The organism is Pseudomonas sp. GXZC, from assembly GCF_026967615.1.
In the GTDB taxonomy this organism is placed as follows: Bacteria; Pseudomonadota; Gammaproteobacteria; order Pseudomonadales; family Pseudomonadaceae; genus Aquipseudomonas; species Aquipseudomonas azotoformans_A.
The window spans coordinates 862,195-977,295 of sequence record NZ_CP114115.1 but is presented as its reverse complement, the minus strand read 5'-3'; the positions used below and the strand labels follow the sequence as shown (position 1 = coordinate 977,295).

105 protein-coding genes, 4 tRNA genes, 3 rRNA genes and 2 pseudogenes (2 of these 114 cut by a window edge) are annotated in these 115,101 nt (G+C 59.5%); 63 read left to right on the top strand and 51 right to left on the bottom strand.

The annotated features are described in order from the left end of the window. The 3 genes from cysN to OZ428_RS04525 all read right to left on the bottom strand — a co-directional run. Positions 1-658, bottom strand: partial view of a sulfate adenylyltransferase subunit CysN gene (cysN, locus tag OZ428_RS04535; RefSeq protein WP_133074797.1) — the start only. Its footprint begins 1,241 nt before the window's first position; only the first 658 of its 1,899 coding nucleotides appear in the window; the start codon lies at positions 656-658; the stop codon falls past the left edge of the window. A 9-nt stretch (positions 659-667) separates the two neighbouring features. Further along, on the bottom strand, positions 668-1,585 hold the full coding sequence (cysD, locus tag OZ428_RS04530) for a sulfate adenylyltransferase subunit CysD (protein WP_005784641.1): 918 nt from the start codon (positions 1,583-1,585) through the stop codon (positions 668-670). Positions 1,586-1,721: 136 nt separating this feature from the next. After that, complete coding sequence (locus tag OZ428_RS04525) at positions 1,722-2,480, bottom strand: Nif3-like dinuclear metal center hexameric protein (protein ID WP_033896983.1); 759 nt, start codon at positions 2,478-2,480, stop codon at positions 1,722-1,724. A gap of 101 nt (positions 2,481-2,581) precedes the next feature. Here OZ428_RS04525 and algW point away from each other — a divergent pair, with 101 nt between their 5' ends. Further along, complete coding sequence (gene algW / locus OZ428_RS04520; protein WP_269132815.1) at positions 2,582-3,736, top strand: Do family serine endopeptidase AlgW; 1,155 nt, start codon at positions 2,582-2,584, stop codon at positions 3,734-3,736. A gap of 112 nt (positions 3,737-3,848) precedes the next feature. Then, entirely contained in the window at positions 3,849-5,945 is a 2,097-nt protein-coding gene (locus OZ428_RS04515) for a TonB-dependent siderophore receptor (protein WP_269132814.1), read from the top strand. Here the strand turns inward: OZ428_RS04515 and hemH are convergent. Together hemH and OZ428_RS04505 are read right to left on the bottom strand one after the other, a co-directional pair. Further along, a complete protein-coding gene (gene hemH, locus OZ428_RS04510) occupies positions 5,940-6,965 on the bottom strand; it encodes a ferrochelatase (RefSeq protein ID WP_269132813.1) in 1,026 nt (341 codons plus the stop codon). The genes OZ428_RS04515 and hemH overlap by 6 nt on opposite strands. Before the next feature lie 14 nt (positions 6,966-6,979). Further along, positions 6,980-7,879: a TIGR01777 family oxidoreductase gene (locus OZ428_RS04505; RefSeq protein ID WP_133074802.1), complete on the bottom strand. Its 900-nt coding sequence runs from the start codon at positions 7,877-7,879 to the stop codon at positions 6,980-6,982. A 197-nt stretch (positions 7,880-8,076) separates the two neighbouring features. On the opposite strand from OZ428_RS04505, the gene OZ428_RS04500 reads away from it, so the two are divergent. The 12 genes from OZ428_RS04500 (at position 8,077) to OZ428_RS04445 (ending at position 18,058) form a co-directional block, all read left to right on the top strand. After that, positions 8,077-9,063, top strand: coding sequence for an NAD(P)/FAD-dependent oxidoreductase (locus tag OZ428_RS04500; protein ID WP_016977058.1), 987 nt, complete (start codon positions 8,077-8,079; stop codon positions 9,061-9,063). Continuing rightward, positions 9,060-9,275: a TIGR02450 family Trp-rich protein gene (locus OZ428_RS04495; RefSeq protein WP_269132812.1), complete on the top strand. Its 216-nt coding sequence runs from the start codon at positions 9,060-9,062 to the stop codon at positions 9,273-9,275. Before OZ428_RS04500 ends, OZ428_RS04495 begins: the two co-directional genes overlap by 4 nt. A gap of 113 nt (positions 9,276-9,388) precedes the next feature. Continuing rightward, positions 9,389-10,345, top strand: coding sequence for a YbgA family protein (locus OZ428_RS04490; RefSeq protein WP_269132811.1), 957 nt, complete (start codon positions 9,389-9,391; stop codon positions 10,343-10,345). A 3-nt stretch (positions 10,346-10,348) separates the two neighbouring features. Then, on the top strand, positions 10,349-11,278 hold the full coding sequence (locus tag OZ428_RS04485; RefSeq protein WP_133074804.1) for a MerR family transcriptional regulator: 930 nt from the start codon (positions 10,349-10,351) through the stop codon (positions 11,276-11,278). Further along, positions 11,279-12,724 carry a deoxyribodipyrimidine photo-lyase gene (gene phrB / locus OZ428_RS04480; RefSeq protein WP_269132810.1) on the top strand — a complete coding sequence of 482 codons (1,446 nt, stop codon included), beginning with the start codon at positions 11,279-11,281 and terminating at the stop codon, positions 12,722-12,724. Further along, a complete protein-coding gene (locus OZ428_RS04475) occupies positions 12,717-13,139 on the top strand; it encodes a nuclear transport factor 2 family protein (protein WP_033896974.1) in 423 nt (140 codons plus the stop codon). The genes phrB and OZ428_RS04475 overlap by 8 nt, the downstream gene beginning before the upstream one ends. After that, positions 13,136-13,918, top strand: coding sequence for an SDR family NAD(P)-dependent oxidoreductase (locus OZ428_RS04470; RefSeq protein ID WP_133074806.1), 783 nt, complete (start codon positions 13,136-13,138; stop codon positions 13,916-13,918). The genes OZ428_RS04475 and OZ428_RS04470 overlap by 4 nt, the downstream gene beginning before the upstream one ends. Beyond that, the gene (locus OZ428_RS04465) at positions 13,915-15,162 is read left to right on the top strand and encodes an NAD(P)/FAD-dependent oxidoreductase (RefSeq protein WP_269132809.1); all 1,248 of its coding nucleotides are present in this window, start codon (positions 13,915-13,917) and stop codon (positions 15,160-15,162) included. Before OZ428_RS04470 ends, OZ428_RS04465 begins: the two co-directional genes overlap by 4 nt. Continuing rightward, positions 15,159-15,968, top strand: a complete 810-nt coding sequence (locus OZ428_RS04460; protein WP_177111368.1) for a DUF1365 domain-containing protein — start codon at positions 15,159-15,161, stop codon at positions 15,966-15,968. The genes OZ428_RS04465 and OZ428_RS04460 overlap by 4 nt, the downstream gene beginning before the upstream one ends. After that, positions 15,955-17,226 (top strand): SAM-dependent methyltransferase, encoded by a 1,272-nt coding sequence (locus OZ428_RS04455; RefSeq protein ID WP_038845762.1) that lies wholly within the window; start codon positions 15,955-15,957, stop codon positions 17,224-17,226. Before OZ428_RS04460 ends, OZ428_RS04455 begins: the two co-directional genes overlap by 14 nt. Beyond that, positions 17,219-17,698 (top strand): DUF2878 domain-containing protein, encoded by a 480-nt coding sequence (locus tag OZ428_RS04450; protein ID WP_269132808.1) that lies wholly within the window; start codon positions 17,219-17,221, stop codon positions 17,696-17,698. The genes OZ428_RS04455 and OZ428_RS04450 overlap by 8 nt, the downstream gene beginning before the upstream one ends. 54 nt (positions 17,699-17,752) lie before the next feature. Further along, positions 17,753-18,058 carry a YkgJ family cysteine cluster protein gene (locus tag OZ428_RS04445; protein WP_016977069.1) on the top strand — a complete coding sequence of 102 codons (306 nt, stop codon included), beginning with the start codon at positions 17,753-17,755 and terminating at the stop codon, positions 18,056-18,058. 72 nt (positions 18,059-18,130) lie between these two features. On the opposite strand, the gene OZ428_RS04440 is transcribed toward OZ428_RS04445, so the two are convergent. The 6 genes from OZ428_RS04440 to hemA form a co-directional block, all read right to left on the bottom strand. Further along, positions 18,131-18,649, bottom strand: a complete 519-nt coding sequence (locus OZ428_RS04440) for an acyloxyacyl hydrolase (RefSeq protein ID WP_133074811.1) — start codon at positions 18,647-18,649, stop codon at positions 18,131-18,133. 112 nt (positions 18,650-18,761) lie between these two features. Beyond that, a complete protein-coding gene (gene murI / locus OZ428_RS04435) occupies positions 18,762-19,556 on the bottom strand; it encodes a glutamate racemase (protein WP_269132807.1) in 795 nt (264 codons plus the stop codon). Continuing rightward, the gene (locus OZ428_RS04430) at positions 19,549-20,304 is read right to left on the bottom strand and encodes a molybdopterin-synthase adenylyltransferase MoeB (RefSeq protein ID WP_269132806.1); all 756 of its coding nucleotides are present in this window, start codon (positions 20,302-20,304) and stop codon (positions 19,549-19,551) included. The genes murI and OZ428_RS04430 overlap by 8 nt, the downstream gene beginning before the upstream one ends. Continuing rightward, positions 20,298-21,128, bottom strand: coding sequence for a peptide chain release factor N(5)-glutamine methyltransferase (prmC, locus tag OZ428_RS04425; RefSeq protein WP_269132805.1), 831 nt, complete (start codon positions 21,126-21,128; stop codon positions 20,298-20,300). The genes OZ428_RS04430 and prmC overlap by 7 nt, the downstream gene beginning before the upstream one ends. Then, a complete protein-coding gene (gene prfA / locus OZ428_RS04420) occupies positions 21,129-22,211 on the bottom strand; it encodes a peptide chain release factor 1 (protein ID WP_269132804.1) in 1,083 nt (360 codons plus the stop codon). Next, entirely contained in the window at positions 22,208-23,497 is a 1,290-nt protein-coding gene (hemA, locus tag OZ428_RS04415; RefSeq protein ID WP_033896957.1) for a glutamyl-tRNA reductase, read from the bottom strand. Before hemA ends, prfA begins: the two co-directional genes overlap by 4 nt. Positions 23,498-23,679: 182 nt before the next feature. Between hemA and OZ428_RS04410 the strand changes: the two genes are divergently transcribed. The 19 genes from OZ428_RS04410 (at position 23,680) to OZ428_RS04320 (ending at position 38,024) form a co-directional block, all read left to right on the top strand. Next, the gene (locus tag OZ428_RS04410; protein WP_269132803.1) at positions 23,680-25,404 is read left to right on the top strand and encodes a tetratricopeptide repeat protein; all 1,725 of its coding nucleotides are present in this window, start codon (positions 23,680-23,682) and stop codon (positions 25,402-25,404) included. 4 nt (positions 25,405-25,408) lie between these two features. After that, the gene (gene lolB / locus OZ428_RS04405; RefSeq protein ID WP_269132802.1) at positions 25,409-26,026 is read left to right on the top strand and encodes a lipoprotein insertase outer membrane protein LolB; all 618 of its coding nucleotides are present in this window, start codon (positions 25,409-25,411) and stop codon (positions 26,024-26,026) included. A 49-nt stretch (positions 26,027-26,075) separates the two neighbouring features. Further along, positions 26,076-26,879: a 4-(cytidine 5'-diphospho)-2-C-methyl-D-erythritol kinase gene (ispE, locus tag OZ428_RS04400; protein ID WP_269134155.1), complete on the top strand. Its 804-nt coding sequence runs from the start codon at positions 26,076-26,078 to the stop codon at positions 26,877-26,879. A gap of 36 nt (positions 26,880-26,915) precedes the next feature. Beyond that, positions 26,916-26,990, top strand: a tRNA-Gln gene (locus tag OZ428_RS04395). A 45-nt stretch (positions 26,991-27,035) separates the two neighbouring features. After that, entirely contained in the window at positions 27,036-27,977 is a 942-nt protein-coding gene (locus tag OZ428_RS04390; protein WP_003171603.1) for a ribose-phosphate pyrophosphokinase, read from the top strand. Between the two features lie 137 nt (positions 27,978-28,114). Beyond that, a complete protein-coding gene (locus OZ428_RS04385) occupies positions 28,115-28,711 on the top strand; it encodes a 50S ribosomal protein L25/general stress protein Ctc (RefSeq protein ID WP_033896953.1) in 597 nt (198 codons plus the stop codon). A gap of 167 nt (positions 28,712-28,878) precedes the next feature. Further along, entirely contained in the window at positions 28,879-29,463 is a 585-nt protein-coding gene (gene pth, locus OZ428_RS04380; protein ID WP_010213318.1) for an aminoacyl-tRNA hydrolase, read from the top strand. A 21-nt stretch (positions 29,464-29,484) separates the two neighbouring features. Further along, positions 29,485-30,585, top strand: a complete 1,101-nt coding sequence (ychF, locus tag OZ428_RS04375; RefSeq protein WP_133074819.1) for a redox-regulated ATPase YchF — start codon at positions 29,485-29,487, stop codon at positions 30,583-30,585. A 302-nt stretch (positions 30,586-30,887) separates the two neighbouring features. After that, positions 30,888-31,805, top strand: coding sequence for a sigma 54-interacting transcriptional regulator (locus OZ428_RS04370; protein WP_133074820.1), 918 nt, complete (start codon positions 30,888-30,890; stop codon positions 31,803-31,805). 185 nt (positions 31,806-31,990) lie between these two features. After that, positions 31,991-32,182 carry a hypothetical protein gene (locus OZ428_RS04365; RefSeq protein ID WP_133074821.1) on the top strand — a complete coding sequence of 64 codons (192 nt, stop codon included), beginning with the start codon at positions 31,991-31,993 and terminating at the stop codon, positions 32,180-32,182. Positions 32,183-32,291: 109 nt separating this feature from the next. Beyond that, a complete protein-coding gene (locus OZ428_RS04360) occupies positions 32,292-32,657 on the top strand; it encodes an EscI/YscI/HrpB family type III secretion system inner rod protein (RefSeq protein WP_133074822.1) in 366 nt (121 codons plus the stop codon). Beyond that, positions 32,642-33,457, top strand: coding sequence for a type III secretion system inner membrane ring lipoprotein SctJ (sctJ, locus tag OZ428_RS04355; RefSeq protein ID WP_269132801.1), 816 nt, complete (start codon positions 32,642-32,644; stop codon positions 33,455-33,457). Before OZ428_RS04360 ends, sctJ begins: the two co-directional genes overlap by 16 nt. Further along, complete coding sequence (locus OZ428_RS04350; protein ID WP_269132800.1) at positions 33,447-34,028, top strand: type III secretion protein; 582 nt, start codon at positions 33,447-33,449, stop codon at positions 34,026-34,028. The genes sctJ and OZ428_RS04350 overlap by 11 nt, the downstream gene beginning before the upstream one ends. Next, positions 34,028-34,603 carry a type III secretion system stator protein SctL gene (gene sctL, locus OZ428_RS04345; RefSeq protein WP_269132799.1) on the top strand — a complete coding sequence of 192 codons (576 nt, stop codon included), beginning with the start codon at positions 34,028-34,030 and terminating at the stop codon, positions 34,601-34,603. The genes OZ428_RS04350 and sctL overlap by 1 nt, the downstream gene beginning before the upstream one ends. Positions 34,604-34,708: 105 nt before the next feature. Then, a complete protein-coding gene (locus tag OZ428_RS04340) occupies positions 34,709-34,924 on the top strand; it encodes a hypothetical protein (protein ID WP_133074825.1) in 216 nt (71 codons plus the stop codon). Position 34,925: 1 nt separating this feature from the next. Next, a complete protein-coding gene (locus tag OZ428_RS04335; protein WP_133074826.1) occupies positions 34,926-35,318 on the top strand; it encodes a type III secretion protein in 393 nt (130 codons plus the stop codon). A 116-nt stretch (positions 35,319-35,434) separates the two neighbouring features. Further along, positions 35,435-37,474 (top strand): type III secretion system outer membrane ring subunit SctC, encoded by a 2,040-nt coding sequence (gene sctC / locus OZ428_RS04330; RefSeq protein ID WP_442964816.1) that lies wholly within the window; start codon positions 35,435-35,437, stop codon positions 37,472-37,474. Continuing rightward, positions 37,471-37,674, top strand: coding sequence for an HrpT family type III secretion system protein (hrpT, locus tag OZ428_RS04325; protein WP_033896942.1), 204 nt, complete (start codon positions 37,471-37,473; stop codon positions 37,672-37,674). Before sctC ends, hrpT begins: the two co-directional genes overlap by 4 nt. 11 nt (positions 37,675-37,685) lie before the next feature. Further along, a complete protein-coding gene (locus tag OZ428_RS04320; RefSeq protein ID WP_269132797.1) occupies positions 37,686-38,024 on the top strand; it encodes a transcriptional regulator in 339 nt (112 codons plus the stop codon). Here the strand turns inward: OZ428_RS04320 and sctU are convergent, their stop codons facing one another. From sctU to sctW, 11 genes are read right to left on the bottom strand one after another with little or no spacing between them, the layout of a single operon-like run. Continuing rightward, on the bottom strand, positions 38,025-39,122 hold the full coding sequence (sctU, locus tag OZ428_RS04315; RefSeq protein WP_033896939.1) for a type III secretion system export apparatus subunit SctU: 1,098 nt from the start codon (positions 39,120-39,122) through the stop codon (positions 38,025-38,027). It abuts the gene before it with no gap. Beyond that, positions 39,119-39,907 (bottom strand): type III secretion system export apparatus subunit SctT, encoded by a 789-nt coding sequence (sctT, locus tag OZ428_RS04310; protein WP_269132796.1) that lies wholly within the window; start codon positions 39,905-39,907, stop codon positions 39,119-39,121. Before sctT ends, sctU begins: the two co-directional genes overlap by 4 nt. Before the next feature lie 10 nt (positions 39,908-39,917). Further along, positions 39,918-40,181 carry a type III secretion system export apparatus subunit SctS gene (gene sctS, locus OZ428_RS04305; RefSeq protein WP_033896937.1) on the bottom strand — a complete coding sequence of 88 codons (264 nt, stop codon included), beginning with the start codon at positions 40,179-40,181 and terminating at the stop codon, positions 39,918-39,920. 7 nt (positions 40,182-40,188) lie between these two features. Next, positions 40,189-40,842: a type III secretion system export apparatus subunit SctR gene (gene sctR / locus OZ428_RS04300; protein WP_269132795.1), complete on the bottom strand. Its 654-nt coding sequence runs from the start codon at positions 40,840-40,842 to the stop codon at positions 40,189-40,191. Next, positions 40,839-41,852 carry a FliM/FliN family flagellar motor switch protein gene (locus OZ428_RS04295; protein ID WP_269132794.1) on the bottom strand — a complete coding sequence of 338 codons (1,014 nt, stop codon included), beginning with the start codon at positions 41,850-41,852 and terminating at the stop codon, positions 40,839-40,841. The genes sctR and OZ428_RS04295 overlap by 4 nt, the downstream gene beginning before the upstream one ends. Further along, positions 41,849-42,307, bottom strand: a complete 459-nt coding sequence (locus OZ428_RS04290; RefSeq protein WP_269132792.1) for a type III secretion system HrpP C-terminal domain-containing protein — start codon at positions 42,305-42,307, stop codon at positions 41,849-41,851. The genes OZ428_RS04295 and OZ428_RS04290 overlap by 4 nt, the downstream gene beginning before the upstream one ends. After that, positions 42,304-42,732, bottom strand: a complete 429-nt coding sequence (sctO, locus tag OZ428_RS04285) for a type III secretion system stalk subunit SctO (RefSeq protein WP_133074833.1) — start codon at positions 42,730-42,732, stop codon at positions 42,304-42,306. The genes OZ428_RS04290 and sctO overlap by 4 nt, the downstream gene beginning before the upstream one ends. Beyond that, positions 42,719-44,077 carry a FliI/YscN family ATPase gene (locus OZ428_RS04280; RefSeq protein WP_330912299.1) on the bottom strand — a complete coding sequence of 453 codons (1,359 nt, stop codon included), beginning with the start codon at positions 44,075-44,077 and terminating at the stop codon, positions 42,719-42,721. The genes sctO and OZ428_RS04280 overlap by 14 nt, the downstream gene beginning before the upstream one ends. Continuing rightward, entirely contained in the window at positions 44,074-44,973 is a 900-nt protein-coding gene (locus OZ428_RS04275; RefSeq protein ID WP_269132791.1) for an FHA domain-containing protein, read from the bottom strand. Before OZ428_RS04275 ends, OZ428_RS04280 begins: the two co-directional genes overlap by 4 nt. A 34-nt stretch (positions 44,974-45,007) precedes the next feature. Then, complete coding sequence (gene sctV, locus OZ428_RS04270) at positions 45,008-47,101, bottom strand: type III secretion system export apparatus subunit SctV (RefSeq protein WP_269132790.1); 2,094 nt, start codon at positions 47,099-47,101, stop codon at positions 45,008-45,010. Continuing rightward, complete coding sequence (sctW, locus tag OZ428_RS04265; RefSeq protein WP_133074837.1) at positions 47,098-48,162, bottom strand: type III secretion system gatekeeper subunit SctW; 1,065 nt, start codon at positions 48,160-48,162, stop codon at positions 47,098-47,100. The genes sctV and sctW overlap by 4 nt, the downstream gene beginning before the upstream one ends. Before the next feature lie 262 nt (positions 48,163-48,424). Here sctW and OZ428_RS04260 point away from each other — a divergent pair, with 262 nt between their 5' ends. The 5 genes from OZ428_RS04260 to idi all read left to right on the top strand — a co-directional run bounded on the left by OZ428_RS04260 (position 48,425) and on the right by idi (position 53,117). Beyond that, entirely contained in the window at positions 48,425-48,976 is a 552-nt protein-coding gene (locus OZ428_RS04260) for an RNA polymerase sigma factor (protein WP_038842785.1), read from the top strand. A 191-nt stretch (positions 48,977-49,167) separates the two neighbouring features. Continuing rightward, positions 49,168-49,244: transfer RNA gene (locus OZ428_RS04255), tRNA-Met, on the top strand. Positions 49,245-49,571: 327 nt separating this feature from the next. Continuing rightward, complete coding sequence (locus OZ428_RS04250; protein ID WP_269132789.1) at positions 49,572-51,740, top strand: cytochrome P450; 2,169 nt, start codon at positions 49,572-49,574, stop codon at positions 51,738-51,740. Further along, positions 51,737-52,543, top strand: coding sequence for a class I SAM-dependent methyltransferase (locus OZ428_RS04245; protein ID WP_269132788.1), 807 nt, complete (start codon positions 51,737-51,739; stop codon positions 52,541-52,543). Before OZ428_RS04250 ends, OZ428_RS04245 begins: the two co-directional genes overlap by 4 nt. A gap of 31 nt (positions 52,544-52,574) precedes the next feature. Beyond that, positions 52,575-53,117 (top strand): isopentenyl-diphosphate Delta-isomerase, encoded by a 543-nt coding sequence (idi, locus tag OZ428_RS04240; RefSeq protein WP_133074839.1) that lies wholly within the window; start codon positions 52,575-52,577, stop codon positions 53,115-53,117. Positions 53,118-53,119: 2 nt separating this feature from the next. Here idi and OZ428_RS04235 read toward each other — a convergent pair whose 3' ends face one another. Further along, the gene (locus OZ428_RS04235; protein ID WP_269132787.1) at positions 53,120-57,412 is read right to left on the bottom strand and encodes an AvrE-family type 3 secretion system effector; all 4,293 of its coding nucleotides are present in this window, start codon (positions 57,410-57,412) and stop codon (positions 53,120-53,122) included. A gap of 179 nt (positions 57,413-57,591) precedes the next feature. Here OZ428_RS04235 and OZ428_RS04230 point away from each other — a divergent pair, with 179 nt between their 5' ends. From OZ428_RS04230 to OZ428_RS04215, 4 genes are all read left to right on the top strand, one after another. Continuing rightward, positions 57,592-58,371 (top strand): PhzF family phenazine biosynthesis protein, encoded by a 780-nt coding sequence (locus OZ428_RS04230; protein ID WP_133074841.1) that lies wholly within the window; start codon positions 57,592-57,594, stop codon positions 58,369-58,371. Positions 58,372-58,407: 36 nt separating this feature from the next. Continuing rightward, positions 58,408-60,237 carry a gamma-glutamyltransferase gene (gene ggt / locus OZ428_RS04225; protein ID WP_269132786.1) on the top strand — a complete coding sequence of 610 codons (1,830 nt, stop codon included), beginning with the start codon at positions 58,408-58,410 and terminating at the stop codon, positions 60,235-60,237. A 26-nt stretch (positions 60,238-60,263) separates the two neighbouring features. Next, on the top strand, positions 60,264-61,016 hold the full coding sequence (gene pgeF, locus OZ428_RS04220) for a peptidoglycan editing factor PgeF (protein ID WP_269132785.1): 753 nt from the start codon (positions 60,264-60,266) through the stop codon (positions 61,014-61,016). Positions 61,017-61,460: 444 nt separating this feature from the next. Then, the gene (locus tag OZ428_RS04215) at positions 61,461-61,775 is read left to right on the top strand and encodes a helix-turn-helix domain-containing protein (RefSeq protein ID WP_061435214.1); all 315 of its coding nucleotides are present in this window, start codon (positions 61,461-61,463) and stop codon (positions 61,773-61,775) included. A gap of 26 nt (positions 61,776-61,801) precedes the next feature. Here the strand turns inward: OZ428_RS04215 and ddlA are convergent, their stop codons facing one another. Genes ddlA through OZ428_RS04195 form a run of 4 tightly spaced genes read right to left on the bottom strand, consistent with a single transcriptional unit; the run spans position 61,802 to position 64,405 of the window. Next, on the bottom strand, positions 61,802-62,896 hold the full coding sequence (gene ddlA / locus OZ428_RS04210; RefSeq protein WP_269132784.1) for a D-alanine--D-alanine ligase: 1,095 nt from the start codon (positions 62,894-62,896) through the stop codon (positions 61,802-61,804). 44 nt (positions 62,897-62,940) lie between these two features. Continuing rightward, positions 62,941-63,579 (bottom strand): LysE family transporter, encoded by a 639-nt coding sequence (locus OZ428_RS04205; RefSeq protein WP_133074845.1) that lies wholly within the window; start codon positions 63,577-63,579, stop codon positions 62,941-62,943. Positions 63,580-63,612: 33 nt separating this feature from the next. Next, complete coding sequence (locus tag OZ428_RS04200) at positions 63,613-63,834, bottom strand: helix-turn-helix domain-containing protein (protein WP_133074846.1); 222 nt, start codon at positions 63,832-63,834, stop codon at positions 63,613-63,615. Positions 63,835-63,841: 7 nt separating this feature from the next. Further along, positions 63,842-64,405 carry a DUF2975 domain-containing protein gene (locus OZ428_RS04195; protein ID WP_033898428.1) on the bottom strand — a complete coding sequence of 188 codons (564 nt, stop codon included), beginning with the start codon at positions 64,403-64,405 and terminating at the stop codon, positions 63,842-63,844. Between the two features lie 198 nt (positions 64,406-64,603). Between OZ428_RS04195 and OZ428_RS04190 the strand changes: the two genes are divergently transcribed. Next, positions 64,604-65,413, top strand: a complete 810-nt coding sequence (locus tag OZ428_RS04190) for an AraC family transcriptional regulator (protein ID WP_269132783.1) — start codon at positions 64,604-64,606, stop codon at positions 65,411-65,413. A 6-nt stretch (positions 65,414-65,419) separates the two neighbouring features. On the opposite strand, the gene OZ428_RS04185 is transcribed toward OZ428_RS04190, so the two are convergent. The 4 genes and pseudogenes from OZ428_RS04185 to OZ428_RS04175 all read right to left on the bottom strand — a co-directional run bounded on the left by OZ428_RS04185 (position 65,420) and on the right by OZ428_RS04175 (position 67,803). Then, complete coding sequence (locus tag OZ428_RS04185) at positions 65,420-65,995, bottom strand: flavin reductase family protein (protein ID WP_061435205.1); 576 nt, start codon at positions 65,993-65,995, stop codon at positions 65,420-65,422. A gap of 53 nt (positions 65,996-66,048) precedes the next feature. After that, positions 66,049-66,480, bottom strand: a pseudogene (locus OZ428_RS34585) (methyl-accepting chemotaxis protein); the annotation flags it as partial. A 108-nt stretch (positions 66,481-66,588) separates the two neighbouring features. Beyond that, positions 66,589-67,275, bottom strand: a pseudogene (locus OZ428_RS34580) (PAS domain-containing protein); the annotation flags it as partial. Positions 67,276-67,470: 195 nt separating this feature from the next. Beyond that, a complete protein-coding gene (locus OZ428_RS04175) occupies positions 67,471-67,803 on the bottom strand; it encodes a DUF2790 domain-containing protein (RefSeq protein WP_269132781.1) in 333 nt (110 codons plus the stop codon). A gap of 226 nt (positions 67,804-68,029) precedes the next feature. Between OZ428_RS04175 and OZ428_RS04170 the strand changes: the two genes are divergently transcribed. The 3 genes from OZ428_RS04170 to OZ428_RS04160 all read left to right on the top strand — a co-directional run bounded on the left by OZ428_RS04170 (position 68,030) and on the right by OZ428_RS04160 (position 71,800). After that, entirely contained in the window at positions 68,030-69,349 is a 1,320-nt protein-coding gene (locus tag OZ428_RS04170) for an OprD family porin (protein ID WP_269132780.1), read from the top strand. Between the two features lie 343 nt (positions 69,350-69,692). Beyond that, a complete protein-coding gene (locus tag OZ428_RS04165) occupies positions 69,693-70,367 on the top strand; it encodes a heavy metal response regulator transcription factor (protein ID WP_033898419.1) in 675 nt (224 codons plus the stop codon). After that, on the top strand, positions 70,364-71,800 hold the full coding sequence (locus OZ428_RS04160; protein ID WP_133074852.1) for a heavy metal sensor histidine kinase: 1,437 nt from the start codon (positions 70,364-70,366) through the stop codon (positions 71,798-71,800). The genes OZ428_RS04165 and OZ428_RS04160 overlap by 4 nt, the downstream gene beginning before the upstream one ends. Here OZ428_RS04160 and OZ428_RS04155 read toward each other — a convergent pair. From OZ428_RS04155 to OZ428_RS04145, 3 genes are read right to left on the bottom strand one after another with little or no spacing between them, the layout of a single operon-like run. Beyond that, positions 71,724-74,861, bottom strand: coding sequence for a CusA/CzcA family heavy metal efflux RND transporter (locus OZ428_RS04155; RefSeq protein ID WP_269132779.1), 3,138 nt, complete (start codon positions 74,859-74,861; stop codon positions 71,724-71,726). The genes OZ428_RS04160 and OZ428_RS04155 overlap by 77 nt on opposite strands. 18 nt (positions 74,862-74,879) lie before the next feature. Then, entirely contained in the window at positions 74,880-75,986 is a 1,107-nt protein-coding gene (locus OZ428_RS04150) for an efflux RND transporter periplasmic adaptor subunit (RefSeq protein ID WP_269132778.1), read from the bottom strand. Between the two features lie 18 nt (positions 75,987-76,004). Then, positions 76,005-77,225 carry a TolC family protein gene (locus tag OZ428_RS04145; protein ID WP_269132777.1) on the bottom strand — a complete coding sequence of 407 codons (1,221 nt, stop codon included), beginning with the start codon at positions 77,223-77,225 and terminating at the stop codon, positions 76,005-76,007. A 242-nt stretch (positions 77,226-77,467) separates the two neighbouring features. On the opposite strand from OZ428_RS04145, the gene OZ428_RS04140 reads away from it, so the two are divergent. After that, on the top strand, positions 77,468-78,838 hold the full coding sequence (locus tag OZ428_RS04140) for a GntT/GntP/DsdX family permease (RefSeq protein WP_269132776.1): 1,371 nt from the start codon (positions 77,468-77,470) through the stop codon (positions 78,836-78,838). A gap of 3 nt (positions 78,839-78,841) precedes the next feature. Here the strand turns inward: OZ428_RS04140 and OZ428_RS04135 are convergent, their stop codons facing one another. Beyond that, positions 78,842-80,131, bottom strand: coding sequence for an MFS transporter (locus OZ428_RS04135; protein WP_133074856.1), 1,290 nt, complete (start codon positions 80,129-80,131; stop codon positions 78,842-78,844). A gap of 184 nt (positions 80,132-80,315) precedes the next feature. Here OZ428_RS04135 and OZ428_RS04130 point away from each other — a divergent pair, with 184 nt between their 5' ends. Next, positions 80,316-81,734 carry a short-chain fatty acid transporter gene (locus tag OZ428_RS04130; RefSeq protein WP_033898403.1) on the top strand — a complete coding sequence of 473 codons (1,419 nt, stop codon included), beginning with the start codon at positions 80,316-80,318 and terminating at the stop codon, positions 81,732-81,734. 148 nt (positions 81,735-81,882) lie between these two features. On the opposite strand, the gene OZ428_RS04125 is transcribed toward OZ428_RS04130, so the two are convergent. Then, entirely contained in the window at positions 81,883-82,173 is a 291-nt protein-coding gene (locus tag OZ428_RS04125; protein WP_133074858.1) for a nucleotidyltransferase family protein, read from the bottom strand. Positions 82,174-82,413: 240 nt separating this feature from the next. Here OZ428_RS04125 and OZ428_RS04120 point away from each other — a divergent pair, with 240 nt between their 5' ends. The 4 genes from OZ428_RS04120 (at position 82,414) to OZ428_RS04105 (ending at position 86,478) form a co-directional block, all read left to right on the top strand. Next, positions 82,414-82,734, top strand: a complete 321-nt coding sequence (locus tag OZ428_RS04120; RefSeq protein WP_133074859.1) for a hypothetical protein — start codon at positions 82,414-82,416, stop codon at positions 82,732-82,734. Positions 82,735-82,816: 82 nt separating this feature from the next. Further along, entirely contained in the window at positions 82,817-84,517 is a 1,701-nt protein-coding gene (gene acpA / locus OZ428_RS04115; protein ID WP_269132775.1) for an acid phosphatase, read from the top strand. A gap of 122 nt (positions 84,518-84,639) precedes the next feature. Further along, positions 84,640-85,809 carry a hypothetical protein gene (locus tag OZ428_RS04110; protein ID WP_269132774.1) on the top strand — a complete coding sequence of 390 codons (1,170 nt, stop codon included), beginning with the start codon at positions 84,640-84,642 and terminating at the stop codon, positions 85,807-85,809. 147 nt (positions 85,810-85,956) lie between these two features. Further along, positions 85,957-86,478, top strand: a complete 522-nt coding sequence (locus tag OZ428_RS04105; RefSeq protein WP_269132773.1) for an SET domain-containing protein-lysine N-methyltransferase — start codon at positions 85,957-85,959, stop codon at positions 86,476-86,478. On the opposite strand, the gene can is transcribed toward OZ428_RS04105, so the two are convergent. After that, positions 86,475-87,119 carry a carbonate dehydratase gene (gene can, locus OZ428_RS04100; protein WP_003188288.1) on the bottom strand — a complete coding sequence of 215 codons (645 nt, stop codon included), beginning with the start codon at positions 87,117-87,119 and terminating at the stop codon, positions 86,475-86,477. The two genes, OZ428_RS04105 and can, sit on opposite strands and share 4 nt — an antisense overlap. 154 nt (positions 87,120-87,273) lie before the next feature. On the opposite strand from can, the gene OZ428_RS04095 reads away from it, so the two are divergent. Next, complete coding sequence (locus tag OZ428_RS04095) at positions 87,274-87,576, top strand: hypothetical protein (protein ID WP_033898397.1); 303 nt, start codon at positions 87,274-87,276, stop codon at positions 87,574-87,576. 11 nt (positions 87,577-87,587) lie between these two features. Here the strand turns inward: OZ428_RS04095 and rimI are convergent, their stop codons facing one another. Then, positions 87,588-88,040 (bottom strand): ribosomal protein S18-alanine N-acetyltransferase, encoded by a 453-nt coding sequence (gene rimI / locus OZ428_RS04090; RefSeq protein ID WP_005784514.1) that lies wholly within the window; start codon positions 88,038-88,040, stop codon positions 87,588-87,590. Then, positions 88,033-88,779 carry a hypothetical protein gene (locus OZ428_RS04085; protein ID WP_050572370.1) on the bottom strand — a complete coding sequence of 249 codons (747 nt, stop codon included), beginning with the start codon at positions 88,777-88,779 and terminating at the stop codon, positions 88,033-88,035. Before OZ428_RS04085 ends, rimI begins: the two co-directional genes overlap by 8 nt. Before the next feature lie 187 nt (positions 88,780-88,966). On the opposite strand from OZ428_RS04085, the gene mksB reads away from it, so the two are divergent. Genes mksB through mksF form a run of 3 tightly spaced genes read left to right on the top strand, consistent with a single transcriptional unit; the run spans position 88,967 to position 93,778 of the window. After that, positions 88,967-90,244: an Mks condensin complex protein MksB gene (gene mksB / locus OZ428_RS04080; RefSeq protein WP_033898394.1), complete on the top strand. Its 1,278-nt coding sequence runs from the start codon at positions 88,967-88,969 to the stop codon at positions 90,242-90,244. Then, the gene (mksE, locus tag OZ428_RS04075; RefSeq protein ID WP_133074863.1) at positions 90,234-90,941 is read left to right on the top strand and encodes an Mks condensin complex protein MksE; all 708 of its coding nucleotides are present in this window, start codon (positions 90,234-90,236) and stop codon (positions 90,939-90,941) included. Before mksB ends, mksE begins: the two co-directional genes overlap by 11 nt. Further along, the gene (gene mksF / locus OZ428_RS04070) at positions 90,938-93,778 is read left to right on the top strand and encodes an Mks condensin complex protein MksF (protein WP_269132772.1); all 2,841 of its coding nucleotides are present in this window, start codon (positions 90,938-90,940) and stop codon (positions 93,776-93,778) included. Before mksE ends, mksF begins: the two co-directional genes overlap by 4 nt. A 61-nt stretch (positions 93,779-93,839) precedes the next feature. Here mksF and OZ428_RS04065 read toward each other — a convergent pair whose 3' ends face one another. The 10 genes from OZ428_RS04065 to OZ428_RS04020 form a co-directional block, all read right to left on the bottom strand. Beyond that, positions 93,840-96,143, bottom strand: a complete 2,304-nt coding sequence (locus tag OZ428_RS04065; protein ID WP_033898390.1) for a PqiB family protein — start codon at positions 96,141-96,143, stop codon at positions 93,840-93,842. After that, on the bottom strand, positions 96,136-96,759 hold the full coding sequence (locus OZ428_RS04060) for a paraquat-inducible protein A (protein ID WP_033898388.1): 624 nt from the start codon (positions 96,757-96,759) through the stop codon (positions 96,136-96,138). The genes OZ428_RS04065 and OZ428_RS04060 overlap by 8 nt, the downstream gene beginning before the upstream one ends. Next, positions 96,746-97,405 carry a paraquat-inducible protein A gene (locus OZ428_RS04055; protein ID WP_033898387.1) on the bottom strand — a complete coding sequence of 220 codons (660 nt, stop codon included), beginning with the start codon at positions 97,403-97,405 and terminating at the stop codon, positions 96,746-96,748. Before OZ428_RS04055 ends, OZ428_RS04060 begins: the two co-directional genes overlap by 14 nt. A 157-nt stretch (positions 97,406-97,562) precedes the next feature. Next, positions 97,563-97,678 (bottom strand): 5S ribosomal RNA (gene rrf / locus OZ428_RS04050). 153 nt (positions 97,679-97,831) lie between these two features. Continuing rightward, a 23S ribosomal RNA gene (locus tag OZ428_RS04045) occupies positions 97,832-100,718 on the bottom strand. 249 nt (positions 100,719-100,967) lie between these two features. Continuing rightward, positions 100,968-101,043, bottom strand: a tRNA-Ala gene (locus OZ428_RS04040). A 30-nt stretch (positions 101,044-101,073) separates the two neighbouring features. Continuing rightward, positions 101,074-101,150 (bottom strand) — tRNA-Ile (locus OZ428_RS04035). An 82-nt stretch (positions 101,151-101,232) separates the two neighbouring features. Further along, positions 101,233-102,770 (bottom strand): 16S ribosomal RNA (locus OZ428_RS04030). Together the 16S, 23S and 5S rRNA genes with 2 tRNA genes alongside form the textbook arrangement of a ribosomal RNA operon. 567 nt (positions 102,771-103,337) lie before the next feature. Continuing rightward, positions 103,338-104,831 (bottom strand): CoA-acylating methylmalonate-semialdehyde dehydrogenase, encoded by a 1,494-nt coding sequence (locus OZ428_RS04025; protein WP_269132771.1) that lies wholly within the window; start codon positions 104,829-104,831, stop codon positions 103,338-103,340. Between the two features lie 39 nt (positions 104,832-104,870). Further along, positions 104,871-106,220 (bottom strand): aspartate aminotransferase family protein, encoded by a 1,350-nt coding sequence (locus OZ428_RS04020; protein WP_177001495.1) that lies wholly within the window; start codon positions 106,218-106,220, stop codon positions 104,871-104,873. A 125-nt stretch (positions 106,221-106,345) separates the two neighbouring features. Between OZ428_RS04020 and OZ428_RS04015 the strand changes: the two genes are divergently transcribed. The 6 genes from OZ428_RS04015 to OZ428_RS03990 all read left to right on the top strand — a co-directional run bounded on the left by OZ428_RS04015 (position 106,346) and on the right by OZ428_RS03990 (position 112,304). Beyond that, entirely contained in the window at positions 106,346-107,266 is a 921-nt protein-coding gene (locus OZ428_RS04015; protein ID WP_016977051.1) for a LysR family transcriptional regulator, read from the top strand. Positions 107,267-107,345: 79 nt separating this feature from the next. Further along, a complete protein-coding gene (locus tag OZ428_RS04010; RefSeq protein ID WP_269132770.1) occupies positions 107,346-108,740 on the top strand; it encodes a uracil-xanthine permease family protein in 1,395 nt (464 codons plus the stop codon). Between the two features lie 87 nt (positions 108,741-108,827). Further along, positions 108,828-109,487, top strand: a complete 660-nt coding sequence (locus tag OZ428_RS04005; protein ID WP_033897303.1) for a TetR/AcrR family transcriptional regulator — start codon at positions 108,828-108,830, stop codon at positions 109,485-109,487. A 12-nt stretch (positions 109,488-109,499) separates the two neighbouring features. Beyond that, positions 109,500-110,081 (top strand): IMPACT family protein, encoded by a 582-nt coding sequence (locus tag OZ428_RS04000; protein ID WP_033897304.1) that lies wholly within the window; start codon positions 109,500-109,502, stop codon positions 110,079-110,081. A gap of 35 nt (positions 110,082-110,116) precedes the next feature. Next, positions 110,117-110,803, top strand: coding sequence for an SDR family oxidoreductase (locus tag OZ428_RS03995; protein ID WP_269132769.1), 687 nt, complete (start codon positions 110,117-110,119; stop codon positions 110,801-110,803). Positions 110,804-110,948: 145 nt separating this feature from the next. Next, positions 110,949-112,304, top strand: a complete 1,356-nt coding sequence (locus OZ428_RS03990; RefSeq protein WP_269132768.1) for an 8-oxoguanine deaminase — start codon at positions 110,949-110,951, stop codon at positions 112,302-112,304. On the opposite strand, the gene OZ428_RS03985 is transcribed toward OZ428_RS03990, so the two are convergent. After that, positions 112,305-113,396 carry a calcium:proton antiporter gene (locus OZ428_RS03985; protein WP_269132767.1) on the bottom strand — a complete coding sequence of 364 codons (1,092 nt, stop codon included), beginning with the start codon at positions 113,394-113,396 and terminating at the stop codon, positions 112,305-112,307. 194 nt (positions 113,397-113,590) lie between these two features. On the opposite strand from OZ428_RS03985, the gene OZ428_RS03980 reads away from it, so the two are divergent. Beyond that, the gene (locus tag OZ428_RS03980; protein WP_012722045.1) at positions 113,591-114,544 is read left to right on the top strand and encodes an adenosine deaminase; all 954 of its coding nucleotides are present in this window, start codon (positions 113,591-113,593) and stop codon (positions 114,542-114,544) included. Positions 114,545-114,567: 23 nt separating this feature from the next. Here OZ428_RS03980 and OZ428_RS03975 read toward each other — a convergent pair whose 3' ends face one another. Further along, positions 114,568-115,101: the 3' portion of an ArsR/SmtB family transcription factor gene (locus tag OZ428_RS03975; RefSeq protein WP_269132766.1), read on the bottom strand. The gene runs 156 nt beyond the window's last position; 534 of the gene's 690 nt are visible here — the last part of the coding sequence; its start codon lies off the right edge, out of view — the gene reads right to left on this strand; it ends in the stop codon at positions 114,568-114,570.

Below are 115,101 nucleotides of genomic sequence, written 5' to 3'. Positions count from 1 at the left end.
AAGGCGAACGCTCGCTCTTGTTCACCACATTGTCGCCCTTGAGCGCCGACATTGGCACGAACGCCAGGGTGCTCGGCTTGAAGGCGATACCGTCGGCGAACTTCAGGTAATCGGCCTTGATCTGCTCGAATACGCTCTGGTCGAAGCCATTGATGTCCATCTTGTTGACGGCCACCACGATGTGCTTGATGCCCAGCAACGAGGCGATGAAGCTGTGGCGACGGGTCTGGGTCTGCACGCCATAACGTGCGTCAATCAGGATGATCGCCAGGTCACAGGTGGAGGCACCGGTGGCCATGTTGCGGGTGTACTGCTCATGGCCGGGGGTGTCGGCGATGATGAATTTGCGCTTGGCGGTGGAAAAGTAGCGGTAGGCCACATCGATGGTGATGCCTTGCTCACGCTCGGCCTGCAGGCCGTCGACCAGCAGCGCCAGGTCGATATCGTCGCCGGTGGTGCCGGACTTCTTCGAGTCGCGGGTGATGGCTTCCAGGTGATCTTCGTAGATCATCTTGGAGTCGTGCAGCAGGCGCCCGATCAGGGTGCTCTTGCCGTCGTCGACGTTGCCGCAGGTCAGGAAGCGCAACATTTCCTTGCGCTCGTGCTGGCCCAGGTAGGCGAGGATGTCCTCGCTGATCAAATCAGATTGATGCGACATGACAGCCCCTTAGAAATAGCCTTGACGTTTTTTATCTTCCATCGAGCCTGCACCATCGTGGTCGATGACACGGCCCTGGCGCTCGGAAGTTCGCGTCAGGAGCATTTCCTGAATGATGTCCGTCAGCGTCTCGGCTTCGGACTCCACCGCGCCCGTCAACGGGTAGCAGCCAAGGGTACGGAAACGTACTTTCTTTTTGACGATTCGGGCTTTGTCTTCGTCGGACAGGTGCTCGAGGATGCGGTCGTCGTCGATCATGATCAACGTGCCGTTCTTCTCGATCACTTCACGCTCGGCGGCGAAGTACAGCGGCACGATCGGGATGCCTTCGAGGTAGATGTACTGCCAGATGTCCAGCTCGGTCCAGTTGGACAGCGGGAACACGCGGATGGACTCACCCTTGTTGACGTTGCCGTTGTAGACGTTCCACAGCTCGGGGCGCTGGTTTTTCGGGTCCCAGCGGTGTTTGCTGTCGCGGAACGAATACACGCGCTCTTTGGCGCGGGATTTCTCTTCATCGCGACGGGCACCGCCGAAAGCGGCGTCGAAACCATGTTTGTCCAACGCCTGCTTGAGGCCTTCGGTCTTCATGATGTCGGTGTGCTTGGCGCTGCCGTGGGTGAAGGGGTTGATGCCCTGCGCCACGCCGTCCGGGTTCACGTGGGTGATCAAGTCCAGGCCCAGCTCCTCGACCATCTTGTCGCGGAACTTGTACATCTCCTGGAATTTCCAGCGGGTGTCGACGTGCATCACCGGGAACGGCAGCTTGCCCGGGAAGAAGGCCTTGCGCGCCAGGTGCAGCATCACGGCGGAGTCTTTACCGATCGAGTAGAGCATCACCGGGTTGTCGAACTCGGCGGCGACCTCGCGGATGATGTGGATGCTTTCCGCCTCCAGCTGTTTCAGATGCGTCAGTTTGTCGACCATGGTTACTCACGGAAAAACGATCTTATGGACGGCCAGCGGGCCGTGTTCGAGCGGGGCATGCTAGCACAGCACCTGCTTCTATTCAGGGAGCCAGCTAGATCGAAACGGTATATGAATATGCTCCCAGGTTTGGCCCTCAAATCGGGTTGGGGCAGTCGATGAACAGATGCTCCAGGGCAAAGCGCCGCGCCAGGTAATCGCCCAGGGCCTGTACGCCGTAGCGCTCGGTGGCGTGGTGGCCGGCGGCGATGAAGCTGATGTCGTTTTCGCGGGCGCTGTGGAAGGTCTGCTCGGAGGCTTCGCCGCTCAGGTACAGGTCGACGCCTGCGGCAATCGCCTGGTCGATGTAGCCCTGGCCACCGCCGGTGCACCAGCCGACACGACGGATCATGTCGCTGCCTTCGATCAGCAGCGGTTCGCGGCCCATGACTTCCTGCACGCGGCGTGCGAAATCACGGGGCGACAGGGGCTCGGCGAGGGAGCCGACCAGGCCGACGATCTTGGGGTTGCTCGGGTCCAGCGGGCCTTCGACGGTGATGTCGAGTTGACGGGCGAGTTGCACGTTGTTGCCGACGTCGGGGTGCAGGTCCAGCGGCAGGTGGTAGGCCAACAGGCTGATGTCGTGCTTGAGCAGGGTCTTGAGGCGACGCTGCTTCATGCCGGTGATGCAGGGGTTTTCGCCTTTCCAGAAATAGCCGTGGTGTACCAGGATCAGATCGGCCTGGGCTTCGACGGCCGCGTCCAGCAGGGCTTGGCTTGCCGTCACGCCACTGACGATGCGCATCACTTGCGGGCGCCCCTCGACCTGCAGGCCATTGGGGCAATAATCGGCAATTTTGGCGCTGCCGAGGTAGCGGTCCGCTTCCTCGACGAGGGTGGTAAGGGGGACGGCCATAAAAGACTCCTAAATATCCCATTCGCAGGCGTCACAGCCTCGTATAATGCGCGACATTATGGGCGCTCTCTCGCCCCCTGCAACCTGTCAGGACTTACTTGATGCTCAAGGCGCTGCGTTTTTTTGGATGGCCATTGTTGGCTGGCGTGCTGATCGCGATGCTGATTATTCAGCGTTACCCGCAACTGGTGGGCCTGCCCAGCCTGGATGTGAACCTGCAACAGGCACCGCAGACCAGCGCGGTGGTGCAAGGCCCGGTGACCTACGCCGATGCGGTCACCATCGCCGCCCCGGCGGTGGTCAACCTTTACACGACCAAGGTCATCAACAAACCGGCGCACCCGTTGTTCGAAGACCCGCAGTTCCGCCGCTACTTCGGCGACAACGGGCCCAAGCAGCGGCGCATGGAATCCAGCCTGGGTTCGGGCGTGATCATGAGCCCAGAAGGCTACATCCTCACCAACAACCATGTGACCACCGGCGCCGACCAGATCGTGGTGGCCCTGCGTGACGGCCGCGAAACCCTGGCCCGCGTGGTGGGCAGCGACCCGGAAACCGACCTCGCGGTATTGAAGATTGACCTGAAAAGCCTGCCGTCCATCACCCTCGGCCGTTCCGATGGCTTGCGCGTCGGTGACGTGGCATTGGCCATCGGCAACCCGTTCGGTGTGGGCCAGACCGTGACCATGGGCATTATCAGTGCCACCGGGCGTAATCAGTTAGGCCTTAATAGCTACGAAGATTTCATCCAGACCGATGCGGCGATCAACCCGGGCAACTCCGGCGGTGCGCTGGTGGATGCCAATGGCAACCTGACCGGTATCAACACGGCGATTTTCTCCAAGTCCGGCGGCTCACAGGGCATCGGTTTTGCGATCCCCGTGAAGCTGGCGATGGAAGTGATGAAGTCGATCATCGAGCACGGCCAGGTGATCCGTGGCTGGCTGGGGATTGAAGTACAGCCGTTGACCAAGGAACTGGCCGAGTCGTTTGGCCTGACCGGACGCCCAGGCATCGTGGTCGCCGGGATCTTCCGCGACGGCCCGGCGCAGAAAGCCGGCCTGCAACTGGGCGATGTGATCCTCAGCATCAATGGCGAACCGGCGGGTGATGGTCGTAAGTCGATGAACCAGGTGGCGCGGATCAAGCCGACCGACAAGGTGGCGATCCAGGTGATGCGCAACGGCAAGGAGATCAAGTTGCTGGCGGAAATCGGTTTGCGCCCGCCGCCCGCGCCGGTGAAAGAAGAGGAATAACGCGCCTCGTCCAGGTGCCCATTCGCGGGCACCTGTAAGTTGATGTTTCAAGGCAATCCATTCTCATTTGGCATGTTATATTGTTTCAATATCGCTATTGGAACGCTCTATCATGCCGTCTCGAAGAATCGCCCCCTTGGCTGGCCTGGCCTTGGGTTTGCTGCTCGACCCCGCCTACGCCGAAGACAACACCCTGGAACTCGATACCATCAGCGTCACCACCGACGCTTATGAGTCTGCCACCGGCCCCGTCAAAGGCTATCGCGCCACCCGCTCGGCCAGCGCGACAAAGACCGACACCGCGATTCGTGACATCCCGCAATCCATCAGCGTAATTCCCGCCACGGTGCTCAAGGACCTGGGCAGCACCAACGTAGAACGCGCCCTGGAGTTTGCCGGTGGCGTGTCCAAGCAGAACAACTTCGGTGGCCTGACCCTCTACGAATACAGCGTGCGCGGCTTCACCACGTCGGAGTTCTATCAGGATGGTTTCAGCGCCAACCGTGGCTACCCGAGCACACCGGACGCGGCGAACATCGAACGCATCGAAGTGCTCAAGGGCCCCGCCGCCAGCCTCTACGGGCGCGGCGATCCGGGCGGCACCGTGAACATCGTCACCAAGAAGCCCCAGCCTGAAGCCTTCACCACCCTGCAAACCAGCGCCGGCAGTTGGGACCGTTATCGCACCGCCGTGGACGTCAACACCCCGCTGGACAGCGAAGGCAAGGTACTGACACGGGTCAACCTGGCAGTGGAAGACAACCACAGCTTCCGCGACCACGTGCAGAGCAAGCGGGTATTCGTCGCGCCTTCGTTCAGTTGGCAGTTGGACCCGGACACCAGCCTGCTGGTGGAAAGCGAATTCGTGCGCCACAGCTCCACCTTCGACCGTGGCATCGTCGACGCCCCCGGTATATCCCGCTCCACCTTCCTCGGCGAACCCAACGATGGCGATATCGACAACCACAACAACCGCCTTCAGGCGACCCTCGAGCACCACCTCAACGACGCCTGGAAACTGCGCCTGGCCAGCCACTACAAGCAAGGCAGCCTCTGGGGTGACGCCTCGGAAAACCGCGCACTGAACGCCGACGGCCATACGATCAACCGCCGCTACCGCGAACGCTCGACGGGTTGGCACGACAGCATTACCCAGCTGGAACTGCGCGGCCTGTTCGACATTGGCAGTTGGCAGCACGAATTGCTGGTCGGCACTGAATACGAGGACTACCGCAAGAAGGAGCGCGTGACCGCTATCGCCGGTAGCCCGTATGCCATCGATATCTACCGCCCTGTCTACGGCCAGCCCAAACCCAATGGCGCGCGCTCGGGTACCGACTTCTTCGAACAGACCAAAAGCCACGCGCTGAACCTGCAGGACCAGATCATCTTCACCGACCGCCTGCGCGGCATGCTCGGTGCGCGCTTCGAGCATTTCGAACAGAGCATCGACGACTTCACCCGCAACCACGCCAAGAGCCAGCAGACCCACGACGCTTTTACCCAACGCGCCGGCCTGCTCTATCAGCTCACACCGCAGGTCGGGGTGTTTGCCAACGCCTCCACATCGTTCAAGCCCAACAGCGGCCTGGACGCCAACAACAAATCCTTCAAGCCCGAAGAAGGCGTGGGCTATGAAGTAGGAATCAAGAGCGAGCTGTTCGACGATCGCCTCAGCGCCACCCTCGCCGCCTTCCATATCGAAAAGGAAAACGTGCTGACCCTGGACCCGGCCACCAACCTCAACCGCGCCGTGGGCAAGGCGCGCAGCCAGGGTTTTGACCTGCAACTGACCGGGCAAGTGACCGATGCGGTACGGGTGATTGGCGCCTTTGCCTACATCGACGCCGAAGTAACCAAAGGCGACAAAGCCATTCCGGCCGGCAGCCGCATCCTTGGCGTGGCCAAGCGCAGCGGCAGTCTTTTGGGCGTGTATGAGTTTCAGGATGGCGCGTTGCGCGGCTCGGACCTGGGCGCGGCGTTCACGTATGTGGGCGATCGTTCCGGTGAGGCCGGCACGAATTTCGAGCTGCCGGCCTATCACACGGTCGATCTGCTGGCGCATTACAAGGCCACGGAGAACGTCACCGTGGGCCTGAACCTCAACAACCTGTTTGATGAGAAGTACTACGAGCGGTCCTACAGCAACTATTGGATCAACCCCGGTGAGCCGCGCAATCTAACCGTCAGTTTGACGCTGAGCCTATAGGGACCCCGGCGCTCTTTCACATAAGGTATTGAGCGCCTTCGCCCACTGCGGGTCATCATTCAGGCACGGCACCAGCACCAATTCCTCGCCCCCGGCTTCACGGAACTGCTCCAACCCGCGATCGCCGATTTCCTCCAGCGTTTCGATGCAATCGGCAACGAACGCCGGGCACATCACCAGCAGCTTTTTCACGCCTTGCTGGGCCAACGCCTCGAGGCGGGCTTCAGTGTAGGGTTCGATCCACTTCGCCCGACCTAGACGCGATTGGAACGCCACCGACCACTTGCCCTCCGGCAAGCCCAGTCGCTCGGCGAAATCGCGAGCGACGCTGAAGCATTGCGCGCGGTAGCAGGTTTTCAACACCTCAGGCGAGGCGTTCTTGCAGCAGTCGGCATCCTTGAAGCAATGCTGGCCTGTCGGGTCGAGTTTGGTCAGATGACGCTCAGGCAGGCCGTGGAAGCTCAGCAGCAGGTGATCGTAATCCTGTTCCACATAAGAGCGGACACTCGCCGCGAGGGCGTCGAGGTATTCCGGCTGGTCGTAGAACGGCTGCAAGATCGAGAACTGCACGCTCAGCTTCTTATCACGTACAACCCGCTTGGCCTCTTCAATCACCGTGGTCACGGTGCTGTCGGCAAACTGCGGGTACAACGGCGCCAAGGTCACTTTGCGGATGCCTTGGGCGGCGAGGCTTGTCAGCACAGTTTCAATGGACGGCTCGCCATAGCGCATCGCCAACTCCACCGGGCCTTGGGTCCACTGCGAAGTCATCTGCTGCTGCAAACGACGACTGAGTACTACCAACGGCGAACCTTCATCCCACCAGATGGACGCGTAGGCGTGGGCCGACTGCTCGGGGCGCTTGATCAGGATCAGCGACACCAGCAAGCGCCGCACCGGCCACGGCAGGTCGATCACATAAGGGTCCATCAGGAACTGATTGAGGTAACTGCGCACATCGGCCACCGAAGTGGACTTTGGCGAGCCCAGGTTGACCAGTAACAACGCGTGATCCGTCATGCAACATCCTATCTCTAGAGGCGGCTGGACAAGTCGTCCAAGGCCGCGCGCAACTCAGTGAACTGGAAAGTGAAACCGGCGGCCAGCAAGCGTTCGGGCACCGCCTTCTGCCCACCCAGCAACAGGCCAGACAACTCGCCCAGGCCCACCTTCAATGCAAAGGCCGGCATCGGCATGAACGCTGGACGGTGCAGCACCTGGCCCAGGGTTTTCGCAAATTCGCGATTGCGTACTGGGTGTGGCGCGCAGGCATTATAAGGACCACGGGCATCCGGCTTGTGCAGAAGAAAATCAATCAGGGCGATTTGATCCTGGATATGCACCCACGGCATCCACTGCCGACCATTGCCAATCGGCCCGCCCAGCGCCAGTTTGAAGGGCAGCAACAGCCGCGACAAAAAGCCGCCCTCGGCTGCCAGCACCAGGCCGGTCCGCACCAACACGACACGAATGCCCAAGGCTTCGGCGCGCTGGGCGGTTTCTTCCCAGGCGATACACAACTGGCTGGGGAAATCGTCCTGCACCGGGCCGCTGGCTTCGGTCAATTCCCGCTCGCCGCCGTCGCCGTACCAGCCGACCGCTGAACCGGAAATCAACACCGCTGGTTTTTGCTCCAGACTTTCAAGCCATGCCAGCAAGGTTTCAGTCAGACTGATGCGGCTGCTCCACAACAACGCCTTGCGCTTGTGGGTCCAGGGGCGATCAGCAATGGGCGCGCCGGCCAGGTTAATGACCGCATCCACCGGGCCGATCACCTGTTGCAGGTGTTCGACGCCTGCGACTTGAGCGCCGCATCGCTTGGCAACCTGTTCCGGCTGACGACTCCACACCGTCAGCCGATGCCCCTGCGCAAGCCAGTGCTGGCAGAGTTGGCGGCCGATCAGGCCAGTACCGCCGGTCAGCAAAATGTGCATGGGATCTTCCTCATGTAACGTTCGCCGCCCCTCACTGGTCTATTTTATAAGCAGCGGGCGTAACGTTGGATTAAGCCTCTGCTTTAACAATAGGTCACGCCGTAAGAACAGGTAAGCCAAAACTTATACCAAAAAACAATATTGTACAGCTATTGGTGTCGGCGTAGTCTGTACCCAACGGTAAAACGAGGCCTCCCATGACTGTTCCCATCGCGATCATCGGCACCGGCATCGCCGGTCTCTCCGCCGCCCGAGCGTTACGAGACGCGGGGCACGTTGTACAACTCTTCGATAAAAGCCGCGGCAGTGGTGGCCGCATGTCCAGCAAGCGCAGCGATGCCGGTTCCCTGGACATGGGCGCACAATACTTCACCGCACGCGACCGGCGCTTCGTCAACGAAGTGCAACGCTGGCAAAGCAATGGCTGGGCCGAGCAATGGAAACCCCAGCTGTACAACTTCAAGTCCGGCCAGCTGACGCCCTCCCCCGATGAACAGATCCGCTGGGTCGGCACGCCGCGTATGAGCGCGATCACCCGCGCCCTGCTCGACGACCTGCCAGTGGCGTTCGGTTGCCGCATCACTGAGGTATTCCAGGGCAAGCAACACTGGAACCTGCTGGATGCCGACGGCGAAAACCACGGCCCGTTCAGCCACGTGATCATCGCTACCCCAGCGCCCCAGGCCACCGCCCTGCTGGCCGCCGCCCCCAAGCTGGCCAGTGCCGCCGCCGGCGTGAAAATGGACCCGACCTGGGCCATCGCCCTGGCGTTCGACAAGCCCCTGGATACGCCGATGGAGGGCTGTTTCGTGCAAGACAGCCCCCTCGATTGGCTCGCGCGTAACCGCAGCAAACCGGGACGTGACACCCACCTCGACACCTGGGTACTGCACGCCACCAGCACGTGGAGCAAGGCCCACCTGGACCTGCCCAAGGAGGCGGTGATCGAGCACCTGCACGGCGCCTTCGCCGAATTGCTGCACAGCGCCATGCCCGCGCCGTCGTTCAGCCTGGCGCACCGCTGGCTCTATGCGCGACCGTCCAGCAGCCACGAATTCGGCGTGCTCGCCGATGCCGACCTGGGCTTGTACGTGTGTGGCGACTGGTGCCTGTCGGGCCGCGTCGAAGGGGCCTGGCTCAGTGGCCAGGAAGCCGCGCGACGCTTGATCGAACACCTGCAATGAACCGCATCAATCCGGCTAAATTGCTGCTGTCGAAATGGACAGCAGCTCATCCTCGCAACAAAGAAAAATACTTTTTGGTCACCGAACTGTTTCGGGATGAAGAAGGTGTCGTGCTGGAAATCGAACTGCAAGCCGTCATGACCCGACGCGCCGAACGCTTCGCCTGGCAAACCCTGCAAAACGCCGACGCTTGGAAAATCGGCTGGAAATAAGGGGCCTGCAAAAAACTTGTACAAAAAATTTGACTTGTACAGCATCGAATCTATGATGGGATTTAGTTGTACAAGATTTCAGCCTTGTACAGGAATCTTGCAGAGGTTCGTTTATGTCCAGCACCACCAAACCAAAGATCGCCATCAGCGCCTGCCTCCTGGGCGAAAACGTGCGCTTCAACGGCGGCCATAAACAATCCCTGCTGTGCAGCCAGACCCTCGCCGACTATTTCGACTTCGTGCCGTTGTGCCCCGAGGTCGCCATCGGCCTGGGCATTCCCCGCGAACCGATCCGCCTGGTGGGCGACCCAGCCCACCCGCAAGCCGTCGGCACGGTACACCGTGAACTGAACGTCACCCAGCCGCTGGACGATTACGGCCAGCAGATGGCGTCGGAACACACCGATCTGTGTGGTTACATCTTCATGCAGAAGTCACCGTCGTGCGGCCTGGAACGGGTCAAGGTCTACCGCGACAACGGCACCCCAGTCGACGGTGGTGGGCGCGGCATCTACGCCCAAGCCTTTTGCGCGCGTCACCCCAATCTGCCGGTGGAAGAAGACGGTCGATTGAATGACCCGGTGCTGCGGGAAAACTTCCTGACCCGCGTCTTCGTCTACGCCGATTGGCAACAGCTGTTGGCTGAAGGGCTGACCCGCCACCGCCTACTGGCCTTCCATTCACGCTACAAATACCTGTTGATGGCCCACAGCCCGGCGCACTACAAAAGCCTCGGCCACCTGCTGGGCAGCATGACCAAAGAGACCCACCTCGAATTGGCCGCCTGTTACTTCAGCGACCTGATGACCGGCCTGAGCCAATGCGCCACCCGCGGCACCCACACCAATGTGCTGCAACACATCAGCGGTTACCTCAAACAAGTCATCAGTGCCGACGACAAGCAGGAAATGCAGACCGTCATCGGCCAGTACCGCCAAGGCATCGTGCCGCTGGTGGTGCCACTGACCCTGCTCAAGCACCACTTTCGCCAACACCCGGACCGCTACATCGCGCAGCAGGCCTACCTGCAACCGCACCCGGAAAACCTCAGCCTGCGAAATGCGATCTAGCCCATGAAAGCTGCCCTGCAAGACGAACCCGGCGAAGACATCGCCCAAGCCCTCGAAGACGGCTGGCTGCCGATCCGCGAGGTGGCGCGCCAGACCGGCGTCAACGCCGTGACCCTGCGCGCCTGGGAACGCCGCTATGGCCTAATCGTGCCCCAGCGCACGCCCAAGGGCCATCGGTTGTTCAGCGCCGAACATGTACAACGCATCCACACCATCCTCACCTGGCTTAATCGCGGCGTGCCAGTGAGTCAGGTCAAAGGCCTGATCGACTCAGCACTCAGCGTTCCCGATGCCGTGGAAAACGAATGGCACACCCTGCGCCAGAGCCTTGTGCAGTCCATCAGCGAATTGGCCGAGCGCCGGGTGGATGACGCCTTCAACCAAGCCATGGCGCTATACCCGCCGCGCACACTGTGCGAGCAACTGCTGCTGCCATTGCTGCAGGAGTTGGAACAACGCTGGCAAGGCCAGTTCGGCGCACAGATGGAGCGGGTGTTTTTCCTGTCCTGGCTGCGTAGCAAGTTTGGTGCGCGCATCTATCACAACAATCGCCAGCTGCATGGCGCGCCGCTGCTGCTGGTGAATCAATCCGACCTGCCCTTGGAGCCGCACCTGTGGCTCAGCGCCTGGCTCGCCAGCAGCGCCGATTGCCCGGTGGAAGTGTTCGACTGGCCGCTGCCTGCCGGTGAGCTGGCCCTTGCGGTGGAACACCTGCAACCGCGCGCGGTGCTGCTGTATTCGAGCAAGGCGCTCCACCTGTCGGCTTTCGCAAAACTTTTGAGTGGCGTCAGTTGCCCAAAATTGATGGTCGGACCAACGGTATGCATCCACCAGGCCGAGTTGACCGTATTAACCCAGGACATCCCTGATTTGTTCGTCGCCGAAGAGCTGTTGTCGGCCCACCAGCTATTGATCCAGCGTGGACTCGTTTAAATGCATTTGATCTGGCTGCGCACCGACCTGCGCCTACACGACAACACTGCCCTGGCCGCCGCGAGCCAGCGGGGCCCGATTGCCGCCGTGTACCTGATCACGCCGCAACAATGGCTCGCCCACGACGATGCGCCGTGCAAAGTCGACTTTTGGCTACGTAACCTGCAAGACCTGAGCAAGACGCTGGGCGCACGGAACATCCCCCTGCTGATTCGCACTGCGGCCACCTGGGATCAGGCGCCCGACGTATTGAGCAAACTGTGCCGTGAACTGTCGGTTGAGTCGGTCCACGTCAACGAGGAATACGGCATCCACGAAAGTCGTCGGGATGCGGCTGTGTCCAAGGCCCTGGAGGCCGATGGCGTGACCTTCCACAGCTACCTCGATCAACTGTTCTTCCAGCCCGGTAGCGTGTTGACCAAGACGGGCACGTATTTCCAGGTGTTCAGCCAGTTCCGCAAGGTTTGCTACACGCGCCTGCACAGCGCTCTGCCGCGCACGGTCGCAGCACCAAAAGCCCAGGCACCGATCAAGCTCAAAAGCGATCCCGTGCCGAACACGGTCGATGGTTTCGAACCACCCAGCGAAGCACTGCGCGCCCTCTGGCCTGCCGGTGAAGACGAAGCCCGACGTCGCCTCGACGCCTTCGCCGACCAGCAAATCAGCTACTACAAGGACGAGCGCGACTTCCCCGCCAAGCCCGGCACCAGCCAGCTCTCCGCCTACCTCGCGGCGGGCGTGGTTTCGCCGCGCCAGTGCCTGCATGCCGCGCTGCAAACCAACGGCGGCGAGTTCGAAAGTGGCGACATGGGCGCCATCACCTGGATCAACGAGTTGCTCTGGCGCGAGTTCTACAAGCACATCCTGGTGGGTTACCCACGGGTCTCACGCCATCGCGCATTCCGCCCCGAAACCGAAGCCGTGGCTTGGCGCAATGCGCCCAAGGACCTCGCCGCCTGGCAGGAAGCGCGCACCGGCTTGCCGATCATCGACGCCGCCATGCGCCAACTGCTGGAAACCGGCTGGATGCACAACCGCCTGCGCATGGTGGTGGCGATGTTCCTGACCAAGAACCTGCTGATCGACTGGCGCGAAGGCGAGCGTTTCTTCATGCGCCACTTGATCGATGGCGACCTCGCTGCCAACAACGGCGGCTGGCAGTGGAGCTCGTCCACCGGCACTGATTCGGCACCGTACTTCCGGATATTCAGCCCGTTGAGTCAGTCGGAGAAATTCGACAGCGAAGGCATTTTCATCAAGCACTGGCTGCCGGAGTTGGCCGCGCTGAATAAAAAAGAAGTGCACAACCCCGAAGCCGTCGGCGGCTTGTTCGGCGTGGCCGACTACCCGCGTTCGATTGTCGACCTGAAAAAATCCCGCGAACGCGCCCTGGCCGCCTTCCGCAGCCTACCTTCGCGCCAAGCTGTCGGGGGCGAACATGAGTGATTTCCTGCGCCGATTCGCCCAGGCGTTCGCCACGCTCGACAAGCACAACCTGCATTTGCTCGACAACCTGTACAGCCCGGACATCGCCTTTGCCGACCCGCTGCACGAAGTCCACGGCCTGCCCGCCCTGCACCGCTACTTCGCAGAGCTGTACAGCAACGTCAGCCAACTGCGCTTCGACTTCCACGGCTTCGACCAGGTGGCCGAAGGCGAAGGTTACCTGCGCTGGAAAATGAGCTTCTGCCACCCGCGCCTGGCGGGCGGCAAGGTCATCCGCGTGGAAGGCTGCTCGCACCTGATGTGGCGTGACAAGGTGTACCGTCATCGAGATTACTTCGACGCCGGCGCCCTGCTGTACGAACACCTGCCCGTATTGGGCAGCGTCATCAGTTGGCTGAAAAGGAGAATGGGATGAGCAGCACAGTGCCCCGTCGTTATTGGCTGACCGGCGCCAGCAGTGGCATTGGTGCCGCGCTGGCCGTGGAGTTGCTCAACAGCGGCGCCCATGTAGCGCTGAGTTCCCGCACCAAAGGGCCTTTGGAAGCGCTCGCGCAGCGTTATCCCGGCCAAGTACTGGTAGTCGCGGGCGACCTGACCAACAGCCAGACCGTGCGCGAGATCGGCGAGCATATAGGTGTGGTCTGGGGTTCGCTGGACACCGTGATCCTCAACGCCGGCACCTGTGAGTACGTGGACGCACGGCAGTTTGATTCATCGATCATCGAGCACGTGGTGCGCACCAACCTGCTGGCCAGCAGTTATTGCATCGAAGCCGCGCTGCCACTGCTGCGCGCAGGGCACACGCCGCACCTGGTGGGAGTCGCCAGCGCCGTGACCTACCTGCCGATGCCCCGCGCCGAAGCCTACGGTGCGTCGAAGGCCGGCCTGCGCTACCTGTTCGAATCCTTGCGCATCAGCCTGTCGCCGGAAAATATCGACGTTACAGTGATCAGCCCGGGGTTTGTCGACACGCCGCTCACCGAACGCAATGACTTCCCGATGCCACTCAGTTGGCCGGCCGACAAGGCTGCGAAGCATATCTTCAACAAGCTGGAAAAGCGTCCTCTGGAGATTGCCTTTCCCGCGCTGTTCATTGCCGCCCTCTGGCCGCTGTCGAAACTGCCGAATCGTGCGCAGTTGGTCATCGGCAAGCGCATGCTGCGCAGCCCACCGCCGAAGAAGGACGACCTGTGAAGATCGCCATCATCGGCAGCGGCATCGCGGGGCTGACCAGTGCCTACCTGCTCAGCCGCCGGCATGAGATCACGCTGTTCGAAGCGGGCGACCGCATCGGCGGGCATACACACACGGTCAACGTGACCGTCGAGGGTAAAAGCTATGCGGTGGATACGGGCTTCATCGTATTCAACGACTGGACCTACCCCAACTTCATCCGCCTGTTGGGGCAGATCGGGGTGACGTTCAAACCCACCGAGATGAGCTTTTCGGTGTGCGACGAAAACACTCGGTTCGAATACAACGGCAATAACCTCAACAGCTTGTTTGCCCAGCGTCGCAATATTTTGTCGCCGGGGTTCTGGGGCATGCTGCGTGACATATTGCGCTTCAATCGCCACGCGCCGCTCGACCTGCAGGAACAGCGCATCAGCGCTGAGATGACCCTGGGCGACTACCTCGACGCCAACGGTTATGGCGAGCGGTTTATCCGCCATTACATCGTACCGATGGGCGCGGCGATCTGGTCGATGTCCCTGGCCGACATGCTGGGTTTCCCCTTGCAGTTCTTCGTGCGTTTCTTCAAGAACCACGGTTTGCTGTCAGTGAGCAACCGCCCGCAATGGTGCGTGATCGAGGGGGGCTCCAGCCGCTACATCGAACCGCTGACCCGCAGCTTTCGTGAACAGATCCGCCTCAATTGCCCTGTGCATAACGTCGAGCGCAGCGACGACGGCGTGGTTATCCACAGCCTGGCCGGCAGTGAGGCATTCGATCGCGTGGTCTTCGCCTGTCACAGCGACCAAGCCCTGGCGTTATTGGCCGACCCGAGCCAGGCCGAACAAGACATCCTCGGCGCCCTGCCCTATGCCGACAACGACGTGGTGCTGCACACCGATACCCGTCTGCTGCCCGACCGCAAACTGGCCTGGGCCAGTTGGAACTACCGGCTGAGCGGCAATGCGCAGAAGCAGGCGGCCGTGACTTATGACATGAACATCCTGCAAGGCATCGACAGCGCCACCACCTTTTGCGTCAGCCTCAACCAGACGCCGATGATCAACCCGCTGAAGGTGCTCGCCCGCTACACCTACGCCCACCCGCAATACAGTCTGGCGGCGGTGGCCGCCCAAGGGCGTCGGGAAGAAATTTCGGGCGTGCGCAATACCTTTTATTGCGGCGCCTATTGGGCCAACGGTTTTCACGAAGACGGCGTGGTCAGCGCGCTGCACGTGGCCCAAGCCTTTGGGGAAACCCTGTGAACAGCGCCCTGTACAGCGGCTGGATTGCCCATCGCCGGTTTGCGCCCAAGGCCCATGCCTTTCGCTACCGCATTGGCTTGCTGTACCTGGATTTGAGCGAAGAACACGAAGTGCTTGGCCTTTCGCCCCTGGCCGGGCGTAGCCGCCTGGCGCCCTTCGGTTTTCGCCAGCAGGACTACCTGCGTGAATTGACGCGCACCGGCATGAGTTTGAGCGATGCGGTGCGCCAGGAAGTCGGCAAGGCACTGGGGCGTACACCCCAGGGCGTTATCTGCCTACTGACCCAGGCTCGCAGTTGGGGCCTGGCTTTTAATCCCGTGAGTTTCTTCTACTGCTTCGAGGCCGACGGACGTCTGGCCGCGATCCTGTGTGAAGTGACCAACACCCCATGGCGCGAGCGTTATCACTACGTGCTGCCGGCCCAGGCCCTGGCTGCGGAGGAGCACCAACACTTCGCCGTGGCCAAGGCCTTCCATGTGTCGCCATTCTTGCCACGCGACCTGGAATACCGCATGAGCTTCAGCCCGCCCGACGCCAGACTCGGCGTGCATATGGCCGATTGGCAGGGCGAACTGAAAGTCTTCGATGCGACCTTGAGCCTGCAAAAAGAAACGCTCAACCGCGCCAGCCTGCACCGCTACCTATGGCGTTTTCCCTGGATGACCGCCAAGACCTGCCTCGCGATCTACTGGCAGGCCCTGCGCCTGTTGCTCAAACGCACACCGATTTTTTCCCACCGGGCCGCCGATGGCGCCTCTCGCACCGCAGTCGGGTACACCAAGGATCGCCGCCATGAAATCCCCTAGCTTATCGGTCAAGACCCATCGCCTGAACGTCAACGGCATGACCGCCGCGCTGCTGCGCAAGGCCGTGCTGCGTCAACTCAGCCAACTGCGCCATGGCCAGTTGGTGGTGATCGAGGACGGCGAGCGGCAAGTCTTCGGCGCACGCGAAGCGCACCTGCTGGGCGAAATCCAGATCCTTGATTCGGCCGTGTGGGGCCTGGTGGCAGCCAACGGTTCTATCGGCGCCGGTGAGGCATTTATCCACGGTTACTGGAGCAGCCCGGACCTGACGGCAGTGGTTCGCGTGATGGTCAGCAACCTCGACGTGCTCGACGCGATGGAAGGCGGCCTCGCTCGCCTGGCCCGTCCGTTCACCCAGGGCCTGCACTGGCTCAACCGCAATACACGCAAGGGATCGCAGAAAAATATCGCCGCCCACTACGACCTGGGCAATGACCTGTTCGAAGAATTCCTCGACCCGACCATGATGTACTCGGCGGCGCAATTCCTGACCGCCGACGACACTTTGGAGCAGGCGCAACTGAACAAGCTGGAGCGCATCTGCCAGAAGCTGGCGCTCAAGCCGAGCGACCACTTGCTGGAGATCGGCACGGGCTGGGGCAGCATGGCGCTGTATGCCGCGCAGCATTATGGCTGCAAGGTCACCACCACGACCTTGTCCAAGGAGCAGTTTGCCTACACCGAAAAACGCATCGCAGCCTTGGGCTTGCAGGACCAGGTCACGCTGCTGTTGCAGGATTACCGCGACCTTACTGGCCAGTATGACAAGCTGGTGTCCATCGAGATGATCGAGGCGGTGGGCCATCGCTTTCTGCCGACCTACTTCAAACAGTGCGCGCACCTGCTCAAGAGCGACGGCCTGATGCTGCTGCAAGCCATCACCATTCGTGACCAACGCTACGAGCAGGCCAAAACCAACGTCGACTTTATCCAACGCTACATCTTTCCGGGCGGTGCCCTGCCCTGTGTGCAAAAAATGCTGCAGATCGTCAGCCGCGACACCGATATGAACTTGCTGCACATGGAAGATTTTGGCCTGCACTACGCGCGAACCTTGCGCCTGTGGCATGAGAACTTTCGCCGCGCCCACGGCCGCCTTGCAGAATTGGGCTACGACGAATACTTCCTGCGGCTGTGGGAGTTTTACCTGTGCTACTGCGAAGGTGGCTTTATGGAGCGCACCATCGGCACCGCGCAATTGCTGCTGGCCAAACCGTCCGCGATCAACCCGCCGCTACTCGGACGCTTCAGTGCTTAAGACGCTGGCCAACGCCGTGCTGTTTCAGTGCGGTTGGTTTGCGTGTGTGCTCGGCGGTGACAGCGCGTGGCTACTGGTGGGGCTGGCCGTACTCGCCATTCATCTGCTGTGGATAAGTTCTTGGGCTGAAGACGGCAGGCTGATCCTCAGCGTAACGGTAGTGGGCACCCTGCTGGATACGGCGTTGCGCACGCTGGGCGTGTTTCATTTCACTGAACCGGGCCCGATGATTCCCTTCTGGCTGATCCTGTTATGGGCGTTGCTGGCGACCACGTTGCGCCATTGTTTGGCCTGGAGCGCTCGCCCCTGGTGGCGTGCGGCTGTACTCGGCGCAGTGGGCGGCCCGCTCTCTTACTATGCCGGTAGCCAATTGGCCGACGTACAGTTCGGTTTCGGCCTCACCCCCACGATGGCCTTACTGGCGCTGCTGTGGGCGGCGGTGTTTGTAGGCCTGCACCGGCTGGCGCGCTGACGCCTGTCAGTCGTTTCACACCTGCGTCACCCGCTTGCCTTACACTGCGCGCCTATGACCAACATCCCCCACACCCAAATCACCGAACCCGCCGTCACCTGCTCGACGTGCGCGGCCTGCTGCTGCCAGCTGGAAGTCATGCTGATCACCGACACCGGTGTGCCGGAACGCTATATCGATACCGATGACTGGGGCGGCGAAGTGATGTTGCGTCTGGACGACGGCTGGTGCGCGGCGCTGGATCGGGACACGATGATGTGCACGATCTACGAGCGACGGCCGCTGATCTGCCGGGAGTTCGAAATGGGGGCGCCGGAGTGCCTGACCGAGCGCGAAGGGATCGCAACGGCCTACCGCTGATCCCTTGGCTTTTGTAGTGAGCGGGCTTGCCCCGCGCGAGGCAAGCTCGCTCACCACAGTTCTTTTTGGGGGTTACAGCGGTAGGGTGTAGTGCACCGAGTAACTTTCTACCCCATCGTTGTTGCTGCTGATGCCCGCGTTGGAATAATGCGTGGCACGAATGCCCACTTCATGTCCGCCCGCAAAGCGCAGGCCGAAACCCAAACGGTCTTCGAACTGGAAAGCCTGGCCGATGTTGTTGTCTTCCACTTTGGTGCGCGAGAACACCGCTACGCCAATCCCCGCTTCGATGTACGGCTTGACCTTCTCCCCGGCAAACTCATACACAAACACCGGCGAGAACGACAGGCTGCTGACGCTGGCGCGCTTGTCACCGTCCCAATAGGTGTAGGCGCCGCTCCAGTAGCCGGTCAGTCGACCGGTATCGCTCTGCCACCAGCTTTTGTCCCAATCCGAAGTCAGCCCCAGCCGATAAGTCATGGTCGAATCGCTGGTGCTCCCCACACCCAACTCCAGGCCAGCGGCCTGTGCCGAAACAGAGTGCCCCACTACAGCGGCCGCAATCGCGGCCAAACAGAACAAGCGCTTCATAAGAAACATCCTTTCCAAACGAAGTTATAGGATTTTTTACAGGCAATCTCGCTATAGAAGCTGGCGTGTAGTCAGAAGTTCCAGCTTATAACGCCGGTATTTCACGAATTTTTCACGAAGCGAAGCTTCGCACAACGCCAGGATATTTCCATAGTGTCGGTAGGATATTTCTTAGGTGATACACATCGCCGCTGGTCCAGAACTGCGCGGGTTCAGGATTGCCGTCGGCCAGCAGGTCGCGCTCGCCCAGCAGACGCTTGAGCTGGCGGGCCACGGCGGCGCCGGTGTCGATGAGGATGATACTGGGATGCAGCATCTGCGCCAGGAGTGGCTTGAGGAAGGGATAGTGGGTGCAACCAAGAATGATAGTGTCGCAGCCGGCGCTGAGCAGCGGTTCGATGTAACCCTGCAACATCTGGCGCAGGGCTTGGCTGTTCAGGTCACCGCTTTCAATCAGCTCGACCAGGCCCGGGCACGGCTGGGTCACGACCTTCACATCGGTGGCGAAGCGGTCGAGCAAGGCGGCGAACTTGGCGCTTTGCAGCGTGCCGGTGGTGGCAAGCACGCCGACGACGCCACTGCGAGTAGCGGCGGCTGCGGGCTTGACGGCGGGCTCCATGCCTACCAACGGCCAATCGGGAAAATCCAGGCGCAAGTCGGCAACGGCGGCGACCGTGGCGGTATTACAGGCAATCACGAACGCCTTGGCGCCCTGCTCCCGGAAAAACGCCGCCACCCGCCGCGAACGCTCAAGGATAAATGCCGGGCTTTTCTCACCGTAGGGGATGTGCCCGCAATCGGCCACGTACAGCAGTGATTCGTGGGGCAGCAGTTGCTGGATTTCCTCCAGCACGGTCAACCCGCCTATACCGGAATCGAACACACCGATTGGCGCGCCCTTAACCATGTTGCTTCCCGCACACGCTGCAACCGGGGTCCCGCTTGACGCGTAACTCGCGAAAACGCGTGGTCAGGGCATCGATCAGCAACAAACGGCCCACCAGGGGCTCACCGAAACCGGCCAGCAGTTTCAAGGCTTCCAACGCTTGCAGGCTACCGACCAGCCCCACCAGCGGGCCGACCACGCCGGCTTCGCTGCAGGTGAGTTCGGTATCGCTGCCGTGCCCATATAAACAGTGGTAGCACGGGCTCTCGGCGCGGCGCGGGTCGAACACCGACAGTTGCCCTTCAAGGCGAATGGCGGCACCGCTGATCAAGGGTTTGCCGGCCGCGACGCAAGCCGCGTTGACCGCTTCGCGGGTGGAGAAGTTGTCACTGCAATCAAGCACCACGTCCACCGCTTCGACCGCTGCTGCCAGTGTGTCGGCATCCAGCGCGGAGCGATGGGCGATCAGTTTGATCTCGGGGTTGATGGCGGCCAGGCGGCGTAGGGCCGAATCGACTTTGGTCTGCCCGACGCTCTCAGTGTCATGGATGATCTGGCGTTGCAGGTTGGTCAGGTCGACGGTGTCGAAGTCCGCCAGATGCAGTTCGCCCACACCCGCTGCTGCCAGGTACAGCGCAACGGGCGCGCCCAGGCCACCAAGGCCGACGATCAAGGCACGGCCATTTTTCAGGCGCAATTGGCCGTCGATGTCGACATGCTGCAACAGAATCTGTCGGCTATAGCGCAACAGCTCCTGATCGGTCAGCACGGCAGGCGTCCCAGGGTGATGCGCTCGTGGCCGCCGAGGTCGATTCGGCTGTGCACGTCTTCGAAACCTTCACTCAGCAGCAGGTCGCGCACAGCCGGGGCCTGATCGTAACCATGCTCCAACAGTAGGCGGCCGCCCGCATTCAGATGAGCGGGGGCCTGTTTGATGATCAGGCGCAGGTCGTCCAAGCCATCATGGCCAGCCACTAGCGCGCTGGCCGGCTCAAAGCGCACATCGCCCGCTACCAGGTGTGGATCGTTGGCGGCGATGTACGGCGGGTTGCTGATGATCAGGTCATAGGCATGACCTTGCAGCGCACTGAACCAATGGCTGTTCAACACAGTGGCGTTATTGAGGTGCAACCGCTGACGGTTGCGCTCGGCCAGGGCCACGGCTTCCAACACACGGTCGACGGCGGTGACTTGCCAGGCCGGGCGTTCGCTGGCCAAGGCCAAGGCGATGGCGCCACTGCCAGTGCCCAGGTCAAGGACCTTGGCGGGCGTGGCCGGTAACAATTCCAGGGCAGCTTCCACCAGCAATTCAGTGTCCGGACGCGGGATCAGCGTGTGGGGCGCAACCTCCAGGTCCAGCTTCCAGAAACCTTGCTGGCCGAGGATATACGCCACTGGCTCACCGCCGCGACGGCGTTGCAGGTAACCGGCAAACGCCAGCGCGTGTTCGCTGCTGACGATTTTCTCGGGCCAGGTGTGCAGGTAGCTGCGGGACTTACCCAGGGCCGCCGCCAGCAACAATTCGGCATCCAGGCGCGCAGTGGGCGAATCCGGCAGATCAGCGGCGCGCAGCAGGCTGGCGATGATGGTCATTTATTCACCTATCGCCGCTAATTGGTCGGCCTGGTATTCGGCAAGCAACGGCTCGATCACGGCGTCCACGCCACCGGCGAGAATCTCGTCCAGGGAGTACAGCGTGAGGTTGACCCGGTGGTCGGTGACCCGGCCCTGGGCAAAGTTGTAGGTACGGATGCGCTCGGAGCGGTCGCCCGAGCCCACCAACAGCTTGCGTTCGCTGGCAATCGCGTTGGCGGCGGCGCTGGTCTGCTGGTCGTTGAGCTTGGCCGACAGCCAGGACATGGCCCGCGCACGGTTCTTGTGCTGGGAGCGTTCTTCCTGGCATTCCACCACGATGCCCGATGGCAAGTGAGTGATGCGGATGGCGGAGTCGGTCTTGTTGACGTGCTGACCGCCAGCGCCCGACGAGCGGTAGGTGTCGACGCGCAAGTCGGCCGGGTTGATCTCGATGGCTTCCTGCTCATCCGGCTCGGGCAGCACGGCTACGGTGCACGCCGAAGTGTGGATACGGCCCTGGGACTCGGTCGCCGGCACGCGCTGTACGCGGTGCGCACCCGACTCGAACTTGAGCTTGCCGTAGACGTTGTCGCCTTCAACCCGCGCGATGACTTCTTTATAGCCGCCGTGCTCGCCTTCGTTCTCGGAGAGGATTTCTACGCGCCAACCGCGACGCTCGGCATACCGCGAATACATGCGGAACAGGTCGCCGGAGAAAATCGCCGCCTCGTCACCGCCGGTGCCGGCACGGATTTCAAGGAATACGTTGCGTCCGTCATTCGGGTCTTTGGGCAGCAGCATGCGTTGCAGGTCGCCTTCCAGCGCAGCCAGCTTGTCCTTGGCTTCGCGGACTTCTTCCACGGCCATTTCGCGCATGTCCGGGTCGCTATCCTTGAGCAGTGCTTGGGCGCCTTCGAGGTCGGACTGGGTTTTAAGCCACTGCCCATAGGTGGTCACAATTGGCTCAACTTCCGCGTACTCCTTGGAATACGTACGGAATTTGGCCTGGTCAGAGATGACTTCGCCATCACCAAGCAAGGCGGTCAGTTCTTCGAAACGGTCCTGGAGCACGTCCAGTTTATTGAGCAGTGACGCTTTCATTGCGGTTTTTTATCCGAAGAGCTATCTGACGCGCCCTCACCGAGGGCAAAGAGTTCCTGGGCCATGGCCAGCGCATCGAGGCGGCCTTCGGCGGTAAGCTTTTTTAATTGTACGCTGGGCGCGTGGAGCAATTTGTTGGTGAGCCCGCGCGCCAGTTGCATCAGCACTTCTTCGGCGCTGCTGCCGTTGGCCAGCAAACGCTGGGCCTTGATCAGCTCCTCGTCGCGCAGGCGTTCGCCCTGCTGACGATACGCCTTGAGCACATCCACCGCCGCCAATTCGCGCAGGCGCACCATGAAGTCTTCGGCGCCAGTGCTGACCATCTCTTCGGCCGCCTGGGCAGCGCCCTGGCGGCTCTTGAGGTTTTCGGCGACCACTTCGTGCAGATCGTCGACGCTATAGAGGTAAACGTCGTCCAACTCGCCGACTTCGGGCTCGATATCCCGCGGAACGGCTATATCCACCATGAAGATGGGCTTGTGCTTGCGCAGCTTCAAGGCGCTCTCGACCGCGCCCTTGCCCAGGATCGGCAACTGGCTGGCGGTGGAGCTGATGACGATATCGCTGCGCACCAGCTCGGCCGGGATATCCGCCAGCAACACGGCATGCGCACCGAACTGCTCGGCGAGGATGCTCGCCCGTTCCAGGGTGCGGTTGGCGACCACAATGCGCTTCACGCCCAGGTCATGCAGGTGGCGGGCGACCAGGGTGATGGTCTCGCCGGCGCCGATCAGCAGGGCCTGGCTGCGCTGCAAGTCACTGAAAATCTGTTTGGCCAGGCTGACGGCAGCAAATGCCACGGATACCGGGTTTTCACCGATGGCGGTGTCAGTGCGTACCTGCTTGGCGGAATTGAAGGTGGCCTGGAACAAACGGCCCAACAACGGGCCAACAGTGCCGGCCTCGCGCGCCACGGCATAGGCGGACTTCATCTGGCCAAGAATCTGCGGTTCGCCCAACACCAGCGAATCGAGACCGGACGCCACACGCATCATGTGACGAACTGCCGCATCCTCTTCGTGCACGTAAGCGCTCGCGCGCAGGTCGTCGAGGTCCAAATGGTGGTAATCGGCGAGCCAGCGCAGTACGACATCCGCTGAAAGATGTTCCTGCTCTATATAAAGCTCGCTGCGATTGCAGGTCGAAAGGATCGCAGCTTCGCGACTGTCGGTGAGCCGGCAGAGCTGCTGCAGGGCCTCAACCAACTGCTCTGGCGTAAACGCCACGCGCTCGCGCACGTCTACGGAGGCAGTCTTGTGGTTAATACCGAGTGCGAGGAAGGCCATTCAATATCGCTGATGATGTCGGGAAGCCGACAATTGTCCTACTTCGAAAGATTCAGAACAACCACCGTAAGCTATTGTCCTAATGCCTTGTGTCTATAAAGGCACCCATTGAGACTCGGTTATGTTTGGCCGAAGGCTTGTGTCATGATGATCCGACCGCAGGTTAGTCGTCCTTTTCCTATATGAATAGATCTTCCGCGTTGCTCCTTGCTTTTGTCTTCCTCAGCGGCTGCCAGGCCATGGCACCCGTGTCGCCGGACGGTACGCCGTCGGTGGAAGACAGCACCCCCGCCCCTGAAAAGCCCAAGGTTTATTCCTCGTTCACTGAAGAAACGGTGTACAGCCTGCTGACCGCAGAACTCGCCGGCCAGCGCAATCGTTTCGACATTGCCCTGGATAACTACGTGACCCAGGCCATCAACACTCAGGATCCGGGGATTTCCGAGCGCGCGTTCCGCATCGCCGAGTACCTGGGCGCCGACCAGGCTGCGCTGGACACGTCGCTGATCTGGGCCAAAAACGCACCGGACGACCTGGAAGCCCAACGCGCGGCGGCCGTTCAACTGGCACGCGCCGGGCGCTATGACGACTCCATGGTCTATATGGAGAAGGTCCTGCAGGGCAAGGGCGACACGCATTTCGACTTTCTTGCGCTGTCAGCGGCCGACACGGACCAGGACACGCGCAACGGTTTGATGAAGAGCTTCGACCGCCTGCTGCAAAAACATCCGAAGAACAGCCAACTGATTTTCGGCAAGGCCTTGCTGCTGCAACAGGATGACGAAGCCGACGCCGCGCTGAAACTGCTGGAGCAGAATCCGCCGGAAGAAGGCGAAATCGCCCCGATCCTGTTGCGTGCGCGCCTGCTGCAGAACCTCAATCGCGGCAAGGAAGCGATTCCACTGCTGGAAAAAAGCATCAAGAAGTATCCGGAAGACAAACGCCTGCGCCTGACCTACGCGCGCATGCTGGTAGAGCAGGACCGCATGGAGGACGCCAAAGTGCAGTTCGCCAGCTTGGTCCAGCAATACCCGGACGATGACGAATTGCGCTATTCCCTGGCACTGGTGTGCCTGGAAGCCAAGGCCTGGGACGAGGCCAAGGGTTACCTGGAAGAGCTGATCCAGCGCGAAAGCCATGTGGATTCGGCGCACTTGAACCTTGGCCGTATCGCGGAAGAGCGCAACGACCCACAGGCCGCCCTGCTCGAATACGCCCAGGTTGGCCCCGGCAATGATTACCTGCCTGCCCAATTGCGCCAGGCCGATATCCTGATGAGCAACGGTCGCACCGACGAGGCGGAAAAACGCCTGGCTGCGGCCCGCGATGCCGAGCCGGACTATGCGATCCAGCTGTACCTGATTCAGGCCGAGACCTTGTCGGCCAACAACCAGGGCGAGCGCGCCTGGAAACTGCTGCAACAAGCCTTGCTGCAATTCCCCGACGATTTGAACCTGCTGTATACCCGCGCCATGCAGGCGGAAAAACGCAATGACCTGGCCCAGATGGAAAAAGACCTGCGCCTGATCATCAAGCGCGACCCGGACAACGCCATGGCCCTCAACGCCTTGGGTTACACCTTGTCCGACCGCACCACGCGTTACGCCGAAGCCAAGGTGTTGATCGAACAAGCCCACAAGCTCAACCCGGAAGACCCGGCCGTACTCGACAGCCTGGGCTGGGTGAATTACCGCCTGGGCAACCTCGACGAAGCGGAACGCTTGCTGCGCCAGGCGCTGGAACGCTTCCCCGACCAGGAAGTCGCTGCTCACCTGGGCGAAGTGCTCTGGGCCAATGGCAAACAGCGCGAAGCACGCCAGATCTGGGAAAAATTCCTCAAGGAACAACCCGAAAGCCCCATCCTGCGCGGCACCATCCTGCGCCTGACCGGATCCGAGACCCTTTAAGCTTATGTTCTTGCGCCACATTGTCGTTTTCAGCTTCATCGCCCTGCTCGCCGGTTGCGCGGGTTTCGGCGCCCGTGAATCCGTTGAAGGCCAGGGCAACCCGGCGCAATGGAAGCAGCACAAAGATCAGCTCAGCAGCATCGACGGCTGGCAGATCGAAGGCAAAGTCGGGGTTCGCGCGCCAAAGGATTCGGGCAGCGGCACTTTGTTCTGGCTGCAACGCCAGGATTACTACGATATTCGCCTGTCCGGCCCACTAGGACGTGGCGCGGCACGCCTGACCGGTCGACCGGGGCAAGTCAGCCTCGAGGTGGCCAATCAGGGGCGCTATGAAGCGACTTCGCCGGAAACGCTGCTGGAAGAACAAATTGGCTGGAAGCTGCCGGTGTCTCACCTGGTCTGGTGGGTACGCGGCCTGCCCGCGCCTGACAGCAAGAGCCGCCTGGGCCTCAATGGCGACAGCCGCCTGGCCACGCTGGAGCAGGATGGCTGGCAGGTGGAATATTTGAGCTACGTAGAGCAAAGCGGTTATTCGCTGCCCGAGCGCATCAAACTGCATGGCCCCGACCTTGACGTCACGCTGGTGATCAAGGACTGGCAACCGCGCAAACTGGGGCAATAACGTGACTGTAGAACGCCTGACGCTGCCCTCCCCCGCGAAACTCAATTTGATGCTGCATATTCTCGGTCGCCGTGAAGACGGCTATCACGAGTTGCAGACGCTGTTTCAATTTCTCGACTACGGCGATGAGCTGACCTTCTCCGTGCGCGACGACGGCGTGATCAAGCTGCATACCGAATTCGAAGGCGTGCCTCACGACAGCAACCTGATCGTGAAGGCGGCGAAAAAACTTCAGGAACAATCCGGATGCGGGCTAGGTATCGATATCTGGATCGATAAAATTTTGCCCATGGGCGGTGGAATCGGCGGCGGCAGCTCGAATGCCGCAACCACATTGCTGGGCCTGAATCACTTGTGGCAACTGGGTTGGGACGAAGATCGCCTGGCCGCGCTGGGCCTGACACTGGGCGCCGACGTCCCGGTTTTCGTGCGTGGGCACGCGGCTTTCGCCGAGGGCGTGGGGGAGAAACTCAGCCCGGAATACCCCGAAGAGCCTTGGTATGTCGTGCTTGTGCCGCAAGTATCTGTAAGTACAGCAGAAATTTTTTCAGATCCGTTGTTGACACGTAACTCTTCTCCCATTAAAGTGCGCCCCGTTCCCAAGGGAAACAGTCGAAATGACTGCTTACCGGTTGTAGCAAGGCGTTATCCAGAGGTACGTAACGCTTTGAATTTGTTAGGTAAATATACCGAAGCAAAATTAACCGGAACTGGAAGTTGTGTGTTTGGGGGCTTCCCAAGCAAAGCTGAAGCTGATAAAGTCTCGGCCCTTCTTACAGAGACCCTTACAGGGTTTGTAGCAAAGGGAAGCAACGTTTCGATGTTGCATCGCAAGCTGCAAAGTCTGCTCTAAAGGAACCGAGTGTTAGGCACTCGTTGCAACAGATACAGGGGCGTCGCCAAGCGGTAAGGCAGCAGGTTTTGATCCTGCCATGCGTTGGTTCGAATCCAGCCGCCCCTGCCATTTTCTATACTCATCCAGGTTACCCTCAGCCTCTAGGTACTGCGCGTGTCCAAGATGATGGTCTTTACGGGGAATGCTAACCCCGATCTGGCTCGGCGTGTCGTACGTCAGCTGCATATCCCTCTCGGTGACATCTCTGTCGGTAAGTTTTCCGACGGTGAAATTACAGCCGAGATCAATGAAAACGTCCGCGGTAAAGACGTCTTCATTATTCAGCCGACTTGCGCTCCGACCAACGATAACCTGATGGAACTCGTCGTGATGGCTGATGCCTTCCGCCGCTCCTCAGCGACTCGAATCACAGCTGTAATCCCTTACTTTGGTTATGCCCGTCAGGATCGCCGTCCGCGTTCCGCACGTGTGGCTATCAGCGCGAAAGTCGTCGCTGACATGCTGACCGTGGTAGGTATCGACCGTGTTCTCACGGTTGACCTGCACGCTGACCAAATCCAGGGGTTCTTCGATATTCCGGTAGATAACATCTACGGCTCCCCGGTATTGGTGGATGACATCGAAGACCAGCGCTTTGAAAACCTGATGATCGTGTCCCCGGACATTGGTGGCGTCGTGCGTGCACGGGCTGTTGCCAAATCCCTGGGCGTGGACCTCGGGATCATCGACAAACGCCGTGAGAAAGCCAATCACTCTGAAGTGATGCATATCATCGGTGATGTCGAAGGGCGTACCTGTATTCTGGTTGATGACATGGTCGACACCGCCGGCACCCTGTGCCACGCGGCGAAAGCCTTGAAAGAGCACGGTGCGGCTAAAGTCTTCGCCTACTGCACACACCCTGTGCTGTCGGGCCGAGCGATCGAGAACATCGAGAACTCCGTGCTGGACGAACTGGTGGTGACTAACACCATCCCGTTGTCCGCCGCTGCTCAAGCCTGTGCGCGTATCCGTCAACTGGATATCGCACCGGTCGTTGCCGAGGCGGTCCGCCGCATCAGCAATGAAGAATCGATCAGCGCGATGTTCCGCTAAGGGTCACACCTTCGGCACATCCCACTGACGAAAAGCGCCCCGCCCCGACATTCTGTTGGGGCGGGGCTTTTTTGCCCATGTCGAGTACGGCGCTGGTCGCAAACGCCCCTCGATGATGGCTATTTTGGAGATACAAAATGACTGACTTTACTCTGAACGCTCAAGCGCGTACTGACCTGGGGAAAGGTGCGAGCCGCCGCCTGCGTCACGCCGCCAACATCCCAGCCGTTGTATACGGTGGTAACAAGCCTGCTGAATCCGTGACCATCCTGGCCAAGGAAATCGCCAAGCTGTTCGAAAACGAAGCTGCCTACAGCCACGTTATCGAGCTGAACGTCGACGGCGCCAAGCAGAACGTCATCGTTAAAGCGATGCAGCGTCACCCGTCCAAGCAGTTCATCATGCACGCTGACTTCGTTCGCGTTGTAGCTGGCCAGAAACTGACCGCCATCGTGCCTGTGCACTTTGTTGGTGAAGACGCTCCGGTCAAGAAAGGCGGCGAGATCTCGCACGTCCTGAACGAAATCGAAGTGACCTGCCTGCCGAAAGACCTGCCTGAGTTCATCGAAGTCGACCTGTCGGCTCTGGAAATCGGCGCTATCGTTCACCTGTCCGACCTCAAAGCCCCTAAAGGTGTTGAGTTTGTTGCACTGGCTCACGGTGATGACAAAGCGGTTGCCAACGTTCACGCTCCACGCGTTGCTCCAGAAGCTGAAGAAGGCGCTGCAGAGTAATTCACTCTGTATTGCCGGAGCTTGAGGAAACATCGCGGACCGGAACGTAGCGAGAAAGCGGGCGATAACGCGGCGTTTACTCTTGAGTAAATAGCTTCTGTCGTCCACTTTCGCCGCACACAGGTTGCGGCGATGTTATCCACAACTCCAAAGGAAGGGCCCCTGTCGTGACTGCCATTAAACTGATCGTTGGCCTGGGAAATCCAGGCGCCGAATACGAACAGACCCGGCATAACGCGGGGGCCCTTTTTGTTGAGCGCATCGCCCACGCGCAAGGTGTGAACCTGGTGGCTGATCGCAAATATTTTGGCCTGACCGGGCGCTTTTCGCACCAGGGTCAGGATGTTCGTCTGCTGATTCCCACCACCTACATGAACCGCAGCGGCCAGGCTGTCGCGGCGCTTGCGGGGTTCTTCCGGATCAAACCCGAGGAAATCCTGGTGGCCCATGACGAACTGGACCTGCCACCCGGTGTTGCCAAGCTCAAGCTGGGCGGCGGGCATGGCGGGCACAATGGCCTGCGCGACATCATCGCGCAGCTGGGTAATCAGAATAATTTCTACCGTCTGCGGCTCGGCATTGGCCACCCAGGCGTTGCCAGTATGGTTTCAAATTTCGTCCTGGGCCGTGCGCCACGCGCCGAACAGGAAAAACTCGATGCCAGCATCGACTTTGCCCTCGGCGTGCTGCCGGATATCTTCGCCGGTGAATGGAACCGCGCGATGAAAAACCTGCACAGCCAGAAGGCCTGACTCTTACCGAGGGGAAACACCATGGGATTCAATTGCGGCATCGTCGGCCTGCCCAACGTCGGCAAATCCACCCTGTTCAACGCTCTGACCAAGTCCGGTATTGCAGCGGAGAACTTCCCCTTCTGCACCATCGAGCCCAACAGCGGTATCGTGCCGATGCCGGATCCACGCCTGGACGCCCTGGCGGCCATCGTCAATCCAAAACGCATCTTGCCGACCACCATGGAATTCGTCGACATCGCTGGCCTGGTTGCCGGCGCCTCGAAAGGTGAAGGCCTGGGCAACAAGTTCCTGGCCAACATCCGTGAAACCGATGCCATCGCCCACGTGGTCCGCTGCTTTGAAGACGAGAACGTGATTCACGTCTCCAACAGTGTCGACCCGAAACGCGACATCGAGATCATCGACTTGGAACTGATCTTCGCCGACCTCGACAGCTGCGAGAAGCAACTGCAGAAAGTCGCGCGCAACGCCAAGGGTGGCGATAAGGACGCCGTGGTCCAGAAAAGCCTGCTGGAGCAGTTGATCGCTCACTTCACCGAAGGCAAGCCTGCGCGCAGCTTGATGAAGAACATGAGCACCGACGAAAAAGCGGTGATCAAGGGCTTCCACTTGCTCACTACCAAGCCTGTCATGTACATCGCCAACGTTGCCGAAGACGGTTTTGAGAACAACCCGCTGCTCGACGTGGTCAAGGCCATCGCCGACGAAGAAGGCGCGATCGTGGTACCGGTGTGCAACAAGATCGAAGCAGAAATTGCCGAGCTGGATGACGGCGAAGAAAAAGACATGTTCCTCGAGGCCCTGGGCCTGGAAGAGCCTGGCCTGAACCGCGTGATCCGCGCGGGTTACGAAATGCTCAACCTGCAGACCTACTTCACCGCAGGTGTCGAAGAAGTCCGCGCCTGGACCGTCAAGGTCGGTGCTACCGCACCACAGGCCGCTGGCGTGATCCACACCGACTTCGAAAAAGGCTTTATCCGCGCCGAAGTGATTGCCTACAACGACTTCATCCAGTTCAAGGGTGAAGCCGGTGCCAAGGAGGCGGGTAAGTGGCGCTTGGAAGGCAAGGAATACATTGTTAAAGATGGCGATGTGATGCACTTCCGTTTTAACGTGTAAGCGTTAACTGCGGTTTATATCGCAAATAAAAAAGCCGATGCATTGCATCGGCTTTTTTGTGGGCGTTGTTTATCTGCACTTAACAATACGCACGCCAAGCATTAGAGTTTTTCAGATTCCCCCTACTGACATTCCCGAGTCTTGTGACGAGAAATTAAACCCAAGTCAAAACCAAACTTATCCTACACAACATTGGCGACCAACACGATCAACAACAAGTGACAACACTTATAGAATTCTATCTACTGAACCGAGCCTGCACACCAATTGCGAAGCAATAACGATTATGGAGTAATCATGCAATGTCGGCCTCTGACACCCTGGACAATAAAGCGAATGTTTCACTGCTTGAAGGCCCCGACATTGAAGAAATACTGAACAGCACTGCCTCGCTCAATATTGATATTTTGCTGCTGGGAGAAACCGGAACCGGCAAGGACACCTTGGCACAGCGAATCCATCGTTTATCCGGACGACGGGGGAGCTTCATCGCAGTGAACTGTGCCGCCATTCCAGAAACCCTTGCAGAAAGCCAACTGTTCGGCGTCAATAGCGGAGCCTACACGGGCGCTGTACAGTCCAGGGCAGGCTTTATCGAAGCCGCACATCTAGGCACTTTGTACCTGGATGAAATCGACAGCATGCCGCTTTCCTTGCAAGCCAAGCTACTCCGCACGCTGGAGTCGCGCGGTGTCGAGCGACTCGGCTCGACCCGGTTTATCCCGGTAGACATGCGCGTTATCGCATCGGCTCAACAGTCGCTCTACGAAATGGTTGAACGAGGGACTTTCCGGCGGGACCTGTATTTTCGTTTAAGTGTCGTCGATATTCAGCTCCCGTCTTTGCGAGAATGCAAAGATCGTATCATTCCGCTTTTTTTAAGCATGATCCGCCAAGAAGCGGAATCTTTTAAGTGCCCTTCTCCGCAGCCTCCAAATTCCTTGTTACAGCAGCTGTTATGCCATCCCTGGCCTGGTAATGTTCGCGAACTGAGTTCCACCGCTAAACGCTTTGTTTTGGGCCTTCCTCCACTCTCAGTGAGGGATAGGAATCCTGAGGAATCTGAAGCAGGCCTCAAGGAACGCTTACAACGTATTGAGAAGTCACTGATTGAGGAATCACTGCATCGGCACAACGGCAATGTGGATCTTGCGGCGGCTGATTTGAGAGTTGCCAAACGTACATTCTATTACCGGATGAAACAATTGGGGATTGATTAAACCAATATTTAAACCCCAACACTGCTGTAACCAGTGGGAGGCCTCCAGTTTTTTTTGCAATAGCTTGGAACTACTTAAATAGCGAATACCACACAGTTAACGTCAGACATCACACTGTAAAACCTTGCAAAAAATGATGACTGAGTATTGCACTATATTTCAAACTAGCGAAGTGGAGAAGGTCCATGTCTCAAGTTAACGGTTACGGTTCCTACAACCCCTATAACTCCGGCTACGGCGCCGGCGACACCGCTGGAAACCCCGGCCTTGATGCAGAAAGTCAGCGGTCGAAGGAAATACAGACTCAGGGCCTGAAATTGAGCAACGACGCAACGCAAGATAGCAACGTCAAAGGCGCTGCTGAAAAAAGGCGTTAATGCAAGACCTCCTCGGCTTACCCGCCGAGGAGGTACATCTTGTATTAAAAAGGATGCCGACACTTAAAGCCTGCGTAAAAGTACCATTGCTCACCTACCGGGATTACCGATGCTTGTAGAAGACAATAGCTCAATCGCGCTTAGCAGCCATAAAAGCACCCTTCGTTCATCTGATGGCCCACCCTCAAGTACAGATGTCGACTTTTTCACCTCAGAACTCGAACGTCCCGTTTCGACAAAACCTATGGCAGCACAATTTGAAACAATGAGTTTGCTGGCGAACGCGGCAACGGCGATCGATACAACAAAAAACAAAATAACGAGAGACCTCAGCAAACTCAGCAAAAACATCGACAGAGAGGCGTTACGTAAGTATCCAAATGATCTTTCCAACGCTTTACTCATGTCGCACTTGATCGTAAAAACCCTTGGTAAAACAACCCAGTGCATCGACAAAATATGCAACCTGCAGTAGCGCGCAGGCGCTTCCTGCAGTCAACGCTATTGGCGCTCAGTTTTCTATTTCTGTTGAGTGGTTGCGGTGACCGTGTCGAACTGCATCGACAACTCTCTGAGCAAGAGGCCAATGAAGTCATTGCAGAACTGGCAGACAAACATATTCGAGCTCAAAAGATCCCGACCAAGGATGGTGTAACGGTAAGTGTTGATGCAAACGACATAGGCCGAGCCGTTCGCACGCTGGAGGCTGTGGGCCTGCCCAAGCTCGCTCGCGCCACACTCGGCGATACGTTTCGCAAAGAGGGCGTTATCTCTACGCCACTGGAAGAGCGCGCACGCTACATCTACGCCTTATCCCAGGAGCTCGAAGCCACCCTGTCGAACATCGACGGTGTCATCGTTGCCCGAGTGCACGTCGTGCTTCCCGAGCGCATTGCGCCAGGAGAACCAGTGCAGCCTGCATCCGCCTCGGTTTTCATCAAACACGATCCTCGTCTTGATCCCGACAATATCAGAGCCCGTGTTCGCAGAATGGTCGCAAGCAGTATTCCGGGGATGACAACCGCCGTGGACAACCCACAAAAACTTAGCGTCATATTTGTACCCGCCGCGGCTTATCAGGAACAAAAGCGATTGGTCTACTTCGGACCTTTCTTAATTCCGGCAGATGACCGTAGCTTTTGGTGGACCTGTTTCTTGGGTGTGCTGGGTGGTTTGATTGTGACGGTGGCCGGTTCACTCTTCCTGTTAAACCGGCGACAGCGGATGGCGCAGTCGATACCTGATGTAACGACAGGTCCTGCACATGATCATTAGCCACTCCTTATCCATGAGTGACCATCTTGCTTGGGCTCAATGGTGGGCATTTCCCTGGAAGACCTCTCACGAAAGCTGGAGATCTTTTTACCCTGAAATTGCTTTGATGCAATGCTGTGAGGTCCTGATGAAGAACGGGCTTGCAGGTGCTGCTCCCTCCTTGCCTCCTGCGCCTCAGTTCGCGGTGCTTCGACTGGCGCTCGCCTCAACGGACCAACTCAACCTCGCGCTCAAATTGATTCACCTTACTGTCACGCCTGAATCTGCACCCTCTTTGAACGAAGGCGATGACCTATGGTGCATGAGCCTTTCCAAAGCCCTCTCACCTGACATGCTTCTGCCCGAAGATGACCCTTTGCAATTACTGTGCAATTGGATCGCACCCGCTGTCTGGCAGCGGCTTCGATTACGTTTTCCCGTTGAGCGAGTTCTCACGGTGGAAGAAAGAGCTCCCGTATTCGAAAACGCATGCAGCCGATTGATCACGCTCTGGCAAGCCGTGATCTGGCGTGCCACATCACGAAACGGCCACGACACAGTTCCTGACATGCACACGCCAGGAGATCGATAATGCTTCAACTGCAAAAAATTGAGTTGCACCAGAACGCTGCCAGTTTTCCAAACCCCTTGGTTCCCCGAGAAGTGCTCGCAGACGTCGAAAACGCCAATCAGATCCTATTGCATGCGCAAGCGAAGGCTGAGGATCTGATAAGAAGAGCAGGTGAGAAATGTGAGGCGATGCAGAAAAAAGCCTCGCTGGAACTCTGGCAGCGCGCCGATAAGCAGCTCAAGTGCTGGGAACATGAGCGTGAGGCAATTCTGGCAAGTCTTGAACACCATGCGACCTTAGTTATCAACCAAGCCATCCAGCGCATCCTTGACGAGACTGTCGAGCCTCAGCGTCTGCAAGCTCTCATCCAGCAGCTGCTGGCAAATCAGATACCGCAGGTCAACGCAACGCTGCTCTGCTGCCCAACCGAATTCGAGTATATAAAAAAGTACCTTGTTTCTCACGGGGCGACACTCTGGAAGCTGCAACCAGACGCCACTGCCCTCCCTCAAACCCTGACACTGAGGACAGACGAGGGGGATTTTCTGATCAGCTGGCAATCGATGCTCGAGATGTTTCTCAAACAGAGTCGATAAACCATAAGCGCTTGCTCAATGGTTCACCTCGTATCAAATAGTTTCTTGTGCACGGAACTGACTGGCGGTGACAAACCACAACACAAAAAACATTGAGGAATCACTATGAGTTCTTTAAGCAACTTATCGCTTCAGCTTGCGAGAAACAGCACCACCGCCAACCAGAAAGTCATACGCGCGGGTGAAGATCCTGCAACATCGGAAGACATTCAGGCGTTCTACTCGCTCATACTACAGCAAGACTTCGCCAACTTTGCCTATCTGGAGCAAGGGCGCGTCATTCACGAAACGATCAAAACAACCATCGAGAGCTTTCAGTGATTTGAAAGCGCTCATCATTGACTGGTTGAAGAGCGGCAAAGAACAAATAACCTTACTTGAAGGACAAGATGACATTGTGATCCGCCTTCATGTTAGCGGGGTATTGGTAAGCGTCAGGCTGACTTCAACTTCATCTAACAACACCGAACTGCAACATTGGATGCGGATCGGCTCTGCGAGTCTGAATCACTTTCAGGGCGCAGTGGCGCAAGCATCCAGCTGTGGCACCCTCTGGATTATCCAAAGTCTTCAGGGTGCGCCTGACGAGCATCGCGTGTTCGGTAGCATCGAATCTCTGCTCAACCAACGGGATACCTGGCGCGCCATGTTCGCACGCCTGAATAAACCAGCCCATACACCCAAACCAACTTCACTACGTGCGTTGCGGCATTAATCAGGAAAGCTCCTATGCATAACAAGATTTCCCAACACACCTGCTTGCATATTGATCCGCCTGACACTTCATCCAGACGCGCGAAATGGCAATGGCTGGCTCTATTAGCCTGCGTAATGGCTCCAGCGCACAACCTGCTTGCAGCCATCCCCTCAGAATGGAAAAACACCGCCTACGGCTACGAGGCCGACCATAAACCGCTGCGGGAAGTGCTCGACGACTTCGCCCAGACCTTTGGCACGCAACTGCAAATCGAAGGCCTGCTGGAGGGTGACGTCAACGGCAAGATCCGCGCAAATACCCCACAGTCCATGCTGGATAGACTCGGGGTTGAACACCGGTTTCAGTGGTATCTCTACAACAACACCCTGTTCATCAGTAAGTTGGACCAGCAGGAATCCGCGCGCCTGGAAGTCTCCTCGGAAACTATTTCAGACCTCAAGCAAGCGCTGACCGATATCGGCCTGCTTGATAGCCGTTTCGGCTGGGGCGAATTGCCCGAAGACGGTGTCGTATTGGTTTCCGGCCCCAAAACCTACATCGAACAGATCAAGCAGTTCAGCAGCAAACGCCGCTCGGCGGACGAAAAGCAGAGCGTGCTCAGCTACCCGCTCAAATTTGCCAACGCGGCAGACCGCACCGTGGATTACCGAGGTGAAAAACTCGTCGTTCCCGGCGTCGCGAGCATTTTGCGGGGACTCTTGGAACCCCGTTCCGCCTCAACGCTTTCGGGGATGAGCCAACCCGCCTCATCCCAGCCATCCCCTCTAACCCCCAACGTGCCTCGGCTGGGCAACCCGTTGCTGGGCCAAATGCTCGGTGCAAATGGCAACACAGGGCAGTTGAACGCCGGACCCACAATGACCACGCGGGCACCGACATCCAACAGCCGCATCCGCGTCGAAGCCGACGTGCGCAATAACGCCGTGCTGATCTATGACCTGCCGGAACGCCAGGCCATGTACCGCGAGTTGATCACCCAACTTGACGTCGCCCGCAAACTGATCGAAATCGATGCGATCATTCTTGATATCGAACGTACGCAATTGCGCGAATTCGGGGTGAACTGGGGTTTCCAGAACAGCCGCTTCCGCGGCGGCGTCAACATGGCGCCTGGCACCTCGTCGCAGGTGTCGATTGAAAACCGTGATCGTTTCTACGCCGATATCCGCGCGTTGGAGGCCAAGGGGCTGGCAACCATGGTCTCCAACCCGTCGGTGCTCACCCTGGAAAACCAGCCGGCGGTGATCGACTTCAACCGCACCCAATACATCACTCCCGGTAGAGATTACGCAACCATTTTGCCCGTCACGGTGGGCACCAGCCTCCAAGTGGTTCCCCGGGTAACGACGGGGCGCGGCGTTCACCAGATCCATTTGGCCATCGATATCGAAGACGGTAATTTCGACGAAACCAACCCCGAGCGAGACCCCAATCACCCCGATGTTCGACGGGGCAAGGTCAGCACGCAGGCCGTGATGCAGGAGAAGCGTTCGCTGGTAGTGGGTGGCTTCCATGTCACCGACAGTTCCGACCAGCAAAAGAAGATCCCGTTGCTGGGGGATATTCCGTTGCTGGGCAAGGCGCTGTTTTCCTCGACAGAACGCCACAACAATCGACGTGAACGCTTGTTCATCCTCACTCCCCGCGTGATCGGGGACCAGGACGACCCGTCGCGCTACTTGCCACAGGACGACCAGGCCGAGTTGCAAGCGGCCCTCACACCACTGGCCAGGCGCTACTCACCGCATCAGCCGGTGATCAAACGCAGTGACATCATCACCACCCTGGCGCGCTTGGTCAGTGGAGAAGTCCCCAAGTCTTTCAGTGCGGCACCTATGCCTCTGGCGCTGAACACCTTGTGCAGCACCCGTGATTTACTGGCGCTCAATAGCGAACGCAGCCAGTGGTACGCCGGCCCGGAATACAACGTGGCGGTTGTGGTGTTGCGCAACCAGTTCAAACGTAATGTGCGTATCGATGAAAAGGAATGCAGCAACTCGCAGACCCTGGCGGTCACCGTCTGGCCGCGCGCATGGCTCAAGCCGGGTGAAGAAGCCGAGGTATTTATCGCCATGCGCCCGGTGGTGAAGGATGAACACCTCAGTGTGCCCCGTCCCTCTATGATCACTCCAGCTCAGAAGGCCACACCATGATGAACCGACTGTTGTGCGTCACCTTGATCGGCGCCGCAATGCTCTTCACCGGCTGTACGCCGACGTGCAAAGGTGACTCATGCTCACGCCCGCAATCGAGCCAAGACAAAATGGTGATCTGGTGGCCGCCGCAGATGCGCGTCGAGCCCGCCCCCTCCGGTGAGCGGGCGGATTACCAAACGGTATCACTGGAACGATGAGACATCCGGATATGCCCGACGACCCAAGGCAGGCATTTTTCGACAACCTGGTGAGTGGCGCAGCCGCTCACCTGCCCCTGGCGCCCGGCATCAAGGTTTGCGCACAACGCGCCGGCCAGCGACCAGGCTTGGCCTTGTGCATCGCGCGTGAGGCTTTGCAGACCGGGCAATTGCAACGGGTGCTGGAGCGACGCTTTGAGCAGGCAGTCGCGTTCGATGGCTGCTTTATCTACCTCGACCCTCAGCACGCCCTGGTGATCTGGCATGCACTGCCGGCAACCGCCAGCACGCTCGACAGGATCCTCAGCCGGATGCTGTCGCTGGCCACCCTGCAAGCCTTGGACACGTGATCAGCGTCGCTCAAGCTCGGGAAGTTCCAGGGTTTCGCGCTTGGCCTCATCATCGAGCTCACGCAGGGTTCGGTAAATCAGCGCCACGGCCTGCAAGGTTTCGCGAGGGATACCAGCGCCCAGTTTTTTCGTGTAGAGCGTGCGCGCCAGCCAGACACACTGGATCACCGGCACGTCGGCCGCCTTGGCGCGGCGGATCAATGTGCGGGCTTCATCATCCGTACCTTTGCTCACCAACATCGGCAGTGGTGTCTTACCCGGACGGTAATACAGCGCGACGGCATAGTGCGTCGGGTTGACCACCAGCATGTCGGACTCCTCGAGCTTGGGCAGCTTGACCTTTGGTTCTTCCTGAGCCAACTGGTACGCCAACGAACGGCGTTGCCCTTTCACATGGGGGTCGCCCTCCATGTCCTTGTACTCTTTGACGACTTCTACTTGGGTCATACGCATGCGCTTGGCAAAAAAGTGCTTGGACAGGATCATGTCGACAAGCGCCAGCACCAGCAGCATGCCCAGGCACACGTGCAGCAGATGACGGAACAGCGCGATCAACGCCACGATGTAGCTTTGCAGGTCACTGGTGGCCAGGTTGATCAGCGTGCCCACTGCGGGCCAGATCACCACATACAGAATCAAACTGATAAGGAAGGCTTTCGCCACGCTCATCAGCAGGTTCATCAACTGCTGGGCAGAGAACATCTGCTTGACCTGACTGACGGGGTTGAGGCGATTGAAATCCATCTTCAAGGCCTCCGGCGCAAACAGCAGTCCGAACTGCATCCAACTGCTGATCAGCTTCGTGGTAATCGCGACCCCGGCCATCAACAGGGCAAATGAAAAGAACACCCCCAGCGCGTCGAACAGCACCTCTTCCAGCGCACGCGTGAAAGGCTGGTTCAGCCGTGACATCGGCAACAGCATCAATTGCTGGAAGCGTTGCAGGCTGGTCTCGGCGGTGGCCAAGGCAATTTCACTGATCGCTGTCAGCGCCAGCAGCTTTGCGACATCCTGGCTCTGGGCGACCTGGCCTTTCTTGCGTTGGTCACGCAGTTTCTTGGCGGACGCCGGGTGCTTTTTTTCGCCTGAGTCACTCATGGCACTGCGACCTTGAGCAAAACGCCCAATGAATGTTTAAGGTCGCCCAGCAGGCTTATACGCCCGACGATCAGATCCTGCAGCAGCGCAAAGTACAACAACAGGATGCCAATGCCCGCCAGGCTCTTGACCGGTGGCGCCAGGGTACTCACCTGTAACTGCTGGCTGTAGACCCCCAACAGTGCGATGCCGAACTCCAGCAACAGCAACACCGCAATAAAGGGGGCGGCATAGAGCATCATGTGGGTGAACGTATCCCCCAGCAGGCCGATAAACACATCAAAGCCATTCACCGCAGGCAGCGGAAACCACAGGGTGGGCGGCCAGATCAGGTAACTGTCCCAGATCACCTGGGTCAGCGTGCCCAAGCCGAGACTGGTCATCAGCAGGAAAATCGCCAGTTGCTTGAACATATGCCCGATCGGCGTTGCATCCGGCCCCAACGAAGGGTTGAGTTGCCCACCCGCCAAGGCTCCCCGCTGGTTATCCAGCAGCGCCCCCACTGATTCGAACATCCAAAACGGCATCGCCAGAAGCACCCCCAGTAAAATCCCCAGGGCCACCTCCTTGAGTACCAACGCAGCCAGCATGATTGCGGAGTAATCCTGGCCCGCCAATGCAGCATGAATACCCGGTGCGGGCATCAACGCCATGACCATCACCAGGGTGTGCCGCGGCATGCCTCGGATGTGTTGAAAACAGAACGCCGCCACCAGGATGCCGCACGGGTAGATACGCGCCATGCCGATCACCAGGCTGGGCAGGTATTCGAGATAGAGCAGCATGGGTTGGGCCTCAGTTCAGGGCCGAGCGGCCGATCATTTCAAAGGTCAGGTTGATCAGTTGGATCAACTCCACGCCAATCCAGCGGCCGGTCATGATCAGCGTGATACCCACGGCCACCAGCTTGATACCGAAGGGCAATGTCTGGTCCTGTACCTGCATCAATGCCTGCACGAGAGACGTCAACACCCCCACCACCACCGCCACGATCAACGGCGGCGCCGACAGCACCACCACCAGCAACATGCCCTGCTTGAACAGCACGATAGGTTCCATACGGCACTCAGAGGTAGGAGAGGAACAGACTGTCGAGCAACCGGGACCAGCCGGACACCATCACGAACAACAGCAATTTCAGCGGCAGGGAAATAGTCATCGGCGAGACCATTTGCATGCCCAACGACAGGAGCAGGTTGGAAACAATCAGGTCGATCACGATGAAGGGGATATAGATCAGAAAGCCGATCTCGAACCCCGCCTGCAGCTGCGACAGCACGAAGGCCGGGATCACCAGGATCAAGTCTTCGCGCTGCACCTGCTCGGCCATCTGCGCAGGCCACAAGCGCTTGGAATTCTCCAACAGGTGCGTCAGCACATCCGGATCGATGTTGCGCAGCATGAAGGCACGTAGCGGTTTGATGGCCTCGTTTCCTGTCTGCAGGAGCATTTGCACGTTGCTCAAGTCCAAGGGCGAGGCTTTGACGTGCTCGGCGATTTCATACCCCACCGGGGCCATGATGAATAGCGTGGCCGCCAGTGCGATGCCATTGACGGCCATGCTGGGCGGCACCTGCTGCACACCGATGGCGTTGCGGGTGATCATCAGCACAATCACAATTTTCAGGAACGCGGTACAGACGATCAACAGCATGGGCATCAATGACAATGCCGCCAGGAAGACCGCGAGAACTAAGGGATCCAGCCCTTGCAGGATCATCCGGCGAACATCACGCGGGACAACTGCAAGCCCAGGCGCCCGTCGACTTCCACCAACTGCCCCAGGCCGATCGGCCGGTCGCCGTAATAGAGACCCGCCATGCCGGGCGCATAACCGGCGACACCCAGTACGGCACCGGGGGCGAGGCTGCGCAACTCGCCCAGGGTGAGGTTCAGTGTTCCGCAGCGTATGTTCAACGCCATGCTCAACTCGTCGAAGGGCTCATGGCCGAATACGTCCACAACGGGTTCATCTTCGTCATACCCCGAGTAATGGGGAGCGATAAATTCTTCATCCATGGAGGTGCCCTCAATCGAAGTCAGTGTCAGACACAACGCGCCTGCGTCATCGTCAATGCGCCCATGCAGCCGCTGCCTGCCAACCTGTACGTGGCCAGCGCCCTGGGCCTGGAAAAAATTCTGTTCTGGTATCAGCACATCCCCAGCCCGCAGGCCACGCACCTGTGCAATCGGTAATTGCAGGCGTCCAAGGGTCACGGCAATTGCCAGTTGAAACGACGCTGACAACGGCGCGGCGTTGCTGCGCCACGACCCGGCATCACACAACGCGAGGAAGCTCTCGGCCGTCAGCCACAGATAGCCCATTGCCCGGGAGGCCCCCAGCGTCACGCTGAGTCGGCAACCAAACCCCTTGGGACGCTCGACGTCCAGCAGTCGCACATGGCCCAGCAGTGTTTGCACCTGCGGGCTCAGGTGGTGTTGGAACAACGCCCAGAACCAGGAGTCCGGATCGTTGCCCGTCTTGGCCAAGGTCACCGGGCATTCGCCCAGCAGACTGAGCAAGGGGCCAGCCTCGGCCAGCGCCAACACCCCGCGTGCCGTTTCGAAACACAATGGCTGGCCCGCAGTGGGCGCACGACCCGGTTCGAGCCACAGCTCACCACGCTGCCCCGCGACGTCGAAGGGCAAGCGCAAGCCGCGCCCGAGACGACGGCGTGCGGCAACTATGTCGCCACTGACCCGAGGCAGCGGCACTGCCGGAATCATCATGCAGCCCCGACAGAGGGAAGCAGCAGGCTGACCGTTTGCCCCAACGATTGTGTAAAGCGGTCCTCAACCTGTTGCCGCACGCCATTCAGCCAGCGCGCCGTCGCATCATCTTGTGCGTCCAGGTCGATACTCCAGGCGCTCTGTTCACGGCGCACACTGGCGTTGATCCGCCCCAGGCGGGGCAAGTACAACACCGCCTGCAGCGGCCACTGCGACGCGGCCTGCAGACGAGGTACCAGTTGCTCGGCCAGCGCCTCGATCATGGCTGCAGCGCTCGACGCCTTGGTTCCCGACAGCTGAGGCCCTGCCCCAGAGCCCTCCCCCTCATCCGCCCACAATTGGGAAAACAATCGCGTCAGCTCCGCAGGCAGGACGCCCGCCATTGCAGGTTCTCGCTCCTCTCGTCTTTCACGCGGGCGTGGACGCTCGGCGGGTTTATCTGAAACCTGGATCATGTTGGCTCCTGCGCCAGTAAAAGAGATAACTCCTGAAGTTTTTCCACCTGCCGCAGGCAGGCGGTGACCTGCTTTTGGGCTCTGCCGACGCAGGTCTGTCGTTCTTCCTGCTGGCCCTGCAAGGCTTCCAATTGCCCCATGCCCCGCCGGGTATTGGCCGATAAGGAACGCTCCTGCGCGCCCCAGGACTTCAGCGCCTGCAGGTTCAATACCTGGCCCTGGTGCTCACTGAGCAACTGGGCGCTTCGTTCAGCCTCATCACGGCGGATCTGCTCAAGTGCATCCTCGGCCTGGCGGATATTGGCAAGCAGGGCCTGCTGGGCCCGCTTCGCCTCCCGCAAGGCACGTTCGGCTCGGTCTGCCCGATGCCGGCGCAGGCGGCGCAGTGTCTCGACTTCGCCGAGCAGCCCATCAGAAGGGGACATAGGCTGTCAGCTCCTTAAGTTGCTCAAGCGTCGTCGCCATCGGCGCAGGCTCACGCAAGTCCTGGCGCAGGAAATTGTCCACCGCCTGGCGACTGTCCACCGCCAGGTCGGTCAAGGCATCGCTGCCGGGCTGGTATTCCCCCAGCTTGAGCATCAGTTCGATCTGCTGATAGGCCGACAACAAGCGTCGCAACGCCGTGCCCGCCTGGATATCCACAGGCTCGGCGACGTTGCTCAGAATCCGCGAGAGGCTCGCCAGCACATCCACGGCGGGATAGTGCCCACGCTCCGCCAACTTGCGAGACAACACGATGTGGCCGTCGAGCAACGAGCGCACTTCATCGGCCACCGGATCGTTCATGGAGTCCTGCTCGATCAACACGGTGTAGATCGCCGTGATCACCCCCTCACGGGTCAACCCGGCGCGCTCTACCAGACGCGGCAGCAGGCTGTACACAGAAGGCGGCAGGCCACCGCGCCCGAGGGGTTCGCCAGCGGCCAGGCCGATCTCACGTTGGGCCCTGGCAAATCGGGTGAGGGAGTCGATCAGCAGCAGCACTCGCTTGCCCTTGCGCCGAAAACCCTCAGCCAGTGCCGTGGCCGTAAAGGCTGCACGGGCTCGCTCCATGCTGGAACGGTCGGACGTGGCGCACACCAGTACGGCCTTGGAACGCAGTTGCTCATCGAGTTCATGATCGAGGAATTCACGCAGTTCCCGACCCCGCTCGCCGATCAGGCCGAACACGATGACATCGCACTCCACGTTACGAGCGATCTCGGCCAACAGGGTGGTCTTGCCGCAACCGGCCCCGGCGAACAGGCCCACGCGCTGGCCCTCGCCCAGCGTCAACAGGCCATCGATCGAACGCACACCGGTGGCCAAGGCGCGGTTGATGCGCGGTCGATCAGTCGGCAACGGTGCCTCGCACAACACGGCGCTGGAGTCCGGCGAGTCAGCCTCGACAAACGCACTCGGGCCTTCTCCCGTGATCGGTCGCCCGAAGCCGTCCAGCACCTGGCCCAGCAAAGCCTCGCTGACCTGCACCCGATGCGAGACCCCAAGACGCTCCACCCCCGCGCCCACCTGCACGCCTTCCAGATTGCCCAGGGCGCTGAGCACCGCGTCCTGCTGATCAAAACCGATGATCTCGGCCAGCATGTAGTCGCCCTGCTTTTTCTCGACCCGACACAGATCACCGATACGCGCTTGAGGCAGCCGACACTGCAACAACATGCCATTGACGCGCTGGATGCGCCCCCGCATGGTCACCGGTGCGAAGGTGGCCAACGATTGGAACTGGCGTTGCTGCCAGGCTTCCAGGCGTGCTTGCAGTTCCGCACTCACCAGCGCACCTCATAGCGCTGTACGCCATCGAACACCACCTTGCTGTTGTCGATCAGCACCAGGCGCAGGCCGTCGACTTCATCCCCGACAAACAAGCGGCTGCCCTCCTCCAGAACCACGTGACCATTGGGCCCGCCCACGATCTGCACAATCTTGAACGGCAACGTCCCATCGCGTACGCGCACACGGCTGATCACCGGCACGGCGCTGTCGAACTGCTCGCCAAAACGGCTGAGCATGCGTGCGACCAGCTCAACATCATCCTGTGAGACGTCCCCACTGAGCGCGACCTGCCCGTTGATCACTTGCAAGCTGACGCGCTGGTTCAATTCACGTTCGCCGAGCATCTTCAACAACTGCTGGCGGACCTCAAACGGTGAGGCCAGTTCGTGCTTTTGCACCACAGGCGGCATCAGCGAGGCCTGGGCCTCAGGCTTCCCGGTGGACGCCATGCCCACCACAATGAAGATCACCGTCACCACCAGCACCAGCGTAATCAGACGCTTCTGCTGAGTGTGCGAAATGGCCGACAACTTAAGCACCGGCACTGATTCACTGACCCGTGGCGACACCTCCGGTGCAGAGGCTGCAGCCTGGGGCCAGGGCTCATCGGCCAACGTGACGCACAACCGCACGTTGCCCACCAGAAACGTGGCGTTCGGCGCCAGATGGGCAATCTGAGCCAGCACCTGACCCTCTGCACCTTGCAACAACCCGGCCTCAGCCTGCACCGACCAGTTCGAGTCGATGAGTCGCAGCCGGGCATGCTGCTCGGCGACGCCTGGATCGCTCAGCACCAGGTCAGCATCAGCGTGGGCACCGATGCTCCACTGCTCCCCGAACAAGGGCAGCGCTGCCCCCTGATGCCGCCCATCAAGCACTCGCAATTCGAACATCAGCGAGCCCCCCAGGCCTGACATAGCCAAGTCTTCATGCCACCGCACCACGCATCAACTCGTCCTGGCCCAGGTCGAAGCGCCCCAGCACCTTGACCTTGGAAGAGCTGCCCAGCTCAGCGAAGGACAGCACCGGCACGTGGTTGAACTCCTCCAGCAACATCGTGCGCAGCGGGCTGCGCAAGTCCTGTGCGACCAGCATCACGCTCTTGAGTTTGGGGCGAACGGGAAAGGCTTGATTGAGCAGGCTGACCAACGCCGCGCTGTGTTCGTCATCGAGGGCGAAGAACACCCCGGTCTGGGTCTGGCGCAGCGCCTCACGCAGGATGTTTTCAGTGTGCGGCGACAGCAACCAGGCATGCAGGCCGTCAGCTTCGCTGTACTGGTGGTAGATCTGTGCCTTGAGCGCAATGCGCGCGTAGTCGGCGAGCGCGTCCGGCTCGCGTTCATGCTGGCCGTACTCGATCAGCGACTCAACGATCAGCCGTACGGCGCGCAACGGCACACCCTCGCTGGCCAGGCGTTGCAGTACTGCCGAAAACCGCGACAGCGGCATGATCCGCTGCAGTTCCTGGACCAGTTCGGGTTGGTTGTGCTCCAGCCAACTGAGGATCGACTTACTCTCCTGAATCCCCAGGAACTGCGGCCCGCTGAGCATCATCGCCTGCTTCATGCGCTCGACGATCAGGCTCGCCGAGGTGAAGCGCTCCAACTGCGGGTCATCGAGCAGCGGATCATCCGGTGCCAGCCATAGCCAATCCTGTTCATCGCGCTCCACCAATCCTGGAATGGCATGTGCCGGCTCAACCGTCAGCGCTTTACGCTCCACCGCCACATGGCTGACCACCGATGCCTTGACCATGGGCACTTCGTGGACACAGAAGCGCATTTCGTCGTCGTCCAGTGAGTCGTCGAGTTCCACCTCGAACGGTGGCAGCGTCAAGCCGATATTGGCGACCAGTGCATTTCGGGCCTGGCGGATCGAGTGAACAAGATCCGTCACCTCAGGCGTCCCCCGTAGCACCGGGGAGAATTGCAGCAGGTAGGGCCTCGACGGATCAAACCCACGCAAGTCCTCACGCCCGTTCTCTTCAGGACGCACCGTTTCGGCGGTTTCTGCAGCAGGTTGCTCCTGCCGTTGACGCTGGCGCATCAGGTAGTACCCCAGACTGCCAGTGACCAGCGCGATGAGGATAAACACTCCAGTGGGCATGCCGGGTACCGCGGCAAAGGCGAGCATGCCTACCGAGGCGATCATCCAACTCTTGGGTTCGCTGGTCATTTGCCGGGCAATTTCGGCGCCCATGTTGCTGGCGCCCTTGCGTCCGTCCGGCGCCACACGGGTGATGATCATGCCGGCGGTGAGGGAAATAAGCAGCGCCGGGATCTGTGCGATCAGGCCGTCGCCGATGGTCAATACCGAGTACAGCGTAATGGACTCGGAAGCACTCAAGCCGTGCTGAAACATGCCGGTGGAAAAACCACCCAGCAAGTTCACCACAACGATGATCAGGCCAGCGATGGCGTCGCCTTTGACGAACTTCATGGCGCCGTCCATGGCGCCGAACAATTGGCTCTCACGGGACAACTGCTCCCGTTTGTCCCGCGCTTGCATGCCGTCAATCAAACCGGCGCGCAAGTCGCTGTCGATGGACATCTGCTTGCCGGGCATCGCATCCAGGCTGAAACGCGCGGCCACTTCGGCCACTCGCTCCGAGCCCTTGGTGATGACCAGGAAGTTGACCAGGGTCAGGATCAGGAAGATCACCATCCCCACGGCGAGGTTGCCGCCCACTACAAAGTTGCCGAAGGCCTCGACGATGTCTCCGGCGTCCTGCTCCAGCAGGATCAGGCGTGTCGTGGCAATCGACAGAGACAGGCGAAACATGGTGGTCAACAGCAGGATCGACGGGAACGAAGAGAACGCCAGGGGGCCTGGCAGGTACAACGCCAACACGATCAACAGGCATGAGATGCAGATGTTGAGCGCGATCAGGATGTCCACCAGCCAAGTGGGCAGCGGTACGATAAAAATGAACACGATGGCCATCACCACCACGGCGCCCAGCACTTCTGCGCGTTGCGCGACCTTGAGCAGAAAACCGTTGATGGCCGAAAGCGCTGTCACGCCATAACCCCCAGCTCACCCGGAAAACGCGCGGGGCCACGCGTCACCCGGTCCAGCTCACCGATCACCGCCAGAAAGCCACGCAAGGTCTCTTCGCGTACCCGACCGTCGAGCCATATCGCCAAAGGCAATTGCTGGACCACGGGATAAAGCGCATTGAGGGCCAGCAATTGCTGGGCATTCGAACTCCCTGACAGGTCGCTTCCAAGCCGCAGGATTTCAGCAGCCGCGATACCGGCGCCCGCGTAACCCAGCAGGCGTTGCAGCAGGCTCACGGCATCATGATCGATACCCAGGCGCTGCATCAGGGCATTGCAACCGGCCAACACGCCGCTCAACTGTCCACAGCTTTGCAGCCCCAGTAACAGGGTACGCAACAGCGGCGTTGGCAGTGACGACACCTTGGCCGCAATGTCGTCCGCCAAAGCCTTGCGCATCATCTTGAGCCCGTCGGCAAGCCGTTCTTCGCCATAAACCCCCAGCAACGCCTGCATCATCGTCGCCAACGATTGACGCGCGACCACACTGGCGTAGTAGAGCGTACGCAGCGCCTGGCGCTCCTGTGGATCGGTACCCGCCGCTTGCAGCGCCACGGCAATGTTCAGGCCAGCCTGGATCTCCCCTTTGAAGCGGACCTCCAGCTTGGCAATTGCATCACGGGCCAACGCGGCTTCCGATGGGCGTATTTCAACATCGGCCTGGGTTGCCACATATTTGAGTACCACGAACGCACGGGCGGGGTCTCCACCCGCCAGTTCCAGCAATTTGTCGACATGGGGATGCTGCAGCAACTGCCAACGGATACGGCGCGAAAGGCTCGCGAGGGTCGCCTGGGCAGGGTGGCCCAACTGATCATAAATTTGCGCGAGCTGCTCGGCCGGCGGCACGCGCACACTCATCATGCGCTGACTCAACGGTTGACTGTTGTTTTGCACTTCCAGGTTGAACAGGTGGGCGAGCTCATCCATGCCAGAAGCCGGCGCCGGCGTGGAGGCCGGGCTGACGGCAGGTTGATCCAGCGGCTGGACCGTTTGCACATCCGGGGAGGATTCGACTTTCATGGACAGACCTGAACAGGAAGAGTGTTTCCCTGTGTGGCAAGGCCAGCGCAAATGGTTCCAAAAAGTCAGATCACACGAAAAGTTTGAAAAGACTTGCACAGACCTTCAAGGCTCTATGCAAAGGGCTGCACGAAAAAATACATTTCAAAAAAAATTATCGATATAAATCATAAAGTTATGAAAATTATTTTCTTGGCATAGCCAGTGCAAAAGGGGTTCCCGTCGACACCTTTTCGACTGCGTCTACACCAAGGAAACAATCATGAATATCCCTATTGAAGCTTTAGCGCACCTCGTTGGCAGCTCGCCTCAATTCATGCTTCACCTGACAGACGACCAGCAAAAAAAACTGCGGCGCTTCATTCATAAGCGCGTACTCAACCCGGAAGATGCGGATGATCTTCTGCAATTGACTTACTTGGAAGCCTGGCGCAACCGAGAGCGTTTCAGCGGCAATGCCACGCTCAGTACGTGGATGTGCGGTATCGCGCAAAACCTGATCCGCAATCACTTCAGGCGCTTGTACGCCAAGCCCGTGCATTGCGAGTTTGATGAGTCGCTCTGGCACGGCCAGGAGGACAACCACAATCTGGATTGGGAATTTGAGGTCAACCGTCGCCTGGAAAAAACCCTGAGCGCTATCGATCATCTGCCGACGGAAATGCGCAAGACGCTGTACGCATCACTGGAAACCGACGGTAGCTATCAGGACACAGCCGACGCACTGGACATTCCTATCGGCACCGTGCGCTCACGCCTGTCACGGGCCCGTGAACAGCTCAAGCGCGCCACGCACAACCCGAAACACCCTTAGCGTCAGTGCACGCGTTGAGCGGCAGGGATATCTGCTCAACGCGATCACATTTTGCGGGGCCTCGGCAGGGCGAATACTGATCCACTCGTCGCCAGATCCGCTGATTTCGCTTAAACAGTTGAAAGCGTAGATAAAAATTCAAAATAAATACTTGACGCATTCCCGTTCTACGCGAATAATGCGCGCCACTTGGCTACATAGCTCAGTTGGTTAGAGCATAGCATTCATAATGCTGGGGTCCGGGGTTCAAGTCCCTGTGTAGCCACCAAGTACCGATCCATAGATGTCTACAGCAGTCTATGAATCACCTCAAGAAGCCCGCCTAGTGCGGGCTTTCTTGTTTCTGACGTTCCAAAACACCGCAGCCTCACAGCGCCTTCTCCTGAACGCCCTCCTTCCTGAAACCCCATTTCGCCTTCAGTTTTGCGGGGGTTCCCGCGCGCCCCTCGGAAACACCTGACATCCAAAGCCATTTACTTCCAAGCATGCTCCACAGGGTTTGAAAACAGCCACGTTGCCCTGAACCTCCCACCTGTGGAGGTTGCTTGGATATGAAACAAGGATGTCACATGACAGATAATTCAGAGGGGGCTTCATGCCGACAGCACCCCTGATCATTCCCGAAATACAGCTTCCGTTTTCCAGTCCGCCGCCACGTTCTGACAGTCATCAGTTGCGGGAACATGCCCTGGCCTGGGCGCAACGATACGGCTTGATCGGCCGTCGGGGTGCGCACCGGCTAAGCACCACTGCGCTGCTCGACCTGGGGATAGCGCTGTGCGGACAAGCCCCGACGCAGCAGGCCGAAATCCTGGTGTGCTGGTATCTGTGGGCACTCACACTCGATGACCGGATCGATGACGGCCCCTGGGCCGAAAACGGCGTGCTGGAACGTTTCGTCGCAGCGGTGCAGGCCATAACCGAGAGCGACCGTATCGATTCACCCGATGAAATCGGCCGGCTTGATGACCCAATGCTCAGTGTCCTGATCGATGATCTGTGGCCACGGACACGGAGCTGGGGTGATGAGCATTGGCGGCTTAGGCTCGTACGCAATTTACTCGGGCATCTGCGTGCGCAGGCGACCTTGGTGAGAATGCGCGAAACCGGCACGGCGCTCACGCTGGCCGAATACCTGCCGTTGCGACGGGATTCGTTCGGTGCACTGTTCTTCTTCGATCTCATCGACGCGGCCGAAACGCTCGATCCCTACGAGCATTCAGAAAACATCGTCTGGTGGAACACACTCCGCGAGCACGCGGCCGATATCATCACCTGGACGAACGACATCCACTCGATTGCCAAAGATGTGGTGTGTGGCGAGCGCTTCAACCTGGTCTCCGTTCTGGCGGACACCCATGGCACCGACTGGCCTGAGTCGATCGAAGCGGCCCTGCACATGCTGAATACAGCCGTCGAGGCATTCACCCTGGCCTCAGCTAGACCGCATCGAGCGTCCGCCGCCACCGACCCGGAGCGGCTGCGCCAGGTTGCCCGAGCGGCGGGCGATTGGCACAAGAACGTTTCCCGGTATCACCTGCAGGCCACCGACGCCACGGGTCAGGCCAACCGACAGGTGGACCTGGCGTGCATCCCCCCTACCCTGAAATCCCGGCAATTCGAAATCGACCCCTACCCCCTTTATGAGCGTTTGCGTACCACGCTGCCCATTGTCTACGACGAGCCTACGGACGTGTGGCTGGTCAGCCGTTATGCGGATGTCAAAGCCGCATTGACCCACCCTGGCACGAGCAGCAACAACTACAGCTGGCAAATCGGACCGTTGCTGGGGCACACCATTGTCGCCATGGACGGTTGTGAACACGCCCAGCATCGAGCGTTGCTGAGCCCGTCGTTCCGCAGCAAGGCCCTCACAGTCCTTGAAGCATCGGTCACCTCGGTGAGCATGGACCTGCTGGCACAGATGCGTGGCCGCCGCCAGGTGGACCTCGTTGCCGATTTCACCTCAGTGCTGCCCGTGCGGGTGATGGCTCGCGCGCTGGGGCTCCCGGCTGAAACCCCGGAGGAAGTCGCTCGGCTGAAGAACTGGTGTGCCATCGGCTTCGCCTATATGGGCAACTACCGACAGGATCCGACGCTCTTGACCGGCGGCTTATCCAACCGTGACAGTTTCTACGACTTCATCCAGCCCCACATCGACGCCCGTCGCGCGGCCCCCACCGACGATTTGATCTCACATCTTGTGGCCGCACGGATTGACGACCAGCCCTTGTCCGAGGCGTTCGTGCGGGCCTATTGCGCGATCTTGATGACGGCCGGCAGTGAGACCAGCCACGGTGCCTTGGCAAACCTCATCGTCAACCTGCTGAACGAGCCCGGCGTGAAAGAAGCAGTGATGGCTGATCCGGACTTGATGGACAATGCGCTCGCTGAAACCTTGCGACGCAACCCTCCTTTGCAACTCATTCTCCGGGAGGCCCGTGAATCGCTGGAGCTGCCGTCCGGAACCATTCCTTGCGGCGCGACCCTGGCCTGCCTGATCGGCTCGGCCAACCGTGATCCGCACCAGTTCACCGATCCGGACATCTTCACTCTGTCGCGCCCCCATCAGGAGACGAATCATTTTGCCTTCGGTGCGGGTCGTCATTTTTGCCTGGGGTCCATGCTTGCACGGATGGAAATCACCCTCGGCGCTCGCCTGTTGCTACAGACCTTTCCAGACGTGCGCTGGGCTCCAGGGTTCCAGCCCGCCGAACACGGCTTTCTCAACCGCTGCCCTCCTCAGCTGGAGGTCGCACTGTGAGTACCAGTGACCCAGCCGAGGAGCCCCGCTACACCAACAGCTATCTCGGTGACCAGCATGCCGGCCAGTTGGCGCGGATGCGCACCCTGGAGCGTGCCTTTGACCCGCTGAGCCAAACAGTGTTTGGCCAACTGCCTCTTCCGGACAAACTGACCCTTCTTGACCTCGGCGCCGGTGCCGGATCATTCGCTGGCTGGCTGAGCACGCGCTATCCCGACGCGACGGTCATTGCCACCGACATTGACACCCGGTTTCTCAACGTCATACCCGGCATTCAGGTGGTCACGCATAATGCCGCGACCGATGATTTCCCCGCCGCCTCTTTTGACGTGGTGCACGTCAGGGCCTTGTTGTGCCACTTGCCCGAGCGCGAAGACATACTGACCAGAGCAACCACCTGGGTCCGTCCGGGCGGCTGGCTGGTGATCGAAGATGTGAGCTTGCGACCCAGCGTGAGAACGGCCAACCCACTGTTCCGGAAAATCGCCCAGGCCGGTTTCACACTCCTGGAGCAGTCCATTGGTTCCGACATGCTCTGGGCCGATACGCTCCCCGACCGGCTAGGCGAACGGGGACTGTGCAATATCGGGTATCGCACCCTGGAAGGCAGTATCGGCGACAACAGCCCGGCCGACGCATTCTGGGCGGCAACCACAGCACAAGCCGGACCGACGTTACTGAAGCTCGGGCTGCTCACTCAGGATGACCTTGATGCCATGGCCAGGCTGCGCGCCTCTGCGACCTTCACCGAGGCAGCGTTGACGTTCATCAGCGCCTGGGGGCAAGTGCCCGAGCGCGACTAGACAGCCGTGACTGAACAAAAGAGGACACCGAATGACAGACTCCGTGATTTTGGTCGACGCACACGATCGTCAGATTGGTGTGTGTGATAAACGCGACGCACACCTGGGGGAGGGCCAGCTTCATCGCGCATTTTCGGTTCACCTGATCGACAGTGTCGGGCGTCACCTGATTCAACGTCGTGCCGCAGGCAAAATGCTTTGGCCTGGATTTTGGTCGAATGCCTGCTGCAGCCATCCGGCACCTGGCGAGACTGTTCTGGACGCAGCGTGTCGTCGCCTGCGCGAAGAGCTGGGGGTCGGCGCCTCCTGCCGCTTCCTGTACAGTTTTGAATACCATGCGCGCTTTGGGGTGATCGGTGCGGAACATGAGTTATGCCATGTATTGGTTGCTCAATCTGACACGGTGGTCTGCCCGGCCGTCGAAGAGGTCAGCGAGATCCAGTGGCTGAGCCGCGCTCAAGTCTCAACCCAACTCGCAGATTCGGCCGCACACTTCACGCCCTGGTTTCGAATGCAGTGGCGCCGCCTTTTAGAGCAGCACCACTCATTCGATACGCCAACCTCTCAGGCATAAGTTCAGCTCGCTGACAGACCTTGCGTCCTCACGCGCAGGTCTCCCAGGTCAATCGTCAGATCAGGGCTCGGCAGACTACCCAGCGTGTCGTTCAGGTTCATTCGCAATGGCTTGTCGGGGTCCTGCCCGTATTCAAGGTCTGCATTGACGCGCGCCTGGGAATGACTCAGGCCGGCACTGCTGGAAAAACTGAGATTCGTCATAGCGGGTATCGACATGCCATGGGACTGGGTGGCGGTGTAGCTCAGGCTCATGTGCTTGACCCGCAGATTGTTGCGTTCACTCAGTGCGCGCTTGATCAGCGGCTCGGTACTTTCTCCGGCAAGGTGACTGCGCTCTATCGCTCGCAGGACCTCTGGCTTGAGCTCCATGCCAAGGGTGACTGAAGTGCCTTCGCCACGCTGCAACTGATCGAGCACCTGGGCAAACTGCGGATCATCCTTTATCCATTGTTCAATCGCTGCTTTGTTGGCCGGCGCCACATCATCCAGCCAGGCATGGCGCCCATCGTCCCGCAAGCCGACACGGGTGACCGATGACTCAACCGACGCCAGTTGGCGCAACCCATTCCTTGCCAGGTTTTGCTGGTTCATCAGCTTGTCGAGTGATTGGCTGATCGCGTGATAGGCGTCCGGTTTTGTTGCAAGGGACGGATGAGTTGCGAGGAACTGCTGCAGAGTGGCCAACTGCTGATCCACAGTGCCCTCCGACAGCTCGGTCGATGCCAGCTCCCGCTTGAACGTCGGCGAGTAGAGCGACACGCTGCGTTTGAGCTCATCAATCTGCGACTGACTCACCGGTTGCGGGTGCTTGAAGGCAAAATTAAAGGCCTGGGATACCCCGCGATCAAACCGCACCATGACCGATAACTCCGGCAGCGCGAACGCAATCGCGCTGGGGCCACCACTGCCAGCATTGCCCAACACCAACGCGCCGAGCGGCACGATATTGGCCCCTACTCCGCCCTGTCGCAGAAGCTGCGCGCCAGCGGCGCTACCGTGGCGGGTGCCTTGTGCGGTACGCGTGCTTGATTGGCTTTTGTCTGCATGCGCGAGATTGAGGTTGCCCACCCCACCAATGCCCGCGCGGATCACTGAGTCGAGGGCGGCGATGTCCTCCTGAGGGCTGTGCATCAAACGCAATTGCGCAAGTGCGTCCAGGTTGACGTCGCCACTGAGTTTCGAGCTTGTGCCGGCCGAGTGCCCCTCGCCCAGCGCCAGCAAGTCGTAGACGGTCCCGGTCTCGCCGGTCAGGATCGCCATCATCTTGCCAAAGTCTGACTCTTTCACATCAAAGCCAATGCTGGATCCCGTATTTTTTGCCACCATTGCGCTCAATTCCGCAGCCACCCTCAAGCCTGGCCTCACCGCACCTGCCCCACCTCCCAGCGTCACACCCGAAGCCACCGAACCCACCAACCGTCGCGTGTTGTCCGTGCTGATTTCAACGCGGGCACCTTTGTCGGTACGACTGATACTCACACCATGAGTGTGGGACGCGGATGCCTCCAGAAAAAACTCCAAAGGGGCTACCGGTTTTATCCCCGTCACGATCAACCCCAGGGTTTTACCTTGGGTCCGGCTCGGAGAAAGGGTCTGGCCACTGCCCAGATTCTGTACCTGCTGCGTCATCGCCTCTTTGATCGGCGCATCCTTGGGCAACCCCAACAGGCCCGAAAGATGCCAATGAAGCGCAGAGCCCGGTGTTCCAAGGTCCTTGGCCAACAATTTGAAATTGCCATACAACGATTCCGCCTGCTCGTAACTGGCAATGCCTTGGCTGGCCAACGTGTGCACAGGGCTATCCTGGAACGTTTGCATGACGTCGCGCAGAGACGTTTCTATACGCGTCAAGGCACTAGGGCTATGGCCCGACGTAGCGTCGAGCGCCTGTACCAGGTCCGCCAACTGCTTGAGCGTACTCGCATGATGGATCAGGTCGCCCTCGATCAGCGCCGAGGGGTGGTCAAGGTTTCGTTTGTGCTCGGGCATGGACTTGGGCAGCGACAAACCCTGCCCTTCGAAGTTGGCCAGCAACACGGCGGTCGACTTTTCCGGCGAAGGAGAGACTCTCTTGAACGCTTCATACAGCGAGTGCAGCGTCGAATCTGGCGTAATGGTCGCCCGGTTCAATGTGGGCTGAGGGTCAAACGCAACACCGTGAGCATCGCCCAAGCGGCGCGCACTTGACTGGCTGCTCTGCTCCACCTGCGTCAACGCCTGGCGGATCTGTTCGGCCAGTGCCTGTCGCGGCCCAGGTTCGCTCAGGGCAGCGAGCCGATGATTGAGATCAGCGGAAACCGGCCGGCTCTGTGCGAGTGCATTGAGTTGCTGGTGCAATCGTTGATCGTCAGCGTAAACGCTCTCCAATCCTTTGCGGCCATTGAAATGTTGCGCAACGCCTTTAGCCTTTTGGCCGAGGGCTTCCAGGGGGTGAAAGTGTGCGCCAATGCCTTGGAAAAATGAACGCTTGAGCGGTATCCCTTCACGGGTTTGTCCCAAGACATTACTGCTGACCGTCAGTGCCCCTCCGGAAAACTGCGCGCGCATTGGCGTGCTCGCCAACGTGTCGGCCAGCGACGGCGCCTGGGTCGTCAATGGCAGCGGGCCCCACTCCATCGCGCTGGTGGAAGCATTGTCCAGTTGGAAAAACTGCTTATCCCACCCTCCAATCAGGTGTTGGTCTGCCCCCATGCGCAAGGACTCCAACGGTTGGCGACCCGGCAATTCAACCCTGCTCCAACGTTGCGCGCTCGCGGTATTGCCCTGCCAGGCCTGACGATCCAACCTGAATAGCTCACCGCCCCGTGTGTGCGCATAAAGATTACCCACGTGATCCAGGGCCAGTGTTTTTATATCAATGGAAGGTGACGCGTGAAGCGGCCTGGCATCCCCGTCGTGGTGAACCTGAAGCTGGTGATCCTGATCGACGGTGACAAAATTGCGCCCGTCGACGACCGCGAATCCGGTAATGCGTCGCTGATCATTGCCTGCAAGCACTTCGTCAACAGACACCTGCGGGCGCGGAATGGGAAGCGCGGCCAAATCATGACTGGCCCCCTCAATCAGCGGGTCGCGCACTTTACCGATGGCCACCGCCTTCAGTTGCCCGTCTTGCAGCACATAGGCACGACCATCCAACCCGCGCTCCAGATGTTCGACGCCAGGTTGAGCAGTGTCTTGCCAACGTTGCGCCGCCGCGTCCCAGGTCAGCAGGCTGCCTGAATCCAACGCCACCTTGCCCCGCTGTCCAAGGTCGACCGTCGCCGCCAGTGCCTGTTGACTGGGCAGAGGCAGGCCTTTCTCAATGCCCTTGACCAGCACGTCGCTGAGGTTCCATTGCGGGCGTAGCGCGTCTGCGTCACTTAAAGGCACGCTGTGCAATTGCTCACGCGCGTCACGCACCTGAGCATTGAGTTGCCCCGCATCATCATGAAAGAAGCCTTCGACACGGACGGCCCCCTTCAGCGCTCGCTCCAGCGAGTCGACTGGTTGCCCGACCATCGGCAGCTGCTGATCTAGTGCCATACGCAGGTCTGCTTGGACCAGCTCGCCGTCCGTTGTCGCACCATACAGCGTGTTTCCAGACAACCCGATACGTGCGAGCTGCACAGGCACTCCTGCCTCATCCACCGGCTGCAACGCCTGTGCACTCCCGCCCTGGACCTGCACAAAAGAAGCATCCAGGGTCTGGCTCAACTGCACCGTCGTACGGCCATGCGCACTGCTGTCTGCAAAGCCTTTGGGGGTCTTCAGCAACTGCCCTTCGTTCGTCAGGCCAATGCGGCTGAGTGCACGGCTATCCGCGTCGGGTACCCAGGAAAGTGTGAGCGGTTCAAAGCGAAACAGGCGCTGGCCCTCCAGACGAAACTGCTGACCCTCGACCGTCGTCTGAACAGCGCTGACGCTCCCCACGTGCGCGCGCCCCGGACTCTCGCCAGCGCCGCCGGCTGTATCCGCAAGACTGCTTTTGAACACCGCAGCAACAGCCGGCGTGGATTGGATGTGAAACACGTACTGGCGCTCATCCTTCATCCGCAACGTACCTGCTGCAGAAGGAGCATCAGCCACATAGTGCTTATCGGGCTGGTTGAGGTGGCGGGCAATCTCACGCCCGGTGAGTGTCGTATCAGCCTGCACCTTGCCATCGCGCAGGGACACATCGAACTGCATCGAAGTCGGTTGCAACGGTTGATAGTGCAACAACACAGGCGGAGGCGGTTCCTGGGCCGGCCTCTTCAAGCGTTCCACCAGGTCATGCTGCAGCTTAAAGAGAGCTTTCAATTCTGTGCGCATGGCAATACTCCCAAACAAAATTCATCACAGCTGTCTAGTGGGTATCCGCCCTGTTTGGTTCCAGGCAGGCTTTTCCATAACGGCGACTGCATGCGCAGGAAAAAACCGCTCATCTGTATTTTGACGCTTGCCTGACCCACTGTTAGTGTCCGGCTCCACCCTTACACGGAGTGCTCTCGATGAAACTGGATATCTATCAAGTCGACGCTTTCAGTCAGTCCGTCTTCGGCGGCAACCCGGCCGCTGTCTGCCCGCTGACCGAGTGGCTCAGCGATGAGCAACTGCAAAACATCGCGGCAGAAAACAACCTCTCTGAAACCGCCTACTTCGTGCCCCGTGACGGGTTCTACGAGTTGCGCTGGTTTACGCCGGAGGTCGAAGTGGACTTGTGCGGCCACGCCACACTTGCGGCCGCGTGGGTGTTGATTCACCAACTGACGGATGCACCTGAAGTGTTGCGCTTTGCGACACGCAGCGGCGAATTGCGGGTGACCCGCAACGGCGAAGAACTGGCGATGGACTTCCCGGCCAAGCAACCCCAGCGCTGCGAACCACCCGATGACATGTTGAGCGCGCTGGGGATTGAACAGGCCGAAGTCTTCAGTACCGATGACTACATCGTGTTGCTGGAAGACGAAGCGCAAGTCACCGCACTGAAGCCGGATTTCGCCCGCCTCAAAGGCTTGCCGAAACGCGGAATTGCAGTGACCGCCAAAAGCGCGCGATTTGATTTTGTTTCGCGCTGGTTCGGTCCCAACGTGGGTGTGAATGAAGACCCTGTCACCGGCTCAGCCCACACTTCACTGGCGCCGTTCTGGGCCGAACGCTTGGGCAAGTCGCAACTGACAGCGGAACAAGGCGGAACGCGCCGCGGCCAACTGCGCTGCGAACTCAAGGGTGACCGTGTGATCATTTCCGGCCATGCCGTGCTCTACCTGCAAGGCACGATTTACCTGTAAAACGCATTACCTCAAGGACAACAGATCATTCTCAAAATGAACGGAGTTCAGCGCGTGTTTTCGATTTCCCGCCGTCAACTGTCGGTGATTGCCGCAGCCCTTGCCCTGGCTGCATGCAACACTTCTGTCAACGAACAGCCCCCGGCCCCCGAACTGGGTTCAGGCTATCGCACCGACCTCACCACCCAACACGCCGAGCGCCATATGGCCGCCGCCGCCAACCCCCTGGCGGCCGAGGCTGGACGCGAAATGCTGCGCAAAGGCGGTTCGGCGATTGATGCAGCAATTGCGATGCAGGCGGTATTGACCCTGGTGGAGCCGCAATCATCCGGGATCGGCGGTGGCGCGTTCATCATGCTGTGGGATGGAAAAACCGTGCACGCCTATGACGGCCGCGAAACCGCGCCGGCCGGGGCGACGGAGCGGTTGTTCCTGAAGGCCGATGGCAAGCCGATGGCGTTCCCCGAGGCGCAGATTGGCGGGCGTTCGGTCGGCACGCCTGGGGTATTGCGGGCACTGGAGATGGCGCACAAGAAGACCGGTCATCTGCAATGGGCCGAGTTGTTCGAACCGGCAATCCGTTGGGCGGAACAGGGCTTCGCGATTTCTCCACGCCTGCACAGCCTGATCGCAGCCGACCGCTCTATCGCACAATCGCCAGACATGGCGGCGTACTTCCTGAACGCCGATGGCACGCCGAAAGCCACCGGTACCCTGTTGAAAAACCCGGCACTGGCCAATGTATTCAAACGCATCGCCAAGGAAGGCCCGGATGCGCTGTATCAAGGGCCGATTGCTGATGAAATCGCGCGCAAGGTGCAGGGCCATCGTAACGCGGGCAGCCTGTCCCAGGCGGATCTCAAGGGCTACACCGCCAAGGAGCGCACGCCGCTGTGCACCGACTACAAACAGTGGAAAGTCTGCGGGATGCCGCCGCCGTCATCCGGTGGCGTCGCCATCGCGCAAATCCTCGGCACCTTGCAGGCGCTGGAGGCCCGCGATCCCGCCCTGGCCATCGCTCCCATGCTCCCAGTGAAAAGCCCGTCGCCTGCCGGCCTTGAACCCACACTGGAAGCCGTGCACCTGCTGGCCGAAGCCGGGCGCCTGGCGTTTGCCGATCGCGCGCTCTATGTCGCCGACGCGGACTTCGTTCCGGTGCCGGTGGCAGGCCTTGTCGCACCGGATTACCTGGCCAAGCGTGCGGCCTTGATCAGCGAACGCAGCATGGGCATCGCCAAGCCGGGCGTACCTGCGGGCATCCAGGTGGCTTACGCGCCGGACCGCTCGCCGCTGCGCATTTCCACCTCGCAAGTGGTCGCTGTGGATGACCTGGGCGGCGCCGTGTCGATGACCACCACGGTGGAAGCGGCATTCGGCTCCCATGTGATGGTGCAGGGCTTCTTGCTCAATAACCAGATGACCGACTTCTCGTTTATCCCTGAAGAAAATGGCCAGCCCGTCGCCAACCGCGTCGAGCCCGGCAAACGCCCGCGTTCGGCCATGGCGCCAACCCTGGTGTTCGATCGCAACAGCGGCGAGTTACTGGCCACGGTCGGCTCGCCCGGCGGCTCGCAAATCATCGAGTACGTGAGCAAGTCCCTGGTGGCGATGCTCGACTGGAAACTCGACCCGCAAACCGCCATCAGCCTGCCTAACTTCGGCAGCCGCAATGGCGCGACCGAACTGGAAACCGGCCTGTTTAGCCCCGCGCTGAAACAGGCCCTCAAGGACAAAGGCCATGCGCTGAGCGAAATCGATATGACCAGCGGCATCCAGGCCATCGTCCGCACGCGGGATGCCCAGGGCAAGCTGTCTCTGAGCGGCGGCGCCGACCCTCGGCGCGAAGGCGAAGCGGTTGGCGACTGACGATTCAATCAACGGAGAATGCGCTCTTGCAACAGGCAGATAATCTCGGCGCCATCCCTGGCGTCGACCACGGTTTTTGTTCCATCAATGATCCACTGCGCCCGCAAGAAGTATTTATCTGCAAGCAGGTACACAGCGCGTCAGTGATTGAATGGCAAGTGGGCCAGGTGCCCAACACGGTAGAGGCAGATGGCGTGTGCACCGGCGAGCATCAGCCCATCGCCGTGATCACCGCCGATTGCCTGCCCATTCTCATTGCCTCAAAGAATGGCGAGAAAGTCGCCGCTGTGCATGGCGGATGGAAGGGATTACACGCAGGGATTATTGCTAACACCGTGCAGCGCTTCGCGGGTGAAGGCGTTGCCGCCGACCAGTTGCGGGTGGCGATAGGGCCGTCGATCAAGCCGTGCTGTTATGAGGTGAGCGAGGCGTTTATCACGCAGTTCCAGGCGGATCAGGGGCACTTGTGGTTAAGCGGGCGAGCGCCGTGGAGCGTGGTGCAACCCGCGCCATTGCTCCCACCTGAAATCACACCACCCCATCCCCGGCAAGCCGCAAGTGCGTGGTTTGATTTGAGTGGTTATGGCGTGATGTTGCTGCAAGCGGCCGGCCTGCGGCGGGAGCAGATCGAGGTGAGTGAGGTGTGCACTTACTGCACGTCACCCACCTTTGCCAGCTACCGCCGAAGGACGCACCACCCGGAGGAGGTGAAGACGCTGATTTACTCGTGGATTGCTCGCACGGGGCCGCGAGAGAAAACCTACAAACCACTTTCTTAGGCCCTACTCATACCTTCATTGCGTAACGTGGATGTCACGTTTTGCGATAAAAGGCCCCTTGAGTCTCTCCTTTTCTCCTGCGATTTTCTGGCTCGCCCTTTCTTGCCAGAGGCTACGTCAAGGACGTAGAATTTCGCGTGTTGACGATCATAGAATCTCCGTTGTTCAGCAGGCTGTGGCCTGACTATTGGACCGAAGAGGAAAGAGGCATTTTCATGGCTTTTCTAGCCAGCCATCCTGAAGCAGGTAGCGTTGTACCAGGCTCAGGTGGATGCCGGAAAGTGCGCTGGTGCCTGGATGGCCGAGGTAAAAGTGGCTCAGTTAGGATCATCTACACCACACAGCTGGCTTGTGGAGCCCTGGTTGCACTACTGATTTATGGCAAGAATGCAACCGAAAGCATTCCAGCGCACACCCTGTACAAAATCGCGAAGGAAATGAACCATGCCACTCACTGAAAAACAGCTGAAGGAACGTGACGCCAAGCGCAATATCGGCGAAGAATTACTGGCGGCTGTTCAGGATGTCAAAGCGGGGCGATACGGTGCAGTACACCAGGTAGAGGTCACTCAAGCGGCCGAAGCAAGAAGTAAGACAGGGTTGTCGCAACCCAAGTTTGCTGAGCTTTTGGGGGTTTCGGTAAGAACCCTCCAAGAGTGGGAGCAAGGCCGCCGATCGCCTTCTGGCGCAGCTCGATCGCTGCTGCATATTGCAGCGATCAGACCGGACGTGTTTCGGGAAGTCCTCAGTAACGCCTGATAGCGTTACCCAGTCCTGGGCAGTGACTACCGGCTGATCTTGAGCGCCTTACGCCCCGCATGCCGCTCCAACGCCAACTCGATCAGCCGGCTCACCAGTTCGCTGTAGCTCATCCCCGCCGCCTGCCACAGCTTGGGGTACATGCTGATGCGGGTGAAGCCGGGCAGTGAGTTGATTTCGTTGATCAGCACTTCACCCTCGTCCGTGAGGAACACGTCGACCCGTGCCAGACCGGAACAGCCCAGCACCTCGAAGGCCTCGATGGCCAACCCGCGAATGCGCTCGCTGGCTTCCAGGCTGATGTCGGCTGGCACCACTACCTGGGCCGCCTGGTCGTCGATGTATTTGCTGTCGTAGGAATAGAAACCGCTGCTCACCACGATCTCGCCACAACCGCTGGCGATGGGGTTTTCGTTGCCGAGCACGGCGCATTCGATTTCACGGCCTTTTACGGCGGATTCAACCAACACCTTTTCATCAAAACCAAGGGCCAGTTCGACGGCGGCGAAGTACTCGGCTCTGTCGCCTACTTTACTCACACCTACCGAGGAACCCTGGTTCGCGGGTTTGACGAACATGGGCAGGCCAAGCTTGCTCACCGCAGCCTCAAACGAGGTGCGCGCCGCGTTGCTGCGGGTCAGGGTGATGAACGGGGTGACGGCAATGCCGGCATCGCGCAGCAGGCGCTTGCTGATGTCCTTGTCCATGCACACTGCCGAGCCGAGTACGTCGGAGCCGACAAAAGGCAGGTCCGCCATGCGCAACAGGCCTTGCAGGCAACCGTCTTCGCCGAGGGTGCCGTGGACGATGGGGAAAATCACATCCACATGTTCCAGCAGGCCCGAACCCGAGGTCTCCACCAGTTGCTGGCTGGCCTTGCCGGGCACCACCGCCAGCTCGCGGTTGGACTGGTTGAGGGCGATCAGGGCCGGGTTTTCCTGGTTGAGCAGGAAGTTCGACGTATCGTTGAGGTGCCAATGGCCGGTCTTGTCGATACCGATCAACACCGGCTCGAAACGGGAGCGGTCCAGCGCGTCAACAATGTTGCGCGCCGATTGCAACGAGACTTCGTGCTCGGCCGACCGGCCACCAAAAATAATACCTACCCGCACCTTGCTCATGACCCGGCCTCACTGTTGAAAGTAAGGCTTCTTACCACGGGCGGTCAGCGATTCGCTACCAGATGTGCACCGAACAGCAGGTAGCAGCCACCGGCAAAGCGGTCGAGCCACTTGCGCGAGCGGCTGTAAAGGTCGGCCATGCGCTCACTGGAAAACACCAGGGCCACGCAGGAATACCAGCTGAACGACAAGGTGGCCATGGTCATGACCGCCAGGGTCAGCAGCATTGGTGAGGGAGACGGCGGCATGGTGGACGCGAAGATGGTCGCCACAAACAGAGCCGCCTTGGGGTTGGACAAGTTGCCCAGCAACCCCAGGCGCCAAGCGGAGAACAGCGAACGACGCGCCTCGTCCGGCAGCACACTCTGGCTCATGGTGGGTGCCGAGCGTTTGAACAGTTTCAGGCCGAGATAAATCAGGTAGCAACCGCCGATGATCTTGAACGCCATATACAGCATGGGCGCGGCGGTAAACAGCGACTTGATGCCCAAGCCACCCGCGAGCCCCCACATGACAGTCCCGGTGGCCACTCCGGCCGATGCCACCACGCCATGGCGACGTGAGCAACTGGCCGCCAGTTGTGCGGTGTTGAAAAAGTTGGGGCCCGGTGTCACCACCGCGACCGTCCAGAGCAGGGCCAACGACAACAACGGCGCAGCGTATGGCAGGTTGGAAAGCAGCATCGAATGATCCTTCTTCGCAGTGTTGATAAGGCTCTACTGGTCGGCAACCGGCTCTGGCATATGAACCAGCAAGTCACCGGGCTGACAATCCAGGTAAGTACAGATGGCATCCAGCGTCCCGAGCCTGATGCCTTTGACCTTGCCCTGCTTGAGCAAGGAAAGGTTCTGTTCAGTAATCCCGATGGCCGCCGCCAGGTCCTTGGACTTGACCTTGCGCCGGGCAAGCATGACATCCAACTCAATCACAATGGGCATGTCGATCTCAAACAAAAGTACGGTTTTCAGAATCCACTTCACTGGCCTGCAACAGGATACGCGCGATTACCGCAATACAGGCAGCCAGAAACAGGGCAACAAAGCTGGGCGCCGTCACGCTCAGGCTGATCATCCGCTGGCCGACCGGCTCGTTCATGGTCACCCAGACGCTCAATAGTGGCTCACATAAGAAATCCAGCAACACCCAGATCGCCACTGCTTTGCCAACCTTACCCAGATGCAACGCTGCCGCACTGGAGAAATACTCGCCTCGCGCATAATTCTTGAACAGCTTGCGCAGGTGATTCAGACCGGACGCCAGTGCCATCAAGGGAACACTGGACAACACGATCCCTCCCAGAATCTGCCAAAAGGGAAACAACGCCACCTGCTCGGCACGCCCTTGAATCTGGCGGTCGCTCAGTGCGAAGCCGAACCCTAGCCCATCAGCGGAAGAACTCAATACCGGAAACAGCCAGACAGCCGCGTTGAGCACCAACATGCTGATGATCAGCAGGAGAGTGATCATCGACATACGCTGGCTGAGTTGAGCAAGACGTTGGGTATTCATAAAAGGCCTCTCTGAAGGAATGTCGAGGCAAGATAACCACAAAATTATCGTAAAACAATAATAATTCATTATAAAACAATACAAACCCAACCCTTTGACGCTCACAAGCAGAAACCCGCACGATCATCCAAGACTCGGCAGACAACCCGCGCCAGACTGGGTTAACGTACTTCCCTCTCTTTTTTGTGACACACCACCATGGGCAAACCCACCGCCACTCTCGACTGGCTGCACCGCGCCCCGCATGCCAGTGGCCTGGACCGTATCGAGGCGTACTTTGCCGGCTTTGCCTTCGACCCGCATCGCCATGACACCTACGCCATCGGGCGTACATTGACCGGCGTGCAAAGCTTTCACTATCGTGGAGACATGGTCCACAGCCTGCCCGGCACCACCATGGTGCTGCACCCCGATGAGACCCACGACGGTCACGCAGGCAGTGATGAGGGCTTCAAGTACCGGATGATTTATGTCGAGCCGTCGCTGATCCAACAGATCCTCGGCGGCAAGCCACTGCCGTTTATCCCCAATGGTTTGTCCACCGACCTACGGCTGTTTCGCGCCAGCGAAGTGTTGCTGCAGAACCTGGATAACCCCATCGACCCGTTGCAGGAACAGGACGCCCTGTTCGACCTGGCCCACGCCTTGAGCAACGTCTCGGGCGGGATCATCAGCCGCAAGACGTTCGACTACGTGGCCGCCGAGCGTGCCCGGGAATTTATCCACGGCGCCCTTGGCCGCAGCATCACCCTGGATGAGATGGCCGACCATGCCGGTCGCGACCGCTGGGCGCTGTCGCGAGACTTTCGCCTGCTGTTCGGCACCAGCCCCTACCGCTACCTGACCATGCGTCGGTTGGACTTGGTGCGCAGCCTGTTGGCCCAGGGCCAATCGCTGGTCGACGCGGCGATGACAGCCGGGTTTACCGACCAGAGTCACATGACCCGACAATTTCGCAGCACCTACGGCATGCCACCGTCGCGTTGGGTGAAGATGCTGGGGCGCTGATCAGGCTTAGAGCTGACGCCCATCAATCGGCTGGCCGATGGTAAGGAAATGCCCGCCCGCCACATGGTGCAAGGTGCGCAGTTCATCATGGCCTTCAAAATGCCAGCGGCCGTCGCTGAATACGCGCGCATCGGCATAGGCCGCCACCACTTCACCGAGGAACAGATCGTAGGTCTGCTGATTGTGAGGCTCGGGCAGCAGACGGCACTCCAGCCAGGCCACACAACCTTCCAGCAACGGTGCTTCGGTGTGTTCACCCTTGAACGTCTGCAAGCCGTAGGCGGCAAATTTGTCAGTGTCGGCGCCGGTGGTGTTACCCACGGTTTGCACAAGATCGGCCTGGGCTACGCAAGGCACCTGGAGCACAAAGGTGCCAGCGCTTTCGAGCAGTTGGCGGGTCCAGGTAGCCTTGTCCAGCACCACGGCGACTTTCGGCGGTTCGAAATCCAGCGGCATGGCCCAGGCAGCCGCCATGATATTGCGTTGGCCATTGTGCGCAGCGCTCACCAGCACGGTCGGACCGTGGTTGAGCAAACGATAGGCCTTGGACAGCGGAACGGGGCGACGGTGGGTAGGGCTCATGGACAGTCGGCTCTTCATGCAAGAAAGCGCCTACGATACCCGAAGCCCCCGGCTCAACTCGAGAGTTGGTTGGCGAACTGTCCTACCGCACTGACCACCTTTTGCGCGCCGTCCTGGATCTCCACGATCACCGTGCCCGCCTCGGCCGCCAGGGCCAGGCCTTGCTCGGCTTGCAGGCGACCCTCAGTCATCAGGCTCACAGCATCGCGCGCCATGTCCTGGTTCTGACGCACCACGCCGACAATCTCCTCAGTCGCCTTGCTGGTACGCGAGGCCAACTGCCGCACTTCATCGGCCACTACCGCAAAACCACGGCCCTGCTCGCCTGCACGCGCCGCTTCAATGGCCGCATTCAGCGCCAGCAAGTTGGTCTGCTCGGCAATGCCGCTGATGGTCTTGACGATGGTCCCGATCACCTGGGATTGAGCGTTCAGCGCCTCAATGCCCTCGCCAGCCTGTTGCATGTGCTTGGCCAGGTCGCGCATCACATCCACCGCCTGGGTCACCACGGTAGTGCCGCGTTGGGCGCTGTTATCGGTTTGCAGCGAAGTGCTGTAGGCAATGTTCGCGGCCTCGGCCACCGCCTGTTCCTGATTGACCTGATCGGTGATCACCGTGGCGAACTTGACCACTTTGTACAGCCGGTCGGTGGCGTCCAGCACCGGGTTGTACGTCGCCTCCAGCCACACCACACGGCCATGACTGTCGACACGCTTGAAGCGCGCAGCGACAAACTCACCGGCGTTCAGGCGTTTCCAGAAGTCCTGGTACTCGGTGCTGTTGTATTCCTCCGGCTCGCAGAACATGCGGTGATGTTTGCCCTGGATCTGCGCCAGGCTGTAACCCATGCCACCCAGGAACCGCTCGTTCGCGGTCAGCACGTGGCCACCGAGGTCGAACTCGATCACGGCGGTGGAGCGCACCAGCGCAGTGATCAGGTTTTCGTGCTCGCGAGAAGCCTCGATGGTGCGGGTGAGGTCGCTGGAGTAAATCGAAAAATGCTTGATGCGCCCATCTGAGCTGCGCACCGGCTGCACAATCGAACGCAGCCAGGCTTCCTGGCCGTTGCCACGCATCAGGCGCACGGTGCCGGCGAAGTGCTCGCCGCGTACCAGGGCGTTCTTGAAGCGCTGCTGGAATTCATCCCGACGCACATGGACCGGCTCCAGATCTTCGATCTTTCGCCCCAGCAGTTGGCCGCTCTGATAGGCCAACTCTTGCAGGAAGTTGGCATTGGCCCACTCCACCCGGCCTTCGGCGTCCAGCGTCAGGCACAGCATTTCGCTTTCCAGGCTCTCCTTGACCTGATTCAAGCTGGACAATTCTTCGCGAAGAGCCGACAGCTCCTGCTTCAAACGGGTGTTGAACATGGGGCACCGATGGTCAAATGGGGAGAGTGATCTGACCTGCATCGGCGCTGTCGGCGTTTTCTGAAGAGGGCTTTAGCCCCAGGCCCAACTATATTTTTGGATCCATCAACTGCCATTGTTTCGGCACACCCCCATCACTTGGTACTCAAGGGTATTGAGCTTGCCGCTGGAGTCTTCGTAGGTCATGCGCGACGGCACCGGGTTGCACGAACGGATCGGCGGCGTGACGTTGACCACCTTGGCGATGTCCAGCTTCATGCCATAGCGGTACGCCTGCACCTCGGGCGCCGGCTTGCCCTTTTTGGCAGCATAGTCGGCCATGGCTTTCTGATTGCGCTCCATCATCAGCGCGAACGTACGATCGCCCCCGCCTTCAGCCAATGCACCGAACGATAAAACTGCCGTTAACACGCCCAGCGCGATGTTATAAAAGTTCATGGTTAGTTCCTCGGTTGAAAAGTTCAGTGCCGAGACTAACCAACTGACCCTGACGCAATCTTCACCAGAACATTACTTATTTGTTAGATAACCGTGAGCTTCCAGAATTGTAATCTTCACGCCACTTCTTCGTTATCCACGGTTTGCAACTATCAGCCCGGGCCAGATCAATAAGAACGCCCACTCCCATAAGAAGCTGAAAACTGCCATTACTTAGGAGCGAACCATGCGTATCCGTCACTACAGCCTTCCCCTTTCACTGTGCGCCGCCTTGCCCTTGGCCGCCGTGGCGGCGCAAGAGAAACCCGAGGGGTTTATCGAAGGCAGCAGCGTTAACGTGCTGGCGCGTAATTTTTACTTCAACCGCGATGATCGCAAAGGCCAATCCAGCCCCACCGGCAACGGCTACTCAGAGGCCTGGGCGCAGGGATTGATTGGGCGCTTCGAATCCGGTTTTACCCAGGGCACCGTGGGGTTTGGCCTGGACGCATTCGCCATGGTCGGCGTGAAGCTGGATTCGGGCACCGGCCGCAGCGGTGGCAAAGGCTCGTTCGGCGTATTGCCGGTGGACAGCGATAACCGCCCGGAAGGCAGCTACAGCAAATTCGGCGGCGCGGCGAAACTGCGCGTGCTGGATACCGTGATCAAGGCCGGCGATGTATTCCCGCTGACCCCGGTCGTGGCTTACGGAGATTCACGTGTTTTGCCGGAAAGCTTTCGTGGCGTCACCGCGCAAAACACCAGCCTTGAGGGCCTGAGTTTGCAGGGCGGGCGCTTGAGCGGCATGAGCCAGCCGACGCAAAGCGGCATGGACAAGGGCTTTGCCACCTTCTACGCGGGCCCGGTCAACTCGCCCTGGATCGGCTATTTCGGCGGCGACTACACCGTCAACAAAAACCTCAGTGTCAGCCTCTACAGCAGTCGCCTCAAGGACGCCTGGGACCAATACTACTTCGGCACCGCCGGCAACTATCCACTGGGCGAAGACGTCTCGCTGTTCGGCGACTTCAACTACTACAAGGCCGTGGACGAAGGTAAAAAGCTGCTGGGCGAATTCGACAACAACATCTGGAGCGCCAGGCTCGGGGTCAAGGTCGGCGCCCACAGCCTAGCCGTCTCGCACCAACGCAACAATGGCGATGACGACTTCGATTACCTGCGCCAGTCCGACTCGATCTTCCTCAACAACTCGATCCAGTACAGCGACTTCAACTCGCCCAAGGAACGCTCGTGGATGCTGCGCTACGACCTGGACATGCAGGCGTTCGGCATTCCTGGTTTGTCGTTCATGACCCGCTACGGCAAAGGCACCGGCGCTGACTACAGCAACGCCAACGCGGTGTACATGCGCCGTGACGCGGCTGGCAATCCGCTCACCGATCAGCGCCGCTGGGAACGGGACATTGAGGCCAAATATGTGGTGCAAGGTGGCCGCTTGAAGGACTTATCGCTGCGACTGCGACAAGCGACAGTGCGCTCTAGTGCATTTGAGTCGGACCTGGAAGAAGTTCGCTTGATTGTCGAGTATCCCATTGCAGTGCTTTAAGGGAGGCCAATTACATTCACTTGCCGATGCGCTACATCTGTTCACAAGTTGAAGTCTGTCAGAACTGTAATATTGGCCTCACCTTCCCGTTAAGTTGCACTTTTTACACTGCACACCGAACACAACTCATCTCTGCGGCTTTTGTGTAGCTCCTTTGGAACAGAGATGAATTTTTACGCCCCGGTTGGGGCGTTTTTTTTGTGTGCTGGGTCAGTGACGAATCGTCGCACCCGCCTGACGCGGCTTGACCCTAAAGCTACTTCACGCTTCAGAGTTTTCCTACAGCCTACTCAGCCTCGCCATGAGGCCATGCCCCTTTTCGTTTTCTTTGAAGGTAACCCCCATGCGTATCCTTGTGGTTGAGGACGAACAAAAAACCGCCGACTACCTGCAGCAAGGCCTGACCGAAAGCGGTTATGTGGTCGATTGCGCCGCCAGCGGCGTTGATGGCCTGCACCTGGCCAGGCAACACAGCTATGAATTGGTGATCCTCGACGTCAACTTGCCCAACACCGACGGCTGGGAAGTGCTGGAGCAACTGCGCCGCGACGGTAACCAGCGCGTGATGATGCTGACCGCGCGCGGTCGGCTGGCCGACAAGATCAAGGGCCTGGACATGGGCGCCGATGATTACCTGGTCAAGCCCTTCGAATTTCCCGAGCTGCTGGCCCGTGTGCGCACTTTGTTGCGGCGCAGCGAGCACATCCCGCTGCCGGATGTGCTGCGCGTCTCGGACCTGGAACTGGACCCCCGTCGACACCGCGCCTATCGCGGCAACCGTCGGATTGACCTGACCACCAAGGAATTCGCCCTGTTGCACGTACTGATGCGCCAGGCCGGCGAAGTGATGACCCGCACGCAGATCATCTCGCTGGTGTGGGACATGAACTTCGACTGCGACACCAATGTGGTGGAAGTCTCCATCAGCCGTCTGCGCGGCAAGGTCGATGACCAGAGCGAGGTGAAGTTGATCCATACCATTCGCGGTGTAGGTTATGTGCTGGAGGCGCGCCCATGAAGACCAGCAGCCTGTCGATGCGCCTGGGGCTGACGGTCAGCCTGATGGGCGCCGGGTTGGTGGTGCTGCTGGCGAGCCTGGCGTACCTGGCCCTGACGCACGAACTGGACAAGCTCGCGCGCAAGGGCCTGGAAAACAAAATGGAGCAACTGGCCCATACCCTCAACCAGGGCCTCGATGAACACCGCATCACCAACCGTCCTCATTCACTGCTGGACCTGGTGATGGGCCATGACAACATCTACCTGACCATCCTCGGCGCACGGCCCGATGCACCGGTACTGCTCAGCGTTGGCGCCAAGCCCCAGCAACCGCTGCTGCTAGACGTGCCCACGGGCAAGAACCTGGCCTATTTGAACTGGGTCGACGGCCAGGGCAATCGCATCCTCAGTGCGACGCGCCTGATGCCCTTGCAAGGTGGCGAGTATGTCCGCGTGCTGCTGTCGCTGGACCGCTCCGATGATGAAGCGTTACTCAGTGCTTATCTGCGCTCCACCGTGATCGCCCTGCCGATGCTGTTGATCCTGATCGGCATGGGCGCCTGGTGGCTGGTGCAGCGCGGGCTCGCGCCGTTGCAACAGTTCAGCCGCGTGGCGGCCAAGGTCACGACCCAAGACCTGACCCATCGCCTGTCCCTGGACAACCTGCCCAAGGAGCTGGGCGAACTGGCCGAGGGCATCAACGTGATGCTGCATCGCCTCGACGCCGGGGTGCAGCAACTGTCGCAGTTCTCCGACGACCTGGCCCACGAACTGCGCGCGCCGTTGACCAACCTGATGGGCAAGGCCCAGGTGACCTTGTCCCGCGAGCGGCCTTCGCAGGAATACAAGGCCGGCCTGGAATCCTGCACCGAGGAAATGGAGCGCCTGTCGCGGATTGTCTCGGACATGTTGTTCCTCGCTCAGGTCAGCCATCCCGCCGCGCGCGCCGGTTTTGCCCCGGTGTCGCTGGCACAGGAAGCACAGCGGGTGATGGAGCTGTTCGCCCTCAGCGCCGAAGACAAGCACATCACCCTGAGCCTGCGCGGCGATGCCTGGGTGATGGGGGATCGCCTGATGATCCAGCGCGCCATCTCCAACCTGCTGTCCAATGCCATTCGCCACACCCCCGATGCTTCCAGTGTGTTGCTGCTGGTGGAAAGCTACGACCAGAACGTGTCGCTGTCGGTGGGCAACCCAGGGCGCGGTATCGAAGCCCATCACCTGCCGCACCTGTTCGAACGTTTCTACCGCGCCGACAACAGCCGCGCCCGTGCCGAAGGCGGCACCGGCCTTGGGCTGGCGATTGTGCAGTCGATCATGCACCTGCATCAGGGGCACGCCGATGTCAGCAGCCAACCGGGCCGGTTCACACGGTTCAGCCTGGTGTTTCCTCGTCCTTGCGATGCGCCCATTGATACAGCGCCGGCAACACCAGCAGGGTCAGCAACGTAGAGGAAATGATCCCGCCGATCACCACCGTCGCCAGCGGCCGCTGCACCTCAGCGCCGGTGCCGGTGGCGAGCGCCATGGGGATAAATCCAAGGGACGCCACCAACGCGGTCATCAACACCGGACGCAGCCGGGTCAGCGCGCCTTCGTTGATCGCCATCGACAACGAGCGCCCTTCCTCGCGCAGGTTGCGGATGAACGCAATCATCACCAGGCCGTTCAACACCGCCACGCCGGACAAGGCAATAAAGCCCACCCCCGCCGAGATCGACAGCGGAATATCCCGCAGCCACAACGCCATGATCCCACCGGTCAAGGCGAACGGAATGCCGGTAAACACCAGCAGGCCATCCTTGAGGTTGTTGAACATCATGAACAGCAAACCAAACACCAGCAGCAGCGCCACCGGCACCACGATGCGCAAGCGCTCGGAGGCTTCCTTCAGCTGTTCGAACTGGCCGCCCCAGGTGGTCCAGTAGCCCGCTGGCACTTTCACCTGAGCGAGGATGGCCGCCTCGGCTTCCTCGACGAACGAACCGATATCCCGCCCACGCACGTTGGCGCTGACGATCACCAGACGCTTGCCGTTCTCTCGACTGATCTGGTTCGGGCCGAGCACCAGGTCCAGGCTCGCCACTTGGGACAACGCGATGAAACCCAACTGGCCAGACGCATTACCCGGCACCGGAATCAACAGACGCGACAGCCCGTCGATATCGGTGCGCAACGCGTCGGACAAACGCACGACCATGTCGAAACGCCGGTCGCCTTCGTACAACGTACCGGCCTGACGCCCTCCGACGGCGACGGCGATGGTGTCCTGCACATCCCCCACGTTCAGGCCAAATCGCGCGGCCTTGTCGCGGTCGATATTGATGGTCAGCACCGGCAGGCCGGAGGTTTGCTCAACCTTGACTTCCGAGGCGCCATTGAGCTTTTTCAGCGTCTCAGCAATTTCCCCGGCGGTCTTGTTGAGCACGTCCATGTCATCGCCAAACACCTTCACCGCCACATCGCTGCGCACGCCGGAAATCAGCTCGTTGAAACGCAACTGGATCGGCTGCGACAACTCGTACGCACTGCCCGGCACAATCGCACTGGCGCGCTGGATATCAGCGATCAGGGTTTCGCGGGACTTCTTGGGATCCGGCCATTGGTCCTTGGGTTTGAGCATCACGTAGCTGTCGGAAATGTTCGGTGGCATGGGGTCAGAAGCTATTTCCGCAGTGCCAGTGCGCGCGAAGACCCGCTCGATTTCCGGCACCTGGGCCATCAAGGTTTTTTCCAGTTGCTGCTGCATCTGCACCGACTGCGTCAGGCTGGTGCCGGGCACGCGCAGGGCCTGCTGGGCAAAATCGCCTTCGCTGAGGCTGGGGATAAATTCGCTGCCCATGCGGCTGGCGACAACGCCTGACGCGACGATGGTCAACACGGCCAGGCCAAACACCAGCGGCCGACGCGCCATCACCCAATCCAGCACTGGCGCATAGACCCGACGCGCGCTGCGCATGACGATATTTTCTTCTTCCTTGACCTTGCCGGTGACGAACAGCGCAATCGCCGCTGGGACAAAGGTCACCGACAGAATCATCGCGCCCAGCAGGGCAATCACCACGGTAAACGCCATGGGATGAAACATCTTCCCGGCCACCCCGGTGAGGGCGAAGATCGGCAGGTACACCATCATGATGATCAGTTGCCCGAAGATCAGCGCCCGCCGTGCTTCCTTGGCGGCGGCGAACACTTCGTGCAGGCGCTCGCTACGTGTCAACAGTCGCCCGTGACGCTGCTGTGCGTGAGCCAAACGGCGAATGGCGTTCTCGACGATCACCACCGCGCCGTCGACGATGATGCCAAAGTCCAGTGCGCCGAGGCTCATCAAGTTGGCGCTGACTTTGTTGGTGAACATCCCGGTAAAGGTGAACAGCATCGCCAGGGGAATCACCATCGCGGTGATCAGTGCGGCGCGGATGTTACCGAGGAACAGGAACAGCACTGCGACCACCAGCAGTGCACCTTCGAAGAGGTTCTTCTTCACGGTGGCGATGGCTTTTTCGACCAGGTTGGTACGGTCGTAGACAGTGACGGCCACCACGCCTTCGGGCAGCGAACGGTTGATCTCTTCAAGTTTTTTCGCCACGGCCTGGGACACGCTGCGGCTGTTTTCGCCGATCAACATGAATACCGTGCCCAGCACCACTTCGCGGCCATTTTCGGTGGCGGCACCGGTACGCAGCTCACGGCCGATCTCGACCTGGGCCACGTTGCGCACGCGAATCGGCGTGCCATCCGAACTGGTGATGACGATATTGGCGATGTCGTCGATGGACGCCAATTGCCCCGGCGCGCGGATCAGCAGTTGCTCGCCGCTGCGCTCGATATAGCCAGCACCGACGTTGGCGTTATTGCGTTCCAGCGCCGTGACCAGGTCATTCAAGGTCAGGTTGTAGGCGGCCAGGCGCTTGGGGTCGGGTGCAATCTGGTATTCCTTGGCGAAGCCGCCGATGGTGTTGATCTCGGCCACGCCCGGCACATTGCGCAGTTGCGGCTTGATGATCCAGTCCTGGATAACCCGCAGATCGGTGGGTGTGTAGGGCGTGCCGTCGTCCTTGAGTGCGCCGTCCTTGGCCTCGACGGTCCATAGGAAAATTTCCCCCAGCCCGGTGGAAATCGGCCCCATCGCCGTCTCGATGCCCAGGGGCAATTGCTCACGGGCGACTTGCAGGCGCTCATTGACCAATTGGCGAGCGAAGAACAGGTCCGTGCCGTCCTTGAAGATCACCGTGACCTGGGACAAACCGGAACGCGACAGCGAACGCGTCTGCTGCAAACCCGGCAAGCCGGCCATGGCGGTTTCGATGGGAAAGGTGATGCGCTGCTCGGTCTCCAACGGTGAATACCCGGCCGCCGACGAGTTGATCTGCACCTGCACGTTAGTGATGTCAGGCACCGCGTCGATGGGCAACTTCTGATAGCTGGCGATGCCGACACCGGCCATCAACAGCACCGCCAGCAGCACGATGATGCGCTGCTCGATGGCAAATTGGATAAGGCGCTCAAACATGGGGAATCACTCGCGGGATCAATGGGCGTGTTCGGCCGAGCCTTTGCCCAGTTCGGACTTGAGGATGAAGCTGCCAACGGTGGCCACCTGTGCGCCGGCGTCGAGACCTTGGCGTACTTCGACGTAGCCGTTTTCGCTCGCGCCAAGCTCCAGGTGACGGGTGACAAACCCGTGTTCGGTGCGCATGAACACCGAAGGTTTGTCCTCGACGGTCTGGATCGCCTCCTGGGGGACGGTGACCTTGGCCTGGAACGTGTCGGTGGCCAGTTGCACGCTGACAAACAAACCAGGACGCCAAGCATCATCAGGGTTGGGCACACTCACGCGCACGGTGGCCGTACGGGTTTGTTCACCCAACAGGCTGCCGACATAGGCCACAGTGCCCTGCACTTCGGTGCCCATTTCGGTGGAGTTGACCTTGACCGGCTTGCCGACCCGCACCTTGTTCAAATCCTTGGGAAACACACCGAACGTCACCCACACCTGGGACAAGTCCGAAAGGGTGAAGGCGTTGGTGGTCTCACTCACGACTTCACCGACACCCAAGTGTTTTTCCACCACCACGCCAGCGAACGGCGCACGCAGCTCATAGCGATTGCCGCCCACCCATACGGCGCTGCCACTGAGAGCCGTCATCTTCTGGCGGGCATTGTTCAGGGCGATTTCGGCTTCCTGCAGCGCCTGGCGCGCCAGCAGGTAATCCTGCTCGGCGGAGATTTTGTCTTGCCACAATTGGCGTTCGCGCTGGAAGGTGGTGCGTGCCAGTTCGACCCGTCTCTCGCTGGCCGCCAATTCGCTGCGCTGGTCGGAAATCTGCTGGCTGGCGATCACCGCCAACAGCTCACCTTTCTTCACCGATTGGCCGAGGTTGACCTTTACCGACTCCACTACGCCCGCCGTACGCGGGAGGATGTGGGAGGTTCGATCTTCGTCAAAGCGCACTTCACCCGGCAGCACCAGCAACGTGCTGATCGAACGCGGTTGAGCCTGGGCGACCTGAATGCCAGCGGCCTGAATCTGCTGCTCGGTGAGTTCAAGCTCGCCTTCTTCTTCGTCGGCCCTTGCAAAGCTGGACAGCATCAGGCTCAAGGCGACGGCAAGCGCCACGCCATGTTTGTTGTTCATAAAGGACTCCAGGAAAAATCAAAACCGGGCGAGGTCGCCGTAAATCCGTTCGATACGCACCCAGGCATCGGTGGCCTGGGCGGTGGCGTTGAGGTATTGGGTGCGGGCCGCGATCAGCGTGCGCTGGGCGTCCAGCACGTCGAGGAAGCTGAACTTGCCCATTTCGAAACCACGGGTGGCGCTGTCCACCGCGCTTTGGGCGGCGGGCAGGATCTGCTGGTTAAACGCGCGCACCTCGGTATTCGCGGACTGCCACAGGTCCAGGGCCTGGCGGGTTTCGGTGCGCAGGCGCAGTTCGGTGGCGTTGCGCAGGTCGCGGGCCTGGTCGGCGCGGCGGGTGGCGGCGAGAACGTTGCCCTGGTTGCGGTTGAACAACGGGATCGGCATCGAGACGCCCACCAGGTTCACCCGCTCGCGCACGCTGGCGTCGTACTGGCTGCCGATGGACACGTCGAGGTCGGGAATGCGCTGGGCTTTTTCCAGGCCAACGCTGGCTTCGTTTTGCAGGATGCTCAGTTCGGCCAGGCGCAACTCGGTGGTCTGCTCAAGGCGCGCCAGCAACTGGGTGGCCGACGGCACGGTCGGTGTTGACGGGTTTTGTGTGGCGACGGCCTGGAAGTTCGGCGCGGCGCTGCCAGTACTGGCGGCCAGGCGACGATAGGCATCGGTAAGGCCAATCTGCGCGCGGTCGAGTTCCAGACGAATCTCCGATAACTGCACTTGGGCCCGTGTGGCCTCCACCGGTGAGGCCTTGCCTGCTGTCACCCGACCGTTGGCGACAACCAGCCCGCGTTCCGCCACAGTCATGGAACGCTGCGCCAAGTCGAGGCGTTCCTGGGCACGCAAAGCGCCGTAGTAGTTGTCGATGACTTCGGCGCGCAGGGTGTTGCGGCGCTGCTCCAACGTCAGCGCGGCGGCGTCCTGGGCGCGGGACGCCACGTCGATTCGCGCCCCCCGCTTGCCACCCAGTTCCAGGGCCTGGCTGATCTTGATGCTGGTGGTGCGGGAGTCACGACGGGTGTCCTCCACATCCCAGGAGGCCACCGGATTGGGGATCAACCCGGCCTGCTGGCGCCCCCCCTGGGCAACGTCGATGTCCCATTGTGCTGCCGCCAGTTCCGGGTTGTTGGCGAAGGCGGTTTGCAGGGCCGAGTCGAGGGTGAGGGTTTGTGCCTGGCTCGCGCTGGCAACCATCCACAACACGCCCGCCTCCAGAAGTTTTCTAACGGAAATTGCCATAACGAGAGTTCCACGCCCATGAAGTACAAGCCGGGGCAATGTAGCTGTCACGACTTATCAGGGCGGTGGAGCAAAGATTACAAATCCGACAGCAATGGCTCTGCGGCGGGCCTCACGGCGCCTTACCGCTGATCGCACCAAAACGGCACATAAGCACTTGGCCATCGCGGGATCAGGTATGCTTTTCAGGCAGGAAACAAAAAGAAACAATTTCCCCAACCTGTTCGATAAGGAGTCCCGTTTTGGAGTTATCGACTGCCGCGTGGATGGTTCACGACACCCGCCTGATGTTCTGTGTACTGCTGGCCATCGCCAGCATCATCGTGCTGATCAGTGCGACCAAATTGCCGCCGTTCCTGTCGATCCTGATCGGCACGTTCATCGCCGGGGTCGGCGCGGGCCTGCCGCCTGAAGAAGTGGCCAAGGCGTTCAGTAAAGGTGCCGGCGCGATCCTCGGTGAAGCCGGGATCATCATCGCCCTGGGCTCGATGCTCGGCGCGCTGATGGCGGAATCCGGTGCAGCCGACCGCATCGCCACGACCTTGCTCGGGTTGGGCAAGGGCAAGTCACTGCCCTGGGTGATGGCGCTGGTGGCCATGGTGATCGGCTTGCCGCTGTTTTTCGAAGTGGGCCTGGTGATGATGGTCCCGATCATCTTTGTGATGGCCAAGCGTTCGAACCAGCCATTGCTGAAAATCGCTATCCCGGCGCTGGCGGGTATGACCACGTTGCACGCCCTGATGCCACCGCACCCGGGGCCATTGATTGCCGTGGGCGCGTTGCACGCCGACCTGGGCCTGACCATGTTGCTGGGTTTCTGCATCGCGGTACCGGCGGTGATCCTGGCGGGCCCGATCTACGGCAACTGGCTGTCCAAGCGCCTGCATGTGGATGAGCCTGCGGATATCGGCGCGCTGTTCAGCGCACCGCCCAAGGCACCGCGCCAGCCGAGTTTTGCAGTGTCGTTGTTGATTATTCTGTTGCCGGTGATTCTGATGTTGGGCAGCACCTTGGCCAAGGTCGCACTGCCGGTTGAAAGCACCCTCGGCCTGACCCTGAAATTCCTTGGCGAACCGCTGATTGCCCTCGGCCTGGCTGTGATCGCCGCCGTGATCTGCCTGGGCTGGGCCGCCGGCATGCCGCGCACCGAGGTCGGCAACACCCTGCGCAAGGCCCTCGCGCCCATCGCCGTGTTGCTGCTGACCATCGGCGCCGGCGGCGGCCTCAAGCAAACCCTGTTGGATGCCGGCGTGAGCCAGACCATCAGCAAGGTCGCCGAAGGCGCGCACATGCCCTACCTGCTACTCGCGTGGTTGATTGCAGTTGCGCTGCGCCAAGCCACTGGCTCGGCCACCGTTGCCACGACGACCACCGCCGGCATCCTCGCGCCGATGATGGCAGGTCTCGCGGCGACGCAGAGTTCGTTGGTGGCCTTGGCGATTGGCGCCGGCTCGGTGTTCTTCTGCCACGTCAACGACGCCGGGTTCTGGATGGTGCGTGAGTACTTCGGCTTGCAGTTGAAGCAGACGATCTGGGTGTGGTCGGTGTTGCAGACCATTGTTTCGGTGGTTGGCTTGATCGGTACGCTGCTGTTCTGGCACTTCCTGACTTAAAGCCTAAGCCGCCAAAGTGTGGCGCTTGCCGAACAGCGCCACACTCACCACCCCCACCGCCCCCATCACCACGCAATACCCCACGCAAATCCACGGGCTGGTCGGCATCAGCGCAATCAGCAACAACGGCGTGGTACTTGCCCACAGCGCGTAGGCAATGTTGTAGGTAAAGGAGATCCCCGACACCCGTACCTGCGCCGGAAACAGGCCGACCATCACCGACGGCACCGCGCCCACCACGCCGCAACTCAAGCCCGCCACGGCGTACGCCGCACCCAGCCAGATACCGCCGCTGATCAGGCTGGCGTACAGCACCGCAATCCCCACCGGCAGCAACAGGCTGTAGACCAGCACTGCGCGCCAGGCGCCGATGCGGTCGACCAGTAAGCCCGCCAGCACACACCCAATATTGAGGAACACGATGCCCAAGGCGCTCAAGGCGAAGGTGTGACTGGGGCTCATGCCGAAGGTTTTTTGCATCATGGTCGGGGTGATGACCACCAGCACCACCACGGCGGAAGTGAGCACGCAGGTGAGGATCATTGCCGGTAACAACACGGCGCGGTGGTCACGCAACACGGTGCGCAGGGGGAGTTCGGCGGCGGCCTGGCGGCGGGCCTGCATTTCGAGGAACACCGGGGTTTCGCTGAGCCAGCGCCGCAGCCACACGCCGATCACGCCGAACACACCGCCGAGCAGGAAGGGAAAGCGCCAGGCGTAGTCGAGGATTTCGGCCGGGGTGAAGACTTGCGCCAGCAGGGTCGCCGTCAACGCACCGAGCAGGTAGCCAAAGGTCAGGCCAGCTTGCAGGAAGCCCAGGGCGTAACCGCGATGGTGGGACGGCGCGTGTTCGGCGACGAAGGTCCAGGCACTCGGCACTTCACCGCCCACCGCCGCGCCTTGCAGCACGCGCAACGCCAGCAGGATCAGCGGTGCGAAATAACCGATTTGCGCGTAGGTCGGCATGATCCCGATCAGCAGGCAGGGCAGCGCCATCATCAGAATGCTCAGGCTGAACACGCGCTTGCGTCCAAGGTGATCGGCGAAGTGCGCCATCAGGATGCCGCCCAGCGGGCGCGCCAGGTAGCCGGTGACGAAAATGCCAAAGCTTTGCAACAGGCGCAGCCACTCGGGCATTTCCGGCGGGAAGAACAGCTGGCTCAAGGTCAGCGCGAAAAACACGAAGATGATGAAGTCGTAGATTTCCAGGGCACCGCCCAGGGCGGCCAGGCCCAGGGTTTTGTAGTCGGAGCGGGAAAAACGCTGCGCCTGTGCAGGAAAGGTGGCAGTCATGTGAAGGCTCGGCAGACAAACAAAATGGCGTGCAGGTTATGAGCTGAGCCCATTGATGGCAATCACGACAGATATATTTGTTTTCCTCATGGATCGATGAAGATAACTGCATTCCCATATCAATGGCCGTAGCGGAACATGCCGGAAAATTGCCTGCACCTAATAACTATAAGAGGAAAGACTCGTGGCCGACGCTATCGAAGAAAGCCGCTATGCCCGCTTTGCCCTGCGTTGCTCCAACTTCGCCGAACGCTGGTTTCCCGACTCCTGGGTGTTTGCCGCCCTCGCCGTGATCATCGTCGCCGTGGCGACCCTGGGCATGGGCGCCGCGCCGACCGAGGCCGCCAAAGCGTTCGGTGACGGGTTCTGGAGCCTGATCCCCTTCACCATGCAGATGGCCTTTGTGGTGATCGGCGGTTATGTGGTGGCCAGTTCGCCGCCCGCGGTGAAACTGATCGACCGCCTGGCGCGTATCCCGAAGAACGGCCGCTCGGCCGTGGCCTGGGTGGCGTTGATCTCGATGGTCGCTTCCTTGCTGAACTGGGGCCTGTCCCTGGTGTTCGGCGGCTTGCTGGTACGGGCGCTGGCGCGTCGTACGGACTTGAAGATGGATTACCGCGCGGCCGGTGCGGCGGCGTATCTGGGGCTGGGCGCCGTATGGGCGCTGGGGTTGTCGTCGTCCGCCGCGCAGTTGCAGGCCAACCCGGCCAGCCTGCCGCCGTCGATCCTGTCGATCACCGGCGTGATCCCGTTCACCGACACCATCTTCCTGTGGCAATCCGGCGTGTTGCTGCTGGCGTTGATCGTGGTCTCGCTGATCATCGCCTACGCTACCGCGCCCGGCCCGAACAGCGCGCGTGATGCCAAGGCCTGTGGCGTCGACCCGGCGTTCAACCTGCCAAAGATTCAAGCACCGACGCGACCCGGTGAATGGCTGGAACACAGCCCATTGCTGACCATCCTGCTGGCACTGCTGGCAGCCGGTTGGCTGTTCCACGAGTTTTCGACCAAGCCGGCGATCAGCGCAATTTCGGGGCTGAACACCTACAACTTCCTGTTCATCATGGTCGGCGCGCTGCTGCACTGGCGCCCGCGCAGCTTCCTCGATGCGGTGGCCCGTGCGGTGCCCACCACCACCGGCGTGCTGATCCAGTTCCCGCTGTACGGCTCGATTGCCGCGCTGATGACGGTGGTGAAAGGCGGTGACGGCCAGACCCTGGCCCACCACATTTCGACCTTCTTCACGTCCATCGCCTCCCACGACACCTACGCGCTGCTGATGGGCGTGTACTCGGCGGTGCTCGGTTTCTTCATTCCGTCGGGCGGCGGCAAGTGGATCATCGAAGCGCCCTATGTGATGCAAGTCGCCAATGACCTGCAATATCACCTAGGCTGGGCGGTGCAGATCTACAACGCTGCCGAGGCGCTGCCAAACCTGATCAACCCGTTCTATATGCTGCCGTTGCTGGGCGTGCTGGGGTTGAAGGCGCGGGATTTGATCGGGTTTTCGTTCGTGCAGTTGCTGGTGCACACGCCGCTGGTGTTGTTCTTGCTGTGGGCGTTGGGGACGACGTTGAAGTATTTGCCGCCGGTCATGCCCTGATCAACGGATGAAGCACCTGTTGTTGCAACGGGTGCTTCATGCAGGTGCGGCAGGAAGACGCTCCAATTTTCTCAAGACACCATTAAAGCTGATCGCATCAAAGGCAGCGCGCCGAATGTGATTCAAATAATCTTCAAGAAGTTTATTGTCATACCGGCCGCGCCTCTGCCAACACTTTTGCGCGAAACTTCAACGGCAAATCTGCGGGCGTCAGCAAGTCCACATTGACCCCGAGCAGATCCTCAAGCTCGACCTGCAGCCCGCCAAGATCAAAAAGCGTCGTTCCAGGCGGTGCATCGACCAACAAATCCAGATCACTGCCCTCTTGGTCGGTCCCCAGCAACACAGACCCGAATACTCTTGGGTTTAAGATGCGAAAGCGTCCTACCACCTCTCTGACGGCGGCTCGCTGTAGGTCAAGGGCGGTTGAAGGTTTCACGGTTCACCTCAATGGCATCCATTATCCAACCAGTCTAGCAGTGCAGGCCGCCAGTAGACACATGCATACCACCCGTTAAAACACCTGACCCCGAATACAATCGACAAGATGAAAGCCAGTTCTCTGACCAAACGCGTAGGCTTATCTCACTCAGATGGATAGCCCTTCCTGACTCCTCCCATCAACGCCTTTGATTAACCTGTCTCGGATTCCTCCTCACCTGAAACCAAGGAAAATCCGATGACGCCCCTCTCCAAATCACTGGAAGACCTGATCACTGATATCTACAAGGACGACAACGTTTCGGTCACTGAATACCGAACCTTGCGCGACGACGCCGACCGCCGCATGGCCGCCGTGATCAAGGAATTCGGCCTGCATAACAACATAACCGCGTTCCAGAAATCGATCGACGTGGCGATGCAACTGCTGCAGACCAGTGTCATCGATGCAAAGAAGGCCAAGCTGACCGACACCGGCGAGGCCATCGTCAAGGATGCGGTGACGGCCCAGGTCGAGTACTTGCGCGCGGGCAGCCAGCTGGCACTGCGCCTGCTGTGAAATCAGTGTCTTCGTTCCGTCACATTGCATTGCTACCGTCCTGCGAAATATCTTGCAACATCTCGCCAAGGACTCCCCCGCAATGAGTGACGAGCACGAAGACCGCCCTTCTCCTGATTCCGCCGCCCAACCACCGGTCGACACCAGCCGTCGGCGCTTCCTGGGGGGCGCGGCGGTGTTGGGGGTCGGCGCGACGTTAAGTGCCTGCGGCAACACCAGCGAAGCGCCGGGCAAACCGGTGGCACGTCCGCTCACGTCGCAAGAGTTGGACAAGGCACTGCACGACCAGGTGAAAACCGTGGTGGTGATTTATGCCGAGAACCGCAGCTTCAATAACCTGTTTGCAGATTTCCCGGGTGTGGAGAAGCCGCTATCGGCGCTGTCCGCCGCCGATACCCAACAACGCGACCGCGACGGTAGCCTGCTGACTACCCTGCCACCGGCCTGGGGTGGCGTGCTGCAAGTCGGCCCGCAATCGGTGGACGGGGTGACCTACCCCAGCGAAGTGCAATTCCAGGAAAACCTGCCCAATGCGCCTTTCGCCCTCAAGGGCCCGAACGCAGAAGACCTGCCCCTGAGCCTGGTCACCCGCGACTTGTGGCACGTGTTCTACCAGAACCAGATGCAGATCAACGGCGGTAAAAACGACAATTTCGTCGCCTGGGCAGACTCGGGTGGCCTGGTGATGGGTCACTACGCCCAGAGCCGTTATTCCCTGCGCCTGTGGGACGTGGCCAAGGAGTTCGTGCTCTGCGACAACTTCTTCCAGGGTGCGTTTGGCGGCTCGTTCCTCAACCACCAGTACCTGATCAGCGCCACCGCGCCGTTTTACCCGAATGCAGCGCAATCGGTGGCCAAGGCGCAGATCGCCACGCTGCAAAGCGATGACCCCACCGACCCGCGCCTCAAGCCGCTGGACAAGTCGCCAGCCAGCGCCATGACCGGCCCACCGCAGTTCGGCCCCAGCGCGTTGACCCCAGACGGTTACGGCGTGAATACCTTGGCCCCGCCCTACTGGCCGACTTGGATCCGCGACCCGGAAAACCCGGATTACTCCAAACCCGACCTGCCCAATGTGCTGGTGCCGCAAACCCACGAACACATTGGCGACAAGCTGTCGAAAAAGAATGTCGACTGGGCCTGGTATGCCGGTGCGTGGCAAGCCACCCTGGACCAGTTCAAGGATTCGGGCGGTATCCCGAAGATCCCTAACTTCCAGTATCACCACCAGCCATTCAACTACTTCAAGCAGCAGGGTCCTGAGAATCGTGTGGAGCGTGACAAGCGCCTGCGCGATGGCGGCCTGGGTGACGAGTCCAGCACCAACAAGTTCTTTGCTGACGCGCAAGCGGGCAAGCTGCCTGCCGTGACCTTCTACAAGCCCCAGGGCAACCTGAACATGCACGCGGGTTACGCCGACGTGGCCTCTGGCGACCGCCATATCGCCCGCGCCCTGAAGGTGCTGCAAGAGAGCCCGCAGTGGAAAAACATGGTGGTCGTGGTGACCGTCGATGAAAACGGCGGCTGGTGGGACCCTGTGGCACCGCCCAAGGGCGACCGTTGGGGCCCTGGCACGCGGATCCCGGCCATTGTGGTGTCGCCGTTCGCACGCAAGGGCACCGTGGACCATACGGTGTATGACACGGCGTCGATCCTGCGCTTGATCACCCGCGTATTCCAACTGGAGACCTTGGATGGCCTCAAGCAACGGGATGACGCGATGACCGCCCGTGGCCAGAAACCCATGGGCGACTTGAGCAACGCGTTGCAGTTCAGCCTGTAGGTTTTCTTATCCAATAGCGACACACCTGGTGATTTAGCACGCGGTTTTCCTGGTCAACCGCTACTGTGTGGAGGTGGGCTTTCACCCCGCGCAGACGGGCTTTCGCTGACAAGGAAACAACAATGTTTAAACCGACCAGGTTGTCCTTCACCCTGGCCGCACTGATGGCGAGTGCGGTCGTACAGGCCGACATCGAGGTGCCATTGGGGAGTACGCAACGCGTGACCCAACTGTTCGCCTTCCCCAACAATTGCAATGTGATCTGCTTTCGGCCATGGACGCTGGAACAGACTGCCGAGCATTACTTGAACCAGAGCCTGCAACGGGATGGCTACAGCCGCGCAAAAGTCAGCGTCAAGACCCATGACGGGCAGGTGTCAGCGACCTTCAGCGGTGTGCCTGACAATTACGGCCAACCCCTGACCACGTTGCTCAATACCGCCGACCTGGCCTATCAAGGCGCCAGCAAGCTCAACAGCGACGGCAAGTGGGCCTACAACTGGTACTTGTTCCTGCCGTTGGGCATGGCCCTGGAAAACCGCAAAAGCATCGAACTGCTGCACTTCCCGCCGGATTATTCGCTGACCCAGGCCCAGGATTACCTGGAATCGGCCACCACCGACCGCTGGGCCACGTTGCTCACGGATAACGGCATCCCGGCCACCGAAACGCCGGCTTACCAGACCATCATCGATATTGCGCCTATCGCCGCGCCTTCCAACGCAGGCAAGGACCTGGAAACCGTCTACAGCTACTTCACCGACTACCAGACGCGCATGGTCCAGGAACTGAGCCTGTCCGCCAAAGGCGCGTTGCCGATGGTGGCATTTGGCGCACCGGTACGCAGCTGGATCAAGCAGCAGTATGGGCAGACCGTGAACGTGCTGAGCCTGGCACAGATCAGCCCGACGCCGGGCGAAAGCGTGTCAGTGCTGGGCGCCAATCACCCGAGCTATATCTGGTATGCCGCAAGCCCCGACACCTACGATGGCAACGAGCAGAAAGCCGACGAGGCCGGCTTGAAGGCGATGGGTCAAGATTTGAGCGCCGCCTGCTGGCAGGCCGGAATGGGTCAGAAACCCGCGAGTGATCCGAACGTGTTGCTCAAGGCGTGCATGAATACCTGGCAGGTCACGCGCAAGGAGCAGACGTGTGAATTGTTCTACACCTCGGTGCGCCATATGACCTCGGTGGATGCCAATGCCAAGTGCGCTACACCCGCCATCAAGGGCCAGTTGAAACAGCTGAAAAACGCCGCCCCAGCCCCCGCCATCACAGCGCCTGCGCTGTAAATCGCACAAAAAACGACCGATTTCTACTGTCAACATTGACAGTAGAAATCGGATCCACGTTCAGCGAGTCTTGAACCGCGCCCATCCGCTGCAAGACTGGTAGTCAGACACCACCCGCAGGTCGATGCAGCCTAACCCAGGAGAGTTATGAACACTCAGGCCATGGATACGGCTAAAACCGAAGAGAGCGACTGCCTTTACACGTTCAAGCCCAAGCCTGGACAAGGCTACCCCTCAAGCACGCAATTTGAAGTGGTGCACAACGCCAGTGGCCTAGGCGCGGGAGTCAAGGCACGGGTGGCCTTTGACAGCCGGATATGTATCGCCAAGATTTCAGGATACGCCCTGGGCGAGCCACGGCTGCATACCCTGCAAATATCATCACGAATCCACCTCTACGATTGCTGGTTCAGTGGCCTGTTTGCGCACTCTTGCAAACCAAACGTATTTATTGACCCGTGCTACCTCGAGGCCTGGACGCTAATTGAAATCTTCGCTGGCGACCTGTTGACCGTGGATTACGCCAACACCGAAGACAAGCTGTTCCGGCAGTTCGCCTGCCAATGTGGCGAGTTGAATTGCCGGGGCTGGATAACTGGTCGCAATGAACCGCTGAACGCCGAGGGTCAGGTGTTCATGGCTCAATGGCGCGAGCGCAAACGCCCTTAGGCTTCACCCAACGGACGCAGGCGATACTGCGGCGGCAATTGCTCGAAGCCACTGATGGTGGTGTTCAAGCTCTTCCAGCGTCCATCCTTGATGCCGTAGATGCAGCCATGGATCGACAGGCTCTGCCCGCGGTGCCAGGCGTTTTGCACAATGCTGGTGTGGCCGACGTTGGCCACTTGCTGGATCACGTTCAACTCGCACATACGGTCGACGCGCTCTTCTTCGGTCGGCAACTGGGCCAACACGTCACGGTTTTCGTAATAGAGGTCACGAATGGTGCGCAGCCAGCCATCGATCAAGCCGAATTGGCGATCCTGCATCGAGGCGCGCACGCCGCCGCAGCCGTAGTGGCCGGTCACCAGGATGTGTTTGACCTTGAGTACGTCCACTGCGTACTGGATCACCGACAGGCAATTGAGGTCGGTATGCAGCACCACGTTGGCCACGTTGCGGTGCACGAACAGATCACCCGGCAGCATGCCGACGATCTCGTTGGCGGGTACGCGGGCGTCGGAACAGCCGATCCACAGGTATTCCGGGGTTTGCTGGCGGGCGAGCTTGGCGAAGAATTCGGGATCTTCCTGTTTGATCGCGTCCGCCCAGCGTTCATTGTTATCAAGCAGGTCTTGTAGTTCGTTCATCAGGGAAAGCCTCAGGAATGATGCGCAGTTTTGTGACTGACAACCCCACGTCCAGGTCACGCCCTGCCGGTGAATAACAAGCGTGAATTAGCTTGAATCTTTGGGCCGCGCAGCCTGTCCACACACTATAAGCCCCACAGTATGAGGATAGGCCATGACTGAATCACGACGTCCCTACGGTGCTACGCAGCCCGAACCCATTGATGACAATGAAGATCGCATGGGTTCGATGCGCGAGCTGGATTTTGACCAAGATGAACCCTCGGCGCAGACCGGTGATGATTTAACCCCGGAAACCTTGATCCCTGAGGATGGCGCACGAGATGCCAGGGAAGAAGGCGAAGACAATCCGGCGGATTACGACCTGAGTATCGTGGACGAGGACGAGATTGGCGGCGGCAATGGCCTGGATGAGGCGGAATTGGCGAAGCGGGATCCGCTGGACGGAAACCGCTAAGTCAGGCGCGGTCAGTCGACCAGGGTACAGGCCATGACGACCGCGTCTTCGCGGCCCCCCACGGCGGGGTAATAATCCCGCCGACGGCCGATTTCGTTGAAGCCATAACGCTCATACAGGCGGAACGCGCCGGTGTTGCTGTCGCGCACTTCCAGGAAGCACTCACGCGCACTGGCGGCGTAGGCGCGGGACATCAAGTGTTCCAGCAGTGCTAGGCCGAGGCCACGGCCCTGGTTTTCCGGTTTGACGGTGATGTTCAGCAAATGCGCCTCGTCGAGGATGATCTGCACCACACCATGCCCTACTTGCTGCTCACCTTCGAACATCAACCAGATCTGGTATTTGCCCAGCCCGTCGAGAAAGATCCCACGGGTCCAGGGGTGGCTGAACGCCGCGTATTCGATTTTCAGCACGGCGTCGAGGTCAGCCTCGGTCATTGGGCGAAAGGATAAAGCCTCACTCATCGGTTGTTTTCCAGCGCGCCATCAGCCGGCGCATGGCTTGCCAGACATCAGCCTTACGCTGTGGCTCTTCCATTAATAATTCCAGGCCCGGCAGGGCCCATACCGAACCCAGGCCTTCGACCTGCAGTTCGCGGTACCAGGCTTCGGCATTGGCTTCGCCTGCAAAGCGCACAGCGGGAAGGCCAATCAGCCACAGGCACACGCAGGGTTCGTCTTCCAGGCGCGCCGACACAAAACCTTGCACAAAATCCCGCGCTGCTTCCGGGCCCTGGTCCATGTTGCCGCGCACCAGCAGGGGCCAGCGCACCGGGTCGCCGACGATTTGCGGGCTGTCGGGCAGGCCGGCGGCGCGCAGCATGTCCTTGAGCAGCATGTAGGCGGGGTCGCGGGTCTGGAAGCGTTCGCCGGTGGGCAACTCGACCAGCAACAGGCAGCGGCCAGCTCGTAGCAATTGCAGGGCGAAACGCGGCGGCGGCACCACCGGGGCCTTGACCACCGGGGCCGCCTCTTCCACGACTTTGGCCGCTTTGGTCACCGGCGACGGGCGCGGTACTTCGACCTTGGCCCGTTCGACGACCGGGCGCGCTTCAGGCGCAGGTTTGACCACCGCCACTGGCGCGGCCGCCTCCTCGCCGGACGACTCGAACGCCTCATAGGGCTCAAGCGCCTGCAACAGCTCGGGCCGCGACGGCGCGGCAAACGGCAGTTCGGTGCGGGGCAGCCAGTTGACCACCTGCATGGCGGTCAAGTAAGCGCGACGTCGGGACTCGATAAGCACAGCTCGGCCACTTGTGGATAACTAAAGAGCGGGGATTCTACCGCTGTTCGGCAACAATCGCCCACTGCGCACTGACCGGCTGTGGATAAATCCCGCGTCCGATGCAGTACAATCGCGACTTTTAATCGCCAACCAGCCGGCCATTCCGATGATCGAACCCAAGCGCGTCTTGCGCGCCCTCGCCGAACACTGGGCCCTGCTTGAGCCACTGTGCGAACACTTCGACCAAGGCACCTTGAGCCTTGGCGAGTTGCGCGCGCAACTGGCGGCCCAACAACTGGACAGCACGCCGCAGGACATTACCAGCCTGTTGGACGTGTGGATTCGCCTGGATATCCTGGTGCCTGTCGCCAAAAGCCCGAACCGTTTCGAGCTCAACGCACAGATCCACGACTTCCTGGCCTATCTTCGCAAGGAGCACCGGCTTGGCCTGTGCCTGGAAATCGAAGCCTACCTGCGCCATCTCGAGCGCCTGGCGGGCTATATCCAGGACGCCTTCGACATCCGTGATGGCCACGACCTCGCCCGCCAACTGCGCCTGCTCGATATGCGCGTGCGGGACGTGCTGAAAAAACTCGCCAACGACGAACAGGCCCTCGCCGCCGTGGCCGACCGGGCCAAGACCAGCGACCGGCAGATCCCGTTGCGCCAGCGTTACGCCGAGGTCCTGGCGACCTGGGACGAATACGTCGAACCGATGATCCAACTGGTGAACGCGGATGGCGCCTTCGAACAAGGCGTGCGCAAGGTGGAAAATGTGCTGCTGCGCATGCTCACCGAGCAACAGCGCCTCGGCCATTTGGTTGACGATGACATGCTGCTGCGCACCCATGCGCGCATCCTCGAAATGCAGACCAGCGCCCAGCTGACCTTGCGTCATGCCCGCGAACTGCTGCTGCCGCTGCGTGAAGAAGCGCGCCGGCACAACGCCGTGACCCGTGGCGCGGCGCTGGCCCTGTCGGCCATCCGCCGTAAAGGGCTGGACGCGGTGCCGCAAGCGGCGATGCCGATGTTCACCCGCCCGCAAAGCACCTTTCTCGGCAGTGCCAGCCAAGTGGAAGCCTATGTCTACGCCCTGGCGAATTTCGAGCCGAAACCGGCAAAATTCCCCAAGGCGCACAAATCCCACAAGGGCGACGCCCAGCGCGCACCGCGTACGGTCAAGGAAATGCTCGAACGCTGCGAAGACGCGCTGCCGATGCCAGACCTGATGACCTGGCTGCTGGAGCAGGAACCGGACGGCGCCACCGACGAATTGCTGTACTGGTTCTCGCGCCTGTCCCGCGAAAAACGCTTCAAGCGCGAACGCCTGGAACGCCGCGAGTACCACACCACCGAGCACCAGGTCAGCCTGCGCTCCTTCGCCCTGCTCCCGGTCGGTTCCGACGCCGCCGAGCACTCTGCGAGTACACCCCATGCATCTTGATCTATCCGAACTGTCCCAGCTGGCGCCGATCTTTCGCGAGCTGTTCAAGGGTTACCACGTCAGCCGCCGCGACCCGGAGCTGTACGCGCAACTGTCGAACTTCCAGGACCAGTACCGCACGCTGTTCAGGGCCTTGGGCTTCGAGTTGGTCTGCGATACACGGGGTTTCTACTATTTCGTGCCGGACTCCGCCATCGCCAGCGCGCAGGTGAACAAAACCGCCCAACGCCTGGCGTTGTTCACCTTCATCATCGTCGAGCATTTGGCCGACCAGGGCCGCGACCCGATTGCCGTGCTCGATGGTGGCAGCCTGGGCCGTGATGAACTGCCGTCGCTGCTGGAGAAGTACCGCGACCTGTTTATCCAGGCCGAAGTGCAGACCCAGGAAGAACTCGAAGAAAAAATCATGCGCCGCATGACCCAACTGGGTTTTGCCAGCGAAGATAACGGCATCTATCGCTTCCTGCCGCCGATGCATCGCTTCCTTGATGTGTGCCTGTCGGTGCAGCAAGACCGTGACCTGGCGGCCAGCGTCCACAGTGTGTTGCCACTGCCGGCGCCGGTGATCATCGATGAAGACAGCGATGAAAAACTGCTGAAAACCGATGATCCGCTGGACTTGAGTGACTTTGCCGACGAAAGCGAAGAAGACGCCCTGGCCCGCGCCATTGCCGAAGAACAGGAGACCGATGCATGAGTAAGGAACGCTACGGCATCCGCCGCTTCGCCCTATTGAATACCGCAGGTTACAGCCTGGGTTTGTTCCCGCTGGAAGAACCGCTGTCGGTGTATGGCGCGAACAACCTGGGTAAATCCGCGTCGATCAACGCCTTGCAGTTCCCGATCCTGGCGCGCATGTCGGACATGAGTTTCGGCAAGTACACCCTGGAACAATCGCGGCGCTTCTACTTTGCCACCGACACCAGCTACATCCTGGTGGAAGTCTCCCTGCCCCACGGCCCGCACGTGATCGGTGTGGTCGGGCGCGGCCCGGGCGGTGGTTTCGGTCACCAGTTCTTTGCCTATGCGGGCAAGCTGGACCTGGCCCACTACCAGAAGAACGACACCTGCCTGCGTCAGAAAGAACTGTTCACCAACCTTGAGCGCGAAGGCCTGAAAGCCTACGAACTCAAGCCGGATGAACTGCGTCGCTTGCTGGTAGGCGGCCACACGTCGATCCCGCTGGACCTGACGCTGATTCCGCTGCGCTCCACCAGCGAGCAGAGCCTGAAGACCTTCCGCGCACTGTTTATCAACCTGCTGCACATGCGCGAAATCACCGCGGCCAAGCTCAAGCAGCTGTTCCTGGATGCCTTCGAACATAGCTTGCGTTCCGGTAGCGTGGATTACATTGCGGCGTGCGAAGAAGCCTTCCGTGATGTGCGACGCATGGAACAGGACTACAACTCGCTGGTCGCCGCCGGCCCGTTGGTTGAAGCCCTGGCCAATGGCGTGCGCCTGCGCGACGTGTTGCGCGGCAAGCTGCATCGCTTGTCGCCGCTGTTGGATTCGTTGCTGGGCACCTGGTCGGATTACGCCAGTGCGCGCAAGGAAGAACTGACCATCCAGGCCGAGCATTACCGCAACGAGCAAGACGCGCTGCAGAACGACCAACGCGGCGGCACTCAGGAGTTGATGCGCCTGGAGCGGGAAATCAGTGGAATTCAGCGTTGGTTGGGCGAGCTGTCGGTACTCAAGCACCGCTTTGCGTTGGTGGATGACGTGAAGTTGCTGGAGCAACAGCTGTTGGCGGCCAAGGATGCTCACGATGAACTGGCGGGCGCGTTGGCGCAGTCGCGACAGTTCAGCGCCGAGGATTTGGACGAGCGTCTGCGCGATTTGGAAAAGCGCTTGAAGTCGGTCAAGCAGCAACTCGACCACGCCGACAACAACAGCTACGCCAAGCTGCGGGAAGAATTCTCACAGCCGGATGTCGAGCGTCTGATGCGCCTGTTCAACAGTTCGTTGTTCAGCCTGCCATTGGGCACGCATGGCATCACGCTGGACGAGGATGGCCTGTGGGTTAAATCCCTGGAGCAGATCCTCGATGGCTTCAAGGGCGAGCGCTTTGAAGTGCCGGGGCTGTCCATCGACATCTCCCACATCGAACCGCCTGCGTTGCAAGCCTTGGCAGACCGCGCGGCGTTGCGCGACCAGAAAGAACGCCTGGAGAAAGAACTCAAGCAGCTGAAAACCCAGCAGGCTGTCGCGTCTGACCGCGCTGCGAGCAAGACCCAGACCGAAGCGTTGTACCAGCAGGTGCTGGATGCGCAAAAAGCCCTGGAAGACTTCCGCCGTGCGCAAACCCTGAGCGCAGAAGAAGGCGAAAAGCTGGAAAACCTGGCGCAGATGGAAGCAGCGCAGGACGAGTTGAAACGCTCCAGCGATGCGTTCACCGAGCGCGTCCAGCAACTGTCGGCCAAGCTGCAACTGGTGGGCCGTCAGATTGGCGATATGGAAGCCAAGCAGCGCACGCTGGATGACGCGTTGCGCCGTCGCCAGCTGTTGCCGGCGGACTTGCCGTTCGGCACACCGTTCATGGACCCGGTCGACGATTCCATGGACAACCTGCTGCCGCTGCTCAATGACTATCAGGACAGTTGGCAAGGCCTGTTGCGCGCTGATGGCCAGATCGAAGCGCTGTATGCCCAGGTGCGCCTCAAGGGCGTGGCCAAGTTCGACAGCGAGGATGACGTTGAGCGTCGCCTGCAGTTGCTGATCAACGCCTATGCACACCGTACCGATGAAGCCCTGACGTTGGGCAAGGCACGCCGTGCGGCGGTCACCGACATTGCGCGGACCCTGCGCAATATCCGCAGCGATTACGACAGCCTTGAGCACCAGTTGGCGTTGTTCAACCGCGAGATCAACAAACGCCAGGTCTCCAACCTGCAAAGCTTCCGCATCGTGCTGGCGCCGAACAAGGAAGCGCTCAAGCATATCGACCAGATCATCCACAGTGCCGGCCAGTATGAAGAAGGCGAGACGCTGTCGGTGTTCGACCTGAGCCAAAGCGCCGAGCAGGACAACAAGAACGAAGAAGCCAAGGAATACCTGGCGCGCCTGGTGGCCGCCAACCATAACCAGTTGGGCCTCAAGGACTTGTTCGAGCTGGCGTTCGAGATCACCAAGGTGCACGGCCAGCCGGTGATTCACACCGACATCGATGGCGCGGCGTCCAACGGCACCACCATGACCATCAAGGCGTTGACCAACATGTACTTGTTGCTGCACTTGATGGACCGCGACCAGGCCGGGCGCGTGCGTCTACCGTACTACCTCGACGAGGCGGCGGACATCGACGAGAAAAACCAGGCGGCGTTGCTGGAAACCAGCTTGCAGCTGGGCTTCGTGCCGATTCTGGCCAGTGTAAAGCCGCAGGTGTCGGCGCAGGTGGCAATCGACCTGGAAGGCGGCAGCGGGCCGAACGGGATCTATATCGATGAAGCGGACTGGAAGTACATCCGTCGCCATGATGTGGTGAAGGCGACGATGAATGTACAGGCGGACGAGCCGGAGCTGGATGAAGTCTGATTTGATTCGCTGAAATGCAAAAGGCCGCGATCTTCTGGATCGCGGCCTTTTTTATGAGCGCTTATTTGCCGAGTGGGATTTTAGGCGCCCAGGTCAGCCATTCATCTTCGAACTTGTCGAACAGCGGGAAGGTTTGTTGTGGGCGGGCGGCGTTGCCCATGCGTTCGCCGTCGGGTGTGGCGAAGGCAATACCGCCGGCGACCAGGGTTTCCAGGGACTCCGTGCGTACGGTGGCACCTTTGAACAGACCGAAGTCGAGGCCAAAGCCGCTGGTGTTCCAGAAGCGGCTGCCGCCACGTACCAGGGGAGCGTACTTAGGTTCGATCAGGATATGGATCAATACGCGGTCGGCGGTCTGGCCCAACTCGTAGCCGGTGACCTTGCCCACGGTGACTTCACGGTAAGTGACCGGTACACCTTCCTTCAGCGAACCACGGCGTGCGGCGCTGAGGGTCAGGCTCAGGCCAGCTTCCTGGTGCACAGCTTCAGGCGGCTGGTCCAACGCGACGAAGCTCTTTTGCGGGCCCGCGTTTTTCGCAGCCGGTTGCACTTCGATGTATTGCCCGGTGACCAGGGTTTCCAGGTTGGAGGTTTTCATCAGGCCCAGCTCAGGCTTGACCACCCAGAACTGGCTGCCGACGCGTGCAATGCGGTCCGCCACTTGGTTGATACGTGCGCTGAGCAGTACCGACTGCATGTCGGCGCTGAGATCGACACTTTCAATCTTGCCCACGTCCAGGCCTTTGAAACGCACGGGTGTGCCAGGACGCAGGCCGTCGGCACGGTCGACCTTGATGGTCACCAAGGTGCCGTGTTGGTTGGCGGCCTCGCGGTCGGCAAACAAACGGAAACGCGGGATGCGCTTTTTCAATGGGACATTCGGTTCCGGGGTTTCGAAGGCGATACCGCCGGCCATCAGGCTGGCCAGCGACTCACTCTTGACCTGAATACCACCGGTGAGGCCACCGGTCAGGGTGACGCCGCTGGCATTCCAGAAGCGCGTCGAGCCGTTGACCAGGTTCTCGTATTCCTTCTCGATGTGGACGCCGATCACCAGTTGCTTGTTCTTGCGCGAAAACTGGTAGCTCTGCACCGACCCGACCTTGACCTGCTTGTAGAGGATCGGGCTGCCAACATCCAGGGAGCCGAGGTTGTCAGTGAACAACACCATGTGCAGGCCAGGGGAACGCAGGTCCAACGGCGGCGCCTTGGCGCGGGCGACGTACTCCCTTTGTGGAGGGGTGCCTTTGTCGCCTGGGCGAATGGCGATGTAGTTACCTTTGACCAAGGCTTCAAGCCCGGTGATACCCGCCAGGGATATGGACGGTTTGACGACCCAGAATTGGGTGTCCTGTACCAAATAGTCTTCGGCCAGAGGATCGAGCGTCAGTTCTGCGTTGGCACTGGAAAGGTCAGGGTTGATCTTCAGAGTTTTCAGGCTGCCGACTTGAATGCCTTTGTACATGACTGGCGTACGCCCCGCCTGCAGGCCTTCGAAATCGGTGAGCTTGACCTTGACTCTGATGCCGGCCGCGGCCGCATCGAAATCTTCGTACAGACGGAAGGGCAGGCTAGGATCCGTCGGCGGGCTGTCCTTGCGGTTCTCCGGCGTGGCGAAGGCGATGCCCCCAGCAACGATGCTGGAAAGGGATTCGCTGCGCACCTTTACACCGGAAAGGTTGGCGTCGATGCTGATGCCACTGGCGTTCCAGAAACGTGTGTGTTTGCGCACCAAGCTGGCGTAGGTGGGTTCGATGTAGACCTTGATCTCGACCGTGCTCTGGTCTTCAGAGAGCAGGTAGCTTTTGACTTGGCCAACTTGGATCTGTTTGTAGAACACCGGACTGCCACGGTTGAGCGAGCCAAGGCGATCGGCTTTGACGGTCAGATGCAGGCCCGGTTTGGCGTCGGACAAAGGCGGCTCTTCGGAAAGGGCTTTGAATTTGCGTGTGGGCTCACCATCACCTGGGCTGGCAGCAATGTAGTTACCTGAAACCAGGGTTTCCAGACCGGTGATACCGGCGAGGGTGACGCTCGGTTTGACCAACCAGAAGCGCGTATTGGTCTTGAGGTACTGGTCGACGTCCTTGTTCATCTCGATGGTGGCGATCACCCCGCGATTGTTGCCCTCGTCGTCCAGGGCCAGAGCCTTGACCTTACCTACCGGCATGCCTTTGTAGACCACTTCGGTCTTGTTGACCTGGATGCCTTCACCGCTTTCAAAGCGCACCTGGATATCGATGCCCTGTTGGGAATAGGCACGCCATCCCAGCCATCCACCGATGATCAGGGCAATCAGGGGCAGCACCCAAATAGCCGACCAGTTGGAGGCTGGGCGGGTTTTAGCTTTAGGCAAATCACTCATGGTCGTCGTCCGACTCCGTGTTATCCCAAATCAGTCGGGGATCGAAAGTTACTGCGGCAAGCATCGTCAAGATCACCACACTGGCGAACGCTGCAGCACCGAGATTGGCCTCGACACTGGCAAGTCGCCCAAAGTTTACAACCGCCACCAGGATGGCGATCACGAAGATATCCAGCATGGACCAGCGGCCAATGAATTCGATAAAGCGGTACATCACGATGCGTTGTTGCGCGGACAGTGGTTGACGACGCTGCACCGAGAACAGTAGCAGACCTATGCCGACCAGCTTGAACGTGGGCACCAGGATACTGGCAATGAACACTACAGCGGCGATGGGGAACATGCCGTGCTGCACCAATTGGATCACACCCGCCATGATGGTACTGGGATCGCCCTGACCAAGGGAGTTGATAGTCATGATCGGCAACAGGTTGGCGGGAATGTACAAGATGGCCGCCGTGATCAGCAGCGCCCATGTGCGGGCAAGGCTGTTGGGGCGACGAGCATGGATCAGCGCACCGCAACGCGTGCAAATTTGCTCGTCGCTGTCGGCGTCTTGTTTATTCAACTCATGGCATTCGGTACAAATCAGAATGCCTGCATCAATCGCCCGCATGTTCATCCTCTCCTGACAACGCTTGCCAGATCTGGTGGGGCGACATCACCACCTCAAGCAACACCTGAACCATTAACAAGCTGACAAAGCAGACAAGACCGAGGCCTACCGTGATGGCGGCCATGTCGGCGAGTTTAACGATCGCCACCAGGACGCCCATCAGATAGACCTCCAACATCCCCCAGTCTTTCATGTGATGGTAGATGCGGTACAACAGCAGTCCATAACTGCGGCCGATGTTCCAGCGAATACTGAGCAAGACTGCCAACTGGCAAAGCAGCTTGAGCAAGGGAATCCCCATGCTGCACAGGAAGACGACAGCGGCGACGCCTTGCATGCCGGTATCGAACAGGGCGACGACGCCGCTCCACACGGTGTCTTCAGAGGACTGCCCAAGTAGATTGAGTTGCATGATCGGCAGAAAGTTCGCGGGGATGTACAACAGCAACGCCGCCAGCACCAGGGCGAGACTTCGCTCAACGACGTTGTGGCGGTGAGCGTACAGCTCGTAACCGCAACGTGGGCATTGGGCTTTTTCGCCGAGGGCGAGCACTGGTTTGCGCATCAGCAAGTCGCACTCATGGCATGCCACCAGGTCGTCCAGTGGTAAATCCGATACCTCAAGGGCATCAACCGGATCGGGCATAAGTAGGGCTCGGACTCTAAAAAAGGTTAGGTGCCTATTCTAGTGGTCTGGTTCAGAAATAACTGTGCAAATTTGTCGGGAGGTTCGCGGCGCTGAAGTTTTCGACCGCCCAAAACAAAACCCCATCTGCTTTCGCAAATGGGGTTTCGGAATTTAATCTTGACGATGACCTACTCTCACATGGGGAAACCCCACACTACCATCGGCGATGCATCGTTTCACTGCTGAGTTCGGGATGGGATCAGGTGGTTCCAATGCTCTATGGTCGTCAAGAAATTCGGGTACTGAGTCGTGGCAGGTGCCTCGCTTCAGCAAATTGGGTATGTGATAGCTTTCGGTGTTTTGTGAGATCGAACTTTCGGTTCTATCGTCTTCACACACCGCAATCTGATGCTCTTTCGAGTAGTCAAATTGCTTGGGTGTTATATGGTCAAGCCTCACGGGCAATTAGTATTGGTTAGCTCAACGCCTCACAGCGCTTACACACCCAACCTATCAACGTCGTAGTCTTCGACGGCCCTTCAGGGAACTCAAGGTTCCAGTGAGATCTCATCTTGAGGCTAGTTTCCCGCTTAGATGCTTTCAGCGGTTATCTATTCCGAACATAGCTACCCGGCAATGCCACTGGCGTGACAACCGGAACACCAGAGGTTCGTCCACTCCGGTCCTCTCGTACTAGGAGCAGCCCCTCTCAAATCTCAAACGTCCACGGCAGATAGGGACCGAACTGTCTCACGACGTTCTAAACCCAGCTCGCGTACCACTTTAAATGGCGAACAGCCATACCCTTGGGACCGGCTTCAGCCCCAGGATGTGATGAGCCGACATCGAGGTGCCAAACACCGCCGTCGATATGAACTCTTGGGCGGTATCAGCCTGTTATCCCCGGAGTACCTTTTATCCGTTGAGCGATGGCCCTTCCATACAGAACCACCGGATCACTAAGACCTACTTTCGTACCTGCTCGACGTGTCTGTCTCGCAGTCAAGCGCGCTTTTGCCTTTATACTCTACGACCGATTTCCGACCGGTCTGAGCGCACCTTCGTACTCCTCCGTTACTCTTTAGGAGGAGACCGCCCCAGTCAAACTACCCACCATACACTGTCCTCGATCCGGATAACGGACCTGAGTTAGAACCTCAAAGTTGCCAGGGTGGTATTTCAAGGTTGGCTCCACGCAGACTGGCGTCCACGCTTCAAAGCCTCCCACCTATCCTACACAAGCAAATTCAAAGTCCAGTGCAAAGCTATAGTAAAGGTTCACGGGGTCTTTCCGTCTAGCCGCGGATACACTGCATCTTCACAGCGATTTCAATTTCACTGAGTCTCGGGTGGAGACAGCGCCGCCATCGTTACGCCATTCGTGCAGGTCGGAACTTACCCGACAAGGAATTTCGCTACCTTAGGACCGTTATAGTACTACCGCCGTTTACCGGGGCTTCGATCAAGAGCTTCGCGTTAGCTAACCCCATCAATTAACCTTCCGGCACCGGGCAGGCGTCACACCCTATACGTCCACTTTCGTGTTTGCAGAGTGCTGTGTTTTTAATAAACAGTCGCAGCGGCCTGGTATCTTCGACCGGCATGAGCTTACGGAGCAAGTCCTTCACCCTCACCGGCGCACCTTCTCCCGAAGTTACGGTGCCATTTTGCCTAGTTCCTTCACCCGAGTTCTCTCAAGCGCCTTGGTATTCTCTACCCAACCACCTGTGTCGGTTTGGGGTACGGTTCCTGGTTACCTGAAGCTTAGAAGCTTTTCTTGGAAGCATGGCATCAACCACTTCGTTAACTAAAAGTTAACTCGTCATCAGCTCTCGGCCTTAGAATCCCGGATTTACCTAAGATTCCAGCCTACCACCTTAAACTTGGACAACCAACGCCAAGCTGGCCTAGCCTTCTCCGTCCCTCCATCGCAATAACCAGAAGTACAGGAATATTAACCTGTTTTCCATCGACTACGCTTTTCAGCCTCGCCTTAGGGACCGACTAACCCTGCGTCGATTAACGTTGCGCAGGAAACCTTGGTCTTTCGGCGTGGGTGTTTTTCACACCCATTGTCGTTACTCATGTCAGCATTCGCACTTCTGATACCTCCAGCAAGCTTCTCAACTCACCTTCACAGGCTTACAGAACGCTCCTCTACCGCATCACTTACGTGATACCCGTAGCTTCGGTGTATGGTTTGAGCCCCGTTACATCTTCCGCGCAGGCCGACTCGACTAGTGAGCTATTACGCTTTCTTTAAAGGGTGGCTGCTTCTAAGCCAACCTCCTAGCTGTCTAAGCCTTCCCACATCGTTTCCCACTTAACCATAACTTTGGGACCTTAGCTGACGGTCTGGGTTGTTTCCCTTTCACGACGGACGTTAGCACCCGCCGTGTGTCTCCCATGCTCGGCACTTGTAGGTATTCGGAGTTTGCATCGGTTTGGTAAGTCGGGATGACCCCTAGCCGAAACAGTGCTCTACCCCTACAGTGATACATGAGGCGCTACCTAAATAGCTTTCGAGGAGAACCAGCTATCTCCGAGCTTGATTAGCCTTTCACTCCGATCCACAGGTCATCCGCTAACTTTTCAACGGTAGTCGGTTCGGTCCTCCAGTTAGTGTTACCCAACCTTCAACCTGCCCATGGATAGATCGCCCGGTTTCGGGTCTATTCCCAGCGACTAGACGCCCTATTAAGACTCGCTTTCGCTACGCCTCCCTATTCGGTTAAGCTCGCCACTGAAAATAAGTCGCTGACCCATTATACAAAAGGTACGCAGTCACCCAACAAAGTGGGCTCCCACTGCTTGTACGCATACGGTTTCAGGATCTATTTCACTCCCCTCTCCGGGGTTCTTTTCGCCTTTCCCTCACGGTACTAGTTCACTATCGGTCAGTCAGTAGTATTTAGCCTTGGAGGATGGTCCCCCCATATTCAGACAAAGTTTCTCGTGCTCCGTCCTACTCGATTTCATGACTAAGAGATTTTCGCGTACAGGGCTATCACCCACTATGGCCGCACTTTCCAGAGCGTTCCGCTAATCTCAAAGCCACTTAAGGGCTAGTCCCCGTTCGCTCGCCACTACTAAGGGAATCTCGGTTGATTTCTTTTCCTCAGGGTACTTAGATGTTTCAGTTCCCCTGGTTCGCCTCTTACGCCTATGTATTCAGCGTAAGATAACCATCTTATGATGGCTGGGTTCCCCCATTCAGACATCTCCGGATCAAAGTCTGTTTGCCGACTCCCCGAAGCTTTTCGCAGGCTACCACGTCTTTCATCGCCTCTGACTGCCAAGGCATCCACCGTATGCGCTTCTTCACTTGACCATATAACCCCAAGCAATCTGGTTATACTGTGAAGACAACATTCGCCGAAAATTCGATAATACTCAAAACTGAGTAACTCACAAATTTTACCTTAGCCTGATCCGTTACCAGTGAAAGTAACGTTCAGTCTATCTTTCTATCACATACCCAAATTTTTAAAGAACGATCTAATCAAAGACTAGAAATCAACATTCACCATCAACCTGATGGAATGCTCATTTCTAAGCTTTCAACTTCTAGAAGCAGTAGTGGTGGAGCCAAACGGGATCGAACCGTTGACCTCCTGCGTGCAAGGCAGGCGCTCTCCCAGCTGAGCTATGGCCCCGTATTTCTACAGGCGTTTCCCACACAAAATTGGTGGGTCTGGGCAGATTCGAACTGCCGACCTCACCCTTATCAGGGGTGCGCTCTAACCAACTGAGCTACAGACCCAATTTCGGGCTGCTTCTTATCGTCTTCTTCAATGAATCAAGCAATTCGTGTGGGAACTTATGGAGCAGCTGATGTCGTCGATTAAGGAGGTGATCCAGCCGCAGGTTCCCCTACGGCTACCTTGTTACGACTTCACCCCAGTCATGAATCACACCGTGGTAACCGTCCTCCCGAAGGTTAGACTAGCTACTTCTGGTGCAACCCACTCCCATGGTGTGACGGGCGGTGTGTACAAGGCCCGGGAACGTATTCACCGCGACATTCTGATTCGCGATTACTAGCGATTCCGACTTCACGCAGTCGAGTTGCAGACTGCGATCCGGACTACGATCGGTTTTATGGGATTAGCTCCACCTCGCGGCTTGGCAACCCTCTGTACCGACCATTGTAGCACGTGTGTAGCCCAGGCCGTAAGGGCCATGATGACTTGACGTCATCCCCACCTTCCTCCGGTTTGTCACCGGCAGTCTCCTTAGAGTGCCCACCATGACGTGCTGGTAACTAAGGACAAGGGTTGCGCTCGTTACGGGACTTAACCCAACATCTCACGACACGAGCTGACGACAGCCATGCAGCACCTGTCTCAATGTTCCCGAAGGCACCAATCTATCTCTAGAAAGTTCATTGGATGTCAAGGCCTGGTAAGGTTCTTCGCGTTGCTTCGAATTAAACCACATGCTCCACCGCTTGTGCGGGCCCCCGTCAATTCATTTGAGTTTTAACCTTGCGTACCGTACTCCCCAGGCGGTCAACTTAATGCGTTAGCTGCGCCACTAAAAGCTCAAGGCTTCCAACGGCTAGTTGACATCGTTTACGGCGTGGACTACCAGGGTATCTAATCCTGTTTGCTCCCCACGCTTTCGCACCTCAGTGTCAGTATTAGTCCAGGTGGTCGCCTTCGCCACTGGTGTTCCTTCCTATATCTACGCATTTCACCGCTACACAGGAAATTCCACCACCCTCTACCATACTCTAGTCAGTCAGTTTTGAATGCAGTTCCCAGGTTGAGCCCGGGGATTTCACATCCAACTTAACAAACCACCTACGCGCGCTTTACGCCCAGTAATTCCGATTAACGCTTGCACCCTCTGTATTACCGCGGCTGCTGGCACAGAGTTAGCCGGTGCTTATTCTGTCGGTAACGTCAAAATTGCAGAGTATTAATCTACAACCCTTCCTCCCAACTTAAAGTGCTTTACAATCCGAAGACCTTCTTCACACACGCGGCATGGCTGGATCAGGCTTTCGCCCATTGTCCAATATTCCCCACTGCTGCCTCCCGTAGGAGTCTGGACCGTGTCTCAGTTCCAGTGTGACTGATCATCCTCTCAGACCAGTTACGGATCGTCGCCTTGGTGAGCCATTACCTCACCAACTAGCTAATCCGACCTAGGCTCATCTGATAGCGCAAGGCCCGAAGGTCCCCTGCTTTCTCCCGTAGGACGTATGCGGTATTAGCGTCCGTTTCCGAACGTTATCCCCCACTACCAGGCAGATTCCTAGGCATTACTCACCCGTCCGCCGCTCTCAAGAGAAGCAAGCTTCTCTCTACCGCTCGACTTGCATGTGTTAGGCCTGCCGCCAGCGTTCAATCTGAGCCATGATCAAACTCTTCAGTTCAAACATCTTTGGGTTTTTAAGAAACCCTAAACTTGGCTCAGCAATCGTTGGTTACATCTTTGATTTCTCGCGGAGTAACTTGTGATGCTGATAATCTTGTTGACTATCAGTCTGACTCCACAAGCACCCACACGAATTGCTTGATTCAGTTGTTAAAGAGCGGGTGGTTAAGATCTTTCGTCTCAACCGAGGCGCGCATTCTACAGCAGCCTCATTTGCTGTCAAGTGATTATTTTCAGAAGCTTTCGAAGGTTTCTTCAACAACTTCAACCACTTGCGCTTCAGATCTCTCGTCAGCGGGAGGCGAATTCTACAGCGTTACACGCTGCTGTCAACACCTCTTTTTCAACTTCCTTTTGGCTTCGATGAACTGAAGCAACCTACTGCCGAAACCTACATAACTCATTGTTTACCAAGGAGTTTTCCGTTTCGACTGCGCCGGAAGTGGGGCGAATTATAGACATCTGGAATCTGCCGTCAATGCCTTTCTTCATATTTCTGTCATATAAGTCAGAAAAGCCCCAAAAACGCGAAAGCCGGCCCCAAGGGGCCGGCTTTCAGCCCACATTACAAGCTGGGGAAAGCAAACTGCGACGCTTCATGGCTGGCCCGCTGCGGCCAACGCTGGGTAATCGCCTTGCGACGGGTATAGAAACGTACCCCATCCGGCCCATACGCATGCAGGTCACCAAACAACGAGCGCTTCCAGCCACCAAAGCTGTGATACGCCACCGGCACCGGCAGCGGAACGTTAACGCCCACCATGCCCACTTCAATCTCGTCACAGAACAGACGCGCCGCTTCACCGTCACGGGTAAAGATGCAGGTGCCGTTACCATATTCGTGATCGTTGATCAGCTGCATCGCCGCTTCCAGGCTATTCACCCGGACCACGCACAGCACTGGCCCAAAGATCTCTTCCTTATAGATGCGCATCTCTGGCGTCACACGGTCGAACAGGCTGCCACCAAGGAAGAAGCCCTCTTCATGCCCGGCAATACTCAAGCCACGACCATCAACCACCAGTTTGGCCCCCGCTGCCAAGCCGTCTTCTATATAACCACTGACTTTGTCACGCGCCTGGCCGGTAACCAGTGGCCCCATATCGAGACCGCAGGACGTACCCGCACCAATTTTCAGTGCCTTGACCTGTGGCACCAGCTTGGCAATCAAGGCATCCGCCACCTGGTCACCCACGCACACGGCTACCGAGATCGCCATGCAGCGCTCGCCGCAAGAACCGTACGCCGCCCCCATCAGTGCACTCACGGCGTTATCCAAGTCCGCATCCGGCATCAGTACCGCATGGTTCTTCGCACCACCCAGTGCCTGCACGCGTTTGCCACGCTTGGTGGCTTCCGAATAGATGTACTCGGCAATCGGTGTCGAGCCTACGAAGCTCAGCGCCTTCACTTCCGGCGCCTCAATCAGCGCATCCACCGCGCCCTTGTCGCCGTGCACTACGCTCAGCACACCTTTAGGCAGACCGGCCTCCTGTAACAACTGTGCGATCAACAGCGTGGAACTTGGATCACGCTCCGATGGTTTCAGGATGAAACAGTTACCGCAGACAATCGCCAGCGGATACATCCACAACGGCACCATCGCCGGGAAGTTGAACGGCGTAATACCAGCGACTACACCCAGCGGTTGGAAATCCGACCACGCATCAATGTTCGGTCCTACGTTACGGCTGTACTCGCCCTTCAGAATCTCTGGCGCCGAGCACGCGTACTCCACGTTTTCGATCCCGCGTTTCAATTCACCCGCAGCATCTTCCAGAGTCTTGCCATGCTCTTCGCTGATCAACTGCGAGATACGCGCTTCGTTCTGCTCCAGCAATTGCTTGAAACGAAACATCACCTGGGCACGCTTGGCCGCAGGTGTATTACGCCAGGCCGGGAACGCCGCCTTGGCCGAGTCGATCGCCTGTTGAATGGTTTCACGGCTGGCCAACGGCACCTGATGGATCACCTGGCCAGTGGACGGGTTATACACGTCGGCACTACGGCCGCTGTCATTGACCAACTCACCGTTGATCAAGTGCTGGATAAGGCTCATGCAGGGCTCCTGAAAAGTTGTTCTATATAGAAGGAGATATCAGTCGATTTTGTTCAGCACTTCGCCGACCGCATCGAACAGCCGATCCAGGTCCTGCGGCTTGCTGTTGAAGGTTGGCCCAAACTGCAGGGTGTCACCGCCAAAACGCACGTAGAAGCCGGCTTTCCACAAGGCCATGCCGGCCTCGAATGGACGCACGATCGCATCACCGTCACGCGGGGCAATCTGGATCGCGCCGGCCAGGCCGTAGTTGCGGATATCGATCACGTTCTTGCTGCCCTTCAGGCCATGCAGCGCATTCTCAAAGTGCGGTGCGACTTCGGCTACGCTCTGCACCAGGTTTTCCTTCTGCAACAGGTCCAATGCTGCCAAACCCGCCGCGCAAGCGACCGGGTGCGCCGAGTAGGTGTAGCCGTGGGGGAATTCCACTGCGTACTCCGGCGTCGCCTGGTTCATGAAGGTCTGATAGATCTCGCTGCTGGCAATCACCGCGCCCATCGGGATCGCGCCGTTGGTGACTTGCTTGGCGATACACATCAGGTCTGGGGTCACGCCGAAACTGTCGGCACCGAACATAGAGCCGGTACGGCCGAAACCGGTGATCACTTCGTCGAACACCAATAGGATGTTGTGCTGGTCGCAGATCTCACGCAGACGCTTGAGGTAACCCTGAGGCGGCACCAGCACGCCCGCAGAGCCGGCCATTGGTTCAACAAATACTGCGGCGATGTTCGACGCGTCATGCAGCTCGATCAGCTTGAGCAGCTCATCGGCCAGCGCGATACCGCCCTGCTCCGGCATGCCACGGGAAAAAGCATTGCTCGCCAGCAAGGTGTGCGGCAGATGGTCAACATCCATCATCGCCTGGCCAAACATCTTACGGTTGCCGTTAACGCCGCCCAGGCTGGTGCCGGCGATGTTCACACCGTGATAACCGCGAGCGCGCCCGATCATTTTGGTCTTGGTGGCCTGGCCTTTCAGACGCCAGTAGGCACGCACCATCTTCACCGCCGTATCGGCGCACTCGGAGCCGGAGTCGGTGAAGAACACATGGTTCAGGTTGCCAGGGGTCAGGTCGGTGATCTTTTCCGCCAGTTGGAAGGACAACGGATGACCGTATTGGAAGCCCGGCGAGTAGTCCAGAGTGCCCAATTGCTTGGCCACCGCGTCCTGGATTTCCTTACGGGTATGCCCGGCACCACAGGTCCACAGGCCCGACAATGAGTCGTACACCTTGCGTCCCTTGTCATCGGTCAACCAGCTACCTTCGGCCGCCACGATCAGGCGCGGGTCGCGCTGGAAGTTACGGTTGGCGGTGTACGGCATCCAGTGCGCGTCCAGCTTCAATTGGCTGGCCAGGGACGATGGGGCGTTTTCGGGCATGTTCATCAGCAAAACCTCGCAGGGCAAAAGGCAGCGTCGGGATTGAAAAGCGTTGTTGCAGCTAAATTGCCACGGCGATAAAGTCGGTGAAATTCAACTCTTCTAACCTTCAGTCAGGCCTTCACTAAACTATGAGCAGCCGTCGACCCGATCCCCTGGCCCAAGTCAGCGACTTCGATATCCGCCTGCTGCGCATCTTTCGCAGCGTGGTCGAATGCGGCGGCTTCTCGGCGGCGGAAACCGTGCTGGGCATCGGGCGCTCGGCGATCAGCCAGCAAATGAGCGATCTTGAACAACGGCTCGGATTAAGACTGTGCCAACGCGGCCGCGCCGGCTTCTCGCTGACCGAAGAGGGCCGCGAGGTCTACCAATCCGCACTGCAATTATTGAGCGCCCTGGAAAGTTTCCGCACCGAGGTCAACGGTTTGCACCAGCACTTGCGCGGCGAGTTGATCATCGGCCTCACCGACAACCTCGTCACCCTGCCCCACATGCGCATCACTCACGCACTTGCGCAGTTGAAGGAACGTGGTCCGGATGTGCAGATCCAGATCCGCATGATCGCCCCCAACGAAGTCGAACAAGGCGTACTCGACGGCCGCCTGCATGTCGGCGTGGTGCCCCAGGCCAGCGCCTTGTCGGGGTTGGAATATCAGCCGCTGTACAGTGAGCGTTCATTGCTCTACTGCGCGGTGGGTCACCCACTGTTTTACGCCGACAACAAGCAGTTGGACGACGCACGCATCGATGCCCAAGACGCGATCGCCCCGACCTTCCGCCTGCCCGCCGAGATCCAGGCCCATTACCAGGCGCTCAACTGCACCGCCAGCGCTTCGGACCGGGAAGGCATGGCGTTCCTGATTCTCACCGGCCGCTATATCGGCTATCTGCCCGACCACTACGCCAGCCTGTGGGTACAGCAAGGCCGACTGCGTGCGCTGAAACCGACTACACGTTTTTACGATTTAAGCCTCGCATCGGTCACGCGCAAGGGCCGTCGCCCCCATTTGGTGCTGGAAAGCTTCCTGGAAAGTCTCGCGGCAACCCGCTAATTCGGCTTCGAAGCGAAAGCTGAGCAGTTGGACAGCTTTTTGCAACAGCCCGAGGACATAGACCTCGAGTTTGCCCGCCATGTCACCAGAAGCGTCCAACAGCAGCGACCTGATCTACGGCCTCAACGATCGCCCAAAACCCGCCCCGGCTTTTCTCGCCGCACTGCAACATGTACTCGCTGCATTTGTCGGCATCATCACCCCGCCGCTGATCATTGGCTCCACCCTTGGGCTGACTGCCCACTTGCCCTACCTGATCAGCATGGCGCTGATGGTTTCCGGTGTAGGCACTTTCATTCAGGCGCGTAGGCCATTCGGTATCGGCGCCGGGATGATCTGTCTTCAAGGCACCAGCTTTGCGTTTCTCGGTGCAGTGCTATCAGCCGGATTCCTGGTGAAACAACGCGGCGGCAGCCCGGAAGACATCATGGCGATGATCTTTGGGGTGTGCTTTTTCGGCGCTGTGGTGCAGATCGTGCTGAGCCGCTTTATCGGGCAACTGCGTCGGGTCATCACGCCTCTGGTGACCGGGATTGTCATCACACTGATCGGCATCAGCTTGATCAAGGTCGGTATCACTGACCTCGGCGGCGGCTTCAACGCCCCCGACTTCGGCGCCCCGACCAACCTGGCGCTGGGCGTGTTCGTCGTACTGACGATCATTCTGCTCAACCGTTCCAATACGCCTTGGGTACGCCTCTCGGCCATCATCATCGGCTTGGCCCTCGGCAGCCTGGCCGCCTGGTTCAGCGGCAAGCTCGTGCCGCATGCCCTGCCCGACCTCCCTCTGCTCAGCCTGCCGATTCCGTTCCGCTTCGGTTTCAGCTTCGACTGGAGCGCTTTCCTGCCGATCGCGCTGATTTATCTGATCAGCAGCATCGAAACCGTCGGCGACCTCACCGCCAACTGCATGATCGCCCGACAGCCCATCAGCGGCCCCTCTTATATAAGCCGGCTCAAGGGCGGCGTACTCGGTGATGGCGTGAGCTGCATGATCGCCGCTACGTTCAGCGCCTTCCCCAACACTACCTTTGCGCAAAACAACGGCGTGATCCAACTGACCGGCGTGGCCAGCCGTTACGTAGGTTTATACATAGGCGTGGTGCTTTTTTGCCTCGGCTTGTTTCCATTGATTGGCGCGGTACTGCAACAAATCCCCAAACCGGTGTTGGGCGGCGCCACCCTGGTGATGTTCGGCAGCGTGGCCGCCGCCGGCGTACGCATTCTCGCCCAGGCGCCGCTGGACCGACGCAGCATGCTGATCATCGCCACCTCGTTTGGCGTCGGCCTGGGCATCGCCGCCCAACCGAACCTGCTGCACCTGATGCCGACGCTGGTACAGAACCTGTTCGACTCCGCCATCACCAGCGGCGGGCTGACCGCGATTGTGTTGTGTCTGTTATTGCCCGAAGCCAAGGCAACCACGACTGCCGCAAACCACGCACCGGAAAGCGACACGCTGGAATCGCTTTGACGGTTTTATTGCATCAGGACTTGTCTGAGGCTTGAGGGTGGGTTATCTGTGCACACGTCGTCTCTATCGATCAGCACGGAAACCTCCATGAGCCTCGAAGTTCCTGCCCACAGCAACCACGCCGGTAAGCCCGCCAGCCGCATTCGGCAAAAGAACGAACAAGCGATTCTCCAGGCTGCTGAAGATGAGTTCGCGCGTCATGGCTACAAAGGCACCAGCATGAACACCATCGCTGCCAGTGCCGGGCTGCCCAAGGCCAACTTGCATTACTACTTCACCAATAAGCTCGGCCTTTATATCGCGGTACTCAGCAACATCCTCGAACTGTGGGACAGCACCTTCAACGCGTTGACCGCCGAAGATGACCCGGCCGTGGCCCTCACGCGCTACATCCGCACCAAGATGGAGTTCTCACGCCGCCAACCCCAGGCCTCGCGAATCTTCGCGATGGAGATCATCAGCGGCGGCGAATGCCTGACCGAATACTTCAGCCAGGACTACCGCGCCTGGTTCAGCGGCCGCGCGGCGGTGTTCCAGGCCTGGATGGATGCCGGCAAGATGGACCCCATCGACCCAGTGCACCTGATCTTCCTGCTGTGGGGCAGCACCCAGCACTACGCCGACTTCGCCACCCAGATCTGCCGCGTCACCGGGCGCACCAAGCTGACCAAGCAGGACATGGAAGACGCCGGCACCAACCTGATCCACATCATTCTCAAAGGCTGTGGCGTCAAGCCCGCCTATTAAACGAAGCGACTTATGCCTTTCACGCTCACCGGCCTTTGCGAGTTTCGTGAAGAAATACGCAAAAGCCGCTTTATCACCCTCGCGGCGCCCATCACCAGCGCGCAAGACGCCCAGGCGTTTTTCGAGCAGCACAGCGACTTGAACGCCACGCACAACTGCTGGGCCTGGAAGCTCGCGGATCAATACCGCAGCAACGACGACGGCGAACCCGGCGGCACCGCTGGCCGACCGATTCTGGCCGCCATCGAGGCGCAGGGTTTTGATCAGGTCGCAGTGCTGGTGATCCGTTGGTACGGCGGCATTCAACTGGGCACCGGCGGTCTGGCCCGCGCCTACGGTGGTGGCGCCAATAAATGCCTGCAAACGGCCGAACGCATTGAGTTGATCAGCCGCGTACCGTTGAGCTGCGCCTGCGCTTTCGCAGAGCTGAATCTGGTTAAACTGCGCGTTGCAGAACTGGGCGGGCTGGTGGTCGAAGAAACCTTCACCGCCAACGGCGTCGAGTTGCAGCTTGCCTTGGGCGAAGCGCATATCGACACCCTGCAAATTCAACTCGCAGACCTCAGCCGTGGGCGTATCCTGCTCCAACGCTGAAATCCCTGAACCGCGACGCTTAAAGGAAGCTTTTCATGTCTACGCCAAAAACCGCATTGATCATCGGCGCCTCGCGTGGGCTGGGCCTTGGCCTGGTCAAGCAACTGTTGCAGGACGGTTGGGACGTGACCGCCACCGTGCGTGATCCGAGCAAGGCCGATGCCCTGAAAGCCGTGGGCCCAGTACAGATCGAGAAACTCGACATGGATGATCAGCAAGCCGTGATCGCCCTGAGCCAGCGCCTGAAGGAACGCACCTTCGACCTGCTGTTCGTCAACGCCGGCGTCAAAGGCCCCGCCAATCAGGAGCCGGGCCACGCCACGCTGGCAGAAGTCGGCCAGCTGTTCTTCACCAACGCCGTAGCGCCGATCAATCTGGCCCAGCGTTTTTTCGGGCAGATCCGCAAGGACAGCGGCGTATTGGCGTTCATGAGTTCGGTACTGGGCAGCGTGACCATCCCCGACGGCTCCGACCTGGCGCTGTACAAAGCCAGCAAGGCGGCACTCAACTCCATGACCAACAGCTTCATTACCCAGTTGGGCGATCACAAGCTGACCGTGCTGTCGCTGCACCCAGGCTGGGTGAAGACCGACATGGGCGGCGAAAACGCACACATCGACGTCGATACCAGCGTGCGCGGCCTGGTGGACCAGGTGAACGCCTACACCGGCAAGGGCGGCCATCACTTCATCGATTACAAAGGCGACACCATCGCCTGGTAAAACCCAGGGGATCGTTATCGACCGATTGCCGTCGGTAACGATCCGCACGTAGACTGCCCCCTCGCCCTCACCGGCGACCCTGGATCAGCAGACAGGGCAACACTGAGCTGGCAAACCTGAACCCATCATTCAGAGGAGCCGGCCAATGCCTGCGACCCGTATCTGGTTAAAAAACCCCCTCGCGATTTTCACCGCCAATGGCCTCGATGCCCGTGGCGGCCTGGTACTGCAAGACGGTGTGATCACCGAAGTACTGGGCTGGGGACAAGAACCCTCCGTGCCGTGCGCCCAAGTGTTTGACGCTCGCGAACACGTGATCCTGCCCGGCCTGATCAACACCCACCATCACTTTTATCAAACCCTGACTCGCGCCTGGGCGCCGGTGGTCAATCAGCCGTTGTTTCCCTGGTTGAAAACCTTGTATCCGGTGTGGGCGCGGCTCACCCCGGAAAAACTCGCCCTCGCCAGCAAAGTCGCATTGGCCGAATTGCTGCTCTCGGGCTGCACCACGGCGGCGGACCATCACTACCTATTTCCCGACGGCCTGGAAAACGCCATCGACGTACAGGTGGAAAGCGTCCGCGAGTTGGGCATGCGCGCCATGCTCACCCGTGGTTCCATGAGCCTTGGCGAAGCCGACGGCGGCCTGCCACCGCAACAAACGGTGCAACAGGGCCAGGTTATCCTTGAAGATAGCCAACGCCTGATCCACGAATACCATGAACGTGGTGACGGCGCGCAAATCCAGATCGCACTGGCGCCTTGCTCACCGTTTTCCGTGACCCCGGAAATCATGGAAGCCAGCGCCGAATTGGCCAACCGCCTGGACGTGCGCCTGCACACCCACCTTGCCGAAACCCTCGACGAAGAAGACTTCTGCCTGCAGCGCTTCGGCTTGCGCACCGTGGACTACCTGGACAGCGTCGGCTGGCTCGGCCCGCGCACCTGGCTGGCCCATGGCATTCACTTCAACCCGGATGAAATTGCACGCCTGGGCGCCGCCGGCACCGGCATTTGCCATTGCCCAAGCTCGAACATGCGCCTGGCATCCGGCATCTGCCCGACCCTGGACCTGCTCGCCGCCGGCGCACCTATCGGCCTGGGCGTGGACGGTTCCGCTTCCAACGATGCGTCGAACATGATCCTTGAAGCGCGCCAGGCTTTGTATATCCAGCGACTGCGTTACGGCGCGGAAAAGATAACCCCGCAAGGCGTGCTGGGCTGGGCGACCAAAGGCTCGGCACAGTTGTTGGGCCGTACGGATATCGGTGAATTGGCCGTCGGAAAACAGGCCGACCTGGCGCTGTTCAAGCTTGACGAGCTGCGCTTCTCCGGTAGCCACGACCCGATCTCGGCGCTGCTGCTGTGCGGCGCCGACCGTGCGGACCGGGTGATGATTGCAGGAAAATGGCGCGTGATCGACGGCCAAGTCGAAGGCCTGGACCTGAAAGGCTTGATCGCCGATCACAGCCAGGCCGCGCGGCAGTTGATCGCCGGCTGACTACAACCCCAACAGCGACAGCATGATAAAGGTCGCAAACAGCACAAAATGGGTCATCCCTTCGATGGCGTTGGTTTCGCCATCGTTGAGGTTGATCGCGCTGACAATCAGCGTGATAAACACCATCACGGTCTGTACCGGGGTCATTGCCATCTGGAACGGCTGGCCGGTGTAGAGCGCCATTGCCTCCATCACCGGTACCGTCAGGATCACCGTCGACAGCGAAGCACCCAACGCAATGTTGACCACCGACTGCATGCGGTTGGCCAACGCGGCGCGCAATGCCGTCAAAATCTCCGGCGCAGCCGAAATCGCCGCGACCACAATCGCCGTGATCACCGGCGGCGCTCCCGTACCTTCCAGACCAAGATCCAGGGTCTTGGACATCACCTCGGCCAGCGCGCCGATCACAACCACCCCAAACACCAGGGTGCCGATGGAAAATGCCAGGTTGACCGGCGGCGCCTGCTCTTCTTCCGGCAACTTCTTACGGCGTTTTTCCGGGTAGCTATAGCTGAAAAAGTAACTGTGCGGCCCCACCTGCATACGCAGGAACAGGGTGTACAACACCACCATCGCGCCAATGGTAAAGGCCGAGTAGATTTTCCAGTCGGCTTCGGGGATGAATTCCGGCACCACCATCGACACGCCCATGGCGGTGAGGATCATCACGCTGTAGGTGCGGGCCGAATCATCGTTGTAGGACTGTTCGCCATGTTTGATGCCGCCCATCAGCGCGGCCAGGCCGAGGATCCCGTTGATATCGAGCATGACCGCGGAATAAATGGTGTCCCGTACCAAGGTGGGAGACGGCTCGTTGCTCATCATGATCGCCAGGATCACCACTTCCACCAGTACGGCGGCAAGGGTGAGGATCATGGTGCCGTAGGGATCGCCGACTTTTTCCGCGAGTTGCTCGGCATGGTGGGCCACGCGCATCGACGCCACCACGATAAAGCCGATCAGCACCACGCCAGCCAGCAACGCCGTGATCTGCCCGTTGTGCAGCATCCAGTGCTCCAATGGGTAGGCGGCGATGGCGGCAATCAGCGCCAGCAGCATGAATTTTTCTTGCTTGAGGGATGTGAGCATTCCGGGCCTTTTAGTGCGGCAAATCAGTCATTGATGGGGTACAGACTGCGTCACGCCGCTAACGTTTCGTTACACCTTAGTTCACGCGGCCCTTGCGCGAATGCAACGAAAACAATCCTGCTGGTCAGGTTTTGCCGATTATTTCGGCCATGGCCTGTAGAATGCCGCCATTGCACCTGATGAGAATTTAGAAAATGTACGATTGGCTCAACGCCCTGCCCAAGGCTGAACTGCACCTGCACCTGGAAGGCTCGCTGGAGCCTGAGCTGCTGTTCGCCCTGGCCGAGCGCAACAAGATTGCGCTGCCGTGGAACGACGTCGAAACCCTGCGCAAGGCCTACGCCTTCAACAACCTGCAAGAGTTTCTCGACCTGTATTACAAGGGCGCCGACGTGCTGCGCACTTCCCAGGATTTCTACGACCTGACCTGGGCCTACCTGCTGCGCTGCAAAGAGCAGAACGTGATCCACACCGAACCCTTCTTCGACCCGCAGACCCACACCGACCGTGGTATCCCGTTCGAAGTGGTGCTCAACGGCATCGCCGCTGCGCTGAAAGATGGCGAGCAGCAACTGGGTATCACCAGCGGCTTGATCCTCAGCTTCCTGCGCCACCTGAGCGAAGCCGAAGCCGAGAAAACCCTGGACCAGGCCTTGCCGTTCCGTGACGCATTCGTGGCCGTGGGCCTGGACAGCTCGGAAATGGGTCACCCACCGAGCAAGTTTCAGCGCGTGTTCGACCGTGCCCGCCACGAAGGCTTCCTTACCGTGGCCCACGCCGGCGAAGAAGGCCCGCCCGAGTACATCTGGGAAGCCATCGACCTGCTGAAAATCCAGCGTATCGACCATGGCGTGCGCGCCATCGAAGACGAGCGTCTGATGCAGCGCATCATCGACGAGCAGATCCCGCTGACCGTCTGCCCACTGTCCAACACCAAGCTGTGCGTGTTCGACGACATGGCCCAGCACAACATCCTCGACATGCTGGAGCGTGGCGTGAAGGTGACGGTGAACTCGGATGACCCGGCCTACTTCGGCGGTTATGTCACCGAGAACTTCCACGCGCTGTACACCTCGCTGGGCATGACCCAGGATCAGGCCAAACGCCTGGCGCAGAACAGCCTGGATGCGCGCCTCGTAAAGCCATGACTGAGTAAAAGCGATTGGCTATGTCACACAGACATGGCCAATCGGGTGATTTCCCTGTGCCCTACGGCGTTGACCCGTAACGCGTGGGACTCATTGATCACACTGATCCAGTTTGACTGCAGAAACAGTTGCAACAACCCCGCCCCCAGCGCACCACCCAGATGAGGTTGGTGCTGGCTCCAGTCGAAACAATTGCATACCAGCGGCGACGCTAGGGCTTGGGTAAAAATACCCAGGCCTGCCAGGTGCTGCGCGCCCTTGACCGTGATATCGGTGCGGTGCTCATGACGTTCGATCCAATCCGCTTCCAGCAGGTGCTGGTACAACTGCGCGCCCAGTTCCCCGCCGAGGTGGCCATGGCACAGGCGTGCATGGCGTAACAATGCGGGAGCCACCAGGGCCGGAGGCAGAGCATCCGGTGCACGGCGTGCAGCGCAGGCCATGGTGGTCCTGGCCAAGGCATCGATGGCCGCGCTGACATCAGGTGCCGCGACACGGAACAAGCGCTTGCCACGCCGAGCTTCCACCCGCAATACACCACTGGCCGTCATTCGCGC

Bases quoted from the DNA above. Each gene is read 5' to 3' on its own strand.
- OZ428_RS03990 (WP_269132768.1), top strand. From the start codon at position 110,949: ATGCCTGCGACCCGTATCTGGTTAAAAAACCCCCTCGCGATTTTCACC.
- OZ428_RS04175 (WP_269132781.1), bottom strand. From the start codon at position 67,803: ATGAACTTTTATAACATCGCGCTGGGCGTGTTAACGGCAGTTTTATCG.
- OZ428_RS04165 (WP_033898419.1), top strand. From the start codon at position 69,693: ATGCGTATCCTTGTGGTTGAGGACGAACAAAAAACCGCCGACTACCTG.
- mksE (WP_133074863.1), top strand. From the start codon at position 90,234: ATGCATCTTGATCTATCCGAACTGTCCCAGCTGGCGCCGATCTTTCGC.
- phrB (WP_269132810.1), top strand. From the start codon at position 11,279: ATGCATTTGATCTGGCTGCGCACCGACCTGCGCCTACACGACAACACT.
- OZ428_RS04290 (WP_269132792.1), bottom strand. From the start codon at position 42,307: ATGATCCAGGTTTCAGATAAACCCGCCGAGCGTCCACGCCCGCGTGAA.
- OZ428_RS04095 (WP_033898397.1), top strand. From the start codon at position 87,274: ATGACTGAATCACGACGTCCCTACGGTGCTACGCAGCCCGAACCCATT.
- idi (WP_133074839.1), top strand. From the start codon at position 52,575: ATGACAGACTCCGTGATTTTGGTCGACGCACACGATCGTCAGATTGGT.
- OZ428_RS04010 (WP_269132770.1), top strand. From the start codon at position 107,346: ATGTCACCAGAAGCGTCCAACAGCAGCGACCTGATCTACGGCCTCAAC.
- sctU (WP_033896939.1), bottom strand. From the start codon at position 39,122: ATGAGTGACTCAGGCGAAAAAAAGCACCCGGCGTCCGCCAAGAAACTG.
- OZ428_RS04230 (WP_133074841.1), top strand. From the start codon at position 57,592: ATGAAACTGGATATCTATCAAGTCGACGCTTTCAGTCAGTCCGTCTTC.
- OZ428_RS04185 (WP_061435205.1), bottom strand. From the start codon at position 65,995: ATGAGCCCTACCCACCGTCGCCCCGTTCCGCTGTCCAAGGCCTATCGT.
- OZ428_RS04000 (WP_033897304.1), top strand. From the start codon at position 109,500: ATGCCTTTCACGCTCACCGGCCTTTGCGAGTTTCGTGAAGAAATACGC.
- OZ428_RS04150 (WP_269132778.1), bottom strand. From the start codon at position 75,986: ATGAACAACAAACATGGCGTGGCGCTTGCCGTCGCCTTGAGCCTGATG.
- OZ428_RS04005 (WP_033897303.1), top strand. From the start codon at position 108,828: ATGAGCCTCGAAGTTCCTGCCCACAGCAACCACGCCGGTAAGCCCGCC.
- OZ428_RS04455 (WP_038845762.1), top strand. From the start codon at position 15,955: ATGAAATCCCCTAGCTTATCGGTCAAGACCCATCGCCTGAACGTCAAC.
- OZ428_RS04135 (WP_133074856.1), bottom strand. From the start codon at position 80,131: ATGACTGCCACCTTTCCTGCACAGGCGCAGCGTTTTTCCCGCTCCGAC.
- OZ428_RS04445 (WP_016977069.1), top strand. From the start codon at position 17,753: ATGACCAACATCCCCCACACCCAAATCACCGAACCCGCCGTCACCTGC.
- OZ428_RS04170 (WP_269132780.1), top strand. From the start codon at position 68,030: ATGCGTATCCGTCACTACAGCCTTCCCCTTTCACTGTGCGCCGCCTTG.
- OZ428_RS04525 (WP_033896983.1), bottom strand. From the start codon at position 2,480: ATGGCCGTCCCCCTTACCACCCTCGTCGAGGAAGCGGACCGCTACCTC.
- OZ428_RS04055 (WP_033898387.1), bottom strand. From the start codon at position 97,405: ATGCCCGATCCGGTTGATGCCCTTGAGGTATCGGATTTACCACTGGAC.
- OZ428_RS04190 (WP_269132783.1), top strand. From the start codon at position 64,604: ATGGGCAAACCCACCGCCACTCTCGACTGGCTGCACCGCGCCCCGCAT.
- prfA (WP_269132804.1), bottom strand. From the start codon at position 22,211: ATGAAAGCGTCACTGCTCAATAAACTGGACGTGCTCCAGGACCGTTTC.
- sctL (WP_269132799.1), top strand. From the start codon at position 34,028: ATGCTTCAACTGCAAAAAATTGAGTTGCACCAGAACGCTGCCAGTTTT.
- OZ428_RS04260 (WP_038842785.1), top strand. From the start codon at position 48,425: ATGAATATCCCTATTGAAGCTTTAGCGCACCTCGTTGGCAGCTCGCCT.
- OZ428_RS04025 (WP_269132771.1), bottom strand. From the start codon at position 104,831: ATGAGCCTTATCCAGCACTTGATCAACGGTGAGTTGGTCAATGACAGC.
- mksB (WP_033898394.1), top strand. From the start codon at position 88,967: ATGATCGAACCCAAGCGCGTCTTGCGCGCCCTCGCCGAACACTGGGCC.
- OZ428_RS04235 (WP_269132787.1), bottom strand. From the start codon at position 57,412: ATGCGCACAGAATTGAAAGCTCTCTTTAAGCTGCAGCATGACCTGGTG.
- ychF (WP_133074819.1), top strand. From the start codon at position 29,485: ATGGGATTCAATTGCGGCATCGTCGGCCTGCCCAACGTCGGCAAATCC.
- sctC (WP_442964816.1), top strand. From the start codon at position 35,435: ATGGCTCCAGCGCACAACCTGCTTGCAGCCATCCCCTCAGAATGGAAA.
- sctS (WP_033896937.1), bottom strand. From the start codon at position 40,181: ATGGAACCTATCGTGCTGTTCAAGCAGGGCATGTTGCTGGTGGTGGTG.
- OZ428_RS04250 (WP_269132789.1), top strand. From the start codon at position 49,572: ATGCCGACAGCACCCCTGATCATTCCCGAAATACAGCTTCCGTTTTCC.
- OZ428_RS04365 (WP_133074821.1), top strand. From the start codon at position 31,991: ATGTCTCAAGTTAACGGTTACGGTTCCTACAACCCCTATAACTCCGGC.
- OZ428_RS04500 (WP_016977058.1), top strand. From the start codon at position 8,077: ATGACTGTTCCCATCGCGATCATCGGCACCGGCATCGCCGGTCTCTCC.
- OZ428_RS04350 (WP_269132800.1), top strand. From the start codon at position 33,447: ATGATCATTAGCCACTCCTTATCCATGAGTGACCATCTTGCTTGGGCT.
- OZ428_RS04360 (WP_133074822.1), top strand. From the start codon at position 32,292: ATGCTTGTAGAAGACAATAGCTCAATCGCGCTTAGCAGCCATAAAAGC.
- OZ428_RS04295 (WP_269132794.1), bottom strand. From the start codon at position 41,852: ATGATGATTCCGGCAGTGCCGCTGCCTCGGGTCAGTGGCGACATAGTT.
- OZ428_RS04485 (WP_133074804.1), top strand. From the start codon at position 10,349: ATGAAAGCTGCCCTGCAAGACGAACCCGGCGAAGACATCGCCCAAGCC.
- OZ428_RS04475 (WP_033896974.1), top strand. From the start codon at position 12,717: ATGAGTGATTTCCTGCGCCGATTCGCCCAGGCGTTCGCCACGCTCGAC.
- OZ428_RS04440 (WP_133074811.1), bottom strand. From the start codon at position 18,649: ATGAAGCGCTTGTTCTGTTTGGCCGCGATTGCGGCCGCTGTAGTGGGG.
- OZ428_RS03980 (WP_012722045.1), top strand. From the start codon at position 113,591: ATGTACGATTGGCTCAACGCCCTGCCCAAGGCTGAACTGCACCTGCAC.
- OZ428_RS04065 (WP_033898390.1), bottom strand. From the start codon at position 96,143: ATGAGTGATTTGCCTAAAGCTAAAACCCGCCCAGCCTCCAACTGGTCG.
- sctT (WP_269132796.1), bottom strand. From the start codon at position 39,907: ATGCTGCTCTATCTCGAATACCTGCCCAGCCTGGTGATCGGCATGGCG.
- prmC (WP_269132805.1), bottom strand. From the start codon at position 21,128: ATGACCATCATCGCCAGCCTGCTGCGCGCCGCTGATCTGCCGGATTCG.
- OZ428_RS04195 (WP_033898428.1), bottom strand. From the start codon at position 64,405: ATGAATACCCAACGTCTTGCTCAACTCAGCCAGCGTATGTCGATGATC.
- rimI (WP_005784514.1), bottom strand. From the start codon at position 88,040: ATGAGTGAGGCTTTATCCTTTCGCCCAATGACCGAGGCTGACCTCGAC.
- OZ428_RS04060 (WP_033898388.1), bottom strand. From the start codon at position 96,759: ATGCGGGCGATTGATGCAGGCATTCTGATTTGTACCGAATGCCATGAG.
- hemH (WP_269132813.1), bottom strand. From the start codon at position 6,965: ATGACGGATCACGCGTTGTTACTGGTCAACCTGGGCTCGCCAAAGTCC.
- sctR (WP_269132795.1), bottom strand. From the start codon at position 40,842: ATGATCCTGCAAGGGCTGGATCCCTTAGTTCTCGCGGTCTTCCTGGCG.
- OZ428_RS04340 (WP_133074825.1), top strand. From the start codon at position 34,709: ATGAGTTCTTTAAGCAACTTATCGCTTCAGCTTGCGAGAAACAGCACC.
- OZ428_RS04105 (WP_269132773.1), top strand. From the start codon at position 85,957: ATGAACACTCAGGCCATGGATACGGCTAAAACCGAAGAGAGCGACTGC.
- OZ428_RS04200 (WP_133074846.1), bottom strand. From the start codon at position 63,834: ATGCCCATTGTGATTGAGTTGGATGTCATGCTTGCCCGGCGCAAGGTC.
- OZ428_RS04370 (WP_133074820.1), top strand. From the start codon at position 30,888: ATGTCGGCCTCTGACACCCTGGACAATAAAGCGAATGTTTCACTGCTT.
- hemA (WP_033896957.1), bottom strand. From the start codon at position 23,497: ATGGCCTTCCTCGCACTCGGTATTAACCACAAGACTGCCTCCGTAGAC.
- acpA (WP_269132775.1), top strand. From the start codon at position 82,817: ATGAGTGACGAGCACGAAGACCGCCCTTCTCCTGATTCCGCCGCCCAA.
- algW (WP_269132815.1), top strand. From the start codon at position 2,582: ATGCTCAAGGCGCTGCGTTTTTTTGGATGGCCATTGTTGGCTGGCGTG.
- OZ428_RS04410 (WP_269132803.1), top strand. From the start codon at position 23,680: ATGAATAGATCTTCCGCGTTGCTCCTTGCTTTTGTCTTCCTCAGCGGC.
- OZ428_RS04110 (WP_269132774.1), top strand. From the start codon at position 84,640: ATGTTTAAACCGACCAGGTTGTCCTTCACCCTGGCCGCACTGATGGCG.
- OZ428_RS04015 (WP_016977051.1), top strand. From the start codon at position 106,346: ATGAGCAGCCGTCGACCCGATCCCCTGGCCCAAGTCAGCGACTTCGAT.
- ispE (WP_269134155.1), top strand. From the start codon at position 26,076: ATGCTGCATATTCTCGGTCGCCGTGAAGACGGCTATCACGAGTTGCAG.
- OZ428_RS04495 (WP_269132812.1), top strand. From the start codon at position 9,060: ATGAACCGCATCAATCCGGCTAAATTGCTGCTGTCGAAATGGACAGCA.
- OZ428_RS04490 (WP_269132811.1), top strand. From the start codon at position 9,389: ATGTCCAGCACCACCAAACCAAAGATCGCCATCAGCGCCTGCCTCCTG.
- OZ428_RS04020 (WP_177001495.1), bottom strand. From the start codon at position 106,220: ATGAACATGCCCGAAAACGCCCCATCGTCCCTGGCCAGCCAATTGAAG.
- hrpT (WP_033896942.1), top strand. From the start codon at position 37,471: ATGATGAACCGACTGTTGTGCGTCACCTTGATCGGCGCCGCAATGCTC.
- can (WP_003188288.1), bottom strand. From the start codon at position 87,119: ATGAACGAACTACAAGACCTGCTTGATAACAATGAACGCTGGGCGGAC.
- OZ428_RS03995 (WP_269132769.1), top strand. From the start codon at position 110,117: ATGTCTACGCCAAAAACCGCATTGATCATCGGCGCCTCGCGTGGGCTG.
- OZ428_RS04515 (WP_269132814.1), top strand. From the start codon at position 3,849: ATGCCGTCTCGAAGAATCGCCCCCTTGGCTGGCCTGGCCTTGGGTTTG.
- OZ428_RS04120 (WP_133074859.1), top strand. From the start codon at position 82,414: ATGACGCCCCTCTCCAAATCACTGGAAGACCTGATCACTGATATCTAC.
- OZ428_RS04320 (WP_269132797.1), top strand. From the start codon at position 37,686: ATGCCCGACGACCCAAGGCAGGCATTTTTCGACAACCTGGTGAGTGGC.
- OZ428_RS04470 (WP_133074806.1), top strand. From the start codon at position 13,136: ATGAGCAGCACAGTGCCCCGTCGTTATTGGCTGACCGGCGCCAGCAGT.
- mksF (WP_269132772.1), top strand. From the start codon at position 90,938: ATGAGTAAGGAACGCTACGGCATCCGCCGCTTCGCCCTATTGAATACC.
- lolB (WP_269132802.1), top strand. From the start codon at position 25,409: ATGTTCTTGCGCCACATTGTCGTTTTCAGCTTCATCGCCCTGCTCGCC.
- cysD (WP_005784641.1), bottom strand. From the start codon at position 1,585: ATGGTCGACAAACTGACGCATCTGAAACAGCTGGAGGCGGAAAGCATC.
- OZ428_RS04385 (WP_033896953.1), top strand. From the start codon at position 28,115: ATGACTGACTTTACTCTGAACGCTCAAGCGCGTACTGACCTGGGGAAA.
- ggt (WP_269132786.1), top strand. From the start codon at position 58,408: ATGAACGGAGTTCAGCGCGTGTTTTCGATTTCCCGCCGTCAACTGTCG.
- OZ428_RS04160 (WP_133074852.1), top strand. From the start codon at position 70,364: ATGAAGACCAGCAGCCTGTCGATGCGCCTGGGGCTGACGGTCAGCCTG.
- OZ428_RS04205 (WP_133074845.1), bottom strand. From the start codon at position 63,579: ATGCTGCTTTCCAACCTGCCATACGCTGCGCCGTTGTTGTCGTTGGCC.
- sctJ (WP_269132801.1), top strand. From the start codon at position 32,642: ATGCAACCTGCAGTAGCGCGCAGGCGCTTCCTGCAGTCAACGCTATTG.
- ddlA (WP_269132784.1), bottom strand. From the start codon at position 62,896: ATGAGCAAGGTGCGGGTAGGTATTATTTTTGGTGGCCGGTCGGCCGAG.
- OZ428_RS04155 (WP_269132779.1), bottom strand. From the start codon at position 74,861: ATGTTTGAGCGCCTTATCCAATTTGCCATCGAGCAGCGCATCATCGTG.
- OZ428_RS04275 (WP_269132791.1), bottom strand. From the start codon at position 44,973: ATGTTCGAATTGCGAGTGCTTGATGGGCGGCATCAGGGGGCAGCGCTG.
- murI (WP_269132807.1), bottom strand. From the start codon at position 19,556: ATGGTTAAGGGCGCGCCAATCGGTGTGTTCGATTCCGGTATAGGCGGG.
- OZ428_RS04145 (WP_269132777.1), bottom strand. From the start codon at position 77,225: ATGGCAATTTCCGTTAGAAAACTTCTGGAGGCGGGCGTGTTGTGGATG.
- OZ428_RS04505 (WP_133074802.1), bottom strand. From the start codon at position 7,879: ATGCACATTTTGCTGACCGGCGGTACTGGCCTGATCGGCCGCCAACTC.
- OZ428_RS04085 (WP_050572370.1), bottom strand. From the start codon at position 88,779: ATGCAGGTGGTCAACTGGCTGCCCCGCACCGAACTGCCGTTTGCCGCG.
- OZ428_RS04215 (WP_061435214.1), top strand. From the start codon at position 61,461: ATGCCACTCACTGAAAAACAGCTGAAGGAACGTGACGCCAAGCGCAAT.
- sctW (WP_133074837.1), bottom strand. From the start codon at position 48,162: ATGAAAGTCGAATCCTCCCCGGATGTGCAAACGGTCCAGCCGCTGGAT.
- sctO (WP_133074833.1), bottom strand. From the start codon at position 42,732: ATGTCCCCTTCTGATGGGCTGCTCGGCGAAGTCGAGACACTGCGCCGC.
- OZ428_RS03985 (WP_269132767.1), bottom strand. From the start codon at position 113,396: ATGCTCACATCCCTCAAGCAAGAAAAATTCATGCTGCTGGCGCTGATT.